The organism is Archangium violaceum, from assembly GCF_016887565.1.
Taxonomy (GTDB): domain Bacteria; phylum Myxococcota; class Myxococcia; order Myxococcales; family Myxococcaceae; genus Archangium; species Archangium violaceum_B.
The window spans coordinates 8789647-8904989 of the sequence record NZ_CP069396.1; the positions used below are offsets into that span (position 1 = coordinate 8789647).

At 67.8% G+C, this 115343-nt stretch carries 86 protein-coding genes and 1 pseudogene (2 of these 87 only partly in view); 40 read left to right on the top strand and 47 right to left on the bottom strand.

The genetic code is table 11. From position 1 onward, the window contains the following. Nucleotides 1-1082, bottom strand: the 5' portion of a protein-coding gene (locus JRI60_RS34990; protein WP_204220260.1) for a carbohydrate-binding family 9-like protein. Its footprint begins 118 nt before the window's first position; only the first 1082 of its 1200 coding nucleotides appear in the window; it begins with the start codon at nt 1080-1082; its stop codon lies off the left edge, out of view. 168 nt (nt 1083-1250) lie between these two features. Between JRI60_RS34990 and JRI60_RS34995 the strand changes: the two genes are divergently transcribed. Beyond that, nucleotides 1251-2099: an FHA domain-containing protein gene (locus JRI60_RS34995; protein ID WP_204220261.1), complete on the top strand. Its 849-nt coding sequence runs from the start codon at nt 1251-1253 to the stop codon at nt 2097-2099. Nucleotides 2100-2102: 3 nt separating this feature from the next. Here JRI60_RS34995 and JRI60_RS35000 read toward each other — a convergent pair whose 3' ends face one another. The 4 genes from JRI60_RS35000 to JRI60_RS35015 all read right to left on the bottom strand — a co-directional run bounded on the left by JRI60_RS35000 (nt 2103) and on the right by JRI60_RS35015 (nt 10869). After that, entirely contained in the window at nt 2103-2531 is a 429-nt protein-coding gene (locus tag JRI60_RS35000) for a PH domain-containing protein (protein ID WP_204220262.1), read from the bottom strand. Nucleotides 2532-2654: 123 nt separating this feature from the next. Then, nucleotides 2655-3965, bottom strand: coding sequence for an adenylosuccinate synthase (locus tag JRI60_RS35005; RefSeq protein ID WP_204220263.1), 1311 nt, complete (start codon nt 3963-3965; stop codon nt 2655-2657). Between the two features lie 12 nt (nt 3966-3977). Next, on the bottom strand, nt 3978-7625 hold the full coding sequence (locus tag JRI60_RS35010) for a UvrD-helicase domain-containing protein (RefSeq protein WP_204220264.1): 3648 nt from the start codon (nt 7623-7625) through the stop codon (nt 3978-3980). Next, a complete protein-coding gene (locus tag JRI60_RS35015) occupies nt 7618-10869 on the bottom strand; it encodes a PD-(D/E)XK nuclease family protein (protein WP_204220265.1) in 3252 nt (1083 codons plus the stop codon). The genes JRI60_RS35010 and JRI60_RS35015 overlap by 8 nt, the downstream gene beginning before the upstream one ends. A gap of 52 nt (nt 10870-10921) precedes the next feature. Between JRI60_RS35015 and JRI60_RS35020 the strand changes: the two genes are divergently transcribed. Further along, nucleotides 10922-11821, top strand: coding sequence for a phosphatase PAP2 family protein (locus JRI60_RS35020; RefSeq protein ID WP_239469880.1), 900 nt, complete (start codon nt 10922-10924; stop codon nt 11819-11821). A 25-nt stretch (nt 11822-11846) separates the two neighbouring features. On the opposite strand, the gene JRI60_RS35025 is transcribed toward JRI60_RS35020, so the two are convergent. After that, nucleotides 11847-12311: a hypothetical protein gene (locus JRI60_RS35025; RefSeq protein WP_204220267.1), complete on the bottom strand. Its 465-nt coding sequence runs from the start codon at nt 12309-12311 to the stop codon at nt 11847-11849. A 150-nt stretch (nt 12312-12461) separates the two neighbouring features. On the opposite strand from JRI60_RS35025, the gene JRI60_RS35030 reads away from it, so the two are divergent. Next, entirely contained in the window at nt 12462-12899 is a 438-nt protein-coding gene (locus JRI60_RS35030; protein WP_204220268.1) for a hypothetical protein, read from the top strand. 52 nt (nt 12900-12951) lie between these two features. On the opposite strand, the gene JRI60_RS35035 is transcribed toward JRI60_RS35030, so the two are convergent. Then, entirely contained in the window at nt 12952-13575 is a 624-nt protein-coding gene (locus JRI60_RS35035; protein WP_204220269.1) for a TetR/AcrR family transcriptional regulator C-terminal domain-containing protein, read from the bottom strand. A gap of 113 nt (nt 13576-13688) precedes the next feature. Between JRI60_RS35035 and JRI60_RS35040 the strand changes: the two genes are divergently transcribed. Next, a complete protein-coding gene (locus tag JRI60_RS35040) occupies nt 13689-14669 on the top strand; it encodes an NAD(P)-dependent alcohol dehydrogenase (RefSeq protein WP_204220270.1) in 981 nt (326 codons plus the stop codon). 121 nt (nt 14670-14790) lie between these two features. Beyond that, nucleotides 14791-15606, top strand: coding sequence for a siderophore-interacting protein (locus JRI60_RS35045; RefSeq protein ID WP_204220271.1), 816 nt, complete (start codon nt 14791-14793; stop codon nt 15604-15606). A 30-nt stretch (nt 15607-15636) separates the two neighbouring features. On the opposite strand, the gene JRI60_RS35050 is transcribed toward JRI60_RS35045, so the two are convergent. The 4 genes from JRI60_RS35050 to JRI60_RS35065 form a co-directional block, all read right to left on the bottom strand. Then, entirely contained in the window at nt 15637-16458 is an 822-nt protein-coding gene (locus JRI60_RS35050) for a heme ABC transporter ATP-binding protein (protein WP_204220272.1), read from the bottom strand. Beyond that, complete coding sequence (locus JRI60_RS35055; RefSeq protein WP_204220273.1) at nt 16455-17534, bottom strand: FecCD family ABC transporter permease; 1080 nt, start codon at nt 17532-17534, stop codon at nt 16455-16457. The genes JRI60_RS35050 and JRI60_RS35055 overlap by 4 nt, the downstream gene beginning before the upstream one ends. Beyond that, nucleotides 17515-18381: a heme/hemin ABC transporter substrate-binding protein gene (locus tag JRI60_RS35060; RefSeq protein ID WP_239469882.1), complete on the bottom strand. Its 867-nt coding sequence runs from the start codon at nt 18379-18381 to the stop codon at nt 17515-17517. Before JRI60_RS35060 ends, JRI60_RS35055 begins: the two co-directional genes overlap by 20 nt. A 169-nt stretch (nt 18382-18550) precedes the next feature. After that, nucleotides 18551-19564, bottom strand: a complete 1014-nt coding sequence (locus tag JRI60_RS35065) for a pyridoxamine 5'-phosphate oxidase family protein (protein WP_204220275.1) — start codon at nt 19562-19564, stop codon at nt 18551-18553. A gap of 190 nt (nt 19565-19754) precedes the next feature. Here JRI60_RS35065 and JRI60_RS35070 point away from each other — a divergent pair, with 190 nt between their 5' ends. Continuing rightward, on the top strand, nt 19755-20576 hold the full coding sequence (locus tag JRI60_RS35070) for an AraC family transcriptional regulator (protein ID WP_204220276.1): 822 nt from the start codon (nt 19755-19757) through the stop codon (nt 20574-20576). Between the two features lie 17 nt (nt 20577-20593). Here JRI60_RS35070 and JRI60_RS35075 read toward each other — a convergent pair whose 3' ends face one another. From JRI60_RS35075 to sitA5 (JRI60_RS35085), 3 genes and pseudogenes are all read right to left on the bottom strand, one after another. Next, a complete protein-coding gene (locus JRI60_RS35075; RefSeq protein WP_204220277.1) occupies nt 20594-21388 on the bottom strand; it encodes a hypothetical protein in 795 nt (264 codons plus the stop codon). A 498-nt stretch (nt 21389-21886) separates the two neighbouring features. Continuing rightward, a pseudogene (locus tag JRI60_RS35080) lies at nt 21887-22234 on the bottom strand (DUF2019 domain-containing protein); the annotation flags it as partial. Further along, the gene (gene sitA5, locus JRI60_RS35085; RefSeq protein WP_430384334.1) at nt 22231-23628 is read right to left on the bottom strand and encodes a SitA5 family polymorphic toxin; all 1398 of its coding nucleotides are present in this window, start codon (nt 23626-23628) and stop codon (nt 22231-22233) included. The pseudogene JRI60_RS35080 and the gene sitA5 (JRI60_RS35085), both read right to left, overlap by 4 nt. Nucleotides 23629-24320: 692 nt before the next feature. Here sitA5 (JRI60_RS35085) and JRI60_RS35090 point away from each other — a divergent pair. The 5 genes from JRI60_RS35090 to JRI60_RS35110 are packed head-to-tail and all read left to right on the top strand — an operon-like array spanning nt 24321 to nt 29666. Then, a complete protein-coding gene (locus tag JRI60_RS35090) occupies nt 24321-24959 on the top strand; it encodes an AfsA-related hotdog domain-containing protein (RefSeq protein WP_204220280.1) in 639 nt (212 codons plus the stop codon). 5 nt (nt 24960-24964) lie between these two features. Further along, nucleotides 24965-26263 (top strand): FAD-dependent oxidoreductase, encoded by a 1299-nt coding sequence (locus JRI60_RS35095; RefSeq protein ID WP_204220281.1) that lies wholly within the window; start codon nt 24965-24967, stop codon nt 26261-26263. 49 nt (nt 26264-26312) lie between these two features. Further along, complete coding sequence (locus JRI60_RS35100; RefSeq protein ID WP_204220282.1) at nt 26313-27788, top strand: coproporphyrinogen-III oxidase family protein; 1476 nt, start codon at nt 26313-26315, stop codon at nt 27786-27788. Nucleotides 27789-27807: 19 nt separating this feature from the next. Beyond that, the gene (locus tag JRI60_RS35105; protein WP_204220283.1) at nt 27808-28722 is read left to right on the top strand and encodes an alpha/beta hydrolase family protein; all 915 of its coding nucleotides are present in this window, start codon (nt 27808-27810) and stop codon (nt 28720-28722) included. After that, on the top strand, nt 28719-29666 hold the full coding sequence (locus JRI60_RS35110; RefSeq protein WP_204220284.1) for a fatty acid desaturase family protein: 948 nt from the start codon (nt 28719-28721) through the stop codon (nt 29664-29666). Before JRI60_RS35105 ends, JRI60_RS35110 begins: the two co-directional genes overlap by 4 nt. A gap of 4 nt (nt 29667-29670) precedes the next feature. Here the strand turns inward: JRI60_RS35110 and JRI60_RS35115 are convergent, their stop codons facing one another. Both JRI60_RS35115 and JRI60_RS35120 read right to left on the bottom strand, forming a co-directional pair. Further along, on the bottom strand, nt 29671-31581 hold the full coding sequence (locus JRI60_RS35115; protein WP_343213354.1) for a DUF7594 domain-containing protein: 1911 nt from the start codon (nt 31579-31581) through the stop codon (nt 29671-29673). Between the two features lie 184 nt (nt 31582-31765). Next, nucleotides 31766-32767 (bottom strand): NADP-dependent oxidoreductase, encoded by a 1002-nt coding sequence (locus JRI60_RS35120; RefSeq protein WP_204220285.1) that lies wholly within the window; start codon nt 32765-32767, stop codon nt 31766-31768. A 537-nt stretch (nt 32768-33304) separates the two neighbouring features. Here JRI60_RS35120 and JRI60_RS35125 point away from each other — a divergent pair. The 9 genes from JRI60_RS35125 (at nt 33305) to JRI60_RS35160 (ending at nt 42963) form a co-directional block, all read left to right on the top strand. Further along, on the top strand, nt 33305-35266 hold the full coding sequence (locus tag JRI60_RS35125; protein ID WP_204220286.1) for a serine/threonine protein kinase: 1962 nt from the start codon (nt 33305-33307) through the stop codon (nt 35264-35266). A gap of 243 nt (nt 35267-35509) precedes the next feature. After that, the gene (locus JRI60_RS35130; RefSeq protein WP_204220287.1) at nt 35510-36040 is read left to right on the top strand and encodes a DUF2381 family protein; all 531 of its coding nucleotides are present in this window, start codon (nt 35510-35512) and stop codon (nt 36038-36040) included. 220 nt (nt 36041-36260) lie between these two features. Continuing rightward, nucleotides 36261-37805 carry an IS21 family transposase gene (gene istA / locus JRI60_RS35135; protein ID WP_204220288.1) on the top strand — a complete coding sequence of 515 codons (1545 nt, stop codon included), beginning with the start codon at nt 36261-36263 and terminating at the stop codon, nt 37803-37805. A 127-nt stretch (nt 37806-37932) separates the two neighbouring features. After that, nucleotides 37933-38673 (top strand): IS21-like element helper ATPase IstB, encoded by a 741-nt coding sequence (gene istB, locus JRI60_RS35140; RefSeq protein ID WP_204220289.1) that lies wholly within the window; start codon nt 37933-37935, stop codon nt 38671-38673. Between the two features lie 78 nt (nt 38674-38751). Beyond that, nucleotides 38752-39198 (top strand): DUF2381 family protein, encoded by a 447-nt coding sequence (locus JRI60_RS35145; protein WP_204220290.1) that lies wholly within the window; start codon nt 38752-38754, stop codon nt 39196-39198. A gap of 102 nt (nt 39199-39300) precedes the next feature. After that, complete coding sequence (locus JRI60_RS35150; protein ID WP_204220291.1) at nt 39301-39696, top strand: hypothetical protein; 396 nt, start codon at nt 39301-39303, stop codon at nt 39694-39696. 448 nt (nt 39697-40144) lie between these two features. Beyond that, complete coding sequence (locus JRI60_RS54700) at nt 40145-40273, top strand: hypothetical protein (protein ID WP_275439039.1); 129 nt, start codon at nt 40145-40147, stop codon at nt 40271-40273. A gap of 360 nt (nt 40274-40633) precedes the next feature. Next, complete coding sequence (gene sitA5 / locus JRI60_RS35155) at nt 40634-42319, top strand: SitA5 family polymorphic toxin (RefSeq protein WP_204220292.1); 1686 nt, start codon at nt 40634-40636, stop codon at nt 42317-42319. A gap of 11 nt (nt 42320-42330) precedes the next feature. Further along, nucleotides 42331-42963, top strand: a complete 633-nt coding sequence (locus JRI60_RS35160; RefSeq protein WP_204220293.1) for a pentapeptide repeat-containing protein — start codon at nt 42331-42333, stop codon at nt 42961-42963. 145 nt (nt 42964-43108) lie between these two features. Here JRI60_RS35160 and JRI60_RS35165 read toward each other — a convergent pair whose 3' ends face one another. From JRI60_RS35165 to JRI60_RS35180, 4 genes are all read right to left on the bottom strand, one after another. Continuing rightward, nucleotides 43109-44428 (bottom strand): glycosyltransferase, encoded by a 1320-nt coding sequence (locus JRI60_RS35165; protein WP_204220294.1) that lies wholly within the window; start codon nt 44426-44428, stop codon nt 43109-43111. Between the two features lie 7 nt (nt 44429-44435). Beyond that, complete coding sequence (locus tag JRI60_RS35170; protein WP_204220295.1) at nt 44436-45344, bottom strand: metallophosphoesterase family protein; 909 nt, start codon at nt 45342-45344, stop codon at nt 44436-44438. 123 nt (nt 45345-45467) lie between these two features. Further along, a complete protein-coding gene (locus JRI60_RS35175; RefSeq protein ID WP_204220296.1) occupies nt 45468-48431 on the bottom strand; it encodes a choice-of-anchor D domain-containing protein in 2964 nt (987 codons plus the stop codon). Nucleotides 48432-48697: 266 nt separating this feature from the next. Further along, nucleotides 48698-49594 carry a DMT family transporter gene (locus JRI60_RS35180; protein WP_204220297.1) on the bottom strand — a complete coding sequence of 299 codons (897 nt, stop codon included), beginning with the start codon at nt 49592-49594 and terminating at the stop codon, nt 48698-48700. A 176-nt stretch (nt 49595-49770) separates the two neighbouring features. Between JRI60_RS35180 and uvrA the strand changes: the two genes are divergently transcribed. The 5 genes from uvrA (at nt 49771) to JRI60_RS35205 (ending at nt 58943) form a co-directional block, all read left to right on the top strand. After that, nucleotides 49771-52644 carry an excinuclease ABC subunit UvrA gene (gene uvrA / locus JRI60_RS35185; protein WP_204220298.1) on the top strand — a complete coding sequence of 958 codons (2874 nt, stop codon included), beginning with the start codon at nt 49771-49773 and terminating at the stop codon, nt 52642-52644. 94 nt (nt 52645-52738) lie between these two features. Further along, the gene (locus JRI60_RS54705) at nt 52739-54880 is read left to right on the top strand and encodes a putative metal-binding motif-containing protein (protein ID WP_204220299.1); all 2142 of its coding nucleotides are present in this window, start codon (nt 52739-52741) and stop codon (nt 54878-54880) included. Nucleotides 54881-55351: 471 nt separating this feature from the next. Next, nucleotides 55352-56719 (top strand): hypothetical protein, encoded by a 1368-nt coding sequence (locus JRI60_RS35195; RefSeq protein ID WP_239469885.1) that lies wholly within the window; start codon nt 55352-55354, stop codon nt 56717-56719. Further along, nucleotides 56709-57383 carry a hypothetical protein gene (locus JRI60_RS35200; RefSeq protein ID WP_204220301.1) on the top strand — a complete coding sequence of 225 codons (675 nt, stop codon included), beginning with the start codon at nt 56709-56711 and terminating at the stop codon, nt 57381-57383. Before JRI60_RS35195 ends, JRI60_RS35200 begins: the two co-directional genes overlap by 11 nt. Before the next feature lie 9 nt (nt 57384-57392). Then, nucleotides 57393-58943, top strand: a complete 1551-nt coding sequence (locus tag JRI60_RS35205) for a hypothetical protein (RefSeq protein ID WP_204220302.1) — start codon at nt 57393-57395, stop codon at nt 58941-58943. 75 nt (nt 58944-59018) lie between these two features. Here the strand turns inward: JRI60_RS35205 and JRI60_RS35210 are convergent, their stop codons facing one another. Beyond that, nucleotides 59019-59591: a tRNA-uridine aminocarboxypropyltransferase gene (locus tag JRI60_RS35210; protein WP_204220303.1), complete on the bottom strand. Its 573-nt coding sequence runs from the start codon at nt 59589-59591 to the stop codon at nt 59019-59021. A gap of 175 nt (nt 59592-59766) precedes the next feature. On the opposite strand from JRI60_RS35210, the gene JRI60_RS35215 reads away from it, so the two are divergent. The 3 genes from JRI60_RS35215 (at nt 59767) to JRI60_RS35225 (ending at nt 61319) form a co-directional block, all read left to right on the top strand. Continuing rightward, the gene (locus JRI60_RS35215; RefSeq protein WP_204220304.1) at nt 59767-60159 is read left to right on the top strand and encodes a hypothetical protein; all 393 of its coding nucleotides are present in this window, start codon (nt 59767-59769) and stop codon (nt 60157-60159) included. Between the two features lie 193 nt (nt 60160-60352). Beyond that, entirely contained in the window at nt 60353-60520 is a 168-nt protein-coding gene (locus JRI60_RS35220) for a hypothetical protein (RefSeq protein WP_204220305.1), read from the top strand. A 151-nt stretch (nt 60521-60671) separates the two neighbouring features. Continuing rightward, nucleotides 60672-61319 carry a LysM peptidoglycan-binding domain-containing protein gene (locus tag JRI60_RS35225; RefSeq protein WP_204220306.1) on the top strand — a complete coding sequence of 216 codons (648 nt, stop codon included), beginning with the start codon at nt 60672-60674 and terminating at the stop codon, nt 61317-61319. A 26-nt stretch (nt 61320-61345) separates the two neighbouring features. On the opposite strand, the gene JRI60_RS35230 is transcribed toward JRI60_RS35225, so the two are convergent. The 3 genes from JRI60_RS35230 to JRI60_RS35240 all read right to left on the bottom strand — a co-directional run bounded on the left by JRI60_RS35230 (nt 61346) and on the right by JRI60_RS35240 (nt 66158). After that, nucleotides 61346-63652, bottom strand: coding sequence for a serine/threonine-protein kinase (locus JRI60_RS35230; RefSeq protein ID WP_204220307.1), 2307 nt, complete (start codon nt 63650-63652; stop codon nt 61346-61348). Nucleotides 63653-63703: 51 nt separating this feature from the next. After that, entirely contained in the window at nt 63704-65002 is a 1299-nt protein-coding gene (locus JRI60_RS35235; RefSeq protein ID WP_204220308.1) for a hypothetical protein, read from the bottom strand. A gap of 526 nt (nt 65003-65528) precedes the next feature. Continuing rightward, a complete protein-coding gene (locus JRI60_RS35240) occupies nt 65529-66158 on the bottom strand; it encodes a CHAP domain-containing protein (RefSeq protein WP_204220309.1) in 630 nt (209 codons plus the stop codon). Nucleotides 66159-66389: 231 nt separating this feature from the next. On the opposite strand from JRI60_RS35240, the gene JRI60_RS35245 reads away from it, so the two are divergent. The 4 genes from JRI60_RS35245 (at nt 66390) to JRI60_RS35260 (ending at nt 74128) form a co-directional block, all read left to right on the top strand. After that, a complete protein-coding gene (locus JRI60_RS35245) occupies nt 66390-69494 on the top strand; it encodes a tetratricopeptide repeat protein (protein WP_204220310.1) in 3105 nt (1034 codons plus the stop codon). Further along, complete coding sequence (locus JRI60_RS35250; protein WP_204220311.1) at nt 69491-70384, top strand: RNA polymerase subunit sigma-70; 894 nt, start codon at nt 69491-69493, stop codon at nt 70382-70384. The genes JRI60_RS35245 and JRI60_RS35250 overlap by 4 nt, the downstream gene beginning before the upstream one ends. A gap of 36 nt (nt 70385-70420) precedes the next feature. After that, nucleotides 70421-73102 carry a PQQ-dependent sugar dehydrogenase gene (locus JRI60_RS35255; protein ID WP_204220312.1) on the top strand — a complete coding sequence of 894 codons (2682 nt, stop codon included), beginning with the start codon at nt 70421-70423 and terminating at the stop codon, nt 73100-73102. A 138-nt stretch (nt 73103-73240) separates the two neighbouring features. Beyond that, nucleotides 73241-74128 carry an EamA family transporter gene (locus tag JRI60_RS35260; protein WP_204220313.1) on the top strand — a complete coding sequence of 296 codons (888 nt, stop codon included), beginning with the start codon at nt 73241-73243 and terminating at the stop codon, nt 74126-74128. 71 nt (nt 74129-74199) lie between these two features. On the opposite strand, the gene JRI60_RS35265 is transcribed toward JRI60_RS35260, so the two are convergent. The 4 genes from JRI60_RS35265 to JRI60_RS35280 form a co-directional block, all read right to left on the bottom strand. Then, the gene (locus tag JRI60_RS35265; RefSeq protein WP_204220314.1) at nt 74200-74685 is read right to left on the bottom strand and encodes a VOC family protein; all 486 of its coding nucleotides are present in this window, start codon (nt 74683-74685) and stop codon (nt 74200-74202) included. 2 nt (nt 74686-74687) lie between these two features. Next, nucleotides 74688-75314 (bottom strand): TetR/AcrR family transcriptional regulator, encoded by a 627-nt coding sequence (locus tag JRI60_RS35270; RefSeq protein WP_204220315.1) that lies wholly within the window; start codon nt 75312-75314, stop codon nt 74688-74690. A 326-nt stretch (nt 75315-75640) separates the two neighbouring features. Beyond that, entirely contained in the window at nt 75641-77560 is a 1920-nt protein-coding gene (locus JRI60_RS35275; protein WP_204220316.1) for an RICIN domain-containing protein, read from the bottom strand. A 421-nt stretch (nt 77561-77981) separates the two neighbouring features. Continuing rightward, complete coding sequence (locus tag JRI60_RS35280; protein ID WP_204220317.1) at nt 77982-78692, bottom strand: VOC family protein; 711 nt, start codon at nt 78690-78692, stop codon at nt 77982-77984. A gap of 52 nt (nt 78693-78744) precedes the next feature. Between JRI60_RS35280 and JRI60_RS35285 the strand changes: the two genes are divergently transcribed. Further along, nucleotides 78745-79200: a MarR family winged helix-turn-helix transcriptional regulator gene (locus JRI60_RS35285; RefSeq protein WP_204220318.1), complete on the top strand. Its 456-nt coding sequence runs from the start codon at nt 78745-78747 to the stop codon at nt 79198-79200. Here the strand turns inward: JRI60_RS35285 and JRI60_RS35290 are convergent. Then, entirely contained in the window at nt 79197-79976 is a 780-nt protein-coding gene (locus JRI60_RS35290; protein WP_204220319.1) for a matrixin family metalloprotease, read from the bottom strand. The two genes, JRI60_RS35285 and JRI60_RS35290, sit on opposite strands and share 4 nt — an antisense overlap. Nucleotides 79977-80286: 310 nt before the next feature. On the opposite strand from JRI60_RS35290, the gene JRI60_RS35295 reads away from it, so the two are divergent. Next, nucleotides 80287-80880 (top strand): transglutaminase domain-containing protein, encoded by a 594-nt coding sequence (locus JRI60_RS35295; protein ID WP_204220320.1) that lies wholly within the window; start codon nt 80287-80289, stop codon nt 80878-80880. Nucleotides 80881-80934: 54 nt separating this feature from the next. Here the strand turns inward: JRI60_RS35295 and JRI60_RS35300 are convergent, their stop codons facing one another. Further along, nucleotides 80935-82116: a hypothetical protein gene (locus JRI60_RS35300; RefSeq protein ID WP_204220321.1), complete on the bottom strand. Its 1182-nt coding sequence runs from the start codon at nt 82114-82116 to the stop codon at nt 80935-80937. A 70-nt stretch (nt 82117-82186) separates the two neighbouring features. Here JRI60_RS35300 and JRI60_RS35305 point away from each other — a divergent pair, with 70 nt between their 5' ends. Beyond that, on the top strand, nt 82187-82432 hold the full coding sequence (locus JRI60_RS35305) for an integrin alpha (RefSeq protein ID WP_204220322.1): 246 nt from the start codon (nt 82187-82189) through the stop codon (nt 82430-82432). 243 nt (nt 82433-82675) lie between these two features. Continuing rightward, on the top strand, nt 82676-83806 hold the full coding sequence (locus JRI60_RS35310; protein WP_204220323.1) for a hypothetical protein: 1131 nt from the start codon (nt 82676-82678) through the stop codon (nt 83804-83806). Between the two features lie 88 nt (nt 83807-83894). Here the strand turns inward: JRI60_RS35310 and JRI60_RS35315 are convergent, their stop codons facing one another. From JRI60_RS35315 to JRI60_RS35325, 3 genes are all read right to left on the bottom strand, one after another. Further along, nucleotides 83895-84578, bottom strand: coding sequence for a fimbrial protein (locus JRI60_RS35315; RefSeq protein WP_239470876.1), 684 nt, complete (start codon nt 84576-84578; stop codon nt 83895-83897). 156 nt (nt 84579-84734) lie between these two features. Next, the gene (locus JRI60_RS35320) at nt 84735-85478 is read right to left on the bottom strand and encodes a BON domain-containing protein (RefSeq protein WP_204220325.1); all 744 of its coding nucleotides are present in this window, start codon (nt 85476-85478) and stop codon (nt 84735-84737) included. Nucleotides 85479-85732: 254 nt separating this feature from the next. After that, a complete protein-coding gene (locus JRI60_RS35325; protein ID WP_204220326.1) occupies nt 85733-86503 on the bottom strand; it encodes a hypothetical protein in 771 nt (256 codons plus the stop codon). Between the two features lie 89 nt (nt 86504-86592). Here JRI60_RS35325 and JRI60_RS35330 point away from each other — a divergent pair, with 89 nt between their 5' ends. Continuing rightward, a complete protein-coding gene (locus tag JRI60_RS35330; RefSeq protein WP_204220327.1) occupies nt 86593-87405 on the top strand; it encodes a phytanoyl-CoA dioxygenase family protein in 813 nt (270 codons plus the stop codon). 2 nt (nt 87406-87407) lie between these two features. On the opposite strand, the gene JRI60_RS35335 is transcribed toward JRI60_RS35330, so the two are convergent. Continuing rightward, on the bottom strand, nt 87408-90599 hold the full coding sequence (locus JRI60_RS35335; RefSeq protein ID WP_204220328.1) for a bifunctional cytochrome P450/NADPH--P450 reductase: 3192 nt from the start codon (nt 90597-90599) through the stop codon (nt 87408-87410). Between the two features lie 100 nt (nt 90600-90699). Between JRI60_RS35335 and JRI60_RS35340 the strand changes: the two genes are divergently transcribed. Continuing rightward, the gene (locus JRI60_RS35340) at nt 90700-91323 is read left to right on the top strand and encodes a TetR/AcrR family transcriptional regulator (RefSeq protein ID WP_204220329.1); all 624 of its coding nucleotides are present in this window, start codon (nt 90700-90702) and stop codon (nt 91321-91323) included. Between the two features lie 184 nt (nt 91324-91507). Further along, the gene (locus JRI60_RS35345; protein WP_204220330.1) at nt 91508-91999 is read left to right on the top strand and encodes a hypothetical protein; all 492 of its coding nucleotides are present in this window, start codon (nt 91508-91510) and stop codon (nt 91997-91999) included. Between the two features lie 18 nt (nt 92000-92017). On the opposite strand, the gene JRI60_RS35350 is transcribed toward JRI60_RS35345, so the two are convergent. The 12 genes from JRI60_RS35350 to JRI60_RS35405 all read right to left on the bottom strand — a co-directional run bounded on the left by JRI60_RS35350 (nt 92018) and on the right by JRI60_RS35405 (nt 111688). Next, on the bottom strand, nt 92018-92617 hold the full coding sequence (locus JRI60_RS35350; protein ID WP_204220331.1) for a TetR/AcrR family transcriptional regulator: 600 nt from the start codon (nt 92615-92617) through the stop codon (nt 92018-92020). A gap of 133 nt (nt 92618-92750) precedes the next feature. Continuing rightward, complete coding sequence (locus tag JRI60_RS35355; protein WP_204220332.1) at nt 92751-93986, bottom strand: acetyl-CoA C-acetyltransferase; 1236 nt, start codon at nt 93984-93986, stop codon at nt 92751-92753. Further along, complete coding sequence (locus JRI60_RS35360; protein ID WP_204220333.1) at nt 93983-95389, bottom strand: MFS transporter; 1407 nt, start codon at nt 95387-95389, stop codon at nt 93983-93985. Before JRI60_RS35360 ends, JRI60_RS35355 begins: the two co-directional genes overlap by 4 nt. Further along, complete coding sequence (locus JRI60_RS35365) at nt 95386-95850, bottom strand: PaaI family thioesterase (RefSeq protein WP_204220334.1); 465 nt, start codon at nt 95848-95850, stop codon at nt 95386-95388. Before JRI60_RS35365 ends, JRI60_RS35360 begins: the two co-directional genes overlap by 4 nt. 179 nt (nt 95851-96029) lie before the next feature. Next, nucleotides 96030-97868 (bottom strand): N-acetylmuramoyl-L-alanine amidase, encoded by a 1839-nt coding sequence (locus JRI60_RS35370; protein WP_204220335.1) that lies wholly within the window; start codon nt 97866-97868, stop codon nt 96030-96032. A 201-nt stretch (nt 97869-98069) separates the two neighbouring features. Further along, nucleotides 98070-98240, bottom strand: coding sequence for a hypothetical protein (locus tag JRI60_RS35375; protein ID WP_204220336.1), 171 nt, complete (start codon nt 98238-98240; stop codon nt 98070-98072). Nucleotides 98241-98312: 72 nt separating this feature from the next. Next, nucleotides 98313-98972 carry an MXAN_6652 family MXYO-CTERM-anchored protein gene (locus JRI60_RS35380; protein WP_204220337.1) on the bottom strand — a complete coding sequence of 220 codons (660 nt, stop codon included), beginning with the start codon at nt 98970-98972 and terminating at the stop codon, nt 98313-98315. Nucleotides 98973-99122: 150 nt separating this feature from the next. Continuing rightward, nucleotides 99123-100529, bottom strand: coding sequence for a family 2B encapsulin nanocompartment shell protein (locus JRI60_RS35385; RefSeq protein ID WP_204220338.1), 1407 nt, complete (start codon nt 100527-100529; stop codon nt 99123-99125). A 51-nt stretch (nt 100530-100580) separates the two neighbouring features. Beyond that, nucleotides 100581-101987: a family 2B encapsulin nanocompartment shell protein gene (locus tag JRI60_RS35390; RefSeq protein WP_204220339.1), complete on the bottom strand. Its 1407-nt coding sequence runs from the start codon at nt 101985-101987 to the stop codon at nt 100581-100583. A gap of 3 nt (nt 101988-101990) precedes the next feature. Continuing rightward, a complete protein-coding gene (locus tag JRI60_RS35395; RefSeq protein ID WP_204220340.1) occupies nt 101991-104309 on the bottom strand; it encodes a family 2 encapsulin nanocompartment cargo protein terpene cyclase in 2319 nt (772 codons plus the stop codon). Between the two features lie 183 nt (nt 104310-104492). Continuing rightward, a complete protein-coding gene (locus tag JRI60_RS35400; protein ID WP_204220341.1) occupies nt 104493-108974 on the bottom strand; it encodes a discoidin domain-containing protein in 4482 nt (1493 codons plus the stop codon). A gap of 143 nt (nt 108975-109117) precedes the next feature. Then, nucleotides 109118-111688 carry a carbohydrate binding domain-containing protein gene (locus tag JRI60_RS35405; protein ID WP_239469886.1) on the bottom strand — a complete coding sequence of 857 codons (2571 nt, stop codon included), beginning with the start codon at nt 111686-111688 and terminating at the stop codon, nt 109118-109120. Nucleotides 111689-112071: 383 nt separating this feature from the next. On the opposite strand from JRI60_RS35405, the gene JRI60_RS35410 reads away from it, so the two are divergent. After that, on the top strand, nt 112072-114351 hold the full coding sequence (locus JRI60_RS35410) for a S8 family peptidase (RefSeq protein WP_204220343.1): 2280 nt from the start codon (nt 112072-112074) through the stop codon (nt 114349-114351). 74 nt (nt 114352-114425) lie between these two features. On the opposite strand, the gene JRI60_RS35415 is transcribed toward JRI60_RS35410, so the two are convergent. Continuing rightward, nucleotides 114426-115343, bottom strand: partial view of a serine hydrolase domain-containing protein gene (locus JRI60_RS35415; protein WP_239469887.1) — the 3' portion only. The gene runs 363 nt beyond the window's last position; 918 of the gene's 1281 nt are visible here — the last part of the coding sequence; its start codon lies off the right edge, out of view; the stop codon is at nt 114426-114428.

Genomic DNA, 115343 nt, shown 5'->3' on the forward strand with positions numbered 1-115343 from the left:
AAGCGCCAGCGGTCTCCCTTGCCCGGGGGCAGGCGCGGCACCTCGGCCAGCCGGGCGAAGGGGATGCGCATCTCCACCCGCCAGCCCTCGTCGCGGTCCGACGGCTCGTCCAACGTGCCGCGCACCTTCACCGCCGTCGTCATCCCCGAGTCCCAGGCCAGATCCATTCCCTGCCGACGCGCGGGGAAGTAGGCGTCGAACGTGACGTTGTGCGGAGACACCTGCATCTCGTTGTAGGTGCGCCCGTCCGCGTTGGCGTCGAGGAAGATCTCCACCACCTCCTGCTCGTAGATGGGCTCGTCGCGCTTGCGCAACGTGCCCCAGACGTCCGGGTCCTCCACGTCGAAGGCAACGTAGAGGTGCTGGTCGTCGTAGGCCAGACGCGCCTCGGTGCGCAGCGAGGCCGGGCGGCCATCGAAGCTGCCGCGGAGCACCACCGGGGTGGCGTCCTTCCACACCGCGTCATCGAGCACCCCGTCGATGGCCGGGGCCTTCGCCGCACGGCGCACGCTGTACTCGGGCAGCAAGGGGGCGGCCCCACCCAGCTGCGGGCCGAAGAGGCGGTTGTCACCCATGTGGGCGCTCGGGTCATCCACCGGGAGACGGGCGTCCCCCTGCCAGAAGCCGAGCACCACCCGGCTGGGTGACGGAGGCATGGGCACCGTGTGGACGTCCTCCACCACCTTGCCCACGGGCCAGGAGCCCAGCGGCGCCGCGCCTCCCGCGAAACCGTGGTCCGCGTTGACCATCATCTGCCCGGTGGAGGGATCCACCACGTGCACGAAGAACTCCCAGCCCTGGGGCATGGGGCGCAGGGCCTCGAAGTAGTGCGAGAGCTGCACCGGCTGACCGGGCACCGCCACCGGAGGGGAGACGCGCGTGCCGAGGTAGCGCACCGCGCCCCCCGCGAACGTGACCCCGCTGCGCCAGGTGAGGTCCGCCGGCGCGGCGTCCAGCACGCGGGCCTGGGCGGGGGGTGGCAGGGCCTTGGCGCGGGGCTTCGGTCCGGCCTGCTCGTCGCGGCAACCGGTGGCGAGCAGCGTGAGCGACAACAACGTCAGGAGGCGGAAGGGGGGACGCATCGAGGCCGGGAATCCTAGGGCTCCCTCTGGAGGATGTCTCGGAGAAGGGACCCGGAGCCCGTCCGCGTACTTGGATGGGCAGCCGGAGACGAGACGGCCAGGAGGCGGCAACTCCCCGCAATCCGGTCCGCCCGGAGCGGCACCCGGATTGCTGCTCCGCCCGGAGCCATGCACTTCGAATTCGAGCACCTGAATACCGCCACCCCCTTCGAGCTGCCCGAGGGCATCCACCTGCTGGGCGGAGGCGCCGAGGACCACGTCCGGCTCGAGGGGCTCCCGGACCGCCTGCTGACGCTGCGCATCGAGGCCGACCGCCTGATGGTCGAGGCCACCCGCGCCTTCACCGTGGCCGGGGTGATGGTGCCGCCGGGGGTCCCGCGCCTGGTGCTGCCGGGAGAGGTGGTGGGGCTACCCGAGAGGATGAGCCTGAAGGTGTTGGCGCCCGCCGGAGACACCGAGCGGCAGGTGGGCACCATGGCCGTGCTCAAACACCTCCTCACGGACCTGGAGGAACCGCCCCCCTCGCGGGCCGCCGCCCTCACCTGCCTCATGGGAGCGGACGTGGGCCGCACCTTCGCCCTCGCCGAGGCGAGCACCGACATCGGCCGGGGCAAGGAGGCTTCGGTGCGCCTGCGGGACATCGCCGTGTCCCGCCGCCACGCGCGCATCCGTCACCAGGAGGGGGCCTTCCTCCTGGAGGACCTGGACAGCCCCAACGGCCTCTACCTCAACGGCCAGCGGGTGGAGACGGCCTCCACGTTGAAGGAGGGCGACGTCATCGAGCTGGGCCGGACGCTGCTGCGCTTCCAGGCGCCCATGGCCGAGCCCCCTCCGCCCCAGGAGGAGGAGCCCCCCGCCGAGCAGGAGACAGCCCCCGCCTCGGACGACTCCCCCACGGTGGCCTCCAGTGAAGAGACACCGGAGGGCTCGCGGCCGCGGGGGGAGTGGTGGCTCATCGGGCTCGGGGCGACGCTGGCCCTGGTGGGGATGCTCGCCACCTACGCCCTGGTGGCCTGAGCCTCAGGCGCGCATCGGAGAGAGACCCGAGCGCTCGATGAGCAGCCGCGCCAGGTGGCGGTGATGCGCGAAGAGGCTGGTGAAGTGCACGAAGCCCCGGCTACCACGCACGGGGTACACCGTCACCGGGCCGGGCATCACATCCACCTTGCGGATGTCCGCGAAGCTGAAGCGCCGCGTGCGCACCAGGCCCCGGTACGTCATGCCGCCCGAGTCCACCACGATGCGGGTGCGCCCGTAGTACGTCACGGACACCCCGAAGAAGAGGACGAAGAAGAGCGCCGAGAGGAACGTCTGAACCGGGACTCCGTCGAAGCGGAGCAAGTACACCAGCACGCCCAACCAGAGCAGTGTCGCGGCGCCCATGACGGCCGCGAGCACAGCGTGTGGACGGAACACCTGCTTGCCTGCCTTCGCATCGCGCCTGTCCATGCCGGAAAAACTAAGACTCCGGTCTGACGTGCGCCACCCACTCCCCCGCCGGGCAGGCAGGGGAGTCCAGGAGTCGACTTCCAGGGAACTCCGATTGTCCGGAGCTTCTCGGCTCCGAGCCCGTCAGCTCCGGAAGGGGTTCTGCAGGAGCACCGTCTCGCCGCGGTCCGCGCCCACGGAGATGCAGACCACGGGCACGCCGCAGATCTCCTCCACCCGGCGCACGTAGCGCTTGGCGTTCTCCGGCAGCTCGTCGAAGGTGCGCACCCCGGCGAGCTTGTCGTCCCAGCCCTGCAGCGTCTCGTAGATGGGCTTGACGCGCGCCAGATCCTCGTAGTCCCCGGGCAGCTCGGTGATGCGCTTGCCGTCCAGCTCGTAGGCGTTGCAGATCTGCAGCGTCTTGAGGCCGGAGAGCACGTCCAGCTTCGTGAGCGCCAGGCCCCACAGGCCGTTGACGCGCACCGCGTAGCGCAGCACCACGCCATCCAGCCAGCCGCAGCGGCGCGGACGGCCCGTGGTTGCACCGAACTCGTCACCCACCTTGCGCAGCCGGTCGCCCGTCTCGTCCGTCAGCTCCGTGGGGAACGGACCGCCGCCCACGCGCGTGGTGTAGGCCTTGCTGATGCCCATCACCTTGTCGATGGCCGTGGGGCCCAGGCCCGAGCCCACCGCCGCGTTGCCCGCCACGCAGTTGGAGCTGGTGACGAACGGATAGGTGCCGTGGTCCACGTCCAGCAGCGTGCCCTGGGCGCCCTCGAAGAGGATGCGCGCCCCGCGCTGCACCTGGCTCGAGAGGTAGAGCGACACGTCCGTCACGTGGGGGCGCAGCCGCTCGCCCAGCGCGGAGAACTCCTCGTGGAACTTCTGCACGTCCAGCTCGGGGACCTGCTCGTTCGCGGCGCGGCACAGCTCGCGCAGCTCGTCGCGCACGCCCGGGAGCCGCTCCTCGATGCGCTTGCGCAGCCGCTCGGCGTTGAGCAGGTCGCGCACGCGGATGCCCCGACGGGCCACCTTGTCCTCGTAGGCCGGACCAATGCCCCGCCCCGTGGTGCCGATGGCGCTCACGCCCCGGGCCTTCTCCCGGTACGAGTCCAGCAGCTTGTGCCACGGGAAGATGACGTGCGCGTTGTCCGAGATGAGGAAATGCGAGTCATCCTTCAAGAAGCCGCGCTCCTTGAGGGCGTCGATCTCCTTCACCAGCACCGCGGGGTCCAACACCACCCCGTTGCCAATGACACAGGTCTTCCCCGCGTGGAGGATGCCCGAGGGGATGAGGTGCAACACCGTCTTCTGGCCGCCCACCACGAGGGTGTGGCCCGCGTTGTTGCCTCCCTGGAAGCGCACGACCACCTGGGCGTGCTCGGTGAGCAGGTCCACGACCTTGCCCTTCCCCTCATCTCCCCACTGCGCTCCGATGACGACGACGTTCGGCATATGGCGCCCGCCTTAGCACGCACGAGGGCCCGCGTGACAGTGTTCCGCGAAGCCACACCCCAGTGATTCGCAAGTCGACCGCTCCCTGCCCGGCCACCTGCCACCCACATCCGCCTCCACCAGCCCCCGAGCCGCCTCCCGGAGACGCTCGGCGATGGCGCCCAGGTCTTTGGGAAGCGAGGGGAACTCCGGCTCTGGCACGTCCTCGCCCAGGAAGGCCACGCCCACCTCCACGGGGACTCCCTCACGCACCAGCCGACGAGAGGCCAGTAACAGGGCCGAGAGGGACTCGGCATGGGCGGCCACGCCCCTCGGAGGGCGCTTGCCCGGCTTGAAGGCCACCACCCGGGCCTCGCCCGAGGGCGTCTCCCAGAGGAGGTCCACCTGGCCCTCGAGGGCGGCCGACCCGTCGCCCGTCAACGGCAGCACGAAGGGCAGCGCGCGGTGCACGTCCGCCGAGGGGGCTTCCGCCAGCCGGCGGGCGAAGGCGGTGCCCAGGAAGCGCTCCACGGTGGCGAGCGCCTCCTCCACTCCGTCCTCGCCCATGTCCCAGCCCACCTCGCGCACGAGCGCCTCCAGGCGGGCGCGCCGCTCGGAGGCCTCCGTCCTGGCGAGGCGGAAGTCCACCCCTCGCAGGAGGGTCAGCACCCGACCCGAGGGACTCGGAGCGGCTCCGCCCCAGGCATCCAGCTCGAGGTACGCCGGGGACTCGCGAGGCGTCTCCCAGGTCGCTCCCTCCGCGCGCAACCCGAGCCGGTGCACGTAGTGGTAGCGGCGCGGGCAGGTGAGGAAGTCCTGCACGGCCTCGGGCTCCACCACCGCCACCTCGGGCGTGATGGCGGCCATGCCCTCGTAGACCCGCCGCACCGCCGCCTCGACACGGGCCTCCTGCTCCGACGGGTCCACGTCCTCCGGCTCGAGGGCTTCCGCGGGAGGGGGCAGCGTCTCCACGTCCACATCCTCGACGAGCCCGCGCAGCCGCGTGTTGTCCTTCACTTGCTCGTCGAGCAGGCACCACCACGAGTCGGACGCGCCACGCTCCTCGCCGCCGGAGAGGATGAGCCTGTCCCTCGCGCGGGTGAGCGCGACGTACAGCAGGCGCCGGTACTCGGCCGTCTCGCGCCGCTTCAGCTCGTCCTTCACCTGGTCGAAACGGGGAGAGCGGTACTTGTCGAGGCTGTCCGGCAACCACGGCCGCAGGCACAGGCCATGGCCCCGCTCGAAGAGGGCCCGCCCGCTGGAGAAGCGCCGCAGGCTGCCGAGCGAAGGCGCCACCACCACCGGCCACTCCAGGCCCTTGGCGCGGTGGATGGTGAGGAGCTGCACCGCGCGAGGATCTCCCGCCTCCAGCAGGTCCGCCTGGGACTCGGTGGGCTCCTCGTTGGCCAGCCGTTGCAGCTCGCGGGCGAAGGTCACGCAGCCACCCGTGCCGCGCTCGTCACGCCGGCCCGCCAGCGCGAGCAGCTTTTCCACGTTGGCGCTCGCCTGCTCCGCGTACGGAGTACCCGCGAGCGCCTCCCGGTAACCCGTCACGTCCATCGCGGCCCGCAGCAGGGCACGCACCCCGAGCCGGTCCCGCTCGCGCCGCAGCTCCGGCAGTGCCGAGAGGAAACGCTCCAGGCGGACGCGCTCGCCCTCGGGCAGCGCCTCCAATGCGGAGGACCCCAGGCGCTCCACGACGGGCAGCGACAGGCCCTCGGGCCCGGCGAGCCGGAAGAGCGAGGCATCCGACAGGCCCACCAGCGGCGAGCGAAGCACCGCCGCGAAGGCGAGCGCGTCCTCGGAGTCCGCCAGCAGCGACAGCAGCGAGGCCAGGTCCAGCACCTCCTGCGCTCCATAGAAGCCGCGCCCGCGCAACACCCGGTGGGGAATCCCGTGGCGGATGAGCGCCTGCCGGTACACCTCCAGGTGCGAGAAGGTCCGGAAGAGCATGGCCACGTCGCCGCCACGCGCCGGACGCAGACCCTCGCCGTCCTCGCGCGCCACGCAGGGCTCCGCGTCCGGGGCCAGCATCACCTTCAGCCGCTTCGCCACCGCGTCCGCATCCGCCAGGCGCAGCTCGCCCGTGGACAGCTCGTCGTCCAGCTGGAGCCGCTCCACCACCGCGTCCGGCACGGGCGTCTCGCGCACCGCCGCGAGGTCGTCCTCCTTCGGGACGTACACCACCTCGTAGGGGCGCGCTCCACCCTCCCCCGCCACCAACACGCCCGAGAAGGCCTCGTTGAAGAAGTCGAGCAGCGGCTTCACCGAGCGCCGGTTGTGCTGGAGGAAGCCGCGCGCTCCGCCCTCGTCCTCGATCTTCTTCGCCAGCACCTGGAAGACGGACACGTCGGCGCCGCGGAACTCGTAGATGGACTGCTTGCGGTCTCCCACCGCGCACAGGAAGGCGGGCTCCAACGGGAGCGCGGCCACCAGATCCGCGTCCGGAGGCAGCGGGCGGGGGCCACCGTCGCGCTTCTCGGCCAGCAGCAGCACCAGCTCCAACTGCAACCGGTTGGTGTCCTGGAACTCGTCCACCAGCAGCGCACCCAGGCGCTCCTGCGTCTGGCGGCGGAAGTCCGGGAGATCTCTCAGCAGATCCCGCGTCTTCACCAGCAGCGCGGTGAAGTCCAGTGCGTTGCGCCGGGAGAGTTCCTCCTCGTGGCGCGCCGCCACCTGCGTGAGCAGCGAACGGAAGGAGGCCTCGAAGGGCGCCGTGCGCCACCCGGCATACGTGTCCTCCAGGCGCATCACCGAGCCGTCGCTCTTCCCGAAGAAGGCCCAGTACAGCTCCTTCATCGAGTTGCCCGGCTCCTTCTTCAGCCGGCGCACATCGCGGCCGTCCTCGAGGAAGGCCGCCTTGAGCGAGGGCAACCGCTCGTGCTCGAAACAGTTCTCCGGCGTGAGGCCATCCAGCGCGGCCTCGAGCTGCACTCGGAGCTCACTCCACTCGCCCTTGACGTCGAGTTCCCGCACGGTGGAGCACAGGTGACGGCACCGCTCGACGAGCTTCTCGAACGTGGCCCGGGCCTCGTCCACGTCGGAGATGCGGACGTCCGCGGCGCGCAGGCCCTCCTCGCGCAGCTTGCCGTAGGTGGCGGCCAGCGAGGACACCAGGCCCTCGGTGAAGTCGGAGCCGGAGAAGGTCAGCTCCTGGCACAGCTCTCGTACCCCGGCGTCACCAGACTCCAGCGCTTCCAGCACCACGCGCTCGCACACGTCCAGCACGAGCGATCGGGCCTCCAGGTCGTCGAGCACCTCGTAGGACGGGTCAACACCCGAGCCCGGGGGCGCGCGGCGCAGCAACTGGCCGCACAGCGAGTGGAAGGTGCCCACCGAGGCAGAACTCAACTCCTCGCGCAGGGCCCGCCATGCGTCCCGGGTGGGAAAGGGCTTGTCCAGCCGCTCGAGCGAGGCCCGCAGCTCCGGCTCCAGCAGCGCCTTCGGCTCGGCCTGGACGAGCGCATCCAGACGGGTCCGGACGCGCGCGCGCATCTCCGCGGCGGCCTTGTCGGTGAACGTCACCATGCACAGCCGCGAGGGACGCAGGGGCTTCAGGCCCTCGCGCGCACCGGCCATCAGGTGCAGCGTCATCGTCACCAGGCTGTACGTCTTGCCCGCGCCGGCACCCGCCATCAGGGCGAGGTTCTTCTCCAGCGCCAGGAGCGAGGTCTCACTCATACGAGCCCTCCTCCTCCACGAGCCGCCGCTCGGTGATGCGGCACACGGGGCGGTAGCCACAGCTGCCGCAGTCCTTCGGTCTCATGGCGAACTGTCCCGCCCTCACGGTGCGAATCAAGGCCTCCACGGCGTTGGCCAGGTTGGGCTTCGCCTCCGCCGCCAGCCGCTCTCGCACCTTGGGCTCGGTGGACAACAGCTCGTCCATCTCCACCGCGTCCTTCTCCAGCACCTCCGACAGGTGGATGACCTCGCCCGTCCTCAGTGAGAACCATGCCGCCTGGCGCGTCTGGAGGTGGCCGCTCGCCCGCGCCGCGTACAGGTACAGCGGGAGCTGGAAGTCCGAGTCGAGCAGCTTCTTCTTCAGCTCCGACCTGGAGAGCCTGCCGGACTTGTAGTCGATGACGCCCACCTCGCCGCCCGCCATGTCCAACCGGTCGATGGTGCCCTCGAAGTGGATGACGTCCTCGTCCACCTGGAGCGTCACTTCGTTCCACCCCTCGGCCGGGTTACGAGGCCCGAAGCGCAGCTCGAACTCCTTCGGCTCGAAGCGCTCGAAGGGCAGGCCCCGCCGTTCGTCCATGAGGATGCGGCGCACCATGTTCTTCGCCCGCTCGCGCGCCAGGCGCCACAGCGCGGGGTGCCCCACGTAGTGCCGCTCCTCGAAGTGCGCCCGCACCTCGTCGAGCACCGTGTCCAACAGCGCCTCCGGTATCTCGTCGAGGCCCCGGCCCAACAGCTTGCGCTCCTTGAGCCGCTTGAAGAACTCCTCCAGCACGCGGTGCCAGAAGACACCCTGCCCCCGGCGGTCGAACTCCTCGCCCGGCTGCTCCGGCTCGGGCACCTTCAGCCCGTAGGACAGGAACCCCTGGAAGCCGCAATTGCCGAAGCGCGCGAGCGCCGAGGCGGACAGCGGGCGCTCGGCACCGAAGCGGAACGCCTCCCGGACCGCCTCGCCCAGGGCCGGGTCATCCACCGCGCCGGTGTACCGGCCGGCGCCCTTGCGCGAGTCCCCGAAGAAGTGCAGGCGTTCGATCTCCACCTGCACCATCTCCTTCGACGAGGCGAGCCATGGCGCGTCCGTGAAGCGGCTCCTGAGCACGTTCCGGGCGGGGTCCGGCGCGGAGACACGCAGCTTCTCGAGCGCGAGCGACTCCAGCACCACCCGCTGACGCAGCTCCGCCTCCGTGAGCACCTCGTCGAGCGGCACGATGGCCGGCAGCGAGCGCGCCTCCCACGTCGTCCCCGTCAGCCGCCGCACCTCCTCGAGGAAGGCCGAGGGCGCCTGCTCCTGACCACCCGGGCCCTCCACGGAGAAGGACAGGCTCACCGTCTCCTCGGCGGCGGCCAGCACGCTGGCGAACAGGAGCCGGTCCTCGGTGAGGCGCCAGGGCGCGCGGTCCTCGAACTCGCCGCCCGTGAGGCGGAAGACGTCCCGGCCCAGGTGCTTGTTGAGGGCGATGCGCTCGGCGTCGCCCAGCAGCGGGTTGGGCGGCTCGCTCCCGGGGAAGCGGCCCTCGGCCATGCCCCCGAGGAAGACGTGACCGAAGGAGCGCCCCTCCAACTCGCGCACGTCCAGCACCTCCACGGCGGCCGTCGAGGGCCCGCGCGCGGGCAGGTGCACGTCGCGCATCATGTCCTGCAACCAGCGGCCGAAGGTGCGCCGCCGCAGCCGGGGGCCACCGCCCACCGCCGCGAGCGTCCGCTCCAGCTCTCGCACCCGCGCCACCAGCGCCAACCGCGCCGCGTCGTCCCGGGCCCTCGCGTCCAGCGCGAGCGCTCCCAGTCCCTCGTCCGCGGGGGCGTCCAGCGCGCCCTCCGAGTCCAACAGCCCCAGCCGACGCACCACCTGCCACCACGCGGCGAGCAACTCCGAGGCCTTGCCCTGCTCCGGAATGCGGCGACAGGACTCCAGCAGGAAGAGGCACCGCTCGCGCAGCACCCGGGCCTCGTGGGCGCGCCGCTGCTCCCTGGGGCGCACCTGATTGGGCAGCGGCTCCAGCCGCTTCGCCAGGGCCTCCAGGCGCAGGTCGTACGCCCCCTTCCCGCGCGTCGCGCCCAGCCGGTCGTCCCGGACGGCCGCGAGCGTGAGGAGCGTCGCCGGAGCCTCCGGGGCTCCCCGCGAGAGGATGGGCGCGTAGCGGCTGGACACCAGCTCCGCCACGCGCTCGGCGGGGAAACCGTCCTCCACCAGCAGCGGCAGGTCCAACGCCAGACGCACGGGGCCGGCCAGCGCGAGCGGCTCGCCCCAGGGCAGGCGCACGGGCACGCCCAGCTCGGAGAAGGCATCCGCCACCCAGCGGGCCTCGGTCCCCAGGTCGCGCCACGCCACGACGATGCTGCCAGGAGACACGCCCTCCGACACCAGGCGGCGCACGTCCCGGGCGATGAGCCGAGCCTCGTCCCGCGCCGTCCCCGCGCTCCACATCCGCAGGCCCTCCACCTCGCCCCGGAGCACGTCCTTCTCCGCTCGAGGGGAGAAGAGGTGGCGGCCGAGCTCCACCATCGGGCGGGATTCGAAGGTGACGTCCGCCTTGAAGAGGTCGACGTGGGGGAGCGCCTCGCCCCGGTTCTCGAAAGCGCGGAAGAGGGCCGCCAGGGCCGCGTCCGCCACCGGCGAGCCACCCACCGGAGTCTCCACGCGCAGCGTCACCCGCCGCGCGTCGCAGGCCGCCGCCAGGGCCATCAGCAGCTCCAACTTCGAGGGCCGGACGTCGTAGATGCCGTGCAGCACCAGGGTGCCCACGTCGTCCCAGGCGGCGGGCCAGGCGTTGCGCTCGAGGGCCTCGCGCGCCCCGCGCACCACGTCCTCGCGGTCCGCCAGGCCCAGCTCGGCCATCTTCTGCTCATAGGCGTGGTGAAGGAGGGCGAGCGTCCGGACGCGGTTGCGCCGCTCGGGAGGGAGCACCTCCAGGGCATCCTGTAGCTCGCGCGGGGAGAGCCGGCCGGCCTCGAGGTCCAACAGCACCTCCAGGGCGGCGCGGGCGAAGGCGGGCTCGTGGACGAAGTCGCCAAAAGGAGTGGAGCCCAGACCCTGGGCGAGCGAGGCCACCACGGTGCGAGCGGCGACGGGCGAGCACGGGCGCCGGCCCAGCTCGCGCGCTCCACCCAGGGCCTCCAGGAAGCCGTCCCAGGTGAGGAAGGCGTCTCCCCGGACGATGCCGGAGGAGCCCCGCGCGGCGCGCAGGGCGGCCTGCCGGCGGCCGGCATCGGGGAAGACCTGAAGGGTACGACGAGGAGAGGACATACGGAGTGGGGGATTCTAGAACGGAGCGAGGGACGCATTTATGCTCGCCTCCGTGCCAACTTCCCTCTGTTTTCTAGCGCTTGCTTCCCTGGTTGCTTCCTCCCCCGTCCCGGCCGAGGCCCTGCCTGGCGCCCAGCAGGCCGCGGATGCCCCGACGATTCACGCGCTCGAGTTCAATTGGACGCGTGACGCGCTCATCACCGGTATCGGAGGGGCGCTGTGGGTCGGCAGCGAGACCATCCTCAAGAAGCAGATCGACCTGACCCGGTGCAGCTGGTGCGACCGCGCGGCGGACGGCACGGACACCCTCAACGGGGTGGACCGGTGGGGCCGGGGCGTGGCGGCGGAGACCGAGGCGGGCCGCGAGCGCTGGAACAAGGTGAGCGACGTGGCGGACTTCGTCGTGCTGCCGGTGGGGTTGCTCGGAGCGCAGTACCTGCTGGGCCGAGGCAGCGGGGCCCCCCCCCGCTACTTCGCGGAGGACGCCACCATCATCGTGGAGTCGGCGGTGGTGGCCGCGGTGGTGAACCAGGCGGTGAAGTTCTCCGTGCGCCGCGAGCGCCCCTTCGTGCACGTGCTGCCCGAGGAGGAAAAGGGGAACACAGAGCACCCCACCGACAACAACGTGTCCTTCTACAGCGGGCACACCAGCCTGGCCTTCTCGCTGGTGACGGCGGCGGGCACGGTGTCCGAGCTGCGCGGCTACAAGAACCGGTGGCTCATCTGGGCGGTGGGCCTGCCGGCGGCGGCCTCGGTGGGACTGCTGCGCATGGGCGCGGACAGGCACTACCTCACGGACGTGCTGGTGGGAGCGGCGGCGGGCTCGCTCTTCGGCGTGGGAGTGCCCCTGTTGCTGCACGGGCGCCAGGAGCAGACGGAGTCGAAGGCCACGGACCTGTCGATGAACGTGTCCGGCAACCTTGGTGGCGTGATGCTGTCCGGGCGGTTCTGAGGGCTCTCGGTCCCCTGCCGGGGACTCAGCCCAGCTCTTCGTGGCAAGACGACCCGAGGCATTGCCGGACCCGCCGCGCGTGCTCGCTCAGCCCGTCTGCCTCCAACCGGTCCGCCGCCCACGACACCGCCGCCGGCCACGAGGTCAGGACGGAGTACGGCACGACCGAGGGCTTGATGCGGTGGACGATGAGCCGGATCACCAGCGCCAGGGCTGGAGAGTTGATGAGTGTCACGATCCCCATCGACCACCGACGCATCAGGTCCTCCTGCTGTCGCAGGAAGGCCCCCTGCATCTCGCGCTGCTCGGAGGTGAGCGACCGGAGCTGGCGCATGTCTATCAGACTGACGTGCCGCTCCCGCCGCTGCAGATAAGACAGTCTGCGCTCCAGTAACTCCGTATATTGCTCATTCGTGACCACGCGCGGAAACGTCACCCGCAGCAGAGGCCAGAGCGAATCATCCACGAGAATCGAAGTCGGCGAACCCATGCGGCAAGTATAGAAGTATAGGAGGGGTTGGCCGCGCCAGCACTCCTCACCAACCAGCAGCGCCGCCAACAGCGTCTGCGACTACCATGACGACCCACGGGGTCGGCTCGGCGGATGGACGGTGTTCCATGGCGGCCCTATGCTGCGCACATGGCAGGAATAGAGCTCATACCGGCCTCCCTCACCCGGCACCTGCTCGTGATCGCGAAGCAGATGATCGACGACATGGATGAAGCCATCCGTCTCTACGAATCGGGCCAGACGGAGGGGAATGACTGGGTCGATCCCAACGATTACTTCATCTGGCAGGCGTTCATTCTCGACGTTCTCGAGGAAAAGCGGGACAGCGGATTCCATCAGGACGAGATGCTCGACAAGGGATACGGATTCCTCATGGGCTGCATACCCGCCTACCTGAAGCAGGAGCGGGAGCTCGAGACGTCTCACCGCGGAGGGCTCATGCGGTTGTACGTCCGCTGGACGCTTGAAGGTGAGATGGCTTACATCGGTTTTCTGAACGATGCCGACTGGCCGGCCAATCTTCATTCCATACAGCAGCGCCTCCGGCGAATCCTGGATCTGACCTGAGGGCCGACCTCGCCGGCGTGAAGCAAGAGGTTGAGCTGAAAGGCAGTGCATTTCATGGCGAGGCGACGCCCCGCTTTGTCCTCAACCTCTCCAGCCCATCGAGGATCAACTCCAACCCGAACTCGAACTGCTGCACGCCGTGGTGGGCGCCGTCGGCCACCAGCTGGGTGAGCTCCCGCATGTAGGGATACTGCTCGGCGGGAAGCCTGGGGAGGAAGCCCCGCGCCGCACTCGCATACTCCGCGCGATCGAGGGGGAAGTTCAGCGCCTGGAGCGTGAAGCCGTAGATGTGGCTGTCGATCGCGTTCCAGGCGTGATCGGCGAGCTGATACGAGAAGCCGGCTTCGCGCAGGCAGCCGAGGGTGGCGTTCACGTAGCGCAACATCGCCGGCCCGATGTTGAGGCGGGAGACGATCAGCATCGAGGCCCAGGGGTGGCGCAGCAACACCTCATGGGCGGAGTGAGCGCGCTTTCGTATCGCTGTCTTCCAATCGCCGCCAATCGCGGGCAGCTCGATCTGGGCCACCACCAGGTCGGCGATGCCGTCGAGCACGTCGTCCTTGTTGGCGACGTGGTGGTAGAGCGACATCGCCTCCACCCCCAGCTCCTGGGCGAGCTTGCGCATCGAGACAGCCTCGAGGCCCCCCTCGTCGGCGAGGCGGATGGCCGCGCTCAAGACCCGCTCCCGGGTCAAGGGAGCACGTGATTTGGAAGGTCGACTTGACACGGCTTACACCGTAAGCCTAGCTTCTGTTCGAGTCAACTTACACCGTAAGTCAGGAGAACCCGATGGAGACCATGAACGCGATCGTCCAACCCGCCTACGGATCGACCGCGGTGCTCCGGTTCGAGCAGGTGGAGCGGCCGGCACTGGGAGACGGCGAGGTGCGGGTCCGGGTGCATGCGGCTTCGGTGAACAAGGGCGACGTGCACCTGCTCACCGGCACGCCGTACCTGGTCCGCCTGGCGTTCGGCCTGAGCCGGCCCAAGCACCGCATCGCGGGACAGGACATGGCCGGGACGGTGGAGGCGGTGGGCCCCAACGTCACCGCGTTCAAACCCGGAGACGAGGTCTACGGTCAGATGCCGGGGGGCGCCTTCGCCGAATACGTGTGCGCGCCCGCGGACATGCTCGTGCCCAAGCCGGCCAACCTGACCTTCGAGCAGGCGGCGGCGGTGCCCATCTCGGGAATGACCGCGCTACAGGGGCTGCGCGACGCCGGACAGCTCAAACCGGGACAGAAGGTCCTGATCAACGGCGCCTCAGGAGGCGTGGGCACCTTCGCGGTGCAGATCGCCAAGGCATTGGGCGCGGAGGTGACCGCGGTCTGCAGCACGCGCCACGTCGACAAGGTCCGCTCGCTCGGAGCCGACCGGGTGATCGACTACACCCGCGAAGACTTCGCGCGGGGCCCGGAGCGCTATGACGTGATGCTCGACCTGGTGGGCAATCGTTCCCTCGCCGACTGCCGGACGGTGCTCGCGCCAGCGGGCGTGTTCGTCTCCTCCGCCGGCTCGCCGGGCGGAAACTGGATCGGGCCCATCGTCTGGATGCTCAAGGTGATGCTGGCGGGAATGTTCGGCAGCCAGAAGATGACCATGCTGATGAGCAGGCCGCGGCGGGAAGATCTGCTCTTCCTCCGGTCGCTGATCGAAGCCGGAAAGGTGACTCCGGTGATCGAGCGGCGGTACGCACTGCGTGAGACCGCCGCGGCAATGGGTCACGTGGCCGAGGGGCACGCACAAGGAAAGACGGTGATCTCAGTCTAGAGCCAAGGACGGGGTCCGATGTCGAGGCGTTTAAGGTGGGCTGATTGCATCTGAAACGAGATGGCGGAGGTGAGGCGTGTCTTCGCGCACAAACTCCTGCCGACCCTTTAGAATCGCTCACATGACGACACGTGAACGCACAGTGAGAAAGGGACCCTTCCCCATCCGGGTCCGCATCCTCGAGGTCCTGCGAACGGTCCGCCTCAGTCCGAACATGGTGCGCGTGACGCTCGGCGGAAAGGATCTGGATGGCTTCCGGAGCGAGGCCGCGGATGACCATGTGAGGTTGTTCTTCCCCGCCCCGGGAGAAAGGATGCCAGTCGTTCCGACGGGGATGGGGCCCCGGGGATTGGAGTTTCCACCGGACAAACCGCGTCCGGCGCTTCGCGACTACACGCCCCGGCGCCATGACCCCGTCGCGGGGGAGTTGGACATCGATTTCGTGATCCACGGCTCGGGCCCTGGCTCCACGTGGGCCGCGCAGGCGAAGCCGGGCGACATGCTGGGAGTGGCCGGCCCACGCGGCTCGTTGGTGGTCACCTACGATTTCGACTGGTACCTCTTCTTCGGCGACGAGACCTCGCTTCCGGCACTTGCCCGCAGGCTCGAGGAACTGCCCTCGGGCGCGCGGGCCATCGTGTTCGTCGAAGTCGCCGACGCCTCCGCGCGGGTGCCGCTCCAGAGCCAGGCCAACCTGGAGCTGACCTGGCTGTACAGGGAGGGCGCCCGCCCCGGCACCACGAACCATCTGGAGAAGGCCGTGCGTGAACTGGCTTTTCCTCCCGGGGATTACTTCGCGTGGGGCGCGGGCGAATCCACTGTCATGCGGACGCTGCGTCAGCACCTGATCAACGAGCGTGGCATCAACAAGGCCTGGATGAGCGTCACCGGCTATTGGAAGCGGGGCGTGTCGGACCACGATCACGACGAGGAATGAATCAACGTGGCCCTCGCGGGCCACGGGAATTCATGAGCCCTGTTTCAGGAGGGCATTGGACGAACGCTCTCCTGAAACGATGATCGGGCAATCCAGCCAGGGATGGGGAAGCGTGGTCATGGGGTAGTCGAAAGCCCGGCTGAGGATGTTTGTCGTCATGACCGAGCGAGGCTCTCCGATTGCAAGGGCTTTCCGCTCGGCGAGCACCAGGACCTTGTCCGCGTATTGGGCGACCAGGTTCAGGTCATGGAGGATGAGGAGCGCCGCGACGCCTTCCCGGGTCGCCTCCTTCACCAGTTGCAAGGCCTTGTGCTGATGAGCGATGTCCAGACTGCTCGTGGGCTCATCCAGCAGGAGCAACCGGTGTCCAGCGGTGTCATGAATCTGGGCGAGCGCGCGCGCGAGGTGGACACGCTGCTGCTCTCCCCCTGAGAGCGTCAGGTAGTTGCGCGACTCATACCCCTTGAGCCCGACCCGCTCCAGGCAGGCGCGAGCGATCCGCACGTCCTCCCGCGACTCCGGACGGTGCTGCTGGTGGGGGATCCTCCCCAACATCACGACCTCCAGGGCCTCGTAGGCGAACTGGAGGTTCGTGCTCTGGGGCAACACGGCCCGTCTCCGGGCGAGCTCCGTCCGCGAGCTGCTGCCCAGGGGGGAGCCGAAGGCGAGCACCTCGCCACTCTGGCTGCGCAGCTCTCCCGTCAGGTGTTTGAAGAGCGTGCTCTTTCCCGCCCCATTGCGTCCGATGACCACCAGCAGCTCGCCGGGCTCCAGGGTCAGGTGGATGCCGGACAGGAGCCGCGTCTGGCCGAGCTGACAATGAAGGTCGCGGACCTCGAGGACCGGGTTCATAGGACGTGGGTCCTTCGCTGCCGCAAGAGCAGGTACAGGAAGAAGGGCGAGCCGGCGAGCGATGTCACGATGCCGATGGGCAACTCGGAAGGAACCACGACGGTACGGGCGACCAGATCCGCGAGGACCAGGAGCGCCGAGCCCAGGAGCGCGGAAAGAGGCAACAGGACGCGGTGGTTGGGACCGAGCCACAACCGGATGAGATGGGGAACCACGAGCCCGATGAAACCGATCATCCCCGAGACGGCGACTCCCGCCCCCACGCCCAGGGCCACGAGCGCCACGATCTTCCACTTGGTGCGCTCCACGGAGATGCCCAGGTGATGCGCGTTCGCCTCGCCCAGGAGGAGGGCATTGAGTGGGTTCGCGAGAAACAGCATGCCCACGGCGCAGAGCAGCACCAGGGGCGTGATGGTGGAGACCAGGGTCCACGTCGCTCCCGCGAGCGAGCCGAGCTGCCAGAAGGTCAGGGTCCGCAGCTGATCGTCGGTCGAGAGATAGGTGAAGAGGCCCGTTCCGGACACGCAGAGCGCGTTGATGGCGACCCCGCACAGAAGCATCATCGCGACGTTGGTCTTGCCGTTCTCCTGGGCCAGTGAAGCGATGAGGAGGATGGCCACGAAGCTCCCGACGAACGCCGCCACCGGAAGGGTGTAGAAGCCGAGGAGCTGGAGCTTGAGCACCGTGACGGCGGCCACGGCGAACGAGGCTCCACCCGACACCCCGAGGAGACCGGGATCGGCGAGCGGATTGCGGAACAGTCCCTGGAGGGCCACACCCGCCACGGAGAGCGCGGCCCCGACCAGGACGCCCAGGAGGACGCGCGGCAGGCGGATGGCGTAGAGGACCGCCGCCTGCTGCTCCGTGAACGTGGTGAACGGAGGCAGACCGACCTGCTCGAGAAGGATGGAGACCACCTGGGCGGGGGTGATGGAGACGGCCCCGACCCCCAGGGAGGTCACGACGCAGAGCACCAGGAGCGGGACGAGGACGAGCAGACCCTTCGTCCTCTTGCCGAGAGCCGTCGAAACGTGCTCGCCCGACCGCGAGATGCTCTCACTGCTGAGGCTTCGCATGGATTGCCGTGAAGATCGCGTCAGCGAATTGGGGGAAGCGGGGGCCGACCCAGCGGATGCTGTTGTCCACGGCCAGGATCTTCTTGTTCCGGCCCGCTGGAGTCAGGGCCACGCCCGGGAGCTTCAGGGCGCCGTCGATTCCGCCCACCGCTTCGAGGCCCCGGTTCAACATGATGATCGCATCGGGGGACGCGAGCACCATCCCCTCCGCCGTCAGCACCTTGGTTCCCGTGGTGAAGTCCGCGGCGTTCTGACCTCCCGCCAGCTCGATGAGCACGTGGACGCCCGTGTCTTTTCCGTAGACGAAGGCTTCTCCGGGACCATGAGCGTAGAGGAAGAGGATCCGGGGCTTCTTCTTCACCGCGGAGCTCTTCTTCCCCAGCTCCGCGCACTGCTTGTCGAGCTCCTGGGTCATCCGCTTCCCCGCCTCCTGGACGTTGAAGAGCCGCGCGACGACATCGATGCGCCTCTTCAAGCCGTCGATCCCATCCTTGGCGGAGTTCTCGAGGATCAACACGGGAATCCTGGCGCTCCGGAGCTGCGCGGCGGTGGCGGGCGTCAGGTTCTCCTCCGTCGCGAGAACGAGGTCCGGCTTCAGGCTGACGATGCCCTCGACGCTGGGATGGTAGGGGTGGCCGACCTTGGCGATCTTCTCCTGCTCGGGAGGATAGGTGCCCCCCACGTCGGTTCCGACGATGGTGTCCCCCTTGCCCAAGCCGAACAGGATCTCCACCAGCGAGGAGTTGACCGCGACCACCCGCTTCGGCGGGCCCAGCTCCACGGTCTGTCCGTCGACGCCCTTGAACTGCTCCGCGTGAACGAGGGAGCTCGCGAGGACGGAACTCATGAGCAACAACGAGAAGGCTGGATTCCTCATGACAACCCCACTGCATCCCAAGAGCGCACGGGACTCTCTTTTTCGGAGATGTTGATTTTGAAAATCAAAGTCAAGAACCACGGAGACATTCCACGCTCGCGGGGCCCCTGTCAAGGGCGAGGAGTGGCCACATCTCGCGTCAGTAGAGGTTGGTCTTGTAGTCCTTGTCCAAGCCCTTCTGCAGAAGGCCGGTGACGCCGGGAACGGACAGGACCGCGCCCGCCAGCCTGGCCCCGAGGCCCTTATCACCATTCAGCTTGATGTGCGCGACGAACACCTTTGCCGGGTCGACGTCCTCGGTACGCGCTTTGACCGGCCAGAGATTGGCGCGGACGAGCGTGGGGCTCTCGCGCAGGTCGATGGTCGGGTCATTGATTCCGGTGACCAGCGTCGGCGTCTTGCCCTGAACGACGAATCGCGCGCGCACCGCCTCATCGGTCGTGATCCGCGCGACCCCCGATAGATGAGCGACGTGCGTCGAACCGGGAATCAGGAGCGCGGCGGCGATGTGCGGCTGGGCGATGATGTTACGGAAGCTGTCCACACGGCGGTTTCCCGGGCGCTCGGCGAACCAGGCGCTGCCGTTCTCGAGACTCGCCATCGTGCCAGCCGGATCCCCCTTGGGGCTGAGGTCGGCGCGTCCCTGCGCGTCGATCGTCGCCAACGCCATGAAGCGGCTGGCGGAAAGGAAGGCCGCGGCATCCCGCGGCGTGGCCGCGCCAGGCGAAGCAGCCCAGAAGTCCGAGCGGATCAGCGACTTGGCGCAATGGCCATAGCATTCCTCGACCGTGATGCGCAGTTCGCCATCATTCGCCTTCACCACCCTGCCGTTGACGCGCAGGGTCTCGCCGATGCCAGGGAGCAGGAACAACGAGCCGAACCCCATGCCCGGCCGGGCCAGCGTCGGGTCGTCGAGCAGCTCGGTGGGCAGTCGCAGCTCGCGGGCGTCACCCCCAGCGAAACCGGGGTGGCCGCCGCCCAAGGTGACGCCGAGGCGGGGGGCATCCCCGAACCCGGCGAACATCAGGGGCGACGCGGCGATCCAGCGCAGCGCGCCTTCGTCCAGATGATCGATGACCTTGAGGTTCACCGGCGCCGGCGTCTTGCCGATGCGGGCTTCCAGCGCGGCAATCGTGGTGATGTCGCCGCTCATCGCAGGCTCCTGGGCTCGGGCAAGCCCGGAAGGGGCATCAAGTTCGTTCTACGCACGATGTTCGCTCCTTCTGATGAGGATGGCAGGCGTGAGCTCTGCCCCTTCAACCTGACCTGATTTTCGTTTGACCGCATTACGAAACCCGGTCAACTTGTTTCGAGATTCGGCCACGGCACTGAATGGACCCCGAATGAGCCTCCCGGAACTTCCCCCGCACCTTCTCGATGTCGATCCGGATGATGTCCCCCGCCCCGTCCTGGTGGTTGGGATGGGGCTGGTGACCGGAGGGTTCGAGCTGAACTTTCACACCCACCGCAAGGCACAGCTGTTCTTCATGCTCCGGGGCGAGGTGACGTGTGAGGCGTCAAACGCCCTGTGGCTCGTCCCACCCCAGTCGGCGCTGTGGATTCCAGGCAATACGAACCACAGCATCAAGGGCCGGGCACCTCTCGAAGGGCTCGCTCTGTTCGTGGAGCCCGACGCGATCGCCACATTGCCCAGGGAATGCTGTGCGGTTTCAGTCAGCCCCCTACTCCGGGAGCTCCTGTTCCGTGCCGCGACGCTGCCCGCCCTGTATCCACTCGACGGGCCGGAGGCCCGGCTCGTCACCGTGCTGCTCGACGAACTGGCGGCGGCGCAGGTGGAGAATCTGCGGCTTCCCATGCCCACGGACGCGCGGCTTCGGCGGCTCGTCGAGATGATCACCGCCCATCCGGCGGACGGCGCGACCATGAAGGAATGGGCGAGGCGGATTGGCGTTGGCGAGCGGACGCTGAGCCGCCTGCTCGTTCACGAGACCGGCATGAGCTTTGGTCGATGGCGCCAGCAACTTCACATCATCCTGGCGTTGCAATGGCTCACGCGGGGAGCCTCCGTGCAGAGCGTGGCAATCGACCTGGGCTACGAAAGCGCGAGCAGCTTCGTGACCATGTTTCGAAAGGCGCTCGGCACGTCGCCCGCGCGATACATCACGCGGCGGCTCGACCTTGCCAGAGTTGACGCGGGCGACTGACTGCCCGTGTTCGCTGATTACTCGGTCTTCTGCTTCTTGGCCGGGGACTGCGACGCATCCGGTTTGTCATCGCCTTCCTGGAAGGTCTGCGGGCCCCACTTCTGGGTGGTCACGACGATGGAGTCCTTGCCGTAGCCCTCCGAGGTGCCATACCGGGCCTTGAAGGAGTCCTGCTTGTCGCCCACCCGGTACATGTCCATGGTCGGGTAGGTGTTTCGAGCCGTGGCATCATTGGTCCCCGCGGTCTGCTCCGCGGTCACGGTCTGTTTCCCATCCTTGGCCACGACGGGCGCGAAGTGGAAGGGCGACTGATTCTTGCCCGGCTCGTTCTGCCGGATGATTCCATAGGACTCGCCAGGCTGGGGGTCCGCGTGGTGATCGACCGCCTTGGGGTTCTGCTTCTTGGCCTGCTTGGACACCGCGATGTTGTCTTCGTCGGTATAGCCAAACACATCACCCGTCACCTTCTCCTTGCTGGCGAGGGTGTATTCATTGTTCTTGTGCTTGGTGGGCAGGGGGCTGCCGTGCTGGAACTCCTCGGCGTTGTGCGCGCAGTCCTTCACGCCCTTCTGGAACTGATAGCGCTCGAAGGTGTCCTTCCCGTGGGTATAGGTCGTGGGACTCTTCGCCTCATTCCCGAGTCCTTGGAACTTGGGGTTGTCCTGGACCTTGGTGTTGACGAAAAGCGAGGCTTTCGTCTTCTTGTCCAGACTCTTGCCATCCACCTTCGCGTCTTCCGGGTGGATGCCATACCTCTTGTTGTCCGTGAGCTTGACGGTGGACGGCAGGGGCTTGCTGATGCCTTTGGGCATGGTGTGGCCTCGCTTTCGAGTACCGGACAAGGCAGCCAGGGTCCCTGCCGGTGGGGGTGGGGGAAGCAGGTTCCCGTCACCCTGTCAGAGATGACGCTGTGGGACAACGAATCTCAATATCCGCGAATCCGAGAGTCTAGATAATGGAACGAAACGCATGTGCTCCGTCCACGACTGCCAGTGTAGGGAGTCATACTGCGGAAAAAACCACTCAGAAGCCCAAGAGAATACTCACCCGGAAGAGGGAGCATTCGCTCACCGGCCCACGGCGCATCGAGGGTGGAGGAGACGGGTCTGCGGGAGCGACGACTTGGTGGCCTCCTCCTGCCCGAGCTTCGCCTGCCGTGTCATGGCGCGCTCTTCTCAAGCTCAACCGCCCGACTTGTCCCTCTTGCTCCCCTTCCGTCTATCAGTACCAGCGCGCTCCGTGCGTGGTCGGCTTCGCTTACTCGGTGAGGCTGGGCGGGTTGGTTCTGGCTGCTCCGCAGTATCCTCGGCAGGATCAAGGGCCCATGTGCCGCTTTCCCAATTTTTCAGCACCAGTGAGGCTTCAAACGGTACCAACCCCTCACCCTTCGCCGCTTCTTCGAGTATCGCGCGGGCCTCTGTCGTCCGGTATCGGAGCAAATAAGCAGCGGCCGAGACCCGAACGTCCATGCGAGGGTGAGTAAACAGCACAGTGAGCGCATCGCGCCCGGCATCACCATGTGCGGTCAACTTGCCGAACGCCGCTATGTATCGTTTGGCGTGTTTGTTGCCGGTCTTCGCGTCACCTTTCCAGATCGAGTCCGTCTGTGCAGCCACGTTCTCAGCAAACTCCGCAACAAGCTTCTCGATCTCAGTCACCAAATGCCCCCTAGAACGTTCTTGATGGCCAGCAAGCCGAACTCACGCTGGGCCTCATAGGATTGAGTGCTGAGCCACTGCCGCACGGTAAGGGTGTTTGAGTTCGTGATCTTTGGCTGAATTGACGAGTAAAGTGCACTGATGCGCGTATGAGCTGATTCCCGTAACGCAAGGATATTCTCGGTGTTGTGTAGGGCCTCGCCCCCGAACCGCTTCACGTTGCCTGGAGTCTGCTCCACGATGTGATGCCACTCGTTGCCCTTTCCCGCTGGCCCCATGGCCGACTTGAAACCACTGTACGACCCCCACGCCCTGTGTCCGTTGGGGAGGAGCTTACCCCGACTCAGCGCAGGACTCCCAGCAGCAACGCCCCGGGCAGCCATGGCCACGGCATGAGGGGCCAACACCATGCGGATCGTTCCCTCGGGCACAGAGACAATAACGCGCTCGGCTCCGGTCGCCGTCTCCAGCAGACTCAAGCCGGTACTCGCCGCGACTCTCTCCGACGCTTGCGCGAATCCGGGGAGCTTCGGGGCCCTGGAAGCGAGGGCCGCCGTTTCACCAATGGCCGCCGTCCCTACGATTACGAGAATCCGCACACTGTTGGGACCGATGACACGTCCGAAACGTTCGCCAATCTCGCGCAACTCCGCAAAGCTAGAGGCCCGGGGCGCATCCTCGTAAAGCTGCGCATAGGCCCGCAGCAAGTCGAAGAATTCGTAACCAAGATAACCCCACAAGGCAGCGCTAAACACCAGGGCCGCGCCCTTTGTCACCGGCTCGGGCACTGGAGCCAGCAGCAGCGCCATATAAACCGTGATGCCAATACTCAGCATTGCGAGCATTCGCGTAGGGTCGAGCATGGCCCGTACTTCCGCGTTAACTCCTTCCAGGGCTGGCCCAACCGCCAGGGCGAGCGCAAGGCTTCGCTTGTCACCATCCTGGAGGCGAGGCCCGTCTTCAAATAGCGTCAGGCAATCCCCCGGAGTGCCGCACCGCTCGCAAAACTGCCCATAGGAGCGGGCCAGGTCTGATTGCCACGCTTCGCCGCTCAAGGGCGCGGAAGCCAACGCCAGCCTACGGCCCACATACAACAGGGGGCGGGACGCGGCTACCCGAAGCGGCATGTTGAGCCAAAGCGTTGTCATGGCCGCCGAAAACTCGGCGTCACTCACCTGCACCGGCACAAAGTCCGTGGGCAGCTTGGTAAAAATAGCCGATTCGGGCGAGTCGTGCGGCATGGTCGGACGGTAACGGGAAGCCGTCAACCCTCCACCCATGGGGGCTCCCGTGGCACACGCTGAAACCAGCATCAGCGCCGCCAGGGCCAGCGCCCCCGCACGCAAGGGGCACCGTGTGTCCACGGGGCGAGTATCGACAAAATGCCTAGACATTGCCGCACCTCTCCGGGCGAGCCGCCCGAGTTGGAAGCCCAAACCCGTCGATTACAAAGAGCGGCTGACAGCCAGGTCAAGCCTTTGGGTTTGGTGAGGTACTGAAAACCCATCGACGAGTTGAAGCCTTACCGCCATGCTTCCCCGGTGGTTGTAGCTCCGGGCCGCATCTGTCCTGAGTGCGTCGGCGGGGTGGCGCTTCAAGTCTCGGCTAATGTCGTCTGACGCAACCTCCCTTTCGCGCTCCAGCCATGCGGCGCCCATGAGTCCGGGCCCCAGGTGCCCCGATTTGGTCCCCAAAAACAAGCCGCGCCCCCCTGCCCGGAGAGGAGCGCGGCTCAGAGCGGCGGGTAACTTCTAGTGGAGGCGGCGGGAATCGAACCCGCCGCCGGAGGCTTCCGGCGAGAACGCTCCAGAACGGTGGGGAGCGGTCTTCGTAGGAGCTCCGGCTGCTACGCCGCTCCCTGCCTCGCGCCGAGTTGTGTGGAGAGCGCTCCAGCGCGGGGCTGCTGTAGCAATCTGACGCCTTCCGCGCTCCCTCGGCCTGCTAGCCGAGAACCAGGGGGCTCGTCTCAGCCGGGCCGTCGCGTCACATCGGGTCGCAGCCATGTCCATCCAGTTGGCCTCGGAATGCGCTGGGCCGATCCCGCGAACAAGCCACACTGACGGATGGTGTCTGTATGCAAGAGGCCATGAGCATCGGAGATGGGGTTGACGGACGGGACGCTCCGGAGGTGCTGGACGCGGTCCCCACGGGAGTGCTCGAGAAGCTGAAGGAGTGGATGGAGACGTTCGACCCTTCCGCCCGGCTCCAACTTCCACAGCACCTGGTCCACAAGAGAGATCCACGCAACGTCTTCATTGCCCGGCTCGAGCGCGTCTCGGAGGCACGGCCAGACGAGCTCGCGGCGCAGCTCCTCTTCGACCCGACCCACCCGTACCACTTCGAGCACCCGCAGGACCACGTCCCGGGGATGATGCTCATGGAGGCAGGTCGACAGCTCGGGCTGGCGGTGACGCACCTGTTCTACGGGGTACCGCTGGACGCCCTGTTCGTGCTCAACGACGTGAATGCCCGCTTCCGCCGCTTCGCGGAGCTGAGCGAGCCCGTCTTCGTGTACTCGGCCGTGCGCGAGAAGGTGTACCGGCGGGGGCGCCTCATGTCGATGCGCCAGGCGGGGATCTTCATCCAGCGGGGCGAGCTCCTCGGCTCGATGGATGGGAGCTGGAGCGTGTACGACCGGCGGCTCATGGAGCGGCTCCGGCGCCGGCCGCGGCCGGAGGATGGGCCGGCCGCCTCCCACCCGATGGCGGCCCCCGCCGCGGAGTGAAGCCCATGACGAAACGCTATGTGGTGGTGGGGGGCGGGGTATCTGGCATCGCTGCGGCACACTATCTCCGGGAGGCAGGGGCCGAGGTGGAGCTCGTCGAGCGGGAGGACTCGCTGGGCGGGCGCGTGGCACCAGCGCTGCTCGACGGCCAGCCCATCGAGCTGGGGGGCAAGAACATCGGCCGGCGCTACCACCTCTTCCGCGAGTTCGCGCGGAAGATGGGGGAGACGGACTTCGAGCCATTCGGCATCAACTCCTCGCGCGTGCGGCCCAACGGCCGGTTGATGACCGTGGACAGCTCGCGCCGATGGAGCAGCGTGCGGGAGCTGATGCGGGCCTGTCCTCCCTCGGACCTGCTCCGCTTCGCCACGCTCTGCGCGCGCGCGGTCTCCCCCCCGGAGAACGGCTACCTGGGCTCCGTCCGCTTCGATGCCCTCGGCGAGCGCCGGGATGACCGCCCGCTGAGCGCGTACTTCAGCGAGGCCTTCAGCGAGGCCGTGCTCCGCCCCATGGTGGTCCGGATGAATGGCGCCGAGCCGGACGAGGTCTTCCCCGGCAACGTCGGCACCAATCTCCGGATGCTGCTGGACACGTACGAGCAGCCGAAGCGCGGCATGCGGGCCCTCTTCGATCGCTTCGCGAGGACTGTACGGGTGACGCGAGGCACTCGCGCCCGAGGGCTGGTGGTGCGGGACGGGCGGGTAGAGGCCCTGGAGCTGGAGGGGCCCGGGGGCGCCCGCGAGGAGCGCACGTGTGATGGGGTGCTGCTCGCCATGCCCGCGCACGCCAGCGCCGCGCTGCTGACTCCGCACGAGCCGGGTCTGGCCCAGGCACTCGGCCACGTGCGCTACTTCCCGGTGCTGGTGGTGGTGGCCCGGTACGCGCGGGAGGTCTTCTCCCACTCCACCCGCGCGCTCGTCTTCGGCCCGGAGCACCCGCTGAGCAACGCGGGGGCGTACGGCATCAACGCCCTGGACGTGGTGCGCTACACGTTCAGCGGGCGCACCGCACGCCGGGCCCTGGAGGCCGGGGCGGACGCGGAGGCACTGCTGCGCGCCGGGGAGGAGCTGCTCGGCCGCCACTTCCCCGTCCACCCCGCCGAGCGGGTGACCTACGTCGCACGGCGCTTCGAGCCGGGACTGTGCGCCTACACACCCCACCATGCCCGCCTGCGGCGCGAGCTGGACACTGGCCTGGGGAGGCTCCGCGGCCTCCAGCTCGCCGGGGACTACCTGCGGGGCGCCTCCATCGAGGCCTGCTTCCGCGCGGCGAAGGAATCTGCGGGGCAGATGCTGAGGAGCTAGTGAGCGGCGCTGGCGCTCCACCTGACGAGTGCAAGCAAAGGAGAGGACGATGCGGAAATACTATCTGGGGCCGGAGCCCAGCCATGAAGTGCCGTTCAAGAAGCTCCTGGCGATCTCCCACTACATCATGCCCAACTTCGCCACGCTGGAGTGGGATCGGGTCTCACGCGAGCAGGTGGACGAGAACCTGCGCTCGTTGCAGGACCCGGGGGGGGCGCTGAACGACGAGCTGATGATGTACATCCACGTGCCGTACTGTCAGTCGTTCTGCCATTACTGCAACTTCAACAAGAACCACTATCCCTGGCAGGACGAGGAGCGGCTACAGCGATACACGGACTACCTCATCAAGGAGATCGACTACTACCTGTCGCTCCCCTACGTGCAGGCGCGGAGGTTCACGGCCATCTACATCGGGGGGGGAAGCCCCTCCACGCTCCCGGTCTCGGCGGTGGAGCGGCTGTTCGGGCACATGGCGAAGGCAGTGCCGGGGTTCGACACCATCGAGAAGACGTTCACGGGCGAGCCGCGCACGCTGCGCAAGCCGGACCTGCTGAAGGTCATCCACGACTACGGCTTCGACCGCGTGACGTTCGGCATCGAGACGCTCAACCCGGAGATCCACAAGCAGATAGGCCGGTGGGACTCTCGGAGCGACGTGGACGCGGTGTTCGAGGGGCTGCAGAAGCTGGGGTACAAGGGCGACCGCTGCGTCGACCTCATGTATGACCTGCCGGGGCAGTCGCTGGTGGGCTTCCAGGAGGAGCTGGCGACGCTGGTGGAGCACTACCGGCCGGACGAGATCGACGCATTCGGGACCGTGTACCTGCCGTACCGGCCGCTGCACAAACTCATCCTCGACGGGCGGGTGCCACAGCCGGGGAGCATCTGGCAGCTCCTGCGGATGCGCGAGCACCTGTATGACTACCTGCTGGAGAACGGCTACCACAACACCATCGCCGAGACGTACTCGCGCAAGCCCCAGCGCAGCATGTACCAGACGGCGCACTGCGCGCGGCAGGACATCATCGGCATCGGCTGCGCGGCGCGCAGCAACATCAAGGACATGGTGTCCATCAACCCGGACAAGGTCGATGTCTGGATGAACAACATCGACCAGTACGGGGTATCCACGCAGACGCTGCAGAGCATCGGACGGGGCGGAGTGCTGGACCGGATCATGGTGATGTTCCCGCGTTACAAGGAGCTCTCCAAGGAGCTGCTCGACCGCTACTCGGACGTGGAGCACTTCGAGCAGGTGGAGGACGTCCTGCGCTCGCACATCGAGGTGGGGTGCGTGGAGGAGCAGGAGGACCGGTACGTCGTCAACAAGCTGGGCGTCATCTGGCACGGCAACCTGCAGACGGACTACATGGAGCGTTCGCTGAACCTGCAGGGAAAGGTCCTCCTGAAGGTCATCTCGGAGAAGGAGAGCGACTTCGATCGAGAGGAGCGCTTCAAGGTGAACACGGCGACCCGATTCATCGCGAAGCACATCGACAAGTACCCGAAGCTGATGAAGTAGCCCGGGAAGGGGGTGCTCGATGGTCGACGTGGTGCGCAGGCGCGAGGTCGTGCCGGTGGAGGATGGTACGCGGCTGGAACTGGAGGTCTTCGAGCAGGTGGAGGGAAGGGAGGCACCGGTCCTCCTGTGCCTGCCGGCGATGGGAGTCCCAGCGCGGTACTACGAGCCGTTCGCGCTCGAGCTGCACCGGCGGGGTTTCCACGTCGTCACGAGCGACCTGCGCGGGCACGGGGCGAGTTCCGTACGCGTGGGCCGGGGGACGGACTTCGGCTACTACGAGATGGTGGCGCGGGACCTGGGGGCGGTGGTGCGGGCGGTACGCGCGGCCTTCCAGGACAGCCCCCTGTTCCTGGTGGGGCACAGCCTGGGCGGGCAGCTCGGCTCGCTCTACCTGGGCCTGGAGGGCGAGGGAGTACGAGGGCTCGTCCTCGTGGCGGCCTCTTCGGTGTACTACCGGAATTACGGGGCGCTGGGCGGAGTGAAGGTGCTGCTCGGCACGCAGCTCGCGGCGGTCATCGCCACGGTGTGGGGGTACTTCCCGGGGCGGAGGCTGCGGTTCGCGGACAACGAGTCGGCCCGGGTGATACAGGACTGGGCGCGTCAGGCGAGGACGGGGCGCTACGTGCTCTCCGGGGCCGCGCAGGACTTCGAGGCGCTGCTCGCCCGGGTGGAGCGGCCGGTGCTGGCCATCTCGGTGGATGGGGATTCGCTGGCGCCACCGGCCGCGGTGGATCACCTGTACGGGAAGATGCCGCGGGCCCGGGTGGTGCGGTGGCACTTCACGCAGTCCGATGCAGGGGGAGCGCACTTGGATCACTTCCGCTGGGTACGCCACGGTGCGCCCGTGGCGGCGCGCATCGCGGGGTGGGTGGGGGAGGTGCTCGCGGGGGAGGCGGGCGCCGGACAGGACCCGCGGACGGAGGGCCGGCCATGAGCGACACGGCCCCGGCGCTCCCGCGCCTGCCACGCGAGCTGTACACCCCGTCACTCGTGGGCGGGGCCAGCTTCATCGGCTACGCGGTGGGGCTGTTCGTCGTGCCCGCGTGGCTGGCCGTGGAGCTCGTATCGAGCCCGGTGGCGCTGGCCCTGCGCATCCCCGGCGTGCTGGCCCTCCTGCTCGTGGCGCAGCAGGGAGTCCACCTGCTGGGGTGGGTGGGACATGAGGGGTTCCACTTCAACCTGCACCGCAACCGGTACGTCAGTGCCCTGCTGGGCATCTTCTTCTCCTCGATGGTGCTGTCCTTCTTCCAGGTGGGCGTGGGGCCGACGCATTGGGTGCACCACCGGTACACCAACCGGCCCGAGGATCCGGACTGGCGCATCTTCTCGCGCTACCAGACGCTCGGGCGGCGGCTCCTCCTGGGGCGGGCGCAGGCGAACCGCGTCTTCCTGCGGAACCTGCTCAAGGTGGCCCTCGGCCGGGAGCTGGACTTCCCCCACGTCGTGCCGTTCCGGCCCGCGGAGCTACGGGCACTCGCGTGGGTGAACATCGCCTGCTCTCTGCTGTGGTTGTCGGTGTACGTGGCCATCACCGTGCGGAGCCCGCTGGCGGGGCTGGTGGGCATCCTGCTGCCGCACGTGCTGGGGTTCTTCTTCAGCGGCCCAAGGCCCTACGTGGAGCACGCGGGGACGGGGGTGGGACAGGGCCGGGATGCCCGCACGTGCTCCTCGAAGTTCATGACGGTGCTCTTCATGGGAAACAACTTCCACCTGGAGCACCACCTCTATCCCGCCATCCCCTGCTACCGCCTGCCCTCGGTCCATCGCTACCTGACCGAACAGGGCTTCTTCGAGCGAGAGGGCATCCCCATCGAGACCACGGTGCGCGGCGCCTATGCACATGCGTCGGGGCGCTCGCGTTACCCGTCGTATGTGTAATCCTCTACGGGCCCGAGAACACGCCGATGGCCCCGGGCGTGGTGTCGTCCCCCTGGAAGGCCACGAGGATGCGCCGCGGGTTGCTCGAGCGGTCCACCTGGATGTCCGAGATGCGCATCCAGACCAGCTCACTCGGGAGGACTCCGCTGCCGTACTTCAGCACCGTGGAGCCCTGCACGCGGCTCAGGCCTCCGCCCCAGCTCGCGCCCGCCCACACGCTGTTGTCGAGCGGGTCCCCCGCGACGGCCGACACGTAGCCCTTTCCATCGACGAGCTCGGTGGACAGCGTGCGCAGGCGAGTCCCGCTCGCGTCGAGCAGCGCCAGGCCCCGGTTCCAGCTCCCCACCCAGACGCTCTGATCGCTCATCACCGCCATGCCCGACACGTTGTCATCCACGCGCTGCGCCAGGGTGGGAATGGAGGGCTCGCCCACGGCGTCCGGCCAGATGTCATAGCGATTCCACGCGTAGGCACTGTCCTCGGTCTGCGATTGGGCCGCCCAGTAATTGTAGCCGTTGGTGCCGTAGCGGAAGCGGGTGGAGCGGTTGGCACCGCCAAACCACACGTCTCCATTCGAGGCCACCGAGACGCCGTAATACGCGTCGGTGAGCAGCACCAGGCCCGTCTGGTTGGAGTTCCACGCGTTGATGGCCGGGTGCGCGTGCTCCTTCACTCCGGCGCAGCTGTAGTCCCAGGTCCCCGGGGGGCAGCTGTACCCGGCGAAGTCCGCGTTGCCCCAGGCGAAGCCGTGGTTGGCGCCGAACCAGACGCTCCTCGTCCGCGAGTCGTAGGCAATGCGCCAGATGTTGCAGAGCTTCTCGCGCCCGCGCGGCTCGGCGGAGACCTTGTTGGGGCCGGTGGAGAGATCGTAATGCACCACCTGGATGCCCGTGGACGTCAGCGTCACGCGGTCCGCGTCACCACTCTTGTAGATGCTCGCATCGGGAGCGCGGCCTTCCGCGGGGGCCTGATCCCATTCGTCCTCGCACGTGGGCATGCCCGCGGCGGGCTTCTTGCCCTCGTACCCGACGAAGGCGACGCCCGGGGGGCCTCCGGCGACGGAGATGACCTTCAGGTACTTCTCACCCGCGGGGGCACTCCCGTCGAGCATGTAGCCGTAGGGCCGCAGGCCATCCGCCATGGTGAAGCGGCGGAACTGCGTCTGGCCCTTCTGGAGGACGAACAGCCCCTCCTCACCTCCGGCCACCCAGAGGTTTCCCCCCTCGTCGGCGCTCACGCCGAACACATACCGGGGCCCCCCCTGTGCCGTGCCGAGGAACGTCCAGCCGTTCCCGGTCGGAGGAGGTGGATTGGTACTGCCCGTCTCCACCGTCACGACGAGCTGGGGCCTCCGGGCGGTGTTGGACGCCTCCCGCGATTGGAACTCGGTGCCATCCGCGCCCGTGGCGATCAGCGCGAGGTTCACCGTGCCATTGCCCTGGACGGCGGCGGTCACGTCCCACTCGGTCCAGGTGCTGGAGGCCACCGAGGTGACGCGGGACAGCTGGGTCCGCGCCACGGGCTTCGTCTGGAAGGTGACGGTGCCCTCCTGCCATGTGGAATCCGTCGTGTAGACGGCGGGACCCGTGGTGGTCGAGCCCGTCGCGTACAGGCGGAGTCTGGCGCTGCGCACGGTGCCATTGAGCCCGCTCAGCTCGAAGCGCAGGAAGGACGCGTACTCGGGTGAGCCGTCCACCTTCAGCGTACTGTCCCCCCCGAAGTTCTGGGCCGGGTAGTCCGACTCCACCCGCGCATCGGCGACAGGGGTGAAGACACGCGTCTCCTCGAGGCCCTGGCTCACCGTCGAGAGCCCACCCGCCGTCTCCTCCAATTCAACCGTCCCCCCACAGTGCGTGAGCAGCCCCACCGCGGTCACGCACATTCCCCACCTCGCCCACCCCTTCAGCCTTCCCACGTTCCATCCCCCTTCGTCGCAACAGGCGCCCCGCCAACACAGGCACGCCCTCGCGGGCTGGCACTTGCAGCCGTGGTGCCGGTCCTACGGGCAACACTCCCGAGGGGTGGCAGGCCCGATGAGGGCAAACCACTTCCTCGGCGTGGGCAGGCAGCACCAGGCAGGCAGAAGGTCCCTTCCGCACTCAGGGGTCGGACACCTTCACCTGCAGCTTGCCGGTATTGCCTCCCACGAAGAGCTTGCGGAAGGCGGTGGGGAGATTCTCCATTCCCTCCACGACGTCCGCGCGCCACTTGAGCCGGCCCTCGCGCACCCAGGGCACCAGCCGCTCGTAAGCGTCGTTCGCCCGGGGGAAGTAATCCGAGACGATGAAGCCCTCCAGCCGCACGCGCTTCATGAGGAACAGGCTGAAGTCCTTCGGGCCGGGCGTCGGGCCCGGGTCGTTGTACCCGCTGATGAGCCCACAGAGGCTCACACGCGCGTGCTTGTTGAGCAGCGCATAGACGGGCTCGGACACGGCACCACCCACGTTTTCGAAGTAGACGTCCACGCCCTTCGGGCAGGCCTCGCGCAGGCGGGCCTCCCAGTCCGGCTGCTTGTAATTGACGGCCGCGTCGAAGCCGAGCTCGCCCGTCAACCACGCGCACTTCTCGTCCGAGCCCGCGATGCCCACCACCCGGCATCCATGAATCTTCGCGAGCTGTCCGGCCTGCGAGCCCACCGCACCGGCCGCCGCCGACACCACCACCGTCTCGCCCGGCTTCGGCTGACCGATCTCCATCATCCCGAACCAGGCGGAGATTCCAATGTGGCCCAGTGCCGAGAACCACGCCGGCAGGGGGATGCCCGGCGGCAGCTCGCGCGCGTCCGCGCCGTTCACCACCGAGTAGGCCCTCCAACCTCCCGGGATGCTCACCACGGCGCCCTCGCGAAGCCCCGGGTAGCGCGACGCATCCACCACGCCCACGGTGAAGCCCGTCACCACCGCGCCCAGCGGTATCGCCGGACCGTACGTCTCCCGCTGCATCCGCAGCCGGGTCGCCGGCTCCAGCGACACGTAGACATTGCGGACACGCACCTGCCCTTCCCCCGGCTCGGGAAGCGGCCCCTCGCGGAGCTCCAGACAGTTCTCGAACTCCAGGCCCGTCGGCCGGGCCGTCAACACCCACTCGCGGTTCGTACGCATCAGCTCCTCCGAGGCACCTTCACCATCCTCCCCCGGAGCAGGTGCCCTCGTCACGCATGCTGAAAGCAACAACGCGCGCGACGGGCCCTGCGTTAGAATGGACGGATGCACTCCCTCCGTCTCGCGCTGGCTTGTGTTCTGGCTCTCTCCACCCTGCCCGCCTGCTCGGGCCATGACGACTCCGCTTCGCTGGAGAAAGGAGGATCGTGCCCGGCGGATCAGTCACTGTGGTACGCCGAGGCAGGCTGTGGCCCCGAAATCAAACCACGCTGCATGAGTACACCACCCCCCTGCGCGGATGCCTTCTGTGGCTGCTCGGGCCAGACGATCTACGGCTGTGGCGTCACCCGCGAGCCCTACCGCTCCAAGGGGGCGTGCGAGAACTGAAGCCCCCTCGGGAGCCACCTGCAACGCGGCTCCCGTCCCGCGCACACCTACCAGTCTCCAGCGGTCATGTTACGCTGCACCACTTCGGAGGTGCAGTGCATGAACACAGCCCAGCCTGGTCGGCCAGGACATGAAGGAATTCGGCGGCAGGTGCCACATCCGCCTCGGCGGCACGACGAGCCGGAGCAGCACCTGCCCCAGGTGGGGATGGAGGTGGCCGGTTACCGGCTGGAGGCGACCCTGGGTCGCGGGGGCCAGGGCACCGTGTTCCGCGCCCGGCGCGAGGACCAGCTCTTCGCGGTGAAGTTCATCTCCCAGCCCCATGCTGCGTCATGGGCCCGGCGCGAGCTGGACGTCATGATGAAGCTCTGGCACGCGGGAGGGTTGCCATTGGTGGGACACGGCGAGTGGCCCGCCCTCGAGCCCCACTTCCTCTTCCTCGTCACGCCCTATGTGCGGGGGCTGCCGCTGGACGCCTGGGCCCGGGAGCACAACCCCAACGCGCTCGAGGTGGCGGACCTGGTGCGCCAGGCCGCGCGGTTGCTGGGAGCGGTGCACGCGGCCGGAGTCGTCCACCGCGATGTGAAGGGGTCCAACCTGCTGGTGTACGGCGAGCGACGGCTGGTGCTGGTGGACTTCGGGGTGGCCACGTACGAGGGCGCTCCCAGGGTGACGGGGCCCGTGCCTCCGGGCACCTGGCCCTATCTCAGCCCCCGGGTATGGCGCTCCTGGCGTGGCGAGGAGGACTCGCGCGCCAGCCCGGGTGATGACCTCTGGGCCCTGGGAGTGGAGCTCTACCAATTGCTGACCGGCGGGCTGCCCTTCCGTGGAAGCGAGGGCGAGCTGGTGCACGCCATCCTGCACGAGGAGCCGAGGGTACCGCATGAGCTCAACCCGCGGGTGCCCAGGGCGCTGGGGGAGGTGTGCTGGCTCATGCTGCGCAAGCAGCCTGGGGAGAGGTACGCGGATGCGCGGGCGGTGGAGGTAGCGCTGGAGGAGGTGGTGAAGCAGGCGGACGAGGCGTGGAAGGTGCCACTGTGCGAAGCCTGGGGTCCGAACAACGCCACCACCTCATGGCAACAGGAGCTGGGAGGAGACGTGGACCTGCTGGCGCTCTACGAGCGCCGGGCTGCCTACGCGCAACAGCCGGTGAGGGGAAAACCGCGTCCGCCGGATGAAGTATCCACCCAGGGCGTGCCAGGAGAGATGCCGCCTGGACCCGAAGAGCCAGCGCGACCGCGTGCCCCGGACTCGCCCACCCCGCGCTCGCGACGGGTGCTCCAGGTCGCTGGTGCGGTGCTGGTGTTGGGCCTGAGCGTGTGGCTCGCCGTGCGCGCGCTCCCGCGGCCCTCCATGTCCACGACCTCACCGGTGGGAACACCCCTTGCCACCCTACCGGAGGAGTTCTACCCCATCACCCTGGAGCCGGGCGGCCAGGAAGTGGCGCCTCCGTGGCGGCGGCTGGAAGGTGACGGCGGCGCGGCGCCCGAAGAGGCGGTAACCCCCGCGCCCGTTGCCAGCGCGACGCACTCCCAGGACACGCGCGTGAGGACACTTCGCAAGGCTCCCCAGGACACCCCGCAGCAGCCGCCGAAGGACTCGGGCTCCACAGCCACGAAGGTGGGGGCGGCCCTCCTCGGCTGCACCCTCGCCGCCGGTTGCCCCGGCCCCACCACCACGGCCGTCCAGGTGCGGCCCCTGCCCGCTCCCACCGAGTGTCCACCCGACTCGGTGCAAACCATGAAGGAGCTGGGCTTCCGCATCGGCAAGAGCGAAACGGCCTTGTTCCCCCAACAGGACAAGAGCGAGCCCTTCGTTCCCGTGCGAGAGGGCCCGGGCACCACGATGCGCATCCTCCTGAGAAGACCCACGACGGAGGTGCCCGCGGGCTCCATGGTCTCGGGGCAGCTCTTCTTCGGCACGGACCGCATCCACGGCCGCTTCACCCATCTCCACACGCCGAATGGGTACACGTACCCCATCTGCATGGTGCTCGTTGATCGGAGCGACGACATGGGCGTGGGCGACGAGGATGTGAAGCCGGGCGAGAAGCCGGGCACCCTGCGCATGTCGTGGTCCGAGGGCGTCATGCCGGTGGAGCGTTTCAAGTAGAGGGCCCAAGCCAGCTGGAGTCAGTTCTTTCAGGGGTGCTCCCGCGGGAAAAGACGGGGCACCTTCCGGGTGCGCTCCGGACGAACTGGTCCGACTGTCGGACCAGTTGCTCCCGAGCACGACCGGGACCTCCCTCCTGAAAGGACCTACCCACCTGGCCTGGCTGCGAACAAGGGCGGACGAAAAGCAGGGGCGACGTAGGAGGTGCTTGTTTCCCAGAGCACTCCGGAGGTAGTACGGCCCATGCCCAGCCCACCACCCACCGTCCCCCTGCTGCTCGCGATTCTCGCCACGGCTCCAGCCCTCGCCGAGCCTCCGTCTGAAGCTTGGGACACGGCGGCCGCTCGCCACCTCGAGCTGACGGCAGAGAGCCCCGGGCAGGTGCACGAGGTGCGTATCAGCCCTGGCCTCACCACCACCCTGGTGTTCAACGCGCCGCTGCTGCGTGGGAGCGTGGTACTGGAGGCGCGCGAGCGCTTCCGGGTGGTAACGGTGGACGAAACCATGGGCTTTGTTGCGCTCCTGCCTTCGGGGGCGCTGTCACCGGGACAGCAACTGCGCCTGGAGGTGCGCTTCGCGGATGGCGCGGTGCCGGCGAGCATCACCTTCTCGCTGGTGGTGCACCCCACCCGGGCCGAGCCGCAGGTGAATGTGTACCGCCAGCCGCGCTCGGCCGAGTCCTTTCAACAGGAGGCGCGGCAGGAGCATGAGCGTGCCGAGCGGTGCGAAGCGCGGCTGGCGCAAACCCAGACTGCGCGCGTCGGCCCATCGTGATCACCAGGATCGGAGCATCGTGATCAGCGAGATCGGAGCATCGTGATCACCGGGATCGGCCATCGTGCTCAGCGGGCCAAGGTGCCCGAGGACTACGCTGGAGGTCAGGTGGTTCGCCCTACGGGGCCCGTCGGCTGGTAGCAACCGGACGCGGGAGGGCGGGCGAGCCGAGCGAGCACGCTGGACGGCATTCGTCGACGGCCCTCCGCGAGGAGGGCCGATGGCCACGGAGCGACTGTCCATGCGTCACATACGAGAAGTGCTACGGCAGAAGTGGGAGCAGAAGAGAAGCCACCGGGAGGTGGCCAGCAGCCTGGGAATCAGCGCGGGGGCGGTGGGGAGCGTGCTGGCGCGCGCTGCGGCGGCGAAGCTGAGCTGGGAGCAGGTGGAGCAGATGCGGGAGGAGGAGCTGGAGGAGCGGCTGTATGGCGCCGTGCCGAAGCCCACGGCCCAGAGGCCCCTGCCCGACCCGGTGTACATCCACACGGAGAGAAAGAAGCCCGGCGTCACGCTGGAGCTGTTGCACCTGGAGTACCTGGAGAAACACCCGGAGGGGTACCGCTACACGCAGTTCTGCGAGTACTACCGGCAGTGGTTGGCCAAACACCGGCTCACCATGAGGCAGGAGCACCGGGCGGGAGAAAAGCTCTTCGTCGACTACTCGGGAAACAAGCCGCACCTGGTGGACGAGACAACGGGCGAGCGCGTGGAGGTGGAGCTGTTCGTGGCGGTGCTGGGGGCCTCCAACTACACGTACGCGGAGGCCACGCGCACGCAGCGAGGGCCGGACTTCATCGCCAGTCACCAGCGCTGCTTCGTGTACCTCGGTGGCGTGCCGGGAGCGCTGGTGCCTGACCAGCTCAAGAGCGGGGTGACGCGCGCGTGCCGCTACGAGCCGGGAGTGCAGCGCACGTACGAGGAATTCGCGCGGCACTGCGGCACGGTGGTGCTGCCAGCGCGCCCGCGCTCGCCCCGGGACAAGGCGAAGGTGGAGGTGGGCGTGCTGGTGGTGCAGCGCTGGCTACTGGCGCGGCTGCGCCACCACACCTTCTTCTCGCTGGAGGCGCTCAACGAGCGCATTGGCGAGCTGCTGGAGGACCTCAATAACCGAAAAATGAGGCTGTACGACGCGAGCCGGAGAGAGCTCTTCGAGCGGCTGGACAAACCGGCGCTGCGGCCGCTACCGGCCGAGGCTTTCACCTACGGCGAGTGGAAGCAGGTGCGAGTCAACATCGACTACCACGTGCAGGTGCACCATCACTTCTACTCGGTGCCGTACGCGCTGGTGCACCAGGTGCTGGAGGCGCGAGTGACGGCCACCACGGTGGAGCTGTACCAGCGCGGCGAGCGCGTGGCGAGTCACGTGCGTAGCGACGAGCGGGGCCGGCACACCACGCAGCCGGAGCACATGCCCAAGGCGCACCAGAAGCACCTGGAGTGGACGCCCTCGCGGCTGGTGCACTGGGCGGGCACCATCGGCCCCAACACCCAGAAGCTGGTGGAGAGCATCCTGCGCGAGCGTCCTCACCCGGAGCTGGGTTACCGCTCCTGCCTGGGGATACTGCGGCTGGCCAGGCGCTACGGCAACGAGCGGCTGGAGGCGGCGTGCACGCGAGCCCTGGCCGTGAGCGCCCGCTCCTTCCGGCACGTGGACTCCATTCTCCAGAATGGGCTGGACCGGCTCGCCCCACCAACGGACGAAGCGCAACCGGAGCTCGCCGCGCAGACGCACGAGAACGTGCGCGGCAGCGACTACTACCACTGACCCTCACGCTACCCACGAGCCTCGTGCGTGAGGGGCGCGCCGTCGCACTGCGTGCGCCGGCGCGCGACGACGAAGCTCTCCAACACCGCGGCACCCAAGCAGGTGCCACACACCCGAGGACAAGCACATGCTGAACGAACCGACGATGCAGAAGCTGCACTCCCTGAAGCTCTCCGCCCTGGCGGCCGAGTGGGAACGGCAGCAGAAGGACCCCGAGCTGGCGAAGCTGTCCTTCGATGAGCGGCTGGGGATGTTGGTGGACGCCGAGTGGCTGCACCGGGAGAACGCGCGTACGGCGCGCTGCCTGCGCGAGGCGAAGCTGCGGCTGAGCAGCGCGAGCCTGGAGGACCTCGACTACGCGCCCAAGCGCGAGCTGGACAAGAGTCTGGTGCGCCAGCTGGGCTCGTGCCGCTGGGTGGCCGAGCACCAGAACGTGGTGATTACGGGAGCCACGGGGACCGGCAAGACGTACCTGGCCTGCGCACTGGCGGAGGCTGCGTGCCGCAAGGGCTACAAGGCGCTCTACCGCAGAGCGCCCCGGCTCTTCGACGAGCTGACGCTGGCACACGCGGATGGCTCGTACGCGCGGGTGCTGGCGCGTCTGGCCAAGGTGGACGTGCTGGTCATCGACGACTGGGGGCTGGCTCCACTCAAGGAGCAGGAGCGCCGGGACATGCTCGAGATTCTCGAGGACAGGTACGGCAACCGCAGCACCCTCATGACCAGCCAGCTGCCCACCACGAAGTGGCACGACCACCTGGGGGACCCGACGGTAGCCGACGCTATTTGCGACAGGGTGCTACATAACTCCCATCGGGTCGTGTTAAAGGGCCCCTCCCGCAGGAAGGAGGAGTCTGCGGAGAAGTAGGTCCCCGGTCAGCGTCGCTTCGCTCCGATCACGATGACCGATCCAGGTGATCACGATCGACCGATCTGGGTGATCACGATGGCCGGAATACGCACCCAGACAGAGCAGAAGAGTCCCGGGAGCATCATCGGGCTCATCAACTCCGGGCTGGTGGTGGGCAAGAAAGGCATCGCGGCACAGGACATTTCAAACACCACCCGGCAATCCCTCGGAGAGGCCCTCGAGAGAAACAAGGCTTACAGCTACCGGGCCGAGGGACGGGTGGCGGTGGCGCTGGAGGTGGACAACACGAGCGCGCAGCCCTGGACGGTGGACGAGGAAGGTGCGGCGCTGGTGAGCAGGGGCGGCGCGCGGCTGCGGGTGCTGCGCGTATGGCAACCGGAGCCCCTCCCCCCCGGAGGAACGGACCGGGTAGTGGTGGAGGTAGAGGCCACGGAGGAACAGGCCCGGGGGACCTATGTCCTCCGACTGGGAGAGGCGAGCGGTCCGCGCACCATCACCCTTCGTGGCGTGACGTTCCCGTGAGTCTCCAGCCCAGGCCCTTGTCCGCTATCCGGCAATGACCGGTCTCGCGTCCGGACATACAGCGCAGAACCCTCCGTAGCATGCGGATGAAAGGGAGGTCTCATGCGCATGCGGCTCTCACTCACTGCACGCGGAGTCTTGTTGTCATGGGTAGTCCTCGGCGCGCTCCAGCTCGCATGCGTCGGCGGCCACATCCCGCCGTCCATGTTCCAGTTCCAGAACGTCGTGCCCTACACCCCTCCAGATGGAGGGGGATGGAAGGTCGCCCAGGTGCTCGTTCTGCTAGGAAAGATTTCACCCATCTTTTCCTCGACCGCAACCTGCGACATCGAGGTCGGCGTTCCGGAAAAAAATGTGAACGGGTGGGTTCTGGATGAATTCGCACAAGTGGAGGCAGCCAAGGCAGCGGACGAGGCTGCTCGCATCGTCCTGCGGGAGCAATTGCCAACCGCCCTGGCCCACTCTTCACGGAAGGGCTTGAGGAACTTCCACTCATGAAATCGGACTCGTTCGCGGACGCGCTCGTCCAACTCGTTCACTGCTACTACCCTTCCGGCCTCTGCAATGATGATCCTCGATACAAGGAATCAGAAGAGGGGCAGCGCCTCACCCGGCTGGTTCAAGCCAATGTGCAACCTTCGCCAACCTGGAAGGGTTTCACCCAACGAGTCGTCCAGGAATTTCCCGATTGCAACATCTGGGACACGACCGTGCCCTGGCATGATCCCTGTAACAGTGTCCGGGTGTACCTCGCGGGATTCGTGGAAGGAGGCCCCCGTTATGACTGCGTCGTCTGCCTCCTGAGCCAACTCGCACCGGTGTATGCCCTCTATGCTTCCCACACGGACAAGAGCATCCCCGAAGGGGAATACTGGCTCCGCGTCCCCCCGTTCCCCCCGAATTCCAGGCACACGAGGCGAAGCTCTCCGGGCTCATCGAGTCCACCTTGGGTTTCACCCGCCTGCCCAACGAGACCCTCTTCATCCCCGTACCGGACCTCGTCCCGCGCTCGGCCAATTACGGGCCCGGCGAGGCTCAGCTCATCGACTGCCTCTTCACCCCGCATCGCTGGTGAGGAACGGTCCGGAGACGCCTATGTCCTCCAACTGGGAGAGGCGAGTGGGGCGCGCACCATTGTTTCTCCCGTCTTCCTTGAGCCCGCCACCTGCGACATTGAGGTCGGCGTTCCGAAAAACCATGGAAGCACGTGGGTGACGAACGAAGCCGCCTGTGGGACGCGGATCGTCAGCGCACAGTCACCCTGGGCAACGTGACGCTCCCGTAGCGCCAAACCACGAAGCGACGCTCCACCGTCTGAGACTACCCGCAGCATCTTCCAGGATTTTACCTACCCGGCAGCTTGACGGGCGCACACACATTTCCGTGTAATTCCGGAGCGACGGTTTTCTGGCCGCGTCGCTACCCGAGGTGCGCCGTGTCCACCCGTCCTGTCGGTACGCGCCCACCTGGCGCTCGGCTACGCCCTTTTCTGGGCGGCTGGTTTCTCCTCGTCCTCTTCCTCCAGGCCTCCTGCGCCACAGGCACCCCACCCGGCAGCCTCCTCGTCGGCTACCGCTCCAACTCACTCACGCCCCCGCCGGCTCCCAAGGAGCGCGTGACCAGCACAGTGGAGCCCGGCTTCGAGTCCGCCACCGTGTACGTGGTGGACTTCATGGAGCCCGGTGCCATCACAACCCGGCCGGTGCCAATACCGAGGCCCGAGTTCCAGCAGGCCATCCAGCGGCTCGCTCGCGACGTGCGATTGAAGCGGAAGTCGCCACGCGAGGCCGCCCACGAGTTGCTGGGCCTCGTGGCGACGGAGCCGGACGACCCATGGGTCACCATGACGGGTTATTGGGAGGTGGAGCAGCACTACCGCGCGGCCCCCACCTGGACACCGCTGCGTCAGGACGGCCCGGTCGAGCTCATTCCCGAGGCCGAAGCAGCCCTCAAGCAGAAGTACCTCAAGTGGTGTGAGCACCAGGGTGGCGGCGACTGCCTCGGTCTGCTGGACGACGGGCCCTACCTGCGCGCCGATGACCGGCGGGCGTTCGCCCTGGCGCTGGCTTTTGGCTCGGTGCTCGACGAGACGTACGAAGCCCTCAAGAGCGAGTTGCTGGACGTGCAGGTACTCGTCTCCATGGTCGTCTGGACGGTGGCCCTCTACTGCATGATGTGGGTAGTGCCCGAGCCGACGACCAAGGCCATTGCCGCCGGCATGACCCTCCTCCTGGTGGGCTACCTGGGTCTCAACACGGTGTACGGCCTCATGGACGGGTGGGCCCGTATGGCCGACACGGCGCACCACGCCACCACCTTCAAGGAGCTGCGCACGGCGGGTGAGGAATTCGGCAAGGTGCTGGGCGAGGATGCGGCCCGGACCATGATTCTCGCCGTGTCCACACTCGCTGGACACACGCTGGGGCAGGTGGTGGCCCGGGTGAAGTCGCTTCCGCGCTTCAACCTCGCGGGGGCGCAGTTCGAGGCGCAGGGCGGCGCCGCCGTCATGGGGCGCCTGGAAGTCACCGAGGCGGCGGTCGCATCGGAAGGCGCCCTGGCCAAGGCGGTAGCGGCGGTGGAGACGGTGGCCACCTCTCCTCAGGGCCCCATGGCCGTGGTCATGCTCAAGAAGGGGACGGGCGGTGGGACGGGACAGGCCCCAGGGGGCCGCTTCGCCGAAACCGTCATTCGTCACCGGGGCGGCAACCGACAGGTGGAGCTCAGCGACGGCCAGCGTTGGCACTTGCCACGCGGCAACTCTGCTGCGGACATTCCCGCCGAGGACAAGGTGGGAGACATGCTCCAGGAGGCCGTCACCAAGATCGCGAGGGAGTGGGGACCCCACAGGCTCTCGCGCAACGAGCGAGATGCCATCGACGAGGCCCTGAAGCAGGGCGAATACTGGCTGGCGAGACTGCTGGAGCGCGAGGCCCGGGGGCGTTATGTGCACGCACGGCTGAAAGCACAGTTCGAGGGACCCCTCCGATTCAAGCACCAAGGCGTTGACGTGGTTGACCCCGCCACGGGTCGCAAGTACGAGATTCTCTCCGGGACGGAATCCAATTTGGCTCGGCATGGTCGCCGCATGGCGAGCGAGTTCTTCCGGATGCTCACCTTCTGAAAGGGGCGGCCATGGGGTGGCTGGAGAACGTCATCTTCAAAGACCAGGAGATTGAGAACGAGCGGCTGGAACTGACCGACAAGAATTCGCTCTACTATCTCAGCACCGGCTTGACGCTGCGCAATTGCACCGTCGTCCTGAAGGTTCCCGCCAGCCGCCTGATCATCAAGCAGGCCCAGTTCATCGATTGCACCTTCGAGGTGAAGCAGGAGCTAAAGAACCACCAATTTTGGGTGGCCGCGTCCCTGAAGGGCTGCCGCTTCAAGGGAAAGCTGACGGGGTGTGACTTCGGGTACTGGCCCGAATACGGAAGCGACCCTTGGTTTCAGCATGGAGCCATCGAGGACTGTGACTTCACCGAGGCCCGGCTGGATGGCTGCCGTATCATGGGCTGTGACCCTGCCACCATTCGCTTTCCCAAGTGGCCCTGCTTCACCATCCTCGACCCCATCGGGCGAGCCTGCGAACTCAACAGCGTCCAGTGGCCGGGAGGTTTTCGCCCGATCATTGTGGAGGGGCAGTACGGGGATCCACCCCGCACGATGGCCGTAACGTTCTACGCCCCGGCCCTCGCCAAGCGCCGCGAGACCACCGAGGAAGCATTCAGGGCGGTCATTGAGCGGTTCGACTGCATCGTCTACTGACAGGACCGTGCGGAGAATCGCCCTATTGAGGGGGCGCGAGGCAGCGACAACACTGCGGCCTGCCCGCGTTGCCCGGTTCGCAACCTGTGCGTCCTCCGTGCCCCCCGCCGACTGTCTCTTCACGTGGCACCGCTGGTGAGCCGTTTCAACGACCCGCCACCGCTTCTTTCAGCCACCGCTCTATCTCATCCGCGGCGTGCACCTCGGCACCCTCGTTGCTGGCACGCATACCGAGCGCCCTGGCCCGCTCGCGGACCTCTGGACGATCGACTTCCCGGAGCGCCGAGGCCAGACCGTCCACGCTCAGCTCACGTCTGGACAGCATCGTCCCGATCCCCTTCTCGCGCACGATGTGTCCCCAGACATCCTGCGCGAAGAAGGCCGGAATGATCACCGAGGGCACGCCCGCCGTGGTCACCGCCCCCGTCGTCCCCGCTCCTCCGTGGTGCACGACCGCCTTCACCCGGGGGAAGAGCCAGTCGTGCGGCAGGTTGTCATCCACGTACACGTCCGCCGGGAACGAGCTCCGCCCGTCCACGGTGTTGCGGTGCAGGATGCCCCGCTGACCCGTGACCCGCAGGGCCTCGAGCAGGAGGTCCGTCACGGCCTTCTTGTCGTGCACGCCCCAGCTCCCGAAGCCGATGTAGACGGGGGGCGCTCCCGCCTCGACGAAGTCCTTCAACCGCGCGTCCGGCTGCTGCTGCTGCGTCGCCAGGCGCCAGCGCCCGGTCTGGGAGAACCACTCGGGCCAGTCATCGGGCCGCTCCACCAACTCCCGGCTCCACGCCACCAGCACCGGCAACCGGAAGAGGAGTCCGGGACGGTGGTACTCACCCAGCAGGTCCACCGGCAGCCGCTGCTCCCTCCGCCACGCGTTCACCAGGTCCCACGTGAAGAGCCCCCCGACAAGGTTCTTCAGCCGCGTGGTGGCGAGGTTGAGAAGCTCGTTGCGCTGCTGGACGCGGTTGTCCGAGACGCAATAGCGCCGCGTCGGGATGAAGCCCGGATCGAAGAAGGCCTGGAAGATGGGGATGCCGCGCCGCTCGGCGATGTGGAGCGCGGGGCTCGTGAAGGCGGCGTTGCTGAGGAGGACGTCGGCCCCCGCGGTCGCCTGCCAGAACTGCCGGAACTGGGAGGGCACCATGCGCCGCTGCCACGACGCTAAGAGCTTCACCCCGTCCGGCCCTCCATCGCTGCTCGCGAGGGAGTGCATCAGCTCCTCGGTGCCGTCTTCCTCCAGTTCGAAGAAGTCGAGCCCGTGCTCCTCGACGAAGGAGCGGAAGGGAGCCCTCGCCGCGAGCACCACGCGGTGGCCACGGCGGATGAGCTCCGACCCGAGGGCGACGAAGGGCTGAACGTCCCCCCGCGAGCCCCACGTGAGCGCCACGAACCGGAGGGAAGGCTTCCGCTGGAAATGGCGCAGGTACTCCCTGGGCCAGAGGCTCCTCTTCGAGATCGTCATCATCCTTCCTTCAGTACCCTGTTCCCAAGGGCTCGGGCCCGGAGGGGACCGGCAAGGAGCGCAGGCCCCACGGCTCACCGGCCCGCCAGGACACCTCGCCGGAGATGCCCCACCCGGCGCACACCATGTCCCGGCCCCGGAACTCCATCCAGAACACCGACTCGTCGGGCCTCGCCGCCTGGTCCAGGCAGGCCACGCGCGTCAGCGCCCTCCCGCCGCTCGACCCCAGCGTCACCGCGAAGGCCCGGTGTGAGTGCCCGCAAAGCACCCACTTCGGATGCACCGTCTCCACCAGCCTCCGGGTGATGGGGTTGCCAATCCAGTACGACGGCAGCGTCCGGCCCGGCGGCGGCTCTCCCTGCTCCTGCGCCCGCTGCGGCAGACCCCTCGGCCACTCGTGCACCAGCAGCAGGTCCACGTCCCTCAGCGCCGCCACTTTCTCCACCTCGGGCGCGCGGAAGTACCCGGCCTGCTTCGCCGTGTCGAGCGAGCGCGGCCGCTTCAGCGGCTGCTCGTAGAAGCGCGGCGCGTGGATGCCCGACAGGTACCCCACCCGCAGCCCGTACAGCTCCTTCAGGCCCGCCCGCCCCAGGTAGTGCATGTTCGGCGCGAGCTGACAGCCATCCGGCGCGTCGTGCAGCGTCTCGAAGTCCTCGTTGTTCCCGGCGATGAAGTACATCGGCCGCTTCATCGCCCGCACCCCGTCCGCGTACTCGGCGAACTCGGCCGGCATGGCGCGCTTGGTCGCCTTGCGCTTCAGGTCGTCCGCCTGCCGGAAGGCCTCCACGTCCCCTACCGCCAGCACCAGATCCACCGGGCGGCCCCGCGCCTCCGCCAGCGCGTCGAGCCACGCATCAACGCGCTGAAAACGCCCGTGGATGTCTCCCACACCGGCGACCAGGAGGGATTCTGGAGCCATCGTGCCTACCACCCTGCCCCGCCCCGCTCGCCCTGTCGAGTGGGTTCTCCCCGCGCTGTGTCAAATAGGAAAAGGGACGCCCCCCCTCGGGAGCGTCCCCTCTGATTCCCCCAGCCCCCGGCCCTAGCAGCCCACCGGGTAGGTGATCTCCACGGACGCCCCGGGCGGAGGCGCCGTCTCACTGTCGAAGACGAGGGTGTTGGTGTTCCGGTCGTACACCCACCCGGTCTTCACCTCCACGCCGTCCACCTTCACCACGATGCGCGAGGGATCCGAGGGCGCCTCGCTCAGCGGGAAGGTGCGGTTGGGCCCGAAGGCGCTCTCGGAGATGTTCTCCAGCGAGTCGGCCCAGTTCGGCGTGCAGATGTTCTCCACCACACCTCCCGTACTCTGGGCGAGCTGGATGTAGCGGCTGCCGGAGCTGCTGGCCTTGGGGCACACGCTCAGGTCCCCCGGCCCGACGATGGCGGAGAAGACGACCTTGGTCCGGTCCCCGCCCTTCAGACCCAGCAGGAACGTTTCGTAGAAGGACACCGGCTGCGGCGAGAAGTCCTCCTCGTCCGACAGCGCGATGATGGCCAGCTTGGCGTCCTCGCGCAGGAAGCCGGAGTTGCCGTCCAGCACCTGCGGCGTGCGCGGATCATCCACGTTGTACACCAGCGGATCCGCCAGGGCGCGGTACATGGCCTCCAGGCCCTGCTCGTTCCAGTGGCACACGCCCACGTTGGTGTTGCGCGCGAAGACCGACTCGGCCGCCGGCGTGGTGGGCGTGATGATGCGCGGCGACGAGTTGTCGACGGGGAAGAAGCGGCCGTTCTCACCACCCTCGGCGCCACCCGGGCACATCGCCCAGCCACCCGAGGAGCGCTCGAGGCCCGTGGTGGTGACGGCGATGTGGTAGTCCACGCCCGTGTTCGCCGCGTGCGACAGGAAGGCCGCGAAGTTCTGACCCAGGTTCTGCTGCTCGTCCATCATCGAGCCCGAGTTGTCCACCAGGAACAGCACGTCCACCTTGGACAGCGACTGCTGGACGAACTGGTCCGTCTGCTCGTTCTTGAGGACGCCCTTGCCCACCAGGCCCACGGTGTAGGGCGTGCCCGTGCCCAGGTCGAAGCGCATGGCGGCGGCGTCGTCCCCATCACCCTGGGGCTCGTACGTCACCTTCACGCGGGACACGCTGTTGGCGCCGAGCACCTGGGGGAAGAGGAAGCCGTGCGACACCTTGAAGTCGCTGGCGTCACCGTCGAGGCCCAGGCCCACCAGCGTGGTGGGGCCGGCGCACTTGTTGTAGACGACCAGCTCGCGCTCCTTCGGACCGCAGGTGAGCCGGGTGACGCCGAAGTCCAGGTTGGTGGGCTGCACGGAGAAGCAGCCCTGCACGCCGCGGCCGTGGAGCTGCGCCGTCAGGTGGCCGTTGCTCGGGTGGTTCACCCAGCCCTCCGCGATGCCGGAGAACTCCCCCTCCGCGCCCGGCTTGAAGCGCGCCAGCAGCAGGGCCCGCTGCCCCGGCTGCAACACGGTGTTGCCCGTCTTGTCCGCGCGGAAGGCCTCATCCGAGCCCTCGGAGATCTGCATCCCGGCCAGGTAGCACTCGGAGGAGCCCACGTTGCGCACCCCCACCGCGAGCGTCACCTCCGAGCCCACCGGCACGTTGCCGAACTCCAACCGGGCCGGCTCCACCTGGTACTGGCAGGGCGAGAACACCTTGCCCGTCCCCAGCACCTTCACCACCTCGGTGGAGGTGCTGCGCCCGTTGAGCAGCCTGGCGACGAGCTCCGCCTCGCCCCCGCCGACGCCCGCGCGCGGCATGAAGGTGATGGGCACGGTGGCCGTCTGCCCCATGGGAATGGGCAGGCTGGTGGAGGCCTGATTCAGCATGAAGTAGCCGCCCTTCTTCGTGGTGAGCTTCAGGTCGCTCAGCAGCACGTCGTTGCGGCAGCGGTTGATGATCTGTACGTCCCGGGTGGCGCTCATGCCCTCGGCCACCACGCCGAAGTCGAGCGGATCCGGCTGCAGCACCACGCACGAGGCGCCCCCCTCGCCCGCGAGCGCCACCTTGGGGCCCGGCTTCGAGGTGCCCATGGGCCGCACGTCCAGCTCCAGGCGCGCCTCGCGCATGGTGCCACTGACCGTTGGCGAGAAGCCCACCTTCACCTCCACCACCGCGCCCGGAACGAGCACGTTGCCCGAGACGGTGGGCGCGCTCACCACCCGGAAGGCCCCGCTCACGTTGTCCAGCAGGTTCACCCCGCCCCAGGACATGGGTTCGGTGCCCAGGTTGCGGATGGTGATGCGCTCCTCGGCGACGGCGCCCAGCGCCACGCGGCCGAAGTCCACCCGCAGGGGCGTCACCTCCAACTTCGAGGCGATGCCAGCCCCCGCCAGCGTCACCACGACGGGCTCGCACGTGGGACACACGCCCACGCGCGCCAGGCCCTGCGCCGGGCCCAGCCGCTCCGGCCGGAAGGACAGCTGCAACGCGCGCTGCTCACCCGGCTTGAGCGTGAAGGACGCGCCCGCGTCACTGGACCCGAACTCGTCCGCGTCCGCGCCGTCGAGCACCAGGTTCACCGGGCTCTCCACCCGGGTGGGGTTGCGCACCACCAGCTCGCGCACCACCACGTTGCCCAGCTCCACGTTGCCGAAGTCGATCTGCGCCGCCTTCACCTCCACCCACGCCTTCACGCCCTGGCCGGCCACGCCCAGCTGCGCCACGCCGTCCTTGCCCGCGTTGCCGGCGTCCGTGAGCACCTCCAGCACGCCCTGCACCGAGCCCTCCACGTCCGGCGTGAAGCGCACCTCCAGCTCACGCTCACCCCCCGCCTTCAGCTCGAAGGAATCAAAGGGCAGCACCTCCACATTGGGCAGGCTCGCGGTGGCTCCGTGCACCGTGAAGGCCGCGCGGCCCTGGTTCACCAGCCGCACCTTCATCGTCTTGGAGACACCCACCGCCGACAGGCCGAATTCGATCTTCTCGGGCGAGGCCACCAGCCCCGACTGTGCGCGATGCGACGAGGGCCTATCGCACCCCACCCCCATCAGGGCCCACAGGCACGCCGCCATGCACACCCAGCGCAATCCAACCATCGAAGCCTCCCCGGATCAGCGCACACACAAGCCGCGCGATCTCCAGCCACACCTGGGGTGAGGGCCTCTGCAACCTCGGGGCCTGGGGAAGCACGTGCCCCACTGACGCGACAAGTCGCGGGACTACAGGGAAAACTATTGGACCCAACGTGGAAACGAGCTGCCCTGCCGTCGGTCCTCCCTGAAAACTTTTCCTGAGTGCCCAGCGGATGACGGGAAAAAACCGGAACACTCAGGGACAGGAAGGGGAAACACGAACTCCACGCTCAGGGTGAAGGTCGGGAAGCTGGGAGTAATAGGCGAGGAGCCAGGCCCGTTCCCCACAGCACGCCACTCATGCACACCAATGCACCCACCATGGCGAGCGGCTGGAGGGGCTCGCCCAGCAGCAGCGCGCCGAGCAGCCAGGAGAAGGCCGGGGTGAGCTGGGTGGTGATGCCACCGCCCGCCGCCGTCACGTAGCCCATGGCGTAGGTGAAGATCATCTGAGCGGCCACGGAGGACAGGCCCACGCCAAGCAGCGGCCCCAGCATGTCCCAGCTCAGGGGACGCCAGTCCTGTAGGGCGAAGGGCAGGCCGAACAGCAGCCCGAAGAAACAGAAGGAGAGGAAGATGGAGGCGGCGTCGGTATCACCGCGCAGGGCCCGCAGGGCGATGACGGCCGCGCCACTGAGGACGGCGGACAGCGCCCCGGCCAGGGCCCCGGTGCCGAGCGTGAGGCCCACCCCGTCCTGCACCGTGCTCCAGATGACGAGCCCCGCGCCCACCGTGGTGGCCACCAGCCCGGTGGCCAGGTACCCGTTCACCCGCTCGCCCAGGATGAAGATGCCGAGGATGGCGGCGCAGAGGGGCCAGCAGGAGTTGAGCAGCGAGGCGGGCCCCACGGCGATCCGGTCGATGGCCATGAAATAGAAGTAGACGGAGCCGCCACCGAAGAGGCCTCGCAGGGCCCACAGCCCGGGCCGGCCCATGCGCGGCCGTTGCCCGGTGAGCGGGAAGTAAAGCGCGAGGAAGACGAGCCCGATGGCGAAGCGCGCGCACACCACCTGTCCCACCGAGAGACGGCCCGCCACGGAGCGCGCGAAGAAGGCCATGAAGGCGAAGAGCAGGCTGGAGACGACGAGCAGGGGCGAGCCGCGGAAGCGCTCGGGGATGGGGGGCATGGCGGCGGCACCCTAACCCGGAAGCGTCCGGGTCCCCAGCCCTGCTCCGCCCGCCCGGTGCCCGGCCGGCCAGCAGGGGAATGGGCCTTGAAAATCCATCCGTTCAGGACCATTCAAGCCCCGCCCCCGCTTTCCCCCTACCTGAGCGCCCTTTCAGTGGTGTAGACCCCGCCCCCATGTCCGAGCCCGACGTCATCTCCATCCGCGGAGCCAAGGAGCACAACCTCAAGAACATCTCCCTGGAGATTCCGAAGAAGAAGCTGGTGGTGTTCACCGGCGTCTCCGGCTCCGGGAAGAGTTCGCTGGCGTTCGACACCCTCTATGCCGAGGGTCAACGCCGCTACGTGGAGAGCCTCTCCGCCTATGCCCGGCAGTTCCTCGGGCAGATGGAGAAGCCCAAGTACGACACCATCCGCGGCCTGTCGCCCACCATCTCCATCGAGCAGAAGGCGGCCAGCAACAACCCGCGCTCCACGGTGGGCACCGTCACCGAGGTGCACGACTACCTGCGCGTGCTCTTCGCCTCGGTGGGAGTGCAGCACTGCCCCAACTGCGGCAAGCGCGTGGGCAAGCAGAGCGCCCAGCAGATCGTCGACACGCTGATGGAGTCGCCTGCGGGCACCAAGGTGATGGTGATGGCGCCCGTGGTCACCAACCGCAAGGGCGAGCACAAGGACATCCTCACCGAGGCGCTCAAGCGCGGCTTCACCCGCGCCCGGGTGGACGGCAAGGTGAAGGGGCTCGAGGAGCGCATCGAGCTGGACAAGAAGTCCAAGCACGACATCGCGCTCGTCATCGACCGGCTGGTGCTCAAGCCCGAAATCCGCACGCGCCTGACGGACGCGGTGGAGACGGCGCTGCGCGAGGGCAAGGGCATGCTCATCCTCGCGGATGAGACGGGCAACCCGGCGAGCGACCGCATCATGAGCGAGCTCAACGCCTGCCACGCGTGCGGCCTGTCCTTCGGCGAGCTGTCGCCCTCCTCGTTCTCCTTCAACAACCCGCTGGGCATGTGCTCGGACTGCAACGGCCTGGGCACCAAGGCGGAGATGGATCCGGACCGGATCGTCCCGGACCCCTCGCGCAGCCTGCGCGAGGGCGCGGTGGAGCCGTGGGCCAGCGGCATGAACAAGGGCGAGGGCTGGACGGCGGACTTCGTGGAGAGCCTGGCCGGGGCCTTCGACATCGATCTGGACACGCCCTTCGCGAAGCTGCCGGCGAAGGCGAAGAAGATCATCATGTACGGCGCCGAGGGCAAGCGCTTCACCGTCCAGTGGGGCGATGGCGGCCGCTACGAGATGGAGTGGGAGGGCCTCGTCAACAAGCTGATGCGCGGCTTCAAGACGACCACGTCCGAGGCGATGCGCACCTACTACCAGAAGTTCTTCAGCGACAAGCCGTGCCCCACGTGCGACGGCGCGCGCCTGAAGCCGGAGAGCCGGGCGGTGAAGGTGCACGGGCGCTCCATCGTGGAGCTGAGCCGGCAGACCATCGGCGACGCGCTGCGCTGGCTCAAGGACATGCAGCTCACGGAGACGGAGCGGAAGATCGCCACCGAGCTGCTCAAGGAGATCCGCAGCCGCCTGGGCTTCCTGGAGGACGTGGGCCTGGCGTACCTGACGTTGGACCGGACGGCGTCCACGCTGTCCGGCGGCGAGAGCCAGCGCATCCGCCTGGCGTCGCAGATGGGCAGCGAGCTGACGGGCGTCATCTACATCCTCGACGAGCCGTCCATCGGCCTGCACCAGCGAGACAACGGCAAGCTGCTGGCCACGCTGAAGCGGCTGCGCGACCTGGGCAACTCCGTCGTCGTGGTGGAGCACGACGAGGAGACGATGGAGGAGGCGGACTGGCTCGTCGACTTCGGGCCGGGCGCGGGTGAGCTGGGCGGCCAGGTGGTGGCCGAGGGCACCCCCGCCCAGGTGATGGCGAACGAGAAGAGCTCCACCGGCGCGTACCTCTCCGGCCGCAAGGAGATCGAAATCCCCGAGCAGCGGCGCGCTCCTGGCAAGACGAAGGTGCGCATCGAGGGCGCGAAGGAGAACAACCTCAAGGACGTGACGGTGGACATCCCGTTGGGGCTGTTCGTGGCCGTCACCGGCGTGTCCGGGGCGGGCAAGTCCACGCTCATCAATGAGATCCTCTACCCCGCCGCCGCGCGCGCCCTGTACGAGAGCCGCGAGGTGCCGGGCAGGCACAAGGCGATTACGGGGCTGGAGAACCTGGACAAGGTCATCGACATCGACCAGCGGCCAATCGGCCGGACACCCCGGAGCAACCCGGCCACGTACACGAAGCTGTTCGACTCCATCCGCGACGTGTTCGCGATGACGCCGGAGGCGCGGGCGTTCGGGTACACGCCGGGCCGCTTCTCCTTCAACATCAAGGGCGGACGCTGCGAGGCGTGCGAGGGCGATGGCGTGAAGCTGGTGGAGATGCACTTCCTGGCGGACGTGTACGTGCCGTGCGAGGTGTGCCACGGCAAGCGCTTCAACGACGCCACGCTGCGGGTGCTCTACAAGGGGAAGAACATCGCCGAGGTGCTCGAGATGAGCGTGCGCGAGGCGATGCAACACTTCAGCGCGCACAAGGACATCATGCGCGTGCTGCAGACGCTGGAGGACGTGGGGCTGGGCTACATCCGGCTGGGGCAGAGCTCCCCTACCCTGTCCGGCGGCGAGGCCCAGCGCATCAAGCTGGCGCGCGAGCTGGCGCGCGTGGCCACGGGCCGCACCCTCTACATCCTCGACGAGCCCACCACGGGTCTGCACTTCGAGGACATCCGCAAGCTTTTGCACGTGCTCAACCGGCTGGTGGAGGCAGGCAACACGGTGCTGGTCATCGAGCACAACCTGGACGTCATCAAGAGCGCGGACTGGGTGATTGATTTGGGCCCCGAGGGTGGCGCGGGCGGTGGTCAGCTGCTGGCCACGGGCACGCCGGAGCAGGTGGCCGAGGTGAAGGAGAGCCACACCGGGCGCTACCTCAAGCACGTGCTGACGAAGTCCCGGAAGCACCGCGTGGGCCGCAGGCCCGGCACGGCAGCCTGAGCCGCCCAAGGGTGTAGGACCCGCTTCCTTCGGGCCGCCAGCCGACGCACCTCCCCCTCTAACGACGCGTGCCCGAGCCCGATAAGCTCGCGGCATGCGTCGACTCTGGATGTTGGGACTGCTCTTGTCGTTCGTCGCGTGCCGCGAGAAGGCCCCTCCCGAAGGGGCCGTGCGGGTCACGGTGAAGTACGGCTCCTACCGGCCCGTGTGTCTGCGGGTGGTGGCCAATGACTCTCAGGGGGAGGTGGGCCGGGTGGATATCCCTCAGAGCAGGTTCCAGAATCCGGAGGCGAGGCAGATCCTCGTCGCGGTGTTCCGAAAGGCCGACTCAGGACGGGAGCTGACACTGGAGGTGTCCTCCTTCGCTGAGGCCTCGGAAGAGGCGTGCTCCGGCTCGCTGGTGGAGCAGCTTTCCTCGCAGCCCATCCCGGTGCCCCTGGGGGATTACGCCTCGTTCGAGGCGACCCTGCGGGCGAAGGACGATGATGGGGACACCTTCATCGCCCGGGAAGAGGGAGTGAAGGGAACGGACTGCGACGACGGGAGCGGCGAGGTGTTCCCGGGGGCCGCCGAGCGCTGCAGTGTCTCGGTGGACTACGACTGCGACGGTGCCTCGGGCTGCCAGGACTCCAAGTGCCAGCAGAAGGCGTGCGACGATGGCAACGCCTGCACCACGGGCGACCGATGCGAGGGCTCGGGAGTGTCGGCGCAGTGCAAGGGCCAGGCGGTGCAGTGCGAGAAATCCGCTTCGGGCTGCGTCACGGCCTCCACGTGCTCCCAGGAGACGGGCCGGTGCGTCGAGACCCGCAAGGCGTGCAACGCGCCGCCGACGGCGTGCTACGAGAGCGCGGGCGCGTGCAATGACGCCACGGGCGAATGCGAATATGCCGTCAAGGCGGCCTCCGTAAGCTGCGATGACAGCCAGGCCTGCACCACGGGGGATGTGTGTAACGGCGCGGGGGTTTGTCAGGGCACCCAGACCCCGTGCACCGCCTCCAGCATCTGTTTCCGGGTGACCGGAGGCTGTACGGCGCTCGGCAATTGCACCGAGGAGCCGGACCCCGGCAAGGTGAACACCACGTGCATGCTCGCGAGTGGAACCGAGAATGGGGTGTGTCGTGCCTCCGATGGCAGGTGCAGCCGCTTCCCCTACGCTCCGAGCAACTTCGATCCGGATGCCATTCCCACGGCGAGCATTCTTCCCCTGGCCACGACGTGTAACATCACCTTCAACTCGACGACGCTGAGTTGGAACCCCACGAACTGCGTCAGCAATCCGCCCACTCCCATCGAGTTGCCCCAGGGCAACGGGATGGTGTTGTTCGCCTTGTCGACCCTGAATCTGAACGGGGAACTCCGGCTGGTGGGCAACCGCCCCGTCATCCTGGCCGTCTACGGAGATGCCACGCTGAACAGCAACATCCTCGCCCATGCGGAAGGCACGGCACCTGGCGCGGGCGGCAGCCTGGCGCTGGCCTGCGAGGACCGACGTGGCAGGGGGGGAGTGTTCAGCGCGACCTGGGTGGGAGGTGGTGGCGGAGGCGCTGGAGGTGGCACCACGGGGGGTAATGGAGCGACCGGAACGGGTACGGGTTCAACGCCCGGTGATGGCGGGAACGCGGGGGGAGATGTCTTCGTCCCACTCGTCGGAGGTTGTTCGGGAGGGAGTGGGGGCGGCGATCTGGGAGGCGCGGGAGGCGCGGGAGGAGGCGCCGTGCAACTCTCCGTGGCGCGTACCCTCACGGTGAATCAACAGATCTCCGCCAGCGCGGGCGGAGGGAGTGGAGGGCGGTTCAGCACCACCAACGGCGGTCAGGTCGGAGGGGGCGGTGGAGGCGGAAGCGGAGGGCAGGTGTTGCTCGAGGCCCACCAGTTGGAGCTCGGCTCATCAAGCCGGCTGACCGCGAATGGAGGGGGTGGTGGGGAAGGCAGTGGCTATTCCGCCATCAGCCAGGCCAATGGCGACGTGGGGGATGATGGTTCCCGGACCTCGGCGAACCAGGCCGCGGGTGGGACCGGGGACTCCCTGGCAGGTGGAGAGGGCGGCAACGGAGGCGCTCTCAACAAGTCACCCGGTGCTGGCACCGCGGGCAGTGACGTGGGCGTCGGTGCCAAGGGAAGTGGCGGAGGAGGCGGAGGCGCCGTGGGCCACATCCGGCTGAGGTCCGTGAGGCCCTGCACCATCAATGGCTCCAGCGTCATCAGCCCGGCGACCAACGCGCAGTGCCCGCTGTAGCCAATCCCAGGGAGCGTTCTAAGGAGCGGCCATCCACAGCCAATTGTACACAAGAAACTCTTGATTCCAAACGCATCTCAGGTGCCGGACGCGGCCGTCCAGCGGTCAACCGCTCGAATGGCTACACGCGATCAACCCTTGACTCCCTGACCGAACGGTCAAATGAAATTTTTCCAGGTGGGCAAAGGGAGGATTCAGGAGACACGGAAATCCAGGTAAAAGCCCTTGCATCCACCCGGCCCTGACTGCGAATATGAAACGCCGAGCCATGGGCATGAAATGCAATGCCTGGGCACGGCCGGGCCGGCGGCGAATGACGGATGGCTGGTCTTCGTGACGGAATCTTCACGCGACTTTCTCACTTTCTGCGTCGCTGAAGTTTCATCCCATTCAAGGACGATTGTCTGACGAGGAGTTCTCGTGTTTCGACGACTCATTGTAGGGGTCGCCGTTTGCCTATCGGGGGTGGCGATGGCCAAACCACCCTCGGGCACGGCGTTCTGCTCCACCTATCCCTCGGCGCCCGTGTGTACGGGTCAACAGCCGGCCTGCACGTACTGTCACGTCGCGCCGCCGCAGCGCAACGCCTTCGGCGCCAGTCTGGAGCCCCACCTGGCACCCGGCGCGTCGCGCCCCCTGTCCGACAGTGACTTCGCGGCCGCGCTCCCCTGGGCGCTCAAGGCCGTCGAGGCGGAGGATGCCGACGGTGACGGCGTGTCCAACCTCGTGGAGATCCAGCGCGGCACCCTGCCGGCCGATCCCACCAGCGTGCCCGTGGACACCGGCCGCTGCCAGGCGGGGGAGAATCCCCAGTACGACGTGTGCCGTTACGACGCGCGCTTCGCGTACAAGCGCCTGCTGCTCGACTTCTGCGGCGTGCCGCCCACCTACGCGCAACTCAAGGAGTTCAGCGCGTTGAGCGCCGACGACCAGCGCGCCCGGATGGATGCCGAGCTGGACCGGTGCACCACCTCCGAGTTCTGGCGCGGCAAGAACGGGCAGCTGTGGAAGCTGGCGCACCCGAAGATCCGCCCGGTGGGCTCGCTCAAGGCCGGTGAGGACGCCGGGACCATCCCCCTCGCCGACTACTATGACGACTACGCGCTCTACGCCTACGCGCAACTGGACGATCACGACGCGCGCGAGGTGATGACCGCGAAGTACTTCGTGAGTCGGGAAACCAATCCCACCCGCTACTCGGTGGTGCCGACGCGGCCGACGCAGTCCGTCGACGAGCTGCACCGCGCGGGCAACATCACCAGCAGGTGGAGCCTCATCTACTTCGTGATGTTCACCGCGCTGCCGCGCAACGCCGCGTCGCAGGCCTACCGGGCGTACCTGGGTCTCGACATCGCCAAGCAGGAGGGCCTCTTCAGCGTCCCCGGCGAGCCCCGCGACTACGACGCCAAGGGAGTGGACGCGCCCGCCTGCGCGGCCTGCCACGCCACGCTCGATCCGCTGAGCTACCCCTTCCGCAACTACGAGGGTCTCTCCTTCCCCCGCAACCCCGAGGTTCCCTGGGCGAGCTACGTGCCCGGCCGCATCGAGAAGCGCTTCGGCAACGCCTCGCCGATCATCACCCAGATGCCGGAGTCCGGCTACCTCTTCGGCCAGCCGGTGGACAACCTCGTCGAGTGGGCGGAGGTCGGGGCCAACAGCGATGCCTTCGCCATCGCCGCCGTCACCGACTACTGGAAGCTGCTCGTGGGCCATCCCCCCACCGCCGAGGAGCACGCCGAGTTCGTCACCACCTGGAAGCGCTTCAAGGGCACGCACCAGTACCGCGTGCAGCGCATGCTTCACGACCTGATCCGCACGGAGGCCTACGGTGCGCCCTGATTTCCTTCGCGTGTTGTTGCTGTCCTCCGCCTGTGTCCTCTCCGCGTGCCCGTCCCCCTCTCCCTCGGGAGAACAGGATGCCGGCACACCGCCCGCCGATGCCGGTACGGGTTCCTCCGGTGAGGTGGCGCCTTCCTCGCGCAACAACCTGCGCTTCAAGAATCCGGAGCAGCTGACGGCCCACTTCTCCGCGGCGCTGTCCCTGCCACCGGAGCAGGTGTGCAACGAGCTGGGCCAGTACCCCTGCACCACGTACGTGCACAACGTGGCCCTGGGCGGCGTCGAGCCCTATGGCATTGGTCTCTACGAGCCCATCTCGGTCACGGGTGTGACGACCCCCATCGCCATCGACCGCCTGGCGCTGGCGGCCTGTGTCCGGCGCGTCTCGCTCGACGTCACCAGCCCCGGGGAGGCGGTGCTCTTCAAGGGCATCGAGCTCGACGGCCAGGGGCGTCTGGCGAGCCGGGACGGCGCGCCGGTCCGCGACGCCATCACCTCGCTCTACCAGCGCGCCCTGTTGCGAGACCCCACGGAGACCGAGGTGGGTACCCTGTCGCAACTGGCCACACAGATCGAATCCAAGGGCAGCCAGACGCCGGGCCGCGACTGGATGGTCGCGTCCTGCTTCGCCGTCCTCTCTTCCGCCGAATCCGTCTTCTTCTAAGGGAACGTCATGTCACTGCGTAACAATGGACGGCTCTCGCGCCGGGAAATCCTGAAGGCCTTGTCGATGTGCGCGGCGGGCTCCGCGACCCTGGGGCCCCTGCTGACGGGGTGCCGAGACGGGCTCAATACCCCGGCGGCACTCGAACAACTCGGGGGCGTGCGCCAGGCGCGCCTGGATGGCAAGCCCCGCTTCCTCATCGTGGTGGGCGCCGTGGGAGGCGCCTCCATCATCGACAGCATGCTGGCGGTGCGGGCCTCGGAGGCGGGCGCCAACGCCGCGAAGCTCAACACCTTCGCCGACGAGCAGGTGCAGAACGTGGAGGGCTCCCCGTTCCGCGCCGTGAAGGTGAGTAGCTCCCAGATGGGCAACATCCCCGTGCCGGTGAAGACGGACCAGCTGCCCTTCGTGAAGAAGTACAAGGACTCCATGCTGGTGGCCACCTCGGTGGGCACGTCGGTCAACCACGTCATCGCCCAGAAGCGGAGCCTCACGGGCAACGCCGCCTGGCGTGGCCGCACGTTGCAGGAGTGCGTGGCCCTGCAGTACGGCGCGGGCTTCCCCATTCCCAACGTGAACATGGCCAACTCGGGCTTCTCCGAGCGCGGCACCGATGACTCCCTGCCCGCGTACTGCTTCGGGGAGGTGGTGGCCAATCCCTCGCTCTGGCCCCTGGGCCTCGATGGGATGAAGGGCATCAAGGACGTGCCTTCCCGCGACGTGATGGCGCTGGCCCGGAGCACGCGCAACACGCTCGATTCCCAGTCGGTCTTCGGGAAGACCTTCGACGACGCGGAGGCGCTCAAGCGCTGGAACGAGCAGCGCACCACGGGGCAGTCCGCGCTGGAGATCCAGGATCTGATCAGCCGCCTCAACGTGCTGCCCGATCAGCCGCCGAAGACGCCGCTCTCGGAGTACGGCCTGTCGAACTCCCCCGATGCGGAGCGGCTGCGCGCCGTCTTCCCGGATTACCTGAACGATCCCGTGCAGGGGCAGGCGGCGCTGGCGTTCCTGCTGCTCAAGAACCGGGTGTCGGTGACGGTGACGCTGGGGCCGTCGTTCAACGTGGCGGTGAGCCCTCCGTATCGGATCACCAACCCTCCGCTGGCCTTCGACTTCAGCCACAATGATCACCGCTCCATCCAGGCCTTCATGTGGTCGCGGATGATGGACACGCTCGACAAGCTCATCGAGCTGCTCAAGTCGGAGCCCTTCGACTCGAGCGGCGAGAGCCTGTGGGATCGCTCGTTGATCTACATGGCCACCGAGTTCGGCCGTACGCGCAACCGGACGGAGGGCGCCACGGAGCTCTTCGGCACCGGGCATGACCTCAACAACGGCTTCATGCTGCTGTCGCCGATGATCCGGGGCAACACGGTGCTCGGAGGCGTCGATCCGCTCACCACGCTGACCTACGGCTTCGACCCGCGCACCGGCGCGCCCGAGCGCGGAAAGATGACGTCTAACGAGCCGGACATCTTCTCGGGCATCCTCACCGCGATGGGGGTCGACACCTCCGGCAGCGGGCTGCCCGACGCGAGCGCCTTCCTGCGCACCTGATGAGCCCGGGACCGGGGGGAGCCTTCCCCCGGCCCGTGGGCGACGAGCGCGTCGAACAGCGCTGGCGGTGGGGGCTCAATTCAGCGTCCCGCACTCGGCGATCCGCTGAACCCGAAGCGCGGCCAGCCGCTCCAGCGGCGCCGCCGCCTCCGGTCCCTCGAGCACCGCCACCGCGCGGGCAATCGCATCCAGGGTGGACATCCCGGACGGGTGCGTGGGCTCGCGGAGCTTGAGCGTCCCGGGCGCGGGCGGCGGTAGCACCAGCCGGGGGAGCGTCCGCAGCGCGTGGAGCCGCTGGGTCATCCGCCGCGCCTGCGACCAGCTCGCGTCCAGCACCACCAGCTGACTCGGCGCGGGGGCGTCCGGCGGCGCGGTGGGGCCATCCGGGTAGAGCAGCCAGGTGCCGGGCTCGGAGAGCAGCGCGGTGTCGAGGGGCTCGGCGGGAGCGCCATAGGTGAGCAGCCTGGCATTCGCGAGGGCCAGCGCGGCCACCCTCCCGGTGTTGCTCTTCTTGGGAATCTCCACCACGTGCTGGAGGATGAGGAAACGGGTGCGTGTCTCCACCCGGGGAATCTCGGCACACAGGCACAGATGCAGCGGAAGGTTGCAGCGAAGACAGCGGGGCCTGGGCGGGACTGGCGAAGACATCCTCCAGCATCCTGTTCCGGTGGCCACGGGAAGAGAAGCGTTCGTTCCCGCTCCCAGGCTGTGGGGCCGGATGCCAGGAACTCGAGCGGTTCGGGCAGGAGGGTAGGCCCTCGTCCTTCCGCGCGATGGCCTTCCGGTTGCGACCGGTACTCGACCCACGTATAGGGAGAGCACCGTGTCGCTGGCTCTTCGCATCTTCACGCTCGCGCTTCTCCTCGGCTGGCAGGCCGTCGCCAGCGGAGTGGGCCTCCCCCACTTCTGCCCGAAGCAAGCCAGGACGAGCACCGCCTGCCAGTGCCCGCACGAAGAGAAGAAGGCGGAAAAGGCCTCGCACGACGAGACGGCGTTGAGGAAGGATTGCTGCGACGCGTTGGAACGGGACATCCCCGCGCCGGCTCTCGTGGACGCCTCCGGCCACGCCTCCCCGCTCGCGGTCCCACCGGCCTCGCCGGTGTGGCTCACCTCCAAGGCTCCCGAGAGTGGCGGCCGCCTATCGCTCGCCCTCTGGGACACGCCCCAGGCCCAGGGGCCACCTGTCTTTCTCCGTCTCCGCTCGCTCCTCATTTGAGCTCTCCCGGCGCGTCCCGGGTTCCTCGCCTTTCCTCCACCTTGACGTGAGGAGGCCGAGGCCCTGAGTGCCGCGCCGGACGGGAGAGAAGCCGCTCGAAGCGTTCCCGCCGTGCCACTCCCGGACGACCCGTCCGAAGGATGCCGCCGGCGTGACGACAATGATGGATGTCGAGATGGAGTAAGAGAACCCCATGGAAGTGATACTGATCTCGTTGGTGGGCATCGTGGTGTTTGGTGGCGCCTTCCTCGTGCTGTGCCCGGAGTGGTGGAGCACGAGCCTGGGCACCCTCAAGGACAAGAAGCCGGAGAAGAAGGCGATGGAGGCCGGGGACACCCGGGACCCCAAGGCAGGCAGCTGAGCCGAACGACCACTCCGCCACCCATGTATCCGGTTTTACTCCGGATTTTCCGGGTGGCGGTCGTGGGCCCGGGTGCATTCCAGGAGCCTGAGAAATTCGGGCGCAACTCCGCGACGGTTGCCGCGACAATCGTTCAAGGAGATTTCTTCATATGTCCACCTACCGCATCCGCCCGGGCGACACCCTCTCGGCTCTCGCCGGCCGTTTCAACACCAGCGTCTCGGAGCTGGCGCGCCTCAACAAGATTGCCAATCCGAACCTCATCTACGCGGGCAAGTCCCTGCGCATCCCCGGCCACGCCCGGAACGACAGCTTCGAGCCCACCAAGAGCGGCGGTCCCCGCCGCGGCAGCGGCACGAAGGGCAGCGGGCAGGTCGGGGAGAGCCGTGGCACCGCGAGCCCGGGCAACGTGACTCCCGCGATGCGCAAGCTCGCGAGCGCGGGCCGCGCGGCCGCGATGAGCATCGGCGGGTACAACAGCCAGGGCCTGTGCGCCACCGGCGTGAGCAAGGCCATCCAGAACGCCTTCGGCTTCAAGGTCTGGGGCAACGGCAACCAGATCGACAACAACCTGCCCCGCGACAAGTTCAAGCAGGTCAACATGTCCCTCGAGGAGGCGCTGAAGATTCCGGGCCTCGTCCTCACCTGGGAGAAGACCTCGTCGCGCCTGGGCAGCATCTACGGCCATACCGCCATCACCACCGGCGACGGCCGCTCGTCCGTGAGCGACTTCATCGAGCGCAACACGCTCGGCGCCGGTGGCCGCTCCGGGCTGAAGATCTTCATGCCGACGGTCTGACTCCCGCCGCACGGAGGACCGCCGTCTCAACGGCGGTTCTCCTCGCGCAGCCGGACCCCCTCTTCCCGCTCAGCAGCGGTGAGCGGGGCGGAAGAGAGGAGTCGCTGCCGCGCCGGCCGGTGAACCTCGGTGCGCTCGTCCTCGCCAGCCCCAGCCGGAGTGACGTGCGCGTTCGGGAGCGAGCCCAGGACCGGGCCGTTCTGGGTGGGTTCGAACTCCGCGAGCCGCTCGCCCAACGTGGTCTTGAAGAACCAGGCCACCGCCGCCGGTGACGAGTTGAGGCGGTGGTGGGCCATCACCGCCTCGATCTCCTCGCGCAGGGCGGCGGCGGAGGGCGTGCGACGCGCCGGGTCCTTCACCAGGGCGCGCAGGATGAGATCCGACACATCCTTGGGGATCTTCGGGTCGAGCCGCGACGGCACGGGCGTCGGCTCACTCAACATGGCGCTGAGCGTGGCCGCGTCATGGTCTCGCTTGAAGGGTTGCTGGCCGGTGAGCAGTTCGAAGAGCACCACGCCCAGGGCGAACACGTCGTTGCGCGCGTCCAGGGGACGGCCCGCCGCGGCCTCGGGAGAGATGTAGGAAATCTTCCCCTTCAGCTCACCCGCCTCGGTGCTCCCCTCCCCCTGCACCTTGGCGATGCCGAAGTCGCTCAGCTTGATGGCGCCGTCGAGCGAGATGAGGATGTTGTGGGGGCTCACGTCGCGGTGCACCACCGGGTGGGGCACACCGGCCGGGTCCACGTAGCTGTGCGCGTAGTGCAGGCCCGCGGCCGTCTCGGCGACGATGCGCAGCGCGTGCTCCATGGGCAGCGCGAGCCCCTTGCGCCGCAGCTCGGTCATCAACTTCTTGAGGTCCGGGCCGCGCACGTACTCCATGAGGATGTAGGCCACGCCGTCGTTCATGCCCACGTCGAACGTCTGCACGACGTTGGGGTGCGTGAAGCGCGCGTTGGCCCGCGCCTCGGCGAAGAGCATGTCGACGAACTCGGCGTTCTCCGCGAACTGCGGGAGGATCTTCTTCATCACCACGAACTTCTCGAACCCCTTCACGCCTACCTGCCTGGCGAGGAACACCTCGGCCATGCCGCCCTGCCCCAACCGGCGGATGACCTGCAGCTTCTTGCTGGCGCTGGTGGAGTTGCCGATGTCCGGGCTGCCGCCCTTGGCGTTCGCATCCAGGTGGGAGGAGCCGAACAGGTACTGGCTGAGGGCGCGCGGCTCGAGCGCCTCGATGTCCTCCAGCGGCTGCTCCACCAGCACCGAGCGGCTGAGCAGCGGCACCAGCCGGGGAATGGAGGGCAGGCGCGCGGTCCCGCCACAGATGGGGCACTCGCGCTCGAGGCTGGTGTTGGCGCGCAACCTGGCCAGGTACTCGGAGGCCAGGGCGCGCTGGTGGTGCTCGTGGCCGCAGTGACGGCACTCGCACGGCAACCACAGCGTGCCAAGCTGTATGTCGAGTTGCTTGGAGAAGCGCATCAGCGCGCCGAGCACCGGCGGGGGCACCCGGCACAGCACCACCTCCCTGGCTCCCCGCGCCGCCAGGGTCAGCACCTGCTCCAGCCTGGGCACCGCCTCCGGCTCCACCTGGGTGACGTGCGAGAAGTCGAAGGCGACGCTCCCCTCCAGGCCCGAGGCCAGCCTGCGCACGTTCAGGCTCCCCTTCAGCTCGCTGGCGAGGGTGATGTACGTGATGTCGTCCTGGACGATCTTCAGGTGCGTGATGAGCGGGTTGGGCGCGCGGGGCGTGGTGGCGCGCAGGTAGCGCATCACCACCGGGTCCACCGTACCGAACCGCTGGCGCCTGACGTAGTCGAAGAACTCGCTCGCCAGTTCCGCGAACTCCAGCTTGCCCGAGCACACCGGGCAGGAGTGCTCGGGGGCTCGGCCCGCGGTGAGGATGAGCGCCTCCGACTGCAGGTCCACCAGCCGCAGCCGGTCCTCGCCGCAGGCGCGGCACGTGTAGGGCGCCAGCACCGACAGCACCCGTGACACGCCGGCGAAGCCCTCCACCATGTTGAGCTGATCCACCATCACCGGTGGCGCGTTGACCACGTAGAACGAGCTGACCCCGGGAGGCGGCTTGCTGGCGAACTCGAGCCACCGCCGCACGCCGAAGGAGCTGATGCGCTCCACCCGGCCGAGGTCGACGATGAGAAGCCCACCGAGGTCTGGCGAGGAAGACGTCAGTGGGAACGTCTCGTCGATGATGCCAGCGATGCGGACGTGGTTGATGGTCCCCACGCGCACGCGGCGGATGGTGGCATTGGAACCCTGTCTGGCCGCATGGGGAGCGGTTGCACCTGTGCCACGGAAGGAAGGAGGAGAAGACATGACAGGGTCCAACGATGAGTGGATGAACAGTGACGGGGGCTGGCGCTTCGCTCAGTACGCGAAGTACTCGATGGCCGAGGTGACCGCGTCGTTGTACGCGGACACCGCGACATCCGCCTGGGTGCTCGTGTCGGAGAAGTCCCGGAAACCCTCCTCGGTCTGGCTCCGCAGCTTCTGAATCACTTCCTTGAGCTTGCCGGTGTCCTCGCTCAACGCATCGGCAATCTCACCCACCAGCGTATTCTTCGCGGCGGTGAGCGCGCCCTTCGTGGGCCCTTCCGCGAGCTCGGTCACCACGCTGAACAGGGTGTCCGCGTGGCCCTTGATGGCCTCCCTGTCCTCATCCGCGTCCTTGACCGCCCTGGCGAACCCCTGGTGCAGAGCCCCCACGAGGTCTCCCAACGCTCGCGCGGACTGCTTGTTGGGCGAGGCCGGGTCGTTGGCGGCCCCCAGGGTGCTGGGATTGAACGTCTCCTGGCGGAGCTGGGGAATGAGCTGCTTCGAGACGAAGGACCTGAGCTCCTCGTTCTTCGAGTCACTGTCGAAGAGCCCCGCGTGGAGGAAGTTGCCCAGGGCCTTGCGCGACGGGTCCGAGGCATCGGGTCCCAGCTTGTCATTGTTCAGGCGTTGGATGAGGCCCTTGGCGTCGCTCTTGAAGAGCCGGGTGAGCCCCTCCACCAGGCCCTTGCGGTCGGGTTTGGCCCCTTCATCCCCCAGCAGCGAGGCCGCTTCGCGGAAGACCTTCGTCTTGAGGCTGTCGTATTGCGAGCCCCGCAGGTCCCCGAGCTGGCCGAGGATTTTCTGGGCACCATCCTGCCGCGAGCCCGCCAGATGCGACTTCCCCACGTCGAAGGGAGGCCGGCTCAGCGCCGTCTCGAGGATGTTGGCGAGCTTGTCCTCCCCCAGTCTGGCCGCGTAGTCCGTGAGCAGCTTGGGGTCGGACGCGAGCACATCCGCGAACTTCTGCGCATCAATGGGGGACTTGCTCTTGTCGAGATTCGCCGCTGCCGAGTCCAGGAAGGTGCGGCGGATGGACTCGCTCGCCTCCGGCTGCTTGAGCACCGGCGTCAGGAAGTGGCTGGAGTTGGTCGCCGCCGCGTCCTTGGCGATCTTGTCCGCGACAGCGGGCGGAAGCTGGTGGGTGCTCGTGGCCAGGGCCTTCAGCGCGGCGACCTGTTCGCCGGAATTGCTGAAGGTGTGGTGGGCGGCCACCTGATTTGCGCTGTACTTGAAGAGTGCCTCGGACTCCTTGTCACCCAATCCTTTGTAGAGGTCCTTCAGGAACGCGGGGTCGTTCTGGTGCGCGCGAATCGTATCGACGAAGTCGGTCGCCCGGAGGTCGCGCCCCAAGGGGCCCGGGTACCGGTTCGGATCCTTCAACAAAGCCGCGGCCTCGGTGCCCGTCGGCGCATCCTTGGCTTTTTCCTTGGGATTCGGTGTTGATGTTGGTTTTTCCGTCGGGGTCGGTGGAGCCGGCGGAGGCTGCGTGGCCTGGGGACCGGAAGGACTGGGCTGCGGCGAGGGCGTGGCGGCGGTGGTGTCCGGCTGCTGGGGCTGGGGAACGGGAGGATTGGGTTGCGGCGAGGGCGTGGCGGCCCCAGTGGTATCCGGCTTGGACGCCGAAGCAGCAGTGGGAGACGGGTTGGCCCGCGGGCTCGGAATTCCCAGCTGGGAATAGTCCGGAGCCGGAGGATCCACCCCGTCGCGCTGATGCGGGGGCTTCTCGCCCGTCTTGGCTTCCCGGGTCTTGTTGGATGGCTTCGGCTCCGGAGGTTGAGTCTCCTGAACCTTGGGGGGAGCTACGGACTGCTTCGGGGAAAGAGATACCTTTGCCATGGTGCACTCCAATACGTGTGTGTCAGCCGCGGGAAGAGCCCTACTTGATCATCGACCCGTAACCCATGATGGCCTTGTCATTCCAAGGCATCGTGCGCCGGCTGACGCTGTCGCTGGAGTTGCCAGAGATATACGTGATGTATTTCTTGCCGTTCTTCTCGAAAACCCTCTCCACGATGCCGACGTGGTCCGCTGGCTTCTTGGAGTTTCCGTCCCACTGGAAGGTGACCGCGTCGCCCTTCTTGGGATCGTGGCGTCCCTTCCACTGGCCCTTGGCCTCGAGCTGATCGGCAATACCCTGCGCGAGGGAAGACTTCGGCTTCGACAGACCGGCCTCCTTCGCCGCCCAGCTCACGAAGTCCGCGCACCACGCCTGACCACTCTTGCCAGTCATCTCCTTCGTGAACTTGTTGCCGTTGTTGCGCCCCTCCTTGTAGCCAATCTGCCCCTTGGCGGCGTCGATGAGCTTGTCGATCTTCTTGTCCTTGTCGCTGGAGGTCTTCTTGGTCTCCTTGGCGCCGTCGACGAACGTGTCCCGGGTCGAGTACCCCTTGGACTTCTCCTTGGACTTCTGCTCCGACTTCGCTGGACCTACCGTCGAGCTGGCGGTGGACGACTGGAGCGGCTTGAGGGTGACGGTGTGCTTCTTGGCGGAAACGGCGATCTCCATGGTGCTTCCTCTTTCTTGGGGTGAAGAACGACAGGGGGTGCGGCGGGCGGCCCGGTCGCCGCCCGTATCCACTCGCTTCGTGAAGCGGCCAGGGGCTGTCCTGGCGCTTTCGGGGGTAAAAGAGGGAGTGACCTTTTCGGCGTCCCAAAAAAGCCTTCGGCCGCTCGCGTGGCTCCCGTGCCTCGCCTCCGTCTCGCTGGAAGACAACCATTCCTCTCAAAATCTCATCCAATGAAAGCGTGCCCCCAAGAAACGACGCTGAGTGACTTCCTCGCCGGATTGCTCTCCGAGGAGCACCGAAGTCTCGTCCTGGCGCACGTGGAGCACTGTGCTGACTGCCAGTGGGTGCTGGCGGCGGGTGATGGCGCTCGGGCCTTGTCCAGCCCCTCGGTGACGCTCGACGCGGAGCGCCCCCCGCTGCTGTCCCCCGGCTCCACGGTCTCCCGGTACGTGGTGCGGGAGCGCATCGGCTCCGGGGCCATGGGGGTGGTGTACGCGGCGGATGACCCGGAGCTGGGCCGCCGGGTGGCCCTCAAGGTGCTGCGTCCCGAGGGGCACCACCGGCAGGAGTTGCAGCAGCGGCTGCTGCGCGAGGCGCAGGCACTGGCCCGGCTCTCCCACCCCAACGTCGTCACCCTCTATGACGTGGGCACCTACGGGGACGGCATCTTCCTGGCCATGGAGCTGGTGGAAGGCACCACGCTGGCGGAGTGGATGAAGGAGCCGCGTCCCTGGAGGGAGGTGCTGCGGGTCTTCCTGGATGCCGGGCGGGGACTGGCGGCCGCGCACGCGGCGGGCCTGGTGCACCGCGACTTCAAACCCGCCAATGCCCTCATGGGAAGGGATGGCCGGGTGTACGTGACGGACTTCGGCATCGCCCGGCTGCTCCACCAGGAGGACGGCCCCTCTCCGCGAGCGAGCCCCGAGCCCCCTGTTCATCCGATGAGCCGGCTCACCCGGACAGGCCTCGTCCTGGGCACGCCCGCATACCTCGCCCCGGAATTGCTGCGAGGCCAGCGCGCGGACGCACGCTCGGACGAGTTCAGCTTCTGCGTGGCGCTCTACGAGGCCCTCTTCGGCGGGCGTCCCTTCCAGGGAGAGACCCTGAGGGAGCTGGCCGAGGCCGTGCAACAGGGCCGGGTGTGTCCGCCCGGGCGTGAGGTGAAGGTACCCGCCTGGGTGCGGCGCGCGGTGCTCCGGGGGCTGAGAGCCGAGCCCGAAGAGCGCTTCCCCTCCATGGAGTCCCTGCTGGCGGCCCTCGACCCGCCCCGGCGGATGATCACCCGGGTGGTGGCCACGGCGACCGTGGCCGGAGTGCTGGGGGCCATCGCGGCCTACGGGGTGACGCATCGGCGCGAGGCGCGGTGCGAGCAGGAGGTGGAGAAGCTCGCGGCGGCCTGGAGCCCCGCGCGGCGCGAGCGGGTGCGTGCGGCCTTCCTCGCCACGGGCGCCCCCTACGCCCCTCCCGCCTGGGAGCGGCTCGCGACGGCGCTGGACGCCTACGCCTCCCAATGGAGGACGCTGCGGACCGAGGCCTGTGTGGCCGCGGGCAGCGACACCGCGGACGGCACCTCCTGGCAGACGGCCGTCTGCCTCGACGCGCGGCTCTGGCAGCTCGCCGCCGTGACCGAGGTGCTGGAGAAGGCGGACGTGCTGACAGTGCAGAACGCGCACCAACTGACGGCCTCCCTCGAGGGGCTCACCGGCTGCCGGGACGCGCCCGGGCTCTCCAGCCGCCCGCAGCCGCCCGATAGCCTCCGCCCCCAGGTGGAGGCGGTGCGGCACAAGCTGGCGCAGGCCCGGGCCCACCTCGTGGCGCGCCGGTTCTCCGAAGGCCTCGCGGTGACGTCGGCCCTCCTCGAGGAGCTGAAGGGGCTCGACTACAAGCCGCTGGAGGCGGAGGTGCTCCTGGCTCACGGCGAGTTCCTCGGGGGAGCCAACAAGCAGAAGGAGGCGGAGGAGGTCCTCTACCAGGCCGTGTGGGCCGCCGAGGCCGGGCGTGACGACGAGACCGTGGCGCGTGCCTGGCTGGAGCTCATCTGGCTGGTGGGCGAGGAGCTCTCCCGCCCCGCGGACGCGGAGAAGCTCATCCGGCACGCCCGGGCCTCCGTCGAGAGGCTGGGGAGGGAGCGCATCCCCGAAATCACCACGGAGTTGCATCAACGTCTGGCCTCGCTGTGGGAACTGCAAGGCAAGCTGGCCGAGGCGGAGCAGGAGGCACGCCAGGGTCTGGAGTTCTCGCGCAGGAGGAATGGCCCGGACAGCCTCCGCACACCCAACCTCCTCCACGAACTCGGCCGGATCCTCTTCCGCCAGAACCGCTTCGATGAGGCGCTGGAGCTCCACCTCCAGGCCCTCGAGCAGCGCAAGCGCCTGCTGGGCCCCGACAACCCGGCCCTCGTGACCTCCTACAACAGAGTCGCCTCGGCCTACCTGCAGGTAGGCCGGCGCGCCGAGGCCATCGGCATCTGGCGCACGGCCCTGGCCCTCCAGGAGGCGTCCGCCGTACCGGAAAACCCCGTCCTCGCGGGCCTGCTCCTGAACCTCGCCATGAACCTGCGCGTCGAGGGCCGGACGGACGAGGCGTGGTCCATGCTCGAGCGGGCGCGCTCCATCTTCGAGCGCGCCCGTGGACCCAACCACCTCACCGTCGTCCAGGTGCTCCTGGAGCAAGCGGTCCTGTCCGACGAGACAGGCCAGAACGGCAAGGCGCTCGCCCTCGCCACCCAGGCCCTGGAGCGCATCCAGCGTTCGCTGGGCCCGGACACACCGCGCGCCGCCATGCCCCTGACGTTCCGGGGACAGATGTACATGAACGCGGGCCGCTACCCCGAGGCACGGCGCGATCTGTTGGACGCACTGAAGCGGATGGAGAAGGATCAGGGCCCGGAGGGGGCGGGCACGGCATCGGTGCTGCTCCCCCTGGCCGAGCTGGCCCTGGATACCAAGGCTCCGAAGCAGGCACTCGAGTACTGCGAGCGTGCGCTGAAGGTCATCGAGAAGGCCGATGGTCCGGACTCCATGCTCGGTGCCAGCGCGCTGACCTGTGCCGGAAAGGCGCACCTGGCGCTGGGCGCCGCGGACAAAGCCGTACCGCTGCTCGAGCGCGCCCGGAGCATACAGACCCGATGGGGCGAGCCCCGGGAGCCGGCGACCGCCGCGAGTACCGCCTTCCTGCTGGCCCGGGCGCTGGTGGAAACGCGCTCCGCCCCGGACCGGGCGCGTGCGCTCGCGATGGCCGAGGAGGCCCGGAAGCGGCTGGAGTCCGTGGGAGTTCGAGGCCAGGCGGAGCTCCAGCAGGTGCTGGACTGGTTGCGGCGTGAGGGGAAACGATGAGCGAGGAACGAAAGACAGGCGCCCTGGCGGCGCTGCTACGGGAGCACGTACCACTGGCACAACGCGCGGAGCTGGAAGCCGTGGAGGGACTCGAGGCGCTGCTGCACAAGCACGTCGAGGCGGCCCGGAACGCATGGCCCACGTCGCGGCTCCCGGTCGAGGTCTTCGTGCGGCACCTGGCCCGGCACCTGCCCGCGGGAAAGGCCTCGGAGGTACTGCGCATCCTCCACGGCGCCGACCTGTATCTGGCTTGCGCCTGCGCCACCGGGGAGACCTCGGCCCTCCGGGCCTTCGAGCAGCACATCCTCCGGCACATCCCCGCCCGGCTCGGGGCGTTGTCAGCGAGCATGCTGGAGGAGGTGCTGCAGGTGCTCCGCGAGCGGCTGCTGGTGGGCAGCGAGGAGGCACCTCCGAAAATCGCGAGCTACGGGGGCCGGGGGCCGCTGCTGACCTGGGTGAGCATCACCGCCGGGCGCATCGCCGGCGAGCTGGTGGGCCACAACGGGCGCGAGCTCCTCGTCAACGAGCCTCCGGAGGCCTTCGCGCGGATGCTGGCCTCGGGCAACCCGGAGCACGAGCTGCTCCGCGAGGACGCGCGCCAGCTCCTCGTCGAGGTGCTCCGGAAGGCGGTGGCGACTCTGCCCGAGCACGAGCGCGCCCTGCTGCGCCTGCACCACTTCCATGGCTTCACCATGGATCGGCTCGCGCTGATGTACGGCGACTCACGCTCCGGCGTGGCGCGCAAGGTCGCCAGTGCCCGCGAGCTGCTGCTCGAGCGCGTCCATGCGGAGCTGGCCCCCCAGCTGAAGCAGGACCGCCTCGCGATGGAGAGCCTCCTGGGGTTGGTGCGCAGCCAGCTGGATATCAGCATCCGCCGGCTGCTGGGCTGAAGCCCTGGCATTCCGAGTGCGCTAGCGTCCCGGGTCATGCGTCCCTCACTCCTGACATCCCTGTCATTGCTGCTGTTGTGCTCGCCGGCGTGGGCCACGGTACCCGCCGGCTTCTCCGAAACGAGCTACTCCTCCAACACGCTGACTCCCGCGACGGGCATGGCCTGGGCGCCGGATGGCTCGGGCCGCCTGTTCATCACCCTCAAGAATGGTCCGGTGCGAGTGGTGACGATGAAGGACGGCGTCCTGGAGACGCAGCCGGGGACCAGCACGCTGGTGACGCGCCTGTTCGCGACGGAGCCCCAGGTCCACACCAACAGCGAGAGTGGCGTCATCGGCATCGCGTTCGATCCGAACTACGTGGTCAACCGCTACGTCTACCTCTTCGTCACCGTCTCCGCCTCCGAGCAGCGCATCGTCCGCTACACCGACGCCAACGGGACGGGCGTCGCGCGCACGGAGATCGTCACCCGGCTGCCCACCACGGGCAACAACCATAACGGGGGAGGAATCGGCTTCGGGCCGGACGGGAAGCTCTACTGGGCCATTGGCGACCTGGGCAATGGCACTGGCGTGAACGCGGACCTGACGTCGCTCGCGGCCAAGGTGAGCCGCGCCAACCTGGACGGCACGCCCATCAACGACAACCCGTTCAGCGATGGCGTGGGCCCCAACAACGAGTACATCTGGGCGTGCGGCTTCCGCAACCCGTTCACCCTCACGTTCCAGCCGACCACCGGGAAGCTGTGGATCAACGGCGTGGGCACCAACTACGAGCAGGTCTTCGTCGTGAACAGGAGCAGCAATGCTGGCTACGACGCCTACGAGAACAACCAGCCCCCCGTCAATAATTACATCCCGCCCGTCATCAAGTACCGCACCAACGGCATCGACACACGCAACCTCACGGCGGGCGGGGCGGTACGCAGCGGCGGCGTCACCACCTTCACCACCATCGGGGGGCATGGCTTCCGCAAGGGCGAGCGGCTCACCCTCAAGGGTGTGGGTAACGCGAGCTTCGACGGCACGCACTACGTCGCCAGCGTTCCCAACGATCCCAACGCCACCACCTTCACCGTGGCCCAGCCTGGGCTGCCCAATGCGAGCAGCGGCGGGGGCACCGCGACGACGCAGGTCCTGGGAAGCTCCATCACCGGCGGCACCTTCTACGACGCCACGCTCTTCCCGCCCGAGTTCCGCGGCAACTACTTCTTCGGCGACTACAGCTCCGGCCAGGTGACGCGTGCCACGCTGGCCGCGGACAACTCGGTGGAGACGGTGGCCGAGTGGGGCACCGGCTTCGCCTCGCACGTTGACATGGCCGTGGGACCTGACGGCGCGCTGTACACGTTGGGGTACACCGACGGCATCGTGCGCCGCATCACCCCGTCGGAGCTCGGACAGAAGCTGGTGGTGTCCGGGCTCAACCCGCGCGTGGTGGAGGGCGGACGCACGGTCTTCACCGTGCGGCTGGCCGAGGCCCCCTCCGCGCCCGTCACGGTGCAGGTGACGCGGGCCATGGGCGGCTCCGATGATCTGAGCATCGCCAGCGACGCCACGCTCACGTTCTCCTCGACGGACTGGAGCGTGCCCCGGGTGGTGACGATCGCGGCGGCGTCGGACGCGGACACGGACGCGGACACCGCCACCTTCACGGTGACGTCGGCGGGACTGGCGGACGAGGCGGTGGTGGTCACCGCCATCGACAACAACGAGCCCCGGCTGGTGCTGTCCTCCACGCAGGTGGTCATTCCGGAGAACGGCACCGCGACCTTCGACGTGTCGCTGTCCAAGCGGCCCACCGGGAATGTCACCGTCACCGTGGCGCGCACGCTGGGCGACGGCGACATCACCTTGCAGGGCGGGGCGACGCTCGCGTTCACTCCCACCAATTGGAACCTCCCGAAGACCGTCACGCTGCGGGCCGAATCGGACCCGGACAACCTGGCCGGTGTCGCCACCATCACCGTGGCCGCGCCGGGCCTGGATGCGCGCCCGGTGGAGGCCCTCGAGCAGGATGACGAGCTGGCTCCCGTCATCTCCTCCACGCCCATCACCACCGTCGTGGTGGGCCGTCCCTACCGCTACGACGTGCAGGCGACGGCCCGGCCGGAGCCGACGTACTCGCTGGTGGGCACGGCGCCGGAAGGGATGAGCATCGACATGACCACCGGCCTCATCTCCTGGACGCCCACGGCGGCGGGCGCGGTGGAGGTGACGGTGCGGGTGAGCAACGGCCTGGCTCCGGACGCGGAGCAGTCCTTTACCGTCACCGTGAAGGCGGATGAGGGGCCGCAGGCCATCCTCAGGCGGCCCGTGGAGGGAGAGCGCGTGTCCGGCGGCATGGCGGAGTTCTTCGGCGACTGCGTGGACGACGTGGGCTGCACGCACGCCGAGTTCTACGTGGACGGCGAGCTGCGATTCACGGACACGCGCACGGACAACCCCTTCTACTTCGGCGGCGAGCCCAACCGCTGGGACACCACGGGGCTGGCGCCCGGTGGGCACCTGGTGCGCTTCGTCGTGGTGGACAGCGCGGGGATGCGGGCCCAGACCGAGGTGAAGGTGTGCGTCGGTGACGGCAGCTGCGAGCTGCCGCGGCCGCCTTCGTCCGGCGAGGTGGGGGGCTGCGGCTGCGGTGCGGCTCCGGTGGCGCCGCTCGCGTGGCTGGCGCTGGGAGCACTGGCGCTCCGGCGGAGGCGGGCGCGCGAGGAGTGATTCAGGGCGCGAGCGCCGAGGGCCTGGTCCTTCGGCGCCGCGCGTCGGGCCCGTCAGGTATCACTCCTCACGAGCGTGACCTGGCATGAAGTGGAAGGCATGGAGCATTGGCGCTGGGAGACGGTTAGGGTAACGCGCATGAGTGAAGCACCCGCGGCCCGTCCACCCTTGATCCTGCCCCCCATCCCCGCGGTGATCCTCGCCGTCGTGAGCGTGCAGGGCGGCGCCGCCTTCGCGAAGGAGTTGTTCCCGGCGCTCGGCTCGGCGGGCACGGCGGGCATGCGCATCGGGCTGTCCGCGCTCCTGCTGCTCGCGGTGTTCCGTCCGCCGCTCGCGCGGCTCACACGCGCACAGTGGAGCGCGATCATCCCGTATGGGGTGGTGCTCGGCGCGATGAACCTGAGTTTCTACTCGGCGCTCCAACGCATCCCGCTGGGGCTTGCCGTCACGCTGGAGTTCGTGGGGCCGCTCGCGCTCGCGGTGTTCGGGTCGCGGCGCGTCGCGGACTTCCTGTGGGTGCTGCTCGCGGCGGTTGGCATCGCCCTCATCACCCCGTGGCGCGGTGGCGTCGGCGCGCTCGACCTGCTCGGAGTGCTGCTGGCGCTCTTCGCGGGTGGATGCTGGGCGGCCTACATCGTGCTCGGTGGGCGCGCGTCCAGGGTGTTCCAGGGAGCGCAGGGCGTGGCGACGGGAATGCTGTTCGCGTCCCTGACGGTACTGCCCTTCTCGTTCGCGGAGGGGCTCGCGGCGCGCCTCACGCCTCCGCTGTTCGCGGCGGGTCTGGCCGTCGCGCTCCTCTCCAGCGCGGTGCCATTCACGCTGGAGATGATGGCGCTGCGCGTCCTCCCGAGCCGCACCTTTGGCATCCTGATGAGCCTGGAGCCCGCGGCCGCGGCCCTCTCGGGTCTGGTGTTCCTGCACGAGCAACTCACCGTGACGCAGTGGCTCGCGCTGGTGTTCGTGAGTGCCGCGTCCGCGGGCGCCGCCCTCACCGCGCGCCGCGTGTCTCCACCGGTGGAGGCCTGAGCTCGCTCCCACCGGCGGGCGGACACTGGTGCCAGAACGCTCTCGAGCTGGCACCTGGACGCATCCGGGGGCTACTTCTGCGCGTACGCCTCCTCGAGGCGCGCGATGTCGAACTTCTTCATGGTGAGCATGGCCTGCACCACGCGCTGCGTCCGCTTCGGGTCCTTGTCCTGCATCATCTGCTGGAACCTGGACGGGATGATCTGCCAGGAGAGGCCGAACCTGTCCTTGAGCCAGCCGCACTGGCTCTCCTGGCCCCCGTTCGCGGTCAGCCTGGACCACAACCTGTCGACCTCCTCCTGCGAGTCACAGCTCACTGCCAGGGAGATGGCCTCGGTGAACTTGAAGTGCGGGCCGCCGTTCAACGCCTGGAATCTCTGACCCGCGAGCTGGAAGTCGACCACCATGACCGAACCCTTGGGGCCCGGTCCCGCGTCACCGTAGCGAGACAGGCTCAGGATCTTCGAATCCTCGAAGAGCGAGATGTAGAGATTCGCAGCCTCCTCAGCCTCCTGGTTGAACCACAAGAACGGCGTGATCTTCTGGGGCGTTGCCATGGTCATGCTCCTTTGCGGCGGGGTGTGAGCTGCGTTTCGAGATATCGGCGCAGGTGGCGCAAGGACTCGGCCGCGACGTCAGGGCCCTGCTTCGCCTTGGCGAGGATGAACGCGCCCTGGATGACCGTCTGCATGAACAACCCGAGGCTCTCCGGGGTCCACGGTGCGTCCGGCGCGTAGCGCGCCCGGGCTTCGGCGATATCCCGCGCCAGCGTCGAAGCATGCGCGCTGAGATGCTTGTCACAGGCGGCGCGGATTGCCGGATGCGTGTCGTATGCCTCCTGGACCATCATCCCGAGCAGGCACGTGAAGTCAGGCAGCGCGCCCCGCAGGATGGCGATGCGGAAGTCGACGTAGCTGAGCAGCCGCTCACGCGGATCCGCCACGCGCTGATACGGCCCGGAGGCGAACATGCGATCGGCCATCGCCGCGAAGTGGTCGGCCGCCGCGATCGCCAGCTCCTCCTTGCTCTTGAAGTGATGGAAGAAGCTCCCCTTGGTGAGGCCCGCGGCCGCGCAGACGTCCTCGATCCGCGTCGCCGTGTAGCCCTTGGTCCGGATGACCTGCAGGGCCGCGTCGAGGAACTTCGTCTTGGACTGGTGTTGAGGATCCGTGAGTTCCATGAGCATACCGACTGGTTGGTTTGGATGTACCAACCAGTGGGTATGTTGTCAACCCACCTGCGAAGGCACCACCGAGGGGACCGTACGGGTGGGAGACATCCTGCCTGGCGAGGGCTTGGGGCAGACTTCCCGCCCGGGATGAGCGCGCTCTGGAGCCTGCTCGCCCTGTCGGCCTGGAGCCGGCTCGGGTCTGGCGCACGAGCCCCTGGGAGACGGAAGCAGGCTCCGGCGCGGGTCCGGCAGCGACCTACCCGCCCGCGCTCGTCCCCGGCGGCGGTGTGTTCTCCAGCCATCCCCCGCCGAGCGCCTTGTAGAGGCTGACGCTCCTACGGCTACGGCGCCCTCAAGTGGAAGCGTTGGCAGATGTTGTCCAACCAGCTCCACTGAGCGATGTTGGTGCCGTCGTCGAGGCCACAGTTGGCCAGGTCAACGACCTTGCCGCTGTGCCGCGCGACCAGGCGCACCGCGCCATCGGCGAGGAAATCGACGCGCCATTGACTCTGGGTGCCCGAGCAGCTGCCCTGGTCGATGTTGGCGCCATCCGCGGTGGAGCCGCCGCTGACCGCGAGGCAGGTGCTGGCGGCGTGGGTCGGCACGATCTGGTAGAAGCCGTTGTCGGTGTGCTTGAAGGTCCACTTCTGGCAGGCGGTGTTGAGCCAGGGCCATTGACGCACGTCGGAGCCGCTGGCGGTGGAGCAGTTGGCGACGTCGAGCACCTTGCCACTCTGCGCGCTGACGATCGCCAGATTGCCCACCGGCTGCAGCCGCCACTGCTGACAGTTGTTGCCCAGCCAGCCCCATTGACGGATGTCGGTACCACTGGCGGTGCCGCAGCTGGCGACGTCGAGCGCCTTGCCGCTGTGGCGGTTCTGCAGCCGGAACCAGCCTTCCGTGGTGGAGATGACCTGCCATTGCTGGCAGGCATTGTTCAACCAGGCCCACTGGCGCACGTTGGTGCCGTCGCCGGTGCCACAATCCGCCACATCCAGCACCTTGTTGCTGGAGCGGTTGACCAGCCGGTAGTAGCCGTCCGCGGTGGGATCGAGCACCCACTCGGTGGAGGTCGTGCCGCAGGCGTACTGTGCCACGTCGGCCCCGTCCGAGCCGGAGCTACCGGTTACTCCCGCGCACAGGCCACTGTTGCGGTTGACCAGCTGGTACGCCGCACCTCGAACCGCGGTGGTGATCGGTCCGTGTTCCCCCGATGGCACGGCCAGCGCGGTGCTGGTCGACACGGGGGAGCCGAAGGACGGCGTGCCATTGGAGTTCCAGGAGAACGGCTGGGCCCGGGTGGACCGTGTCGAGCCACAGCCCTGGCTGGAGCTCGCATTGCCGTGGTAGACGATCCAGTTCTCCCTGCCATCGGGTGAGGTGAAGAACCCATTGTGGCCCGGACCGTAGACGCCGTTGGCGGCCTGGAACACAGGGGTGGGAGACTTGGTCCACGACGAGGCGCTGAGCGGATCGCTCCCGGTGAGGGTCAACAGGCCCAGCTTGTAGTACGGGGTGTTGCAGGAGCTGGCCGAGAACACGATGAACGTCTGTCCATTGCGCTGCAACACCTCCGGGCCCTCGTTGGTCCTGCCGCCCTCGATCTCCCAGCTATAGACAGGCTTGGAGATGTTCACTCTCGGGCCGGTGATCGTCCATGGATTGGTCATCCGCGCGATCCACAGGCTCTGATCCGGACCTTCCCATTTCGACCAGAGCAGATAGAGGGCCCCGTTGAGTTGCAGGTAGGAGCCGTCGATGTTCCAGGTCGTCTCCATCGGCGAACCCTTGAGCGAATACGGGCCCATCGGGTCATCGCCAGCGCTCTCCAGCACGGTGAGGTGTTGGTAGTCGAGGGTGCCACTGCGGCCCGAGCTGTACATGTAGTACCAGCGGGTGCCGTTGGGCCCGGTGAGCCGGTGGAACTCTGGCGCCCAGTGGCTGCAACACCGGTCCGCGGTCGTGTCCGACCACACGTTGACGGGGGCCGCGGTACGCAGGCCCGCGAGCGTCGGAGCCTTGCGCATCACCACCTGGGAGTTCCACGTCGTGGTTGCCAGGTAGTAGTTGCCGTTGTGGTACTGCAACCAGGGGTCCGCTCCATTCTCCAGCAGCGGGTTGAGGAACGTGAGCTCCCCCGTGGCATGGGCTCTCGAGACAGGAAGGGCAACGAGTGCCAGGCAGAGCAGCGGAGCGCAAATCCTGCTGACGACTCCTTCGGATGCGAGCGCGAGTCGCCTCGTGACGGATGACGAAGCCATCTGGGTTCCTACCTTTCGTTGACGTTCGACGACAGGAGAAGACGTCTGGGCGCGGCAACGGCTGGAGATGTGAGCGCTCACAACTGGAGCGGAGAACCTCCGCGCGGTCCCTCGGGCCAGCCAGCGGCCAGGGATGTGAGCGCTAACATGATACCGATGGCCAAGACGCTGAATCCAGATGATTCCGGCAACGCGCCGCATCAGACATGCAACGCATTGCGGCATCGACATTCATGCGGTGCGGTGCGTCACCGGTGCTGCTTCTCGAGCCCGTTCACTTCCGGACAAGCGGGTTCGCGCTCGCGCTGAAACGGCTTGCGCCTCAACTCCCGCTTGAGGACTTGCCGCCATCCGTATGTGCCCAGGATTCACACACACCGCGGGAGAGCCACGCAACCGGGGCAAGCCCAGTTGGGGTGGGTCAAGGCGCCCTTCCAGGCGCGTGCGACTGGCGCAGCTCATAAAACACGGGTTCGAATGACTGGGCGATCTCGGCTGCCTCTCGCATGTGGACCCGCGCCTCGGGGCTCTTGAGCATGGCCTCGTAGTCCACGCGGCTGCGCCACTGGGCATAGTTGGCGATGTGGCGGCGGTCTCCGCTGACATGCAGATTGGCGGAGATGAAGCCGGGCAGGTGGCGCATGGTCTCCTCGGTCGCCCTGGACAGGAGCGCCAGGAGCTCGTCCGCCCGCTCCGGCGCGACCGTGAAGGTGTTGATCAGCGTCAGGTGGCCGGCGCTCGGGTCGAGCGTCGTGCGCTGGCTCTCCTGGCGTGCCGTGTGGACCGTGATGGCATAGCCATCCGGGTCGCGGAAGCTGAAGAAGCGGCCGAACGGTCCATTCGCGGGAGGCGCGAGAATCGGCACCCTCGCGCCCACCAACCGCTCATGCAGGCCGTCGGCATCGTCGCTCGCGAGCCAGAGCGACAGGCCCCACCCGAGCCGGTCAACGAGCGCGAGGTCGACCAGCGGTCGGCGGATCGCGAAGGGGATGGGGTGGGTGTCGAACACGACCGCGTCGGGCGGGCCGTGGGGGACCGGGGTGAGCCCGAGGTGCTCAGTGTAGAAGCGCCGGGACGCTTCCAGGTCACGGACCTGGAGCGCGATGAAGTCGGGTCCAATCAGCTTGGTCATGGGTCGTTCCTCCGTTAATATCAGGGGACTGATATCATGTAAGGAACCTGATATGTCAACTGCTTCGATGCCGGATCCGATGGCCAGGCGGCTCGGCTATGCACTCAAGCGAGCGCAGCATGCCTTGCGCACGCGAATGGACGATGCGCTGCGACCCCTCGGGCTGACCTCGCCTCAGTACGCGGTCCTCTCGGCGGTCGAGCTCGAGGCCGGTATCTCGAACGCCCGCCTGGCGCGCGCCGCCTTCGTCACGCCGCAGACGATGCAGGGGATCCTCGCCAACCTGGAACGCGACGGGCTTCTCGTCCGGCAGGCGGACCCCGAGCATGGTCGCATCCTGCGCAGCGAGCTGACCTCCCACGGGCAGAAGGTGCTCGCACGGGCGCATCGGATCGTCCACGAGGTCGAGCACGTCATGATCTCGTCCGTGGGCACGGCGGAAGCGGCGCGAATCGCCGGTCTGCTCTCCCAGTGCGCCGACGCGCTCAGCTCCACCGACCGGGACTAGATACCGACGCTCGGCCCTTCTTTGTTACTGAGCCCACTGGACGCGCGCGCCTCCGCGGCGACAGGCCGGGAGGCGCGCTTGGAACTGCACGGGTAGAGCTGCGCCGCCGCCTGCGCGTCGCAGGACGTGATGGCGGCCGTACACCTGGTGGGGTCCGTGTACATGATCGAGTTGCAGTCCGTGTGGTGGGCGATGCCCAGGGTGTGCCCGATCTCGTGGATTGCGACGGTCTTCGCGTAGTGCGTGCCCGTGTAGTACGTGTTGTTCAGCTTCACGGTGCTTCCGGTCATGCAGGAGCCCGACCAGGAGTTCCAGGTGTATGCGTACCAGCCGGTGTAGCCGTACGCGCCCTCGTAGACCGTGACGTCGGAGGCGCCGCTGGAACGCCAGTAGAGATACAAGCTGTTCGAGACGTTCGTGTACATCCACGCGTTCATGGCGTCGCCGACCGGCCAACGCGTGCTCGTGTAGTCCGTGTAGGTGACGTTCGTGGGCCTCCGGCACCACTTGTAGCCGAAGAACTGGACCCCGCACCAGGCATGGGCGGTCGGCCCCTGGGAGGCTGCTTTCAACACGGGCTCCTCGCGCTCGTCGGGGCCCAGGTACTGGACGGCCCGTGCGCGTGCCTCGACCCGATCGAGCAGCGCGTCGACCGGCTCGCCTACGTGCGCTTCGATCGCGGTGGCGTGACGCGGCGAGCTCGCGCCCTGGACGAGGTCGTCTTTCACCAGGACCCGGCCCAGCGGTCCACCGGTCACGGAGTAGACGCCCGTCATGGAGCGCGCGGCCAGGGGCTCGGTGCCCCCTTGCGGCGTCCGGAAGGTCGCTGTAGATGCCGCTCTCCGGTCCGGAGGGCTGCCCCTCCGACTTGGCCTGCGCGTAGGTGCGGACGACGTCGAAGCGCGTGGACTCCACCTGACCGCGGATGATCAACGCCGAGTGGTCGGTCAAGTGAAAACGTGGCGCGCGTCCCACGCGGAGCCGAAAAAACTTGCCGGAACACCCACGGAGGAAAAGGTGTTCGCGGCAGCTCCCGCTTGGGGGAGTGTCATGCCGCCGCGCGATGTATGATGTATCTTGAGGTCCATGCGGACGTCTCTCAGCCCCCTGCTGACGCTCCCCGACTTCCCGCTCTCCGAGCACGAGCCTCTGGCCCGGGGCTTCCTCGCGCTCGGGTTGCGGAGGTTCGTGGACGCGGCGCGGCATGTCTGGGAGCTGCCCTACGGGCGCAACTCGGACCGGGCGGACTTCCACCTCGTCCTGTCGGAAGGGCGAGGCACCTGCAGCACCAAGCACGCCCTCCTGGCCGCCCTGGCGCGCGCGCACGGACAGCCCGTCAAGCTGATGCTCGGCATCTACGATATGCACGAGCGCAACACACCGGGGGTGGGAGCCATTCTGGAGCGCGAGGGGCTGTCGGGCATCCCCGAGGTGCACTGCTACCTGGTCGTGCGCGAGCGCCGCGTGGATCTCACGCGCAAGATGCCAGCCGCCGAGTCCACCGCCGCCGTGGCCTGCTTCTTCGTCGAGGTACAGCTCGAGCCGGAGGACATCGGCGCCCCCAAGGAGGAGAGGCACCGTGCCTTCATCCGGGACTGGGCGGCCCGACGGAGGCTGGACGCCGAGCGGATCTGGCGTGTGCGCGAGGCGTGCATCACCGCGCTGGGCGAGTCGCGCTGACAGCTCCCCGTCGCGGCACCGGAGAGGAGTGATTCCCTCGCTCGGGTTGAAACCTCAGACGACGAGGTGATGGGTGACCTGGAGCCGCAGCAGCTGGCGCGCCAGCTCCTGCACATCCTTCACACCGGAACCCCCCAGACCTTTGCGGATGCCTCGCGTCTTGTCCGTGGTCGCGAGGAGCAGCAACTGGCGCACGAGCTTGTTGGTGAGCCGGGGGTTGAGGCGGCGCATGTGGGCAACGAGCGAGCCGAGCTCTTCCAGGGTCAGTCCGGCGACCATGACCTGGGTGTCCGAGCCCTCATCCGGGGTGAGCCCCACCGCCAGGAGCAGCGGGTGCAAGATCAGCGAGCGGGTGAAGCTCAGCTCGTGGGCGATTCCCAGCCGCTGGAGCTCGGCCAGCATGGGGCCTGTGTCGTGTCCAGGCACGACCGGCTGCACCTGCATCGTCTCATAGCGCTGCAGCACCTCGTCGTACCGCCGCCGGGCTTCGAGCCCGGGCTTGCTGGCCTGGAACTCCACGAAGCCCTGGTGGATCTCCCCCATCAACTCGCGCAGGAGCGCGGCATCGCTCGTGGACTGTGGGACGCCCAGGAGGTTGGCCATGCCCACCCTGCGCGCGGGGAGGGAGCTCGCCTCCATCCAGGGGGCATAGGTGAAGGCGCTCTCGGCGAGCACCATGTTCAGGTTGGCGACCCCCAAGCGGCCCGGGTTCTGCGCGAAGGTGGCCAGCCGATCGTGAGCATCCTTCATACCGGCGAGGAGTCGATCCATCACGAGGGCGCGCAGCTTCGCGCGGCCATCCGGCAGGGGACGCCCCGCGGGAGAGCTCTCGCGATCCGTCGTCTTGCGTTGCTGGGGGAGCTCCGGAGCGACGGGTGGCGCCTCTCGGGAGGGGAGCTCCGGGCCTCGAGGAGCGGGACGCGCGGCCTCGCCCTGGAGGCGCTCGAGCCCGGCCTTGTCCGGAAACGCACGTGGGTCCCGCGGGCTGTCGAATCCGCCCTCCCTGGCTGACTGGGAACCGCCGGTTGTCAGCCCCTGATGGCCCTGCAAGCCCCCGGCGGTGTCGCCCTTCCCCTTGGCCTGGGACTTCGCCGAGGTGCCCCCAGACCGCGGGGCGGACTTACCGGCGTCTGGCCTGGCGGGCTCCTTCTGGGGTTGTTGCTGAGGGCCTCGAACCGAGGAGCCCGGCCGTGGAATCGCGGCCTGAGGAGGCAGCTTGCTCGACCCGATACTCATGCTGGATGCCCTCTGCGCGACGCGTCACTTGAAGGAGTCTTCTGGGGGGTGGGCGGGTACAGCTCCCAGTATGACAGGCTTCGCTTGGATGGGTGATGACGCGGCCCGCCTCGTCGCCGTCGGCTCCGATATGGCGGGCGTCGGTGACTTCAACGGCGATGGGCGCGACGACGTGATCACCTTCACCCGGGGCACGACGGGCGACGTCTTCGTCTCGCTGTCGGACGGCACCCGCTTCGCCCAGAACAGCTGGCTGTGGCTGTGGCGCGACCACTTCGCCTTCGACGCGGAGTGGTCCCGGCCGAGCCTGCTGTAACGATGGGACGGTGAGTCCGAGCGTCCATGGAATCGCGCTCGAGGTGGTGACAGCTGTCTCGAGGCTGGTGAGCACAGTCACCACCCCTACGCTCCTCCCTCGCTCCCCCTCCCCTTAACTCCTTGAAACCACGGAGGCTCCCCGTCCATGGAGTGCGACATGGACATGGCATGTCGGGTGCAGAAGGACAGGACAACACTTCTCCGCACCCCCCCCCTCGCCGCACCTCCCGAGGAGCCTCCCATGGCCCGCATCCGCCCCTCCCTGTCCCGCTCCGCGACCCTGCCCACGCCCAAGACGTTCCAGCCCAAGCCTCCGACCCGCGCCTCCACGCTGCCGTCCTCGGCGACTCCCCCGACGGGCACCCGGCCCGCCGCGACCCCCCCCGCCGCGAGCGCACCGGTTGCCCCCCAGTCCAGGCCCGTGAAGCACCCGGGCGCGCCCGAGGGCGCCCCCTCGTACAGCCCCTGGGAGAAGAGCACGGGCGCGGCCTCGAATCTGATGGTGAGCGGCGGCGACAACAAGCTCACGGCTCCCGCGGGCGCCACGCAGAACATGCTCATCGACAGGCCGGGCAACCCCTTCCAGAAGGACGTCTTCGGCGGCAGGGTGAATGGCAACCTGGGCTCGATGCAGGCCTCCACCACGACCCACAACAGCGGTGGCCTGTACCACTACTCGGCCCAGGCCGAGCTCAACGGGCCCCAGGCCTCCTACGAGTGGCAGAGGGCTCACGCGGGCCGTCTGGGCGTGACCAGCGGCCAGCTCACCGCCGATGCCACCTCCTTCAAGGCACAGGCCCAGGCGGGCGTCTCGGCGGATACGAAGGGCCACGCGTACACGGCCGCGCTGACGGCCAAGGCGGAGACGGGCGTGGGCGTCACGGCGAGCGCGAGCCACGACTTCAACCGGCATGCGGGCGCGTACATCAAGGGCGAGGGCAGGGCCTCGGCCACCGCCTACGCCGAGGGAGTGGCTTCCCTGGATCCGAGGAACGCCACGGCGCTGCTCTCGGGCCAGGTGGGCGCGGCCGCCACGGCGGGAGCGTATGGCACGGCGGGCGGGCACCTGGGCCGGCTGCACGGCTCGGTCACCGCGGGCGCGGTGGCGGGCGTGGCCGCCCAGGCGGGCGGGAAGATCGGCCTGGAGAACGGCTTCTTCAAGCACTCCGCGGACGTCAACACGGCGGCGGGCGTGGGCACCCACCTCAAGACGGACGTCGCGGTCGACCTGCGCCACCACATCAAGCCCGGCATCGCGGCGGGCCTGCGCCCCAGCCTCGCCAGCGCCTCCGGCGTGGCCACGCCCGTGGGCGTGGTGGAGCCCGAGAAGTCGCGGTTCGAGGAGTTCTTCGCGAAGGCTTTCGGCAAGTAATGACACGCCCCTGAGCTCCAGCACTCCGGGCAACGCGGGGAGGCCCTCGCTCGGAGTGCTGGCTCGCTCATGCACCCCTACCAGCGGCTCAGTCCTCGACGTCGTTCACGTGGTTGAAGGGCACGCCCCCGGGGATGGGCGTTCCGTCCTCCAACATCCGCTCCTCGGTGGAGATGCTCCACACGTCGAGCGTGTCGTCACGGTCCACCTGCCCCGCGCACACCAGGGTGATGTTGCAATCGGGGCACTCGCCCTGCACGCCCACCATGCTCCCCAACCCCTCCGGGAGCTGTTCCAGGGAGATGGGCTTCGCACCCGCGTATTTGACGGTATCCACTCCAATGCCCTGCACCGCCGCCGTCCGCACCACCTGCGGAGTGCCGCGCTCCTCCAGGGGACCCGGACCGGCGAAGTACGCGTAGCGGTTGCCTCGCTCGGGCGAGAAACCGACCTCCTCGATCGACGCGGAGTAGGCGTCCTTCTGCTGGAAGTACGCGCGCTGCGTGGTGTACCAGGCCTTGAGGTTCGCCCTGCACTCGGCCTGCTTCGAACGGGCCTGGAAGCGAATGAAGTTCGGGATGGCAATGGCCGAGAGCACTCCCACGCACGGGCAGAGGAGCACCAACCCCGAGATACCGAGGATGATGAAGAGCGCCTTCCGGCTCATCCCCGAGCCGGGCACGGCCGACATGTTGCCGCATGCGCACGTGATGTTGGAGCCGGGCACCCGTCCCGTCACATCGAGGACGTTGCCGCACTTCGGGCACTTCATGGTCTTCACGTTGTTCCCCCTCCGGGTACTGCTTCACGAGCCCTGGAACGTAGAACGGAAGTGCCCCGGGAGGGAGTCAAAGGATTCGAAGCGCGGACGAGACCCGGACGGCGGCTCCCCGCGTACGGTCGCGGGGAGCCCGCCATGCATCCTGCGCTACGAGCGGACGACCTTCGTCACCGAGGTGCCGGAGGCCCCGGTCGTGGTGTTGAACTGCTCGGGACTGCCCACCTTGAGTTGGTTGTGCACGTCCTTCACGCCGAGGACATCATCGATGATGTCCTCGATGGTGCGCTTGTCGCGGCGCTCCTCGACCAGACCGGTCAGGGTGACCTCACCGTTCTTCACCTGCACCTCCACGTGCTCGGCGTTCACCCACCCGTGCATGAGCCGGTCGTAGATGTCCTCGCGGATGCGGTCATCCGAGCGCGTGTACGCCTTGGGCCCCTTGCCCAGCTTGCGTAGGCCCTCGCGGAACCGGTCGCCGAGCCGCTCGAGCGGGCCGCGCTCGTTGAAGTCGCGGTAGTCGCGGCGTCCGTAGAGGCCCTCGTTCCTGTCGCGCGCCACGTAGGTCCCGTAGCCCCGGTCGTACCCCAGGTCGCGCTCGGAGTACCCACCGCCGGAGTGGCCCTGCGAGTTGTAGAAGCCTGGAGGGTTGTAGTTCCCCGGGTTGTAATTGCCTTGGAGGTTGTAGCCGCGGTCCTGGTCGTAATCCCGGCCGTAATCCTCGGACTTGCGGCTGCTGCCCCAGTACCCCTGGCTGCCCTGCCACGGACCGCGCTCCTGCCGCGGCCCCATGTCACTGCCCCGGAAGCCTTCGTCGAATTCCCGCTCCCGGCCTGCCCAGCGCTCCCGGTCATCTCCCAGGTATCGACGCATCTCATAGTCCCTGTTCGCCATGACGTGTGTCTCCTCGTGGTTGCGCGTACGTGTCACGTGACGGTGACATTTCCCGTTGCAGTTGCATCTCGGTGTCACGTGGGGCTCGCGATGCCCAGAGGCCTCGCGAGTCCAGGGCAAACTGAGCCGTCATCTCCAGGCGGCAAGGGGTGGCCGAGCGTGCCTCGGCAGGCCGGTCGCTGCACGGTCCACTGGCCCACGGGGAGAACGGGCCCGGAGAATAAAACCGGGCGAGCAACACTCACGTCCCTGGGTCAGGTCGTGTACCAGACCTGATGGGGTATGACCGTCGGCAGATCGCTGTAGACGGCCTCCCAGAGTTCCGCGAGGAAGGCGACGAGCGCCTTGGGACTCTGAACGAAGCGGAACTCGCCCACGTTCGGGTCGAAGAACTCATACACCGTGTTGGACTTCAGGCCCCGGCGCTCCGCCTCGTCGGCCTGCATCAACGGCGCACGAATGAAGAAGGCCACCGCGTGCCCCTCCTTCTTCTTCTCCGAGTCGAGCTGGAGGATCATCCCCTGGTATTTCGACTGGGGCTCGTCCTCCAGGTCGAGCAATCCCTTCACGACAACGGACGTGAACGCGGTTCTGGGAGAGTCATCGTCCACCACCGACTTCTCCAGGGTGAGGGCTTGCAGCTCCTTCCATCCGAAGGTCATGGCCTCCTTGTCGGCCAGGTGCAGGAACTTGGAGTGGAGCACCTTGGGATCGTATCCCAGCTCCACGAGCCGCCGGGCATACTCCAGGGTCAACGCCATGGAGGGGGCCTTGAGCTGCAGATCATGGATGGAGATGTGCTGAGTGGCGAGCGTCACCTTCGACTTCTGGCTGGCGAAGTCGGAATGATCGAAGTTCTTGCCGCCCGCCATCTTCCGGCGCAGCCAGTCCATGCTCATGCCCAGGCACACCCCACCCCGGCTCTTGATGCGAGGATCGGCCGCCTGGTCCCAGAGGTAGACCAGTTGATGGTTCTGCTTCGCCTGCGTCTTGAGCGCCTCGAACTTGACCCAGTCGACCGGCACGATACCTCCCACGAGTTGGGATGATTCTACATGAGAACGCCTCCCGACCCCAGGGAGGCCAGGGGCGGGCAACTCGCTCGAGGAAACCAATGGGTGACGATCTCTTTTCACAGTCCAAGCTCGGTGACGCGCAGATCGAGCAGTTCATCCGAGATGGATTCGTCCGGATCGACGAGGCGTTCCCGCGCGAGCTCGCGGAGGAGGGTCTCGCCATCCTCTGGCGGGATACCGGCTGCGCTCCCAATGATCCAACGACGTGGACCCGGCCCGTCATTCGTCTCGGGGGCTATGCACAACCGCCCTTCGCCAGGGCGGTGAACACGCCGGTGCTTCACACGGCTTTCGACCAGCTCGTCGGAAAGGGCCGTTGGGCTCCCCGGTTCAGCCTTGGCACCTTCCCGGTGCGGTTCCCAAGCCCCGAGGATCCAGGCGACGCGGGCTGGCACGTGGACGCGAGCTACCCGGGGGAAGATCCAAACGACTTCTTCTCCTACCGCATCAACGTCCATTCAAGGGAGCGAGCGCTCCTGATGCTCTTCCTGTTCTCGGACGTGGGCGAACACGATGCGCCCACCCGCATCCGGATGGGCTCGCATCTCGACGTCGCGCGGATTCTGCAACCCGCGGGCGAAGCGGGCATGACCTTCATGGAGCTGGCCGGGAAGCTGGACGTGACGGCCACGCGGCCCGAGGCCTTGGCGACTGGAAGGGCCGGCACGGTGTACCTGTGCCATCCCTTCCTCGTCCATTCAGCGCAGCCCCACCGCGGCACGACGCCCCGCTTCATGGCGCAACCGCCGCTGCATCTGGCGGAGCCTTTCCGGCTCGAGCGCGAGGACCACGACCCTTCGCCGGTCGAGATCGCCATCAAACAGGGACTGCGGGACCCCAGCCCAGGGTGAGCTCATGCGAAGACGTCGGAGACCAGGCGGCCCTGCTTCTCCATTCCCGTGAGCCACGCCGCGGCCTCCTCCGCGGAGCAACCCACGGTCTCCTGGTGGATTCGCGCGAGGGTCTCCCGGACCGCGGGCGCCATGAGCCGGCCATCTCCGCAGATGAAGAAGAGAGCCCCCTGGTCGAGCAGCACCTTCACCTGCTCTCGCTCCTTCCACAGCCGGTGCTGTACGAACGTCACGTCGCCCTCGGGCTGGCGGAAGAAGGCGGGAAGCACCTTCACCACGTCCCCCTGCTCCCATTTCGCCAGCTCGTCGCGGTAGAGGAAGTCCACGTCCGGATGGTCGCACCCGAAGAAGAGCAACGCGGGCCCGGCCGTCTCTCCCCGCGTGTGGCGCAGGGCGCGCTCCTGGATGAAGCCCCGGAAGGGAGCCAGTCCCGTGCCCGCGCTCACCATGATGATGGGCGCCGTGTTCGAGGCGGGCGGGTGGAAGGGCACGTTCGGCGTGTGCACCGCGACCGCCGCCTGCTCCCCGGGGCGCAGCCGGGCGAGGTAGCTCGAACAGGTGCCGTGGAAACGGCCCTGGCCGGACCACGCCTCCGCGTCCAACACCGCCACCGTCAACGTGCACCGGGTGGGGTTCTCCAACGGAGAGGACGACACCGAGTATTGCCGCACGCGCATGGCGGGAAGCAGCTCGAGGAACTCTCCGAAGGACAGGATGCACGAGTCGTACTGCTCCAGCAGGTCCAGGACGCTCATGCGCTTGTCGAGAATCTCCTGCTTGTAGCGCTCGGCATTCCGGGCCAGGGCGGCCAGGTGCATCGCGTGGGGCGGGCACGGGTTCTTCTCCGCCAGCCGCTCCAGGTCCTTGCGCGTGGCGGGTGCCGACAGCTCCACGTGCCGGCCGAGCAACTCCCGCACCGACACGGGCCTGTCCATGGGGAGCGAGGAGGCCTGGGCGCCCCGGGTCGAGCGCAGGACGACGGCGGCATCCGTCCGCACCCCGAGGCGGCGCGCGGCCCGTTCCACGAGCTCCGGGTGGTTCTCCGGTAGCACGGCGAGGTAATCGCCCGCCGCGTACGTCACCCCCTCGGGCAGCTCGAACACGAGGTGCCGCTTGGAGCGCCCGAACGGCGACGTCAGGTCGACGAGCTCCCGGTTCTCCACCAGCGTCGCCAGCTCGAGCTTGTTCTGCTTCACCAGCTCCACGCTGACAGGAGGCACCATTTCCACCGTGTAGCGCGGACCGGAATCCACCTCGCGCGAGGTCACACCGAGCGCCGTGCCCACGCGCTCCCAGAAGGGCGCGTACCATTGCTCGAAGTCCCCGAAGAAGTCGCCCCGCGCGTCCGCCTCGCCGCGCGTGAGGATCGCCTGGGCTCCCGCGGCGCTCAACCGCTCATCGAGGTATGTGGGAACCGCCTGGTAGGTCTCGCCCCAGTCCCGGTTGCCGCAGCCGAACACGGCGTAGCGCACGCCCGACAGCGAGCCCTCGGGCACGCTGGACATCCACGTGTGGAACGCGCGCGCGTTGTCCGGCGGCTGGCCGTTGTAGGAGGCCGTCACGACGACGACCGCGCCCTCACGGGGCAGCTTCCCGGTGTACTCATCCAGCGGCGCCACCCGCGTCGAGTAGCCGCGCGCGAGCCCGTCACCCGCGATGCGCCGGGCGAACGCCTCGGAGGCACCCGAGTTGGAGCCGTAGAGCAGCAACAGGGGCGTCCCATGCGCGGCTACCTTCTCCGGTGCCTGGGGAGCGGGCGCCACGGGACGGGGCGCGGTGGGCCGGGCCGCGCTCGGACGGAAACCGGGCTTGCGCTCGCGGGCACGGAGCTTGAGCCCCTCGGGCTTGAGCGTGAGCGACTCGCGGATGCTCAGCGTGTACGGCGCGGGCGTGGAGAGGTGGAAGCGCTGCAGGATCATGCCGAGCACGAGCGTGGCCTCCTGGAACGCGAACGCCCGGCCAATGCACGCGCGTAGCCCGTTGCCGAAAGGCTTCCACGCGTGCTGGGGGATGCTGTCGCGCACCTCGGGGGCGAAACGCTCCGGGTCGAAGCGCTCCGGGTCCTTCCACACGGCCGGGTCGCGGTGCAGCATGGGGATGAGCACCATGAGATTATCGTTGACGCCGAGGGGGTACCTCCCCCCCAGGAGCGTGTTGTCCGCCCTGGCGCTCAAGGAGAAGGCGGGCGCGGTGGGCCACAGGCGCAGCGTCTCGCGCAGGATCTGATCGATGTATTGCAACTGGGAGATGTGCTCGAAGCGCGGGGTCTCCGAGCCCAGCACCCGGTCCACCTCCTCGTAGGCCTTCTGGCGCACCTCGGGGTGGTGCAGCAGGAAGTAGAGGGCAAAGGACAACAGGCCGCTCGTCGTCTCATGACCCGCGACGAGGAAGGTCACGAGCTGGTTGCGGATGTTGTCATCGTCGAGCTTCTCGCCCGTGATGGGATCCTTCGCGTCGAGCATGAGGCTGAGCAGGTCGCGTGGGGTCTCCTCGGGCGTGAGGGTGCGGCGTTTCACGATGAGCTGACGCGTCACCTCATGCATGTAGCCGATGTCTGCCTGGAACTGGCGCTGGGTGCGCAGCATGAGCTGCGTCTGCAGGGGGACGCGCCGGGTGCGGTTGCCAGCCTCCTCCAGGGCGCGCACCATGGACTCGACGAAGGGGTGCATCTCCTTCTGGTAGAAGGAGTTGAAGCGGAAGTCGAAGCCGCACAGCGCGATGGTATCGAGCGTGAGCCGCGTCATGTTGTCGGACACGTCGATGTCGGTATCGGGTCCGAAGCGGGCCCAGCGCGTGAGCATCTGGTCGGCCACGTCGAGCATGCCGTCGTGGTAGTCCTGCATGGCCGCGGGGCTGAAGGCGGGCATCAACAGGCGGTGGGCCTTGCCCCAGTTGGGCTCTTCCGTCTCGGCGGTGAAGAGGCCATCACCGGAGAGCTCTCGGAGGTACCAGAGGGCCTGGGTGATCTTCTTCGCGAAGCGCGTCTCGTCACAGACTTCGGCCACCAACTCGTACGAGCTGATCACCCGGACGGAGACGCCCCCCGGGAAGGACAGCCGGAAGATGGGCCCGAACTCGCGCGCGAGCTTCATCAGGTTCTGCAGGGGCGTCTCGGAGCCCAGGTCGGGCGCGTTGCCGACGAGGGGGCGAGGGCGCGGCTGGGGGATGTTCGTGGACAGGGCGGGTCGGCTCATGGGAAAGCGAAAGGATGGATGTGAAAGGGTTACGAAACAGTAGGGCCCGGCTCGCGAAGGCGAAATTCGCATCCGGCTCAGTTTCTGGAGATGCGCCGACATGAGCACGCGCAACCGGGCCGCCCCTCGGAAGCGGCCACGTCAGGCGCGGGCAAAGGCGACGGTGGAGGTGATCCTGGAGGCGGCGGCTCACGTTTTCGTCAGCTCTGGCTACGAAGGCACCACCACCAAGCAGGTGGCCGAGCGGGCGGGCGTGAGCATCGGCACGCTTTACCAGTACTTTCCGAGCAAGGAGGCGCTGGTCGCCATGCTCCTGGAGCGGCTACACCAGCGAGTCTTGAGCATCCTCTCCGACAAGCTGGTGCCCCACCCCATCACGGATCTGGACCAGGAAGTGCGAGACCTGATGCGAACCCTGGTGGAGGCCTACGGGGTGAACCCGCGACTCCAGCGGGTTCTCCTGGAGCAGGCGTCGCGCATCGGCCCCCTTCAGGTCGTCCAGGAGATAGAAGCGCGTGTGGAGACACTCGTGCAGGGAGTGCTCTCGCGCAACCTGGAGTTCGAGCGTCCGCGAGACCTGGGGCTCGTCGTCTTCATCATCATCCGGGCCCTGCGCAGCGCTGTCTGGTCCACGGTCGTCGAACGGCCCGAGCTGATCGGAACCCCCGAGTTCGTGGAGGAACTGAGCGCGCTCGTGCTCGGCTACCTGCGGCCACGCCGGTAGAACCGGGTAACGCGGCTCGTCATGGACCTGGACCTGTTTCACGGCAAGCCATGTCGCTGTACAAATCCATGTCGCTGTACAAATCGAGACAAGGATTGGGAGTTCTTGACGTCAAAATAAAAGCATCGTATCCCGCACTCCGAGTGAACTGCTTGTCCAAACACTCATCACCCGGAGAGAAACCATGAAGAAGGTATTCGCGCTGTGCCTGATGTCGCTCCTGACTGCGTGCGGTGGTCCGTCCGAGGCGGAGGAGTCCTCTACGGGCACGGTGGAGTCCGCGCTGTTTCAGTGCGGTCTCTCTTGCTCGAGCGGCTATCACCCGACCTCTTACACCTGTAGCTCCAGTTGCGGCTCCACCTGCTCCTCCTCCTACAACGGGGTGAACTGCGCCACCAACAGTGGCACCAGCTTCAGCAGCTGTGGCATCGGCTGCCCGAGCGGCTATCACGCCACCTCGTATTCCTACACCTCTTCCTGCGAGACCTCGCCCTTCAGCAGCAGTTCCACCAACACCGTGACGTACTGCCAGGCCGACAGCAGCGCCGGGTTCTACACCTGCGGCCTTGGCTGCCCGTCTGGTTATCGCGCGTCGAGCTACACCACCAGCAACTCCTGCGTCATCTCGAGATTCAGCCTCCCCAGCGGCATCAACATGACCTACTGCGTCCCCTAGGACCCGGCTCGTCTGTCATTACCGGCTCTCGGATGGGGCAGGTCCCCCATCCAGGGCCCGAGCGCCGAACTTCCTGGCCGCTTCGAGAAACTCGTCACTGAGGCGCGTGCCGCGAACGGCTCGCGCCAACGACAGCGCGCCATACATGAGGGCGAGCAGCGCGAGCGCATTCTCCCGGGACTTCTCGCCCGGACCGAGCAGGCCACTCAGGTCCTGGATGAACCCGGCGAGCTCCTCCTCCAATGCCTCGCGATAGGGCTCGCCCTCCCTGGCGACCTCGGAGGTGATGCTCGGCAGGGGACAGCCCGTCTCCACGTTGTCCCGATGCTTTCGCGACAGATACCGGTAGAGCACGCTCAGCACGGGGGGGCGGGACGTCTCGCGCACCGCCCCCTGGATCAACCCGCTCCACATCGCCCGGGCCGTGCGCCGGATGGTCTCGGTGAAGAGATGCTCCTTGGACTCGAAATGTCCATAGAAGCCCCCCACCGTGAGCCCCGCCCCCTTCATCACGTCCATGACGGAGCTCGCTCGAATCCCCCGCTCGAGCAGCAGAGCGGCGGCGGACTCCAGGATGGCATCGTGCGATTTCTGCTTCTGCTCCGCTTTCTGGCTCATGGCGTGACCTCGCTCTGGAGCGACTGGATGCACCACTCCGGCAGGACACTAATCTATGAGGAGCATGATATTTCACCCATAATCGCACTGGGCTCGCTCGGGCCCCGTGCGAGCGGTGACCAGGAAGTCCACATCACAGCCGCTCGATGATGGTGGCGATGCCCTGACCGCCACTGACACACAGGGTGATGAGCGCGGTCTGCTTGCCGCTCCGCTCGAGCTCGTCGAGCGCGGTTCCGAGCAACATCGCCCCCGTCGCGCCAAGCGGATGACCGAGCGCGATGGAACCACCGTTGACGTTCACGCGCTCCGAGTCGATCCCCAGAGCACGAATCGTCTGCAGCACCACGCCCGCGAAGGCCTCGTTGATCTCCCACAGGTCGATGTCACTCGCCTTCATTCCCGCCATGCGGAGCGCCTTCTGGCTCGCTGGCGCGGGCGCGGTGAGCATCAGCACCGGCTCGCTCCCGATCGTCGCCATCGCGCGGATGCGGGCTCGTGGCCGGATGCCCTTCTCCCGGACGTACCGTTCCGAGGCGAGCATCACCGCGGCGGCCCCATCGACGATGCCGCTCGAGTTGCCTGCGGTGTGGAAGTGTCGAAGGGCCTTCGCGCGCGGGTAGGCCGCGAGCGCGAGCTGAGCGAGCGTCTCCCCCTTGGGACCGGCGACCGTTTCACCCAGCGCGACAAATGAAGGCTTGAGCGCGGCGAGCCCTTCGGCCGTGGTGTCGGGACGGGGGAACTCGTCACGCTCGAGCACCACCGCGCCCGTGTGCGGGTCCTTCACCGGGAACAACGACTTCGCGAAACGGCCCTCCTCGATGGCTCGCGCCGCGTTCCTCTGGGAGCGGAGCGCCACGGCATCGATCTCCTCGCGCGAGAACCCCTCGAGTGTGGCGATGAGGTCGGCGCTGATCCCCTGGGGGACCTGGAACAAGCGCTCGCGCAGGTGCGTGTTGTTGCCATCCTGACCGCCGCCGTCGGAGCCCATGGGGACGCGCGACATGCTCTCCACGCCCCCGGCGATGACGAGGTCCATCGCGCCCGAGGCGACTCCCATGGCGCCGAAGTGGATGGCCTGCAGTCCCGAAGCGCAGAAACGGTTGAGCGACACCGCCGACACTTCGTTGGGCCAGCCCGCGGCGAGCACCGCGCTACGAGCCAGATTGGCGCCCTGCTCCCCCACCTGGGAGACGCACCCCGCCATCACATCGTCCACCTCGCGCGCATCGAAACCCTGGCGCCGCTGGAGCGTGTTCAGCACCTGCGCGAGCAACTCCTGCGGGTGGATGCCGGAGAGCGCTCCCTTGCCCGCCTTGCCGCGCCCTCGCGGGGTCCGTACGGCGTCGATGATGTAGCTCATGGTCATGGCCTGACTCCTTTGTACGTGTTCACCCCGAGGCTCAACGGAGCCGCGCCCAGCGCCAGCAGGGCCGCGGCCATCCACACGTGCCCGAAGGCGGTCCTCAGCTCGCCGCCCACGGACTTCCCCACCAGCGCCACCAGCAGGCTGACGCCGAGCGCCATCCCGACCTGGCGGCTCATGTTGACGATCGCGCTGCCCGTGGCGGTCCGCGCTGGCGGGAGCTCGACCGTGGCCGAGGCCAGCAACGTGGGAATCACGAGGCCCACGCCGACACCGCCCAGCATCCAGCCCGGCAGCAGCCCGGTCATGTAGTTCGGCACGGCTCCCACCCAAAGCATGGAGATGGTCGCGCCCGCCGCGAAGAGCACGCAGCCCGAGGCCGCGAGCCATCCCGCCTCGACCCTGCGCGAGAGGCGTTGGGCGATGCTGGCGAACAGGGGAACCATCAGCGGGCCGGGAGCAATCGCCAGGCCCGTGCGCACCGCCGAGTACTGCCAGACCTGCTGCATCCACAGGATGCTGGCCAGCAGGTTGGCGGCGAACGCCACGCTGAACACGAACGCGCTGAGATTGGCCCATGCGAAGGTCCGCACGCGAAGCAGCGCGGGCTCGATGACCGGCGCTGGATGTCCGCTCGAGCGCCACCAGAACAGACCTCCCGCCACGACGGAGCCCAGGAGCGACACGGTCGTCCGCCCCCCGGTCCAACCCCACTCCTCCACCTTGACGAGCGCGAGCGAGAGCGCCCCCATCGCGACGCCGAGCAGCCCCGCGCCGAGCAGGTCGGGCAGAGGACCCCGGGCGGAATCCCTCGAGTCCGGGATGACGCGGACGGCGGCGAGGAGCGCGACGGCCCCCACGGGCAGGTTCACGAGGAACACCCATTGCCACGAGAGCTCGACGAGCAGCCCCCCCGCGACGGGTCCGGCTGCGGCGGCCAGAGAGCCGACCGCCGCCCAGATCCTGACCGCCCTCGCCCGCCTGTCAGGTGGCGTGGCGTTGAGCAGGAGCCCCAGGCTCGTGGGCGTCAGCAGCGCCGCGCCCACCGCTTGGGCGATCCTCGAAACGACGAGGCCCCACAACCCGGTGCTCGCCGCACAGGCGGCACTGGCGGCCGTGAACAGTCCGAGTCCCAGCAGAAACCCGGCCTTGCGTCCGAACCGGTCGGCCAGGCGCCCGAGCGGAATGAGGAGCGCCGCATAGGCGATGGCGTACCCGTTGAGCACCCAGCTCAGGTCCGCCAGCGAGGCGCCGCGGAAGCTCCGGCCCATGTGCTCGAACGCGACGTTCACGATGAAGAGATCGAGGCTGGCCAGGAACGCGGCAACCGAGAGCACCGCGAGCACGGCCCCCGCGTGCACCTCGCGCGCGCTCCGGACCTCCAGTGCGGGAGTCATGGCCGTCATCGCCCGCGTGCCTCGTCTCCACGGAGGACCATGCACGAGCTGAACACCTTGGCCACGAGACTTCCCTTGTCGTCCTCGACGTCACACTCGATCAGCCCGAGCGTGCGCGTCCGCTTGACCACACGCCCGGTCGCTCGCAGGCGCGCGTTCCAGATGGGTTTGAAGAACTTCGAGGTGAGATCGAGCGTGGTGAAGCTCTCCTCATCCTCGAGCGTCGTGGCCATGGACGCCCCCATGGCCAGATCGGACAGGTCGCAGATCACCCCACCGTGGAGGGTCCCCATGGGATTGGCATGGCGTACCGAGGCGTCGAGCTCGATGACAACGCGGCCTGGCTCGACGCTGGTGAGCAGCAGCCCCAGCAGCTGAGCAATCGGAGGAGGTGGCGCCTCTCCCCGCAGGATCCGTTGCAGATCCTGCAGGTGCCGGGTGGTCTTGGGAGCGGAGACACGACCGTTCATGACTTCTCCTCGTTCAGTCGCACGCAACGGGGCATCACCCGCGCCGCGTACCTGGGCTGGTCCTTCTTCATATTATGGTCATAATATGAAACGGCCAGCGGTTCCAGGGAATCGACCGAGAGGGCCGGCGGCGCGTTGGCCGCCGGTGTCGTTCACGGCGCGGCGCACGACCGGGCCCGCTACTTCATCCGCACCGTCAGCGCACCGGTGGCGGCCGTATACGTGATGAAGCCCTTCTGGAACTCGCTCTCGCGGCCACCGGTGACGGCATACTCGTCGGACACCGGGTAGCCCAGCGCGCTCCGCTCCCAGCCCAGGGACGCCCACTTCTCGCGGATGAGGCCGTGCACCGCCCAGGCGCCCGTGGTCGGCGTCCAGTAGATGCTGCCCTCGGTACCCCCCTTGCGGAAGTGGTTGTAGCGGCCCACTCCATCCGGCGTCACCATCTCGTCGGTGATGGGGTAGCCCAGCACACCCTTCTCCCAGTCCAACGCCTCCCACTTGGCACGGATGAGGCCGTGGATCTCATGGGCACCCGTGTCCGGCGTCCAGTAGATGCTGCCCAGCAGCGTGCCCTTGCGGAAGTGGTTGTAGCGGCCCACTCCATCCGGCGTCGCCATCTCACCCGTGATGGGGTAGCCCAGCACACCCTTCTCCCAGTCCAACGCCTCCCACCTGGCGCGGATGAGGCCGTGCACCTCCCAGGCGCCCGTGTCCGGCGTCCAGTAGATGCTGCCGTTCTGGAAGTGGTTGTAGCGGCCGATGCCGTCCGGCGTCGTCAGCTCGTTGGTCGTGCACCCTCCGAGGATGCCCCCGGCGCCGCCCAGTTGGTTGTAGCGCGTCAGGATCGCTCCCCCCACCACGCACCCCGTGCCGCAGTGCGCCCTGGCCCGGTTGAGGTAGTCCGTCCAGGGCCAGTTGGCACCGGGATCCGTGCGGTTGTACGGCTGCAGCTGGCCGTGCCCCACCACGTGGTAGCGATCCAGGGGAATGTTGTTGTCACGCGCCATGTCGCACAGCAGCCGGGCCGAGGCGTCGATCTGCGCCACCGGCCAGGTCGTCTGCGACGCATACCCTCCATGCTCGATGCCGATGGTGAAGTCGTTGGAGCTTCGCCCGTTCAGCCCGCACTCCATGTTGCTGTTGTTGCCGCACTGGTAGGTGGCACCGATGTGCCAGGCCCGGCTCGCATCGCGCACCAGCTGGCTGATCTCCCCGCCGTCCTCCCGCACCACGTAGTGCGCGCTCACCTGCGAGGTGCTGTTGGTCAGCCAGCTCCAGCACCCCGAGTAGCCGCTCTCGCAGGTGTGGATGATCACCATGCGTGGAGTCAGGGGCCGGGAGTTGTAGTTGGGCGAGGGCCTCCACACGGCTCCCGCGTAGTCCGGAGCGACGGCGAGCGCCTGCCCCACCCTCCCCTCCTCCGCGGTCAGCCCCTGCCCGCTCGCGGCCCACTCCCGCGACAGCGTCCCCAGCCCCAGCCGGGCCACCCGGAAGACCTCATCCTGGACGAAGCTGCGACGGCCCTCCTCATCCTGGATGCCGGACACCTCGGCCACCGCCGGCGCCCACTGGCTCGCCCGCGACCGATCGATCCGGAGCGCATCCGCGCGGTGCGACAGCAGCGCCGCCGCCGCCCGGACGTTGGAGCGCGCGTCCTTCCTGGCCTGCTCCACCGTGACGCCGGCCAGCTTCGCGCCCTCCTCGAGCAGCGCCCCCGAGAGCCCCATCATTCCGTGCACGGCCGGGCGCCCCTCGAACTCCTCGGCGCCCTCCACCATCTGGTAGCGCGTCTGCACGAACGAGAGGGACTTGAGGAGCGCGGGCGGCACGTTGAACTCCGTGCCCGCCACTCGGAAGAGCTCGTCGAAAGACGCCTCTTCCCGTGCGGAGGTCTCCGCCCCCTTCAGGTCCACCTCGGCGGTGGGGACGGCGGACACCTGCTGCTCGTTCATGTCGCACGCCTGCGCCAAGGCCAGCGAGGCGGTGAGCATGAAAATCCCAGACCTGTTCTTCATCGATTCCTCCAGACGTCGTCACTCGCGTGTGATGGGCCACTCCTTGCCTCGCGGATGGCCGGTGCGAGGGGAGCCCAACAGATAGAGGTGACGAGCCGGGCGGCGTCTCAGGAATCGAAGGGAAAAGGCACGGCGGAGACACCACGGGAGCCCCGCGCACGGCTTCCGGCGCGAGGCTCCCGGCGTTGAAACGGAAGCGCTTCAGTACGGCGGGGGATAGGGGCAGATCAGCGCGCCGGTGATGGGGTGCTTATAGCAACCACTGGGGAGCTCCGCCGACTGGGCCTTACCCGGCACCAGGGAGAGCCCCGCCACGCCAACGCCAGCGACCGCGGAGAGAAGGGCAACGATGCGAAGGGTCTTCTTGGACATTCACTCGCTCCTGCGATGGGTCAGAACGACGAGGGAACCCTACCATCTCCCCCTGACAGAAGGAGCGGATCCTCAGCCCTGCCGGCGGCGGAGCAGGGCCAGGGAAGCTCCCGCCATTCCGAGGATCCACACGGTCGAGCTTCCCGTGGTGGAGCAGCCGCTTTGGGAATCATTGCCCTCGTCACCCGTGCCCGTGTCGGGTCCTCCCGAGCCGGCATCGGGGGTGCCCGCATCGGGTGAGCCTTTGCCCACGAGCACGCTCACCTTCGTGGCCACGGCTCTGTCACCACTGGTGTCGAGATCGGCGTTGGTGGAATTGCCGGCGCCGAAGAGCGTGAGGGTGACATCCGTGGAGGGCGCGACCAGGGAGAAATCGAAGCGGAGCTCGTCGCCGCTGAAGGCCTTGGGCTCGGATTGGACGAGCTCACCGTCCAGCTTCTTCGTCCCCTCCCCCGCCTGCAGGATCGCCGCAGCGTTGTCCACGGCGATGCCCACGCCTCCCTTCTTCGCGGCCCCACCCCGGATGATGAACGTGTACTGGCCCGTCTCTCCCGGGGCGAGCTTCGTGGGCCCCGAGAGCTCGACGGTGGGGAGCGGCCCGCCCTTGTGACACAGGCTGCACGTCGTCCCACTCTTGCCGGATTGGCCGGTGACGCCCGTGCTGGTGGCGAGAGCGGGAGTCGACATCAGACAGACGGCAACCAGGCCCGCGGGACGGAAGGGGAAACGCATTGAACCTCCATGGATGTGCCCAAAGATGAAAATGATACGCATTTTCATTTTCGACACGTACTAAATCCATGGGCGGGCGCTGTCAAGAACGGCACGCGAAAAGGGGCGGCCCCTCACGAGGCCGCCCCGTTCCTTCCGGATGAAGAGAAGTCAGCGTCCGAGCTCGATGTTCTCGAGGACTCCGAGCGCATCGGGGATGAGGATGGCCGCGGAGTAGTAGGTGCTGACGAGGTAGGAGGCGATGGCCCGCTCGCTGATGCCCATGTTCCGCACGGAGAGGCCCGGCTCCACCTCATCCGGGATGCCGGTCTGATGCAGGCCGACGACGCCCTGATCGTCCTTCCCGGTACGCATCACGATGATGGAGGTCGTGTTGTCCTCGGAGATGGGGATCTTGTCGCAGGGCAGGATGGGGACGTTGCGCCAGCTGATGACCTTCCTGCCCTGCACCTCGGCCACGCCCGGGTAGATCCCACGGCGGGTGCACTCCTGGCCGAACGCGGCGATGGTGCGGGGGTGGGCCAGGAAGAACCGTGACTTCCTGCGCCGGCTGAGCAGATCGTCCATGTCATCAGGGGTGGGCGGCCCCTTCCGGGCATGGATGCGCTGCTTGAGATCGGCGTTGTGCAGGAAGCCGAAGTCCCGGTTGTTGATCATCTCGTACTCCTGCCGCTCGCGCAGGGCCTCGATGGTCAACCGCACCTGCTCCTGGACCTGGTTCATCGGTCCGTTGAACACGTCGGCGACGCGGGTATGAATCTTGAGCAGGGTCTGGGCCAGGCTCAGCTCGTACTCACGGGGCTTGAGCTCGTAGTCGACGAAGGTGCCCGGCAGCACCGGCTCACCATTGTGGCCGGCGGAGATCTGGATGGCGGCCTGCCCCTGCTTGTCCTGGGGCATGCGCAAGCGCTCCTTGAAGCGCTCGACGTGAGCGGACAGCGCCGGGGTCCGTTGGATGAAGCTCTCGAACACCTGCTGCGGCAGCAGCATCACCGTGCACGGGGTGATCGCCTTGACCGTGAACTTCCACCGGTCGTTCGCCTCCACCACCGCCTGGTCCCCGAAGTGGTCGCCGTCGGCGAGCACATCGAGGATGACGTCGTCACCATACGGGCCCTTGCCCAGCTTGTTGGCCTTGCCATGGGCGATCAGGACCACGTGCTCGGCGGGCTGGCCCGCCTCGACGATCAGCTCGCCGGTCTTGAACTCCCGCTGGACGAACTGGCCCGCCAGCGCGGTCAGCACGGTGTCGTCGACGTAGCCGCGCAGCAGCGGCAGCTCGGTCAGCTCCCGCGGAATGACCTCCACCCGGGCTCCGATGTTGCTGAAGCTGAGGCGACCGTCTCCGGCGGTATAGGTCAGGCGGCGGTTGACGCGGAACATACCACCCGGCACCTCGATCCAGGGCAGCATGCGCAGCAGCCACCGGGGACTGATTCCCTGCATCTGCGGCCGCGACTTGGTCGTGGTCGCCAACTGACGGGCAGCGAGCGTGCTCAGGCTCAGCTGCTGCTGCTCGTTCTCACCACCGCTGCCCGTCTTCATCGTATTCGCCATTGAGGTGTGCCTCGGCTTCGTCCGAACTGGCTCTGAGTGCCGGTGTCCTGGCTAGGTGCGGCCGATTTCGACACTCTCGAGGATGCCGAGCGCGTCGGGGATGAGGACCGCCGTGGAGAAGTAGGTGCTGACGAGGTAGGAGATGACGGCCTTCTCGTTGATGCCCATGAAGCGCACGTTCAGGCTGGGCTCGATCTCGTCGGGGATGCCCGCCTGGTGCAGGCCGATGACGCCCTGGTTCTCCGCGCCCGTGCGCATCAGGAGGATGGAGCTGGTGCGCGTGTCGCTGATGGGGATCTTGTTGCAGGGGAAGATGGGGATGCCGCGCCAGGCGGTGACCTGGTGGCCGCCCACGTCGACGCTGCCCGGGTAGACCCCGCGGCGGCTGCACTCCTGACCGAACGCGGCGATGGCGCGCGGGTGGGCCAGGAAGAAGGACGGATCCTTCCACACGGTGGCCAGCAGCTCGTCCATGTCATCGGGGGTCGGAGGCCCGCTGCGCGTGTGGAGGCGCTGCTTGAGGTCGGCGTTGTGCAGCAGGCCGAACTCGCGGTTGTTGATCAGCTCGTGCTCCTTGAGCTCCTTGAGCGCCTCGACGGTCAGACGCAACTGCTCCTGCGTCTGGTTCATCGGATCGTTGAACAGGTCGGCCACGCGGGTGTGGATCTGCAGCACCGTCTGGGCCACGCTCAGCTCGTACTCGCGAGGCGAGGTCTCGTAATCCACGAAGGTGCCCGGCAGCACGGGCTCGCCATGGTGTCCCGCGACCAGCTCGATGTCCGCCTGGCCCGTCGGGTCCTGCTTCTTCTTGGCGAGGGACTTGAACTCCTCGAGGTGCTTCTTCAGCGACGGGGACTGCTCGACCACCGTCTCGAAGTCGGACTGCTTGAGCATCAGCACCGTGACGGGAGTCACCGCCTTGACCGTGAACTGCCAGTAGTCCTGCGACTCCAGCAGGGCCTGATAGCTGTAGTGGTCGCCATCGGCGAGCACCTCGAGCACGGTCTCATCGCCGTACTTGCCCTTGCCAATCTTGTTCACCTTGCCATGGGCGATCAGCCAGATGGAGTCGGCCTCCTGACCGGCCTGGGTGATGACGTCGCCGGGCTTGTACTCCTTCTGCACGAAGCGGTCCGCCAGGGTGGACAGCACGGTGACGTCGTCATAGCCGCGCAGCATCGGCAGCTCGGTCAGCTCCTGCGGAACGACCTGCACCTTGGCGCCCGTGGTGTAGAAGGTCACCCGGCCGTCGCCGATGGCATAGGTCAAGCGCCGGTTGAGGCGGAACACGCCACCGTTGACCTGCACCCACGGCAGCAGCTTGAGCAGCCACCGGGAGGAGATTCCCTGCATCTGAGGGGCCGACTTGGTCGTCGTCGCCAGTTGGCGCGCCGCGGCCGTCCCAAGGCTCATCTGCTGCTTGTTGGCTTCCTCGACCAGCTTCTCGAAACTCGCCATGACCTACCTCTTTCCTTCCGTCAGAAGAACACGATCCTTTTCACGGCTCACCGGCTCGGTCCGGTTGCCGCCCAACAACGACGCGATGCGCGCGGCCGAGGTGCCCAACCCCGTAGGGGCCCTGAGATGCCGCAGGTACCTCCCAGGCGTCCGGCTCTGGCGCAATTCGGATTCCTTGTAACGGTCCACCGTCTGGTGCCAGATGAGGACGCCGGCCATCCACTGCTGGAGCTTCTCGACGTAGCCGCGCAGCTTCTCCTGGGCCTTGGCGTCCAGACCCATGTGCTCGCAGAGGGCCGGCAGCTCGGTGGCGACGGTGTGCTCGAACTGGCGCATCCGGGCGGTCATCAGATCGTTGACGACCTCGACGCCCCGCTGCTTGTCGAGATCCAGGAAGCGCTGAACGACCAGCACGGCGTTGTGGATCTCGCCCTCGAACTCGATCTCCTTCTGATAGGAGAAGATGTCGTTGGTGAAGCAGGCGTAGTCGGCGGCCGAGTTCTCGAGCCCCCGCATCGGAGTGGTCCGGAAGATCTCGGGCGGAAGCCCGTGGCCCTGGGCCAGCCGGGACAGGCTCATCGTGAGGTCCGAGCCGAACGTCTTGCGACGCATCTCCACGTAGTCAACCGGGTCCGGCACGCGGTTGTCGATCTGGTTGGCGAGCTCCCACAACCAGCTCTCGGTCATGTCCTGGATGGCGCGGCGGAACTGGCTGCGCGCGTCGGGGGACATGGGGCCAGCGGTGCGAGCCCAGAGATCGGCCAGGCCACGCTCCACCGGATTGGTGGGGACCGTGGTGGGGGTGGCGGGGTCGTCCGGCATGAACGCCGTCAGCCGGGCGTTGAAGACCTTCGCCCCCGCCATGTCGCGGGTGTTGCCATAGAGCATCGGGAAGTAATCGTCGGCGTAGGTTCCCCAGACGAGCCAGCCGGCGGTGATATCCAGCTCGGGACCGGTCGCCCCCGGGTGGATCAACGCACCGCACAGGGCCACGTCTGCGACATCGAACGTGTGGTCATTCCAGATGTAGACGCCCGGAAGGCCCGGCAGGGAGTCCAGCATCCCCATCCGGCGTGCCCATTCCTTGGAGCTGCGCCGCGCGGCATCCAGGTGGGAGTTCTTCCGGGTCGAGTACGGCATGTAGAACGGCGGCAGCTTGACCGGGCCCACATGCTGGTAGGGAACGTGGGTGTAGTTCTTGAACCGTCCCAACCCCAGGGCGCCGGGCGACAAGCGGAAGCCCGAGGTCCCCAGACCCGAGGGTCCCAGGGGCAGGCCGCCCAGGGAGTGGCTCGAGGTCTCGGCGCCTTTGTTCATGTAGCGGCTCGAGCGCATGTGCCACTCGTGGCCGCCGGACTGCCAGTCCTGGAGTCCCCGGATGTAGGAGAGGACGTTCGCCTGCTCGACCGGGGTGATGCCGTGCTCCAGGAAGAGCGAGGGCAGCTCGGTCAGGACGGTGTTCTCGAACTGCTGCAGCCGGGACGTCAGGATGTCGTTGGTCAGATTGGCGGCGCGTTGCGTATCGACATCCAGGAAGCGCTCGAGGACCAGGACGCAGTTGGAGAGCTCTCCCTCTTCCAGGATCTCGCGCTCGTAGGAGAACAGATCATTGCGCAGGTGCACCCCATCGGAGAACGTGTCCTTGAGGACACGCATCGGACGGGACTCGGCGATCCGGGCGGGGACCTCGGCGAAGACGGCGTGCTCCACGAGGTCCGCCGACCAGGGTGCCCCACCGACCTTGCGGCGCATCTCGATGTATTCGATCGGGTTGGCGACACGGCGCTCGCTGATGTTGGACAGCTCCCACATCGACTCATCGAGCAGGGCCTTGGTGCTCGCGAAGAACCGGCGCCGCCACTCCACGGACTTGGTGGGCACCGTTCGAGCCCACAGATCGGCGAGGCCGCGCTCCACCGGATTGGTCGGCTCCGGAGAAGGGACGGTGAGGTCGACCGGCATGAAGGCGGGCAGCCTGTCGAGATACTGCTTCGCGCCCGTCAGATCCCTGGGGCGCTTGTAGACCTCGAGGAAGTGATCATCGAAGTAGAAGACCCAGACATACCAGTCGGTCACCAGGTCGAGCTCCGGGCCGGGAGCTTCGGGATGGGTGTACGCGCAGAGCAGCGCGTAATCCATGGCATCGAATTTGGCGTCGTCCCAGATGTCAGGGGTCTTCCCGTCCTTCGACGAGTCCAGGATCCCCATCTGATGCGCCCACGCCTTGGAATGAACCCTGGCCCCCTCGAGGTGCGGATTCAGGCGCGCCGGCCAGGGGACATAGAAATCTGGCAATACAAAGGGTTGTTTGTTTCGCGCCATCAGTGCACCTCGTAGAACACGAGGCGCTTGTAGTGCCGATATGGGAACGCAACAAATTTTTGCCTGTCACGGGCGTGGAACGTCCGGATTTTTTCAATGAGCGCGTGATGACACGAAAAGGGGCGGCCCCTCGCGAGGCCGCCCCTTGTCTTCACCCTGCCCGGCAGGTGCTACCCGCCAGGATTACTTCGTGAACGAGATGGGACCGTTGGACTGCGTGCTGTTGTTCGCACCATCCACGGCGCGCACGCGCCAGGTATGGCTTCCAGCCGCCAGCCCGGTCAGCGAGGTCTGATGCGTGGCCAGACCGTACACCTCGAACTCCCACAGCGAATAGCCGTACGCCGTCGCGCGCTGCACGCCACGCATCCGCACGAACTGGCCCACCCCACTCAGGTTGGTGAGGTCGTCGATGGCGCCGTTGCCGGCGTTCTCCGTGTAGAGCGGCGTCCAGGTGTTGCCGTCGAGCGAGGCCTCCACTACGTATCTGGTGCCATACGCGGCCTCCCAATTGAGCACCACGCGCTTGATCGAGTGGATGGCGCCGAGGTCGATGGTGATCGACTCGGTGTTCGGGTTGGCGGTGTCCGCGCGGCTGGACCAGCGCGTGGTGGTGTTGCCGTCGACAGCGTCGTTGGCGCTGCCGAACTCGTTGGAGGTGGCGTAGACATTGCGGCCGCGCGCCAGGTTGACGGTCGGAGCCGTGTAGGCACCGGCCGTGATGGCGGGAGTGCGATCCGTGCCGTCCACGTTGAGCACGTACTGGGCGACGCCCGCGCCCACGTCGTTGGTACGCTCCCAGATGAACTGCGTCGAGGTCCCGGGAACCGTCGAGCCCGCCGCCGGAAGCAGCGCGGAGAAGGCCGCGGGCGGCGTGGTGTCATTGAGGGTGAACGTGGACGTGGCCGAGGTGGTGACCCCGTTGGCCCAGTTGGTGGCCTTCACGTACCAGGTGTGCTGGCCATTGGCGAGCTTGAGCCCCTCGAGCGCGGCGGAGGTGGCCTTCGTCCTGCCGCCCAACACGGCCTGACCGTCGATGAAGATCTCGTAGTACTGGATGCCCGTCTGCGGATCGCTGCTCGCCGTCCACGCGAACGGAGGCCGCGTGCCGGTGATGGTGGTTCCGTTCGCCGGCGTCTGGAGGGTGAACGTCGTGGGCGGCGTGGAGTCGGTCAGCCCGAAGCCCTGGATGCCGTCGCCGTAGCGGTAGAACGGGTTGCCATAGATGGGCTGCACGGGCAGACCCTGGGCAATCCGGTTGCGGATGGCGGTGCGCTCGGCCTCGGTGGCCCCGAGGTCGAACGGCAGGTCCCAGCGCTCCTTCTGGTCGGTCTCCACGTCGGTGCCGATCTGATCCAGCGAGCGCGGCAGATCCCACGGCAGCCGGCCACGGGGCAGCACGTCACCGAACAGCACGTCCGCCAGCGCCGGGCCACCCAGGTCTCCAGGCCGGTAGATGGCCACCAGCGCGTTGCTCTGCGGCGCCACGTTGGTGAGGATGTAGGGCCGCGGCAGGACGACCACCGTGGTCGTCGGGATGCCCTTCGACTTGAAGCTGGTGATGATGCCGTAGTGGTCGCGGGGCTCGTCCGGCTTGGCGAAGACGGTGTGCGCGGGGCCGGCCGGGTCACCCGGGATGTAGGGCTTCTCCTTGTCCCACGCGGTGCCGTGCGTGTAGTAGCTCTCGCCCACCGCGACGATCGCCGCGCTGGGGGTGACTCCCGCGGGCGCCGCGTCCTTGTACACCGTGATGCCCGCCGCCTCGGCGCGCTTCTTGATGGCCTGGTAGATGGTCAGGGCGCCGAAGTCCGTGTTGTGGAAGTCCGAGCGCCAGGTGACCATGCAGGACGGGTCGTCGGCGCGCGGGCCGGCGACGACGATCGACGAGCCCGCGCCCATGCGCAGCGGCAGGGCGCCGTCGTTCTTGAGCAGGGTCATCGACTCCTGCGCGGCCAGGCGGGCCGCGTTCGCCTTGTCGGCCGTGTGCCACTCGGCGGTCCCCGCGAGACCCTGGCGATACGGGTCCTCGAACAGACCGAGCCGGAACTTCAGCTCGATGACGCGGCGGGCGGACTCGTCGACGCGGGCATCGGTGACCCGGCTCTCGAAGTCACCCATCTGGCCGGGATCGGCACCGCCCATCACGTCGGAGCCGGCCATGAGCGAGCGGACCCAGGGGTCTCCCGCGGGCAGCCAGTCCGTGCAGATGACGCCGGTGTAGCCCATGTTCTGGCGCAGGTAGTTGATGATGCCCGGGCTGTCACCCGCGCCCCACTGGCCCGGAGCCAGCAGCTTGCTGCCGGCGTAGCCGGGCATGATGCCGCTGGTGCCGGCCTCGAGGGCCGCGTGCCACGGACGCATGTGGTAGTGGATGGTGGTGCCGTCGTAGGTGATGCCGCCCTCACCACCGGCGCCCTGGCTCGGCCAGTGCTTGGTGGTGACCCAGATGGAGTGGGGGTTCACCTCGGGGCCGCCCTGCAGACCGGCGATGAGCGCGCGCGAGAAGGCGGCCGCCACGTCCGCGTCCTCGCCACTGCCCTCCTGGATGCGCGGGTAGAGGATCTTCGTCCCCACCTCGGCCAGGGGCGACAGGGTGCCCCGGCTGCCCACGGCCAGCTGCTCGCGCCGCTGGATGTCACCCATCTCGTACGCCAGCTGCGGGTCGCGCGTGGCGACCAGACCGGGCTGGGTGGGCCAGCTCGTCTTGAAGCCGTGAATGGAGTCACCCGCGTCGATGTAGGGGATGCCCAGGGGCGTGGCCGCCGAGGCCTTCTGGAAGGCGACGATGTCCTCCGGCGCCAGCGGCCCCATGGTGAAGCCCGCGTCGGGGTACTCCTTGGCGTTGAAGAACAGCTGCATCACCTTCTGGTGCCGCGTCATCCGGCTCATCAGATCGTTGACGCGCGTGGCGATCGGGTTGTGCCAGTCCTCGTACGGCTCGATGGTGCCGTTCTTGTTCAGGTCGCGCATCCCGTTGATGACCGACACGCCGTCCGCGACGGTCTCGACCACGGGCAGGTAGACGCTGAAGGTGCGCAGATCCGAGCGGCTGGTGGCCCCGCTCGAGAGCGTGGCGACGACGTACCACTTGTAGGTCCAGCGATCGACCAGGTCCTGGTTGATGGTGAGCGAGGTGCCGGTGGTGGAGCCCACCTCGGAGAAGCGGTTGATCAGGGCCCCGGACGCATTCCAGTCGTAGTCGTTGCGGGTGATGTTGACGAAGAGCTTGTAGTTGGTGGCGCCGGTGACGGCGGCCCACTGGAACGTGGGGCGGCGGGTGTTGGTGATCATCGCGCCATTGGCGGGAGCGACCACCGCGAACGAACCGGCCGTCGCGGGCGGGGGCACCTTCACGTAGGGGTCGGGGATGATGGGTCCACCGCCGCCAGGATCGGTGCTGCCGGTGCTGTAGATCTCCACCTGCCACACGGCGTCCTGCACCGCGAGCCCGGTGACGGTCTGCGCGCGCTGGGTGATGCCCGTGGAGTCCGTGAGCACCAGGCGGATGTCGGTGTTGGGCTGGGTGGGAGAGAACTGGTTCTTGGACATCGTCACCGTGGTGTTGGGCGGGAAGGTCACCAGGTAGGTGACCACCTTGGCCGGGTTGCGCACGGAGGGCGTCGCGAGGCCCTCTTCCGGGATGGGCGACACGGTCAGCGGCGTGGGCGAGATGCTCACCTTCGCGTAGGCCAGGTCGGGGAAGACCAGCTTGACGGTCTGGTTGGTGGTCTGGGTCGGAGGCGGCGTGGTGGTACCGGGCTTGTAGACCTCGAACGACCAGAGCGAGTAGCCATAGCCCGTGCCGCGCGCGGTGCCGCGCATGCGCACGTAGCGGTACGTGCCCGACACGGCGATCTCCCGGCGGCCCACCGCGCCATCGGTGATGGTGGCCAGGGTCGTCCAGGCGGCGTCATCGTTGGAACCGTCGATGGTGTACGTCTTGCCGTAGGCGCCTTCCCAGTCGAGCACCACCTTGCCCAGGGCCTGGGACGAGCCCAGGTCGACACGGATCGACTGGGGATCCACCCCCGCGACGGAGGACCAGCGCGTGTTGGAGTTGCCGTCGAAGGCGAAGGAAGGCCCGAGGTTGGGGTCGTTGTTCTCGATGCTCGTGGCCGTGGCGGAACGGCCCCGGGCGAGGTCCGTGCTCGTCGACGAGCTTCCGCCGTACACCTCGAACTCCCACAACGAGTAGCCATAGCCAATGGCCCGGAGCTGTCCGAACATCCGGATATAGCGACCCGAGCCAGACACCGTCAGATCGTCGGTGCCCCCATCACCGTTGGTGACGGTGCTCAGGGTCGTCCAGTTGGTCCCGTCGTTGGAGGTTTCGATCTTGTAGTTCTTGCCGTAGGCGGTCTCCCAGTAGAGGACCACGCGGCTGATGGCCACGGTCGACCCGAGGTCGATGGAGATCCATTCGTTGTCGGTGAAGCCGCTGCTCCAGCGGGTCCCCGGATCGCCGTCGACCGCGGAGGGACCCGTGAACACACCATCCGACGAAGACACCGTGACGGTCTTGCCGCGAGCGAGGTTGGCGATTTGAGCTTGCGCGGCGACAGGCCAGACGGCCGTCATGCCCACGAGCACGAGGCTCGCACAGGCAGACGCCCACCGTGTCCAGGCACTGCGCGCGCCATGGAAGAGCGAATTGAGAGGATTCATGGGGGGAAAGAATCGGAGTTTGAGAATGTCAGACAACGATAGCCAGACAACGCCAACCCAGACAGCGAAGACACATCACGACAACGGGGATCCCTTCCAGCCAACCTCACTGGAAGAGATCCCCGAGCACTTCTCCGGGACTGCTACTTCAGGTCGAGATAGTCGACCGAGAACACCCATCCGTTCGGGTGGGTCACGCCCACCAGGCAGAGCGTCCCCGTGCCACTCGTGGAGACCGCCGCGGTGAGGTTGGTCAGGCTCGGGCTGCTCCAGCCGCCGGTCGCCGTGCTCAGCGTGTACGTGCCGATGGTGGTGCCATTGAACTTCAGCTGCGCCTGGCCACCGGTGTACGGCGCGCCCACGTGAGCCGTCGCGGAGGTGATGCCGGACATGTTCACGTTGCTCCAGCAGATGGTGTCATTGCCCTCGAAGGCGACGACCTTGCCACCGCTGTCCCCGCCGGCCTCGGCGAAGCAGCCCGTCAGCGTGGCGCTCTCCGCCTCCAGACGCCGGGGCGTGACCGTGCCGACGCACTGGCCCGAGGTGTTGCACGTCGTCCCCGAGGCGCAGGTGCCACAGGTACCGCCGCAACCATCGCTGCCGCACACCTTGCCCGAGCACGCGGGCACACAGGAGCTGACGCACTGGCCCGAGGTGTTGCACGTCGTCCCCGAGGCGCAGGTGCCACAGGTACCGCCGCAACCATCGCTGCCGCACACCTTGCCCGAGCACGCGGGAGTGCAGGTGCTGGTGGACGCCACGCATTGGCCCCAGCTGGCGCAGGTCGTTCCGGTGCGGCACGCGCCGCAGGTGCCGCCGCAGCCATCGCTCCCACACAGCTTGCCCGTGCAGTCCGGCTGGCAGGCGTTGGCCGTGGTGCCGATGTACATGTCGTCCAGGTAGAGCTGCGCGCCCGTGTAGGCGGAGCCGCCCAGGGAGATCTCGAACTTGTAGGTGTCCGTGGCGGACGCGGTGAAGTTGGGACCGGTGCACGTGGTCCACGAGGTGCCCACATTGCAGCTGAAGGTGGCGATGGCCGTCCACGGATCATGCGCCTGGACGATCTTGATGGGCACCGTGCGCGCCGCGTTCGACTTCAGGTCCACCTTCCACTTGTACGAGGTACCGGCCTGCAGCTGGAAGCCCTCCTGCCGCACCTGCACGCTGTGCGTCGCCCAGCCGCCGTTGTCCACGCGCACCCACTGCACGAAGCCGCGCGTACCGCCCTCGTTGATGACCTCGGTGAGGCCCGCGCCACCGTCGAAGAACAGGTCGCTGCGGTGGTAGGTGAAGTCCTCGTTGAAGCCGCAGTTGCGGATGAGGTTGTCGGGCACGCCGTTGTTGTCGATGTCCTGGCACGCGGCCCGGGGAGCCTGCGCATAGCCCGAGTTGCGGTGGTACCAGCGGACGTAGTCCACCTCGAGCTTGGCCTTGTCACCATGGGCCGCCCAGTCGATGTTGACGCACGAGCCCGCCGTCTCCTGGCACTTGCCGCTCACGCACGCCGCGCCATTGGCGCACTGCGCGCTCGAGGTGCAGGCGCGGTCCTTCCACCCCAGACAGCCCAGCTCGCCACCCACGGCGTTGTTGAGGATGAGATACATCGGCTGACGGAACTCGGTCGCGCCGTCACCCGTGCTGAAGGTGCCCACGGGCTGCCCGCCGTTCTGCGGCATGTTGTCGATGTAGATCTTGAAACCGCTTTCATCCCAGAGAAAGCCCCACGTGTGCCACTGGTGATAGTCGATCGTCTTGCCGCCCCAGGTGGCCCGCGCGCCGCCCACGTCCCCGTCACACTTCGCGTCACCGTTGTTGGGCCAGGAGCTGCACGCGTTGGGCTCCCATCCACCGGAGTTGGCCGCCAGCTCGCCCGCCTCGGGGAACTCGCGCCACAGCACGTTGTAGCCCATGGCCTCGTTGGCCGGGTACAGGGCCCTGTTCTCCTTGATCTGCGTGTACTCCATGATGTCGATCTCGCCATTCATGGGCCAGCCCGCGCTGTCATCACGGCCACCGTTGGTGATGGCTCCGTTGGCGCCGAGCATCCAGATGGCGGGCCACATGCCGCTGGGCGGCGTGGCCCCGGCGGGCAGATCCGCGAAGGGCATGCGCGCGCGGAACTCGATGTAGCCGTAACGGTACTCGACCTTCTCGTCGCTCTTGATGCGGCCCGAGGAGTACTTCGTCCCGTTCACCGGCGCGTTGGCCGTGCCATTGAACGGCGCGCACTCCTCGTGATCGTAGACACCGTTGCGGTTCTGGTCGTACACGCAGTAGCCGGTGGCCGCGCACGTGCCGTTGGTGCCACATTGGCTGGAGGCGGTACATTGTTGCCAGACCACACAGTCCAACGGCTCCTGCCGCGCCAGCAGCGTCAGCTTGCCGTTCTCGACACAGTAGTTCCAGTTGTTGGGATTGTTGGGACACTCCCGGTTCGTATAGGCCTGCTGCTCGAAGTTGACGCCCAGGTTCTCCTTCGTCCAGTACTGGGTGTTGAGATAGGACTTGGGCTGGCCCTTGTTCAGGTCGCCGCCAAAGTCATCCTCCCACGTCAATCCAAACGTCTGGCCGCCGATGGTGAGCGTCCTGGAGCCGGTGGACTCCAGCGACGCCTCGTACCCAGACTCCACTGAGTCCATGGTCTCGTCGTTGGTCGCCACCGCGCATCCCACTCCCGCGACGACGCCCGCGACCAGGAAAGCGCTTTCAATCATGCGCTGCTTCCAGGACGAACTTCCGCTTCGTTTCATGTCCTTGCTCCTTTCCACATCCCTGGTAGAGACGAGAAGAAAAAGTAAATCCCGCAAAAATTGTCTTATACCAATATCCGACTTCGGGAAACGCGAAAAAGCTTGACGCAACGCGGCAGTCGCGCTCGTCGAGCAAAAAAGACGCATGGAGAGAGGAATACGGAGTCGTCCAGTGCACAGAGGAGGGGAAGCACGAGCACCGGGGACTCCCCGGAGCGGCCCGGGTCCATCCAGACCCTCGGCACCGGGATGTCAGATCCGTCTCCCACGATGCGTGCCCGGCGGAGCGCCCCCCATGCCGGGGGACTTCGTCGAGGACGTCACCCGTCGTCACTCGAGGACACTGGATGAAGTCACCGCGTTACTCCTCCCCTCTCACGGGCGCGCTGGTGGGCCTGGCCCTGTGGACCACGGCTCCCGCCGCCGACGCCGCTCCCCAGCAGCAGTTGCAGCCTCGCGCCGCCGCCGAGAAGCGCACCCAGAAGGAGCTGCCCGCGGGCACGCCCGTGGAGCGCCTGGTCGTGAAGTTCCACGAGGGCAGCCGCGTGCGCCTGCGCGACCGTGCCCTGCGGTCGATGGCCTCCGAGCGCTCCCTGGCCGAGCGCGCGCTGCTGTCCGGCCGCGGCCTGTCCGAGGCCCGCGTGGCCGACGACGTGAAGGCCGTACAAGCCTTGTTGGAGCGCGCCCCGCGCACCGCCGCCCCACGCCGCCTCTTCTCCGAGGACGAGTCCACCCTGGAGGCGCGCAAGGCCTCCGGTGAGGCACGGAGCGGCCACCAACTGGCGGACCTCAACCTCTACGTCGAGGTGCCCCTGCTGCCCGGCACCACCGCCGAGCGCGTGCGGGAGCTGGTCGACGCGCTCAACGCGCTGGACAGCGTGGAGGTGGCCTACGCCCAGCCTCCCGCCGAGCCGGCCATGGTGAACTTCGGCCTGGACGAGGCCGTGCGCGGAGTGCTGGCCGCCGCGGACATCTCGCCCACCACGCCTCTCTACGAGAGCCAGCAGGGCTACCTCAACGCCGCCCCCGCCGGCATCGACGCGCGCTTCGCCTGGACGATGGCTGGCGGCAAGGGCGCGGGCGTGCGCATCGTGGACATCGAGGGCGGCTGGCGCACCACCCATGAGGATCTGCCGCCCCTCTTCCACACGGGTGGCACGCAGATCAACGACGTGAGCTGGCGCAACCACGGCACCGCGGTGCTGGGGGAGATGGTGGCCGCGGCCAACGGCTACGGTGTGACGGGCATCTCGCACGAAGCGGTGGCGGGTATCGAGTCGCACAGCGGCGTGGGCGTGGCCACGGCCGTCAACCGCGCGGCGGCGGCGGTGGGCCGCGGCGGCATCGTGCTGATCGAAGCGCACAGCCCGGGCCCGGCGGATGCCACGCCGTGCACGTGCAACACCAGCCAGTGCAACTACATCGCCATGGAGTACTGGCAGGGCGAGTACGACGCCATCGCCACGGCCACCGCGAACGGTGTGGTGGTGGTGGAGGCGGCCGGCAACGGCAGCGCCAACCTGGATGACGCCGCCTATGGCGGGCGCTTCAACCGGGCGGTGCGCGACTCGGGCGCCATCATCGTGGGTGCCAGCCAGGGCAGCTCCCGCGCCCCCACGTGTTGGACGAACTTCGGCGGCCGCGTGGACGTCCACGGCTGGGGCCAGTCGGTGACGACACTGGGTTACGGCGACCTCTTCGGCTCCGCGTACGGCGAGGACCAGTACTACACGTCTGGCTTCAGCGGCACCTCCAGCGCTTCACCCATCGTCACGGGTGCGGCCGCCAGCATCCAGGGCGTGGCGATGGCCTCCGGCCGTGGCGCGCTGGACTCGCGCACCGTCCGCACGCTGCTGACCTCCACGGGTACGCCGCAGAGCTCCGACTCGCGCAACATCGGGCCCCTGCCCGACCTGCGCCGGGCCCTCGTGTCCGTCGCTCCGCCTGACCAGTACCTGGTGGGCGACTGGAACGGCGATGGGCGCTCGAACCTGGCCACACGGCGCGCCAGCAGTGTCCTCATGGACTTCAACTTCGACGGGACCGTGGATCTCAACCAGGGGTACGGAGATGGCGCGGGCGAGGACCAATACCTGGCGGGTGATTGGAACGGCGATGGGCGCTCGAACGTGGCCGTGAGGCGCGGCCACTGCGTCCACATGGACACCAACTTCGATGGGACCCCGGAGCTCACCCAGTGCTACGGCAATGGCGCGGGCGAGGACCAGTACCTCGTCGGTGACTGGGACGGCGACGGCCGGTCGAACCTCGCGGTGCGGCGCGGCAGCTGCGTCCACATGGACACCAACTTCGACGGAACCTCGGAACTCACCCAGTGCTACGGCAACGGGGCGGGCGAGGACCAGTACCTCGTCGGTGACTGGGATGGCGATGGCCGGTCGAACCTCGCGGTGCGGCGCGGCAGCTGCGTCTACATGGACACCAACTTCGATGGGACCTTGGACATCACCCAGTGCTACGGCAACGGCGGCGGTGAGAACGAGTACCTCGTCGGTGATTGGAATGGGGACCGGCGGTCGAACCTCGCGGTGCGGCGCGGCGGCTGCGTCCACATGGATTACAACTTCGACGGGACCTCGGAGCTCACCCAGTGCTTCAATCCCTGAGTGTTCCGGGCAGATAGCCATCCACGGCTATCCGCCCCGCCGCACGTCCACCCGGGCGTGCGGCACTCCCGGGTCTACGCTCCTCCGGTATGGAGCGCTTCGTAGGCCGAGCGCCAGAAGTCCACGAAAACCGGAGGAGCGGCCGGAGAATCCATCAGCCGCTGCGTCAGCAGGATGCCGATCAGCCCGGTCCGGGGATCCCAATAGCAGGACGTTCCGTACCCGCCATCCCAGCCGAAACCACGAGGCTCCCCGGGCTCATGCCGGTGGACGATGGAGAGCGCATAACCCCAGCCGCGCTTGTCCCAGAAGCCGGGGCTGAAAGGCGATACGGCCTTCTGTCCTGGAGTGATGTGGTCGGTGGTCATGAGCTCGACCGAGCGCTCGGAGAGGAGGCGTCTGCCCCCGTGCGCCCCCTTGTTCAGCATCATCCGGGCGAAGGCGAGGTAGTCGTCGGCCGTCGAGACCAGGCCGCCAGACGCGGACGGGAAGCCCGGCGGATGGCTGAACCGGCTGTCTCCACCGGCGGCGTCGAAGACCCCGAGCATTCCTGTCGCGGGATCGCGCACGTAGCAGGTGGGCAGCCGGTCGAGCTTCGCGGCCGGCACGCTGAAACCACTGTCCTTCATTCCCAGCGGCTCGAAGATGCGTTCCCTGAAGAAGTCCTCGAGCGGCTGACCAGAGGCTCGCGCGATCAGCACGCCGAGAACGGTGAGGCCGGTGTCGTACATCCAGGCCTCGCCCGGCTGCCGCATCAGCGGCAAGGAGCCCAGGGCACGGATCCAAGCATCCGGACTCGGCGCCTTCGGCAGCCAGGGGCCGACCGCGACGCCCCGTTCGGTCATGGCCTGGACGATCGGATACTCGCCCCGCGCCATGATCGCGCCCATGCCCATGCGCAGCGTCAGGAGATCGCTGACGAGAATCGGGCGGTTGGCGGGCACGGTGTCGTCTACCGGCCCGTCGAGGCGTGCGAGGACCCTGCGGTTGGA

Coding starts and splice junctions, on each gene's coding strand:
- JRI60_RS34995 (WP_204220261.1), top strand. CDS start 1,251: ATGCACTTCGAATTCGAGCACCTGAATACCGCCACCCCCTTCGAGCTG.
- JRI60_RS35000 (WP_204220262.1), bottom strand. CDS start 2,531: ATGGACAGGCGCGATGCGAAGGCAGGCAAGCAGGTGTTCCGTCCACAC.
- JRI60_RS35005 (WP_204220263.1), bottom strand. CDS start 3,965: ATGCCGAACGTCGTCGTCATCGGAGCGCAGTGGGGAGATGAGGGGAAG.
- JRI60_RS35010 (WP_204220264.1), bottom strand. CDS start 7,625: ATGAGTGAGACCTCGCTCCTGGCGCTGGAGAAGAACCTCGCCCTGATG.
- JRI60_RS35015 (WP_204220265.1), bottom strand. CDS start 10,869: ATGTCCTCTCCTCGTCGTACCCTTCAGGTCTTCCCCGATGCCGGCCGC.
- JRI60_RS35025 (WP_204220267.1), bottom strand. CDS start 12,311: ATGGGTTCGCCGACTTCGATTCTCGTGGATGATTCGCTCTGGCCTCTG.
- JRI60_RS35030 (WP_204220268.1), top strand. CDS start 12,462: ATGGCAGGAATAGAGCTCATACCGGCCTCCCTCACCCGGCACCTGCTC.
- JRI60_RS35040 (WP_204220270.1), top strand. CDS start 13,689: ATGGAGACCATGAACGCGATCGTCCAACCCGCCTACGGATCGACCGCG.
- JRI60_RS35045 (WP_204220271.1), top strand. CDS start 14,791: ATGACGACACGTGAACGCACAGTGAGAAAGGGACCCTTCCCCATCCGG.
- JRI60_RS35050 (WP_204220272.1), bottom strand. CDS start 16,458: ATGAACCCGGTCCTCGAGGTCCGCGACCTTCATTGTCAGCTCGGCCAG.
- JRI60_RS35055 (WP_204220273.1), bottom strand. CDS start 17,534: ATGCGAAGCCTCAGCAGTGAGAGCATCTCGCGGTCGGGCGAGCACGTT.
- JRI60_RS35060 (WP_239469882.1), bottom strand. CDS start 18,381: ATGAGTTCCGTCCTCGCGAGCTCCCTCGTTCACGCGGAGCAGTTCAAG.
- JRI60_RS35065 (WP_204220275.1), bottom strand. CDS start 19,564: ATGAGCGGCGACATCACCACGATTGCCGCGCTGGAAGCCCGCATCGGC.
- JRI60_RS35070 (WP_204220276.1), top strand. CDS start 19,755: ATGAGCCTCCCGGAACTTCCCCCGCACCTTCTCGATGTCGATCCGGAT.
- JRI60_RS35075 (WP_204220277.1), bottom strand. CDS start 21,388: ATGCCCAAAGGCATCAGCAAGCCCCTGCCGTCCACCGTCAAGCTCACG.
- sitA5 (WP_430384334.1), bottom strand. CDS start 23,628: ATGTCTAGGCATTTTGTCGATACTCGCCCCGTGGACACACGGTGCCCC.
- JRI60_RS35090 (WP_204220280.1), top strand. CDS start 24,321: ATGAGCATCGGAGATGGGGTTGACGGACGGGACGCTCCGGAGGTGCTG.
- JRI60_RS35095 (WP_204220281.1), top strand. CDS start 24,965: ATGACGAAACGCTATGTGGTGGTGGGGGGCGGGGTATCTGGCATCGCT.
- JRI60_RS35100 (WP_204220282.1), top strand. CDS start 26,313: ATGCGGAAATACTATCTGGGGCCGGAGCCCAGCCATGAAGTGCCGTTC.
- JRI60_RS35105 (WP_204220283.1), top strand. CDS start 27,808: ATGGTCGACGTGGTGCGCAGGCGCGAGGTCGTGCCGGTGGAGGATGGT.
- JRI60_RS35110 (WP_204220284.1), top strand. CDS start 28,719: ATGAGCGACACGGCCCCGGCGCTCCCGCGCCTGCCACGCGAGCTGTAC.
- JRI60_RS35120 (WP_204220285.1), bottom strand. CDS start 32,767: ATGCGTACGAACCGCGAGTGGGTGTTGACGGCCCGGCCGACGGGCCTG.
- JRI60_RS35130 (WP_204220287.1), top strand. CDS start 35,510: ATGCCCAGCCCACCACCCACCGTCCCCCTGCTGCTCGCGATTCTCGCC.
- istA (WP_204220288.1), top strand. CDS start 36,261: ATGGCCACGGAGCGACTGTCCATGCGTCACATACGAGAAGTGCTACGG.
- istB (WP_204220289.1), top strand. CDS start 37,933: ATGCTGAACGAACCGACGATGCAGAAGCTGCACTCCCTGAAGCTCTCC.
- JRI60_RS35145 (WP_204220290.1), top strand. CDS start 38,752: ATGGCCGGAATACGCACCCAGACAGAGCAGAAGAGTCCCGGGAGCATC.
- JRI60_RS35150 (WP_204220291.1), top strand. CDS start 39,301: ATGCGCATGCGGCTCTCACTCACTGCACGCGGAGTCTTGTTGTCATGG.
- JRI60_RS35160 (WP_204220293.1), top strand. CDS start 42,331: ATGGGGTGGCTGGAGAACGTCATCTTCAAAGACCAGGAGATTGAGAAC.
- JRI60_RS35165 (WP_204220294.1), bottom strand. CDS start 44,428: ATGATGACGATCTCGAAGAGGAGCCTCTGGCCCAGGGAGTACCTGCGC.
- JRI60_RS35170 (WP_204220295.1), bottom strand. CDS start 45,344: ATGGCTCCAGAATCCCTCCTGGTCGCCGGTGTGGGAGACATCCACGGG.
- JRI60_RS35175 (WP_204220296.1), bottom strand. CDS start 48,431: ATGGTTGGATTGCGCTGGGTGTGCATGGCGGCGTGCCTGTGGGCCCTG.
- JRI60_RS35180 (WP_204220297.1), bottom strand. CDS start 49,594: ATGCCCCCCATCCCCGAGCGCTTCCGCGGCTCGCCCCTGCTCGTCGTC.
- uvrA (WP_204220298.1), top strand. CDS start 49,771: ATGTCCGAGCCCGACGTCATCTCCATCCGCGGAGCCAAGGAGCACAAC.
- JRI60_RS54705 (WP_204220299.1), top strand. CDS start 52,739: ATGCGTCGACTCTGGATGTTGGGACTGCTCTTGTCGTTCGTCGCGTGC.
- JRI60_RS35195 (WP_239469885.1), top strand. CDS start 55,352: ATGGCCAAACCACCCTCGGGCACGGCGTTCTGCTCCACCTATCCCTCG.
- JRI60_RS35205 (WP_204220302.1), top strand. CDS start 57,393: ATGTCACTGCGTAACAATGGACGGCTCTCGCGCCGGGAAATCCTGAAG.
- JRI60_RS35210 (WP_204220303.1), bottom strand. CDS start 59,591: ATGTCTTCGCCAGTCCCGCCCAGGCCCCGCTGTCTTCGCTGCAACCTT.
- JRI60_RS35220 (WP_204220305.1), top strand. CDS start 60,353: ATGGAAGTGATACTGATCTCGTTGGTGGGCATCGTGGTGTTTGGTGGC.
- JRI60_RS35225 (WP_204220306.1), top strand. CDS start 60,672: ATGTCCACCTACCGCATCCGCCCGGGCGACACCCTCTCGGCTCTCGCC.
- JRI60_RS35230 (WP_204220307.1), bottom strand. CDS start 63,652: ATGTCTTCTCCTCCTTCCTTCCGTGGCACAGGTGCAACCGCTCCCCAT.
- JRI60_RS35240 (WP_204220309.1), bottom strand. CDS start 66,158: ATGGAGATCGCCGTTTCCGCCAAGAAGCACACCGTCACCCTCAAGCCG.
- JRI60_RS35245 (WP_204220310.1), top strand. CDS start 66,390: ATGAAAGCGTGCCCCCAAGAAACGACGCTGAGTGACTTCCTCGCCGGA.
- JRI60_RS35250 (WP_204220311.1), top strand. CDS start 69,491: ATGAGCGAGGAACGAAAGACAGGCGCCCTGGCGGCGCTGCTACGGGAG.
- JRI60_RS35255 (WP_204220312.1), top strand. CDS start 70,421: ATGCGTCCCTCACTCCTGACATCCCTGTCATTGCTGCTGTTGTGCTCG.
- JRI60_RS35260 (WP_204220313.1), top strand. CDS start 73,241: ATGAGTGAAGCACCCGCGGCCCGTCCACCCTTGATCCTGCCCCCCATC.
- JRI60_RS35265 (WP_204220314.1), bottom strand. CDS start 74,685: ATGGCAACGCCCCAGAAGATCACGCCGTTCTTGTGGTTCAACCAGGAG.
- JRI60_RS35270 (WP_204220315.1), bottom strand. CDS start 75,314: ATGCTCATGGAACTCACGGATCCTCAACACCAGTCCAAGACGAAGTTC.
- JRI60_RS35275 (WP_204220316.1), bottom strand. CDS start 77,560: ATGGCTTCGTCATCCGTCACGAGGCGACTCGCGCTCGCATCCGAAGGA.
- JRI60_RS35280 (WP_204220317.1), bottom strand. CDS start 78,692: ATGACCAAGCTGATTGGACCCGACTTCATCGCGCTCCAGGTCCGTGAC.
- JRI60_RS35285 (WP_204220318.1), top strand. CDS start 78,745: ATGTCAACTGCTTCGATGCCGGATCCGATGGCCAGGCGGCTCGGCTAT.
- JRI60_RS35290 (WP_204220319.1), bottom strand. CDS start 79,976: ATGACGGGCGTCTACTCCGTGACCGGTGGACCGCTGGGCCGGGTCCTG.
- JRI60_RS35295 (WP_204220320.1), top strand. CDS start 80,287: ATGCGGACGTCTCTCAGCCCCCTGCTGACGCTCCCCGACTTCCCGCTC.
- JRI60_RS35300 (WP_204220321.1), bottom strand. CDS start 82,116: ATGAGTATCGGGTCGAGCAAGCTGCCTCCTCAGGCCGCGATTCCACGG.
- JRI60_RS35305 (WP_204220322.1), top strand. CDS start 82,187: ATGACAGGCTTCGCTTGGATGGGTGATGACGCGGCCCGCCTCGTCGCC.
- JRI60_RS35310 (WP_204220323.1), top strand. CDS start 82,676: ATGGCCCGCATCCGCCCCTCCCTGTCCCGCTCCGCGACCCTGCCCACG.
- JRI60_RS35315 (WP_239470876.1), bottom strand. CDS start 84,578: ATGAAGTGCCCGAAGTGCGGCAACGTCCTCGATGTGACGGGACGGGTG.
- JRI60_RS35320 (WP_204220325.1), bottom strand. CDS start 85,478: ATGGCGAACAGGGACTATGAGATGCGTCGATACCTGGGAGATGACCGG.
- JRI60_RS35330 (WP_204220327.1), top strand. CDS start 86,593: ATGGGTGACGATCTCTTTTCACAGTCCAAGCTCGGTGACGCGCAGATC.
- JRI60_RS35335 (WP_204220328.1), bottom strand. CDS start 90,599: ATGAGCCGACCCGCCCTGTCCACGAACATCCCCCAGCCGCGCCCTCGC.
- JRI60_RS35340 (WP_204220329.1), top strand. CDS start 90,700: ATGAGCACGCGCAACCGGGCCGCCCCTCGGAAGCGGCCACGTCAGGCG.
- JRI60_RS35345 (WP_204220330.1), top strand. CDS start 91,508: ATGAAGAAGGTATTCGCGCTGTGCCTGATGTCGCTCCTGACTGCGTGC.
- JRI60_RS35350 (WP_204220331.1), bottom strand. CDS start 92,617: ATGAGCCAGAAAGCGGAGCAGAAGCAGAAATCGCACGATGCCATCCTG.
- JRI60_RS35355 (WP_204220332.1), bottom strand. CDS start 93,986: ATGACCATGAGCTACATCATCGACGCCGTACGGACCCCGCGAGGGCGC.
- JRI60_RS35360 (WP_204220333.1), bottom strand. CDS start 95,389: ATGACGGCCATGACTCCCGCACTGGAGGTCCGGAGCGCGCGCGAGGTG.
- JRI60_RS35365 (WP_204220334.1), bottom strand. CDS start 95,850: ATGAACGGTCGTGTCTCCGCTCCCAAGACCACCCGGCACCTGCAGGAT.
- JRI60_RS35370 (WP_204220335.1), bottom strand. CDS start 97,868: ATGAAGAACAGGTCTGGGATTTTCATGCTCACCGCCTCGCTGGCCTTG.
- JRI60_RS35375 (WP_204220336.1), bottom strand. CDS start 98,240: ATGTCCAAGAAGACCCTTCGCATCGTTGCCCTTCTCTCCGCGGTCGCT.
- JRI60_RS35380 (WP_204220337.1), bottom strand. CDS start 98,972: ATGCGTTTCCCCTTCCGTCCCGCGGGCCTGGTTGCCGTCTGTCTGATG.
- JRI60_RS35385 (WP_204220338.1), bottom strand. CDS start 100,529: ATGGCGAATACGATGAAGACGGGCAGCGGTGGTGAGAACGAGCAGCAG.
- JRI60_RS35390 (WP_204220339.1), bottom strand. CDS start 101,987: ATGGCGAGTTTCGAGAAGCTGGTCGAGGAAGCCAACAAGCAGCAGATG.
- JRI60_RS35395 (WP_204220340.1), bottom strand. CDS start 104,309: ATGGCGCGAAACAAACAACCCTTTGTATTGCCAGATTTCTATGTCCCC.
- JRI60_RS35400 (WP_204220341.1), bottom strand. CDS start 108,974: ATGAATCCTCTCAATTCGCTCTTCCATGGCGCGCGCAGTGCCTGGACA.
- JRI60_RS35405 (WP_239469886.1), bottom strand. CDS start 111,688: ATGATTGAAAGCGCTTTCCTGGTCGCGGGCGTCGTCGCGGGAGTGGGA.
- JRI60_RS35410 (WP_204220343.1), top strand. CDS start 112,072: ATGAAGTCACCGCGTTACTCCTCCCCTCTCACGGGCGCGCTGGTGGGC.